The sequence below is a fragment of the Phaeobacter sp. LSS9 genome (assembly GCF_003443595.1).
GTDB classification, from domain to species: Bacteria; Pseudomonadota; Alphaproteobacteria; order Rhodobacterales; family Rhodobacteraceae; genus Phaeobacter; species Phaeobacter piscinae.
Map to the genome: position 1 here is coordinate 2047121 of NZ_CP031956.1, position 109351 is coordinate 2156471.

Annotated in this window: 124 protein-coding genes, 3 tRNA genes, 1 other RNA gene and 1 riboswitch (1 of these 129 only partly in view); of the genes, 41 read left to right on the top strand and 87 right to left on the bottom strand. The window is 59.5% G+C overall.

The annotated features are described in order from the left end of the window. The 3 genes in view from D1820_RS09735 to ccoN are tightly spaced (at most 14 nt apart) and all read right to left on the bottom strand, a layout consistent with a single transcriptional unit that may run on beyond the window. A protein-coding gene (locus D1820_RS09735) for a CcoQ/FixQ family Cbb3-type cytochrome c oxidase assembly chaperone (RefSeq protein WP_040174575.1) crosses the window boundary here: on the bottom strand, positions 1-120 show its 5' portion. It extends 78 nt beyond the left edge of the window; the window shows 120 of its 198 coding nt (coding positions 1-120); it begins with the start codon at positions 118-120; its stop codon lies off the left edge, out of view. A 12-nt stretch (positions 121-132) separates the two neighbouring features. Then, positions 133-861, bottom strand: a complete 729-nt coding sequence (ccoO, locus tag D1820_RS09740; protein ID WP_040174578.1) for a cytochrome-c oxidase, cbb3-type subunit II — start codon at positions 859-861, stop codon at positions 133-135. Positions 862-875: 14 nt separating this feature from the next. Then, positions 876-2486: a cytochrome-c oxidase, cbb3-type subunit I gene (ccoN, locus tag D1820_RS09745; RefSeq protein WP_118068823.1), complete on the bottom strand. Its 1611-nt coding sequence runs from the start codon at positions 2484-2486 to the stop codon at positions 876-878. A gap of 206 nt (positions 2487-2692) precedes the next feature. Here ccoN and D1820_RS09750 point away from each other — a divergent pair, with 206 nt between their 5' ends. Then, positions 2693-3532, top strand: a complete 840-nt coding sequence (locus D1820_RS09750; protein WP_118068824.1) for a universal stress protein — start codon at positions 2693-2695, stop codon at positions 3530-3532. 61 nt (positions 3533-3593) lie between these two features. Here D1820_RS09750 and fnrL read toward each other — a convergent pair whose 3' ends face one another. From fnrL to D1820_RS09780, 6 genes are all read right to left on the bottom strand, one after another. Next, complete coding sequence (fnrL, locus tag D1820_RS09755; protein WP_096872633.1) at positions 3594-4334, bottom strand: transcriptional regulator FnrL; 741 nt, start codon at positions 4332-4334, stop codon at positions 3594-3596. A gap of 300 nt (positions 4335-4634) precedes the next feature. Beyond that, positions 4635-6245 carry an ABC transporter ATP-binding protein gene (locus D1820_RS09760; protein WP_118068826.1) on the bottom strand — a complete coding sequence of 537 codons (1611 nt, stop codon included), beginning with the start codon at positions 6243-6245 and terminating at the stop codon, positions 4635-4637. Positions 6246-6333: 88 nt separating this feature from the next. Then, entirely contained in the window at positions 6334-7440 is a 1107-nt protein-coding gene (locus D1820_RS09765; RefSeq protein WP_096705737.1) for an ABC transporter permease, read from the bottom strand. Between the two features lie 3 nt (positions 7441-7443). Then, positions 7444-8529 carry a microcin C ABC transporter permease YejB gene (locus D1820_RS09770; protein WP_024095908.1) on the bottom strand — a complete coding sequence of 362 codons (1086 nt, stop codon included), beginning with the start codon at positions 8527-8529 and terminating at the stop codon, positions 7444-7446. Positions 8530-8538: 9 nt separating this feature from the next. Continuing rightward, complete coding sequence (locus D1820_RS09775; RefSeq protein ID WP_118068828.1) at positions 8539-10461, bottom strand: extracellular solute-binding protein; 1923 nt, start codon at positions 10459-10461, stop codon at positions 8539-8541. Positions 10462-10702: 241 nt separating this feature from the next. Continuing rightward, positions 10703-11206, bottom strand: a complete 504-nt coding sequence (locus D1820_RS09780) for a cytochrome c family protein (RefSeq protein ID WP_096872636.1) — start codon at positions 11204-11206, stop codon at positions 10703-10705. 119 nt (positions 11207-11325) lie between these two features. On the opposite strand from D1820_RS09780, the gene D1820_RS09785 reads away from it, so the two are divergent. Beyond that, complete coding sequence (locus D1820_RS09785; protein ID WP_102896245.1) at positions 11326-12159, top strand: prephenate dehydratase; 834 nt, start codon at positions 11326-11328, stop codon at positions 12157-12159. 13 nt (positions 12160-12172) lie between these two features. On the opposite strand, the gene D1820_RS09790 is transcribed toward D1820_RS09785, so the two are convergent. Both D1820_RS09790 and nudC read right to left on the bottom strand, forming a co-directional pair. Further along, positions 12173-12640, bottom strand: a complete 468-nt coding sequence (locus D1820_RS09790) for an SRPBCC family protein (protein WP_102896244.1) — start codon at positions 12638-12640, stop codon at positions 12173-12175. Positions 12641-12708: 68 nt separating this feature from the next. Beyond that, complete coding sequence (gene nudC / locus D1820_RS09795; RefSeq protein WP_118068830.1) at positions 12709-13713, bottom strand: NAD(+) diphosphatase; 1005 nt, start codon at positions 13711-13713, stop codon at positions 12709-12711. 314 nt (positions 13714-14027) lie between these two features. Here nudC and D1820_RS09800 point away from each other — a divergent pair, with 314 nt between their 5' ends. The 3 genes from D1820_RS09800 (at position 14028) to D1820_RS09810 (ending at position 17022) form a co-directional block, all read left to right on the top strand. Beyond that, a complete protein-coding gene (locus D1820_RS09800; RefSeq protein ID WP_118068831.1) occupies positions 14028-15899 on the top strand; it encodes a 5'-nucleotidase C-terminal domain-containing protein in 1872 nt (623 codons plus the stop codon). A 90-nt stretch (positions 15900-15989) separates the two neighbouring features. After that, positions 15990-16088, top strand: an RNA gene (gene ffs, locus D1820_RS09805) — signal recognition particle sRNA small type. Between the two features lie 189 nt (positions 16089-16277). After that, positions 16278-16517: riboswitch (cobalamin riboswitch) on the top strand. 91 nt (positions 16518-16608) lie between these two features. Beyond that, complete coding sequence (locus tag D1820_RS09810; RefSeq protein ID WP_162894085.1) at positions 16609-17022, top strand: hypothetical protein; 414 nt, start codon at positions 16609-16611, stop codon at positions 17020-17022. A 58-nt stretch (positions 17023-17080) separates the two neighbouring features. Here the strand turns inward: D1820_RS09810 and D1820_RS09815 are convergent, their stop codons facing one another. Then, a complete protein-coding gene (locus tag D1820_RS09815) occupies positions 17081-17632 on the bottom strand; it encodes a protein-tyrosine phosphatase family protein (RefSeq protein WP_118068835.1) in 552 nt (183 codons plus the stop codon). Positions 17633-17862: 230 nt separating this feature from the next. On the opposite strand from D1820_RS09815, the gene D1820_RS09820 reads away from it, so the two are divergent. The 4 genes from D1820_RS09820 to recR all read left to right on the top strand — a co-directional run bounded on the left by D1820_RS09820 (position 17863) and on the right by recR (position 21192). Next, positions 17863-19683, top strand: coding sequence for a DNA polymerase III subunit gamma/tau (locus D1820_RS09820; protein WP_118068836.1), 1821 nt, complete (start codon positions 17863-17865; stop codon positions 19681-19683). 17 nt (positions 19684-19700) lie between these two features. Next, complete coding sequence (locus D1820_RS09825) at positions 19701-20078, top strand: hypothetical protein (protein WP_162894086.1); 378 nt, start codon at positions 19701-19703, stop codon at positions 20076-20078. Between the two features lie 10 nt (positions 20079-20088). Continuing rightward, positions 20089-20433 (top strand): YbaB/EbfC family nucleoid-associated protein, encoded by a 345-nt coding sequence (locus D1820_RS09830; RefSeq protein ID WP_027248612.1) that lies wholly within the window; start codon positions 20089-20091, stop codon positions 20431-20433. A gap of 159 nt (positions 20434-20592) precedes the next feature. Next, the gene (gene recR, locus D1820_RS09835; protein WP_118068839.1) at positions 20593-21192 is read left to right on the top strand and encodes a recombination mediator RecR; all 600 of its coding nucleotides are present in this window, start codon (positions 20593-20595) and stop codon (positions 21190-21192) included. A gap of 150 nt (positions 21193-21342) precedes the next feature. On the opposite strand, the gene D1820_RS09840 is transcribed toward recR, so the two are convergent. Together D1820_RS09840 and D1820_RS09845 are read right to left on the bottom strand one after the other, a co-directional pair. Continuing rightward, positions 21343-21419, bottom strand: a tRNA-Met gene (locus D1820_RS09840). Positions 21420-21674: 255 nt separating this feature from the next. Beyond that, a complete protein-coding gene (locus D1820_RS09845) occupies positions 21675-22448 on the bottom strand; it encodes a DUF1013 domain-containing protein (RefSeq protein WP_118068841.1) in 774 nt (257 codons plus the stop codon). Positions 22449-22590: 142 nt separating this feature from the next. On the opposite strand from D1820_RS09845, the gene D1820_RS09850 reads away from it, so the two are divergent. Together D1820_RS09850 and D1820_RS09855 are read left to right on the top strand one after the other, a co-directional pair. Beyond that, positions 22591-23262 (top strand): ribonuclease T2, encoded by a 672-nt coding sequence (locus D1820_RS09850; protein WP_118068842.1) that lies wholly within the window; start codon positions 22591-22593, stop codon positions 23260-23262. Positions 23263-23473: 211 nt separating this feature from the next. Beyond that, complete coding sequence (locus tag D1820_RS09855; RefSeq protein ID WP_118068844.1) at positions 23474-24331, top strand: DUF2189 domain-containing protein; 858 nt, start codon at positions 23474-23476, stop codon at positions 24329-24331. Between the two features lie 55 nt (positions 24332-24386). On the opposite strand, the gene D1820_RS09860 is transcribed toward D1820_RS09855, so the two are convergent. Next, positions 24387-25379, bottom strand: coding sequence for an NAD(P)H-quinone oxidoreductase (locus D1820_RS09860; RefSeq protein WP_118068846.1), 993 nt, complete (start codon positions 25377-25379; stop codon positions 24387-24389). Between the two features lie 91 nt (positions 25380-25470). After that, positions 25471-26193 (bottom strand): COQ9 family protein, encoded by a 723-nt coding sequence (locus D1820_RS09865; protein WP_118068847.1) that lies wholly within the window; start codon positions 26191-26193, stop codon positions 25471-25473. Positions 26194-26433: 240 nt separating this feature from the next. Here D1820_RS09865 and rpsU point away from each other — a divergent pair, with 240 nt between their 5' ends. Then, a complete protein-coding gene (gene rpsU, locus D1820_RS09870; protein ID WP_005614280.1) occupies positions 26434-26640 on the top strand; it encodes a 30S ribosomal protein S21 in 207 nt (68 codons plus the stop codon). Positions 26641-27060: 420 nt separating this feature from the next. Here rpsU and ppk2 read toward each other — a convergent pair whose 3' ends face one another. The 3 genes from ppk2 to D1820_RS09885 all read right to left on the bottom strand — a co-directional run bounded on the left by ppk2 (position 27061) and on the right by D1820_RS09885 (position 30344). Then, positions 27061-27978 carry a polyphosphate kinase 2 gene (gene ppk2, locus D1820_RS09875; RefSeq protein ID WP_014875915.1) on the bottom strand — a complete coding sequence of 306 codons (918 nt, stop codon included), beginning with the start codon at positions 27976-27978 and terminating at the stop codon, positions 27061-27063. 214 nt (positions 27979-28192) lie between these two features. After that, positions 28193-29782, bottom strand: a complete 1590-nt coding sequence (locus D1820_RS09880; protein WP_118068849.1) for a GMC family oxidoreductase — start codon at positions 29780-29782, stop codon at positions 28193-28195. Positions 29783-29885: 103 nt separating this feature from the next. Continuing rightward, complete coding sequence (locus D1820_RS09885; protein ID WP_024095888.1) at positions 29886-30344, bottom strand: Lrp/AsnC family transcriptional regulator; 459 nt, start codon at positions 30342-30344, stop codon at positions 29886-29888. A gap of 137 nt (positions 30345-30481) precedes the next feature. Between D1820_RS09885 and ald the strand changes: the two genes are divergently transcribed. The 4 genes from ald to D1820_RS09905 all read left to right on the top strand — a co-directional run bounded on the left by ald (position 30482) and on the right by D1820_RS09905 (position 34142). Then, positions 30482-31597, top strand: coding sequence for an alanine dehydrogenase (gene ald, locus D1820_RS09890; RefSeq protein WP_040174681.1), 1116 nt, complete (start codon positions 30482-30484; stop codon positions 31595-31597). Positions 31598-31726: 129 nt separating this feature from the next. Further along, positions 31727-32314 carry a TetR/AcrR family transcriptional regulator gene (locus D1820_RS09895; protein ID WP_244905775.1) on the top strand — a complete coding sequence of 196 codons (588 nt, stop codon included), beginning with the start codon at positions 31727-31729 and terminating at the stop codon, positions 32312-32314. A 91-nt stretch (positions 32315-32405) separates the two neighbouring features. Beyond that, positions 32406-33437: an NADP-dependent oxidoreductase gene (locus tag D1820_RS09900; protein ID WP_118068851.1), complete on the top strand. Its 1032-nt coding sequence runs from the start codon at positions 32406-32408 to the stop codon at positions 33435-33437. Positions 33438-33467: 30 nt separating this feature from the next. Next, the gene (locus D1820_RS09905) at positions 33468-34142 is read left to right on the top strand and encodes a type 1 glutamine amidotransferase domain-containing protein (protein ID WP_118068852.1); all 675 of its coding nucleotides are present in this window, start codon (positions 33468-33470) and stop codon (positions 34140-34142) included. Between the two features lie 94 nt (positions 34143-34236). On the opposite strand, the gene D1820_RS09910 is transcribed toward D1820_RS09905, so the two are convergent. From D1820_RS09910 to dgcN, 3 genes are all read right to left on the bottom strand, one after another. Then, positions 34237-35097, bottom strand: a complete 861-nt coding sequence (locus tag D1820_RS09910; protein WP_118068854.1) for a D-amino-acid transaminase — start codon at positions 35095-35097, stop codon at positions 34237-34239. 10 nt (positions 35098-35107) lie between these two features. Further along, on the bottom strand, positions 35108-36073 hold the full coding sequence (dgcA, locus tag D1820_RS09915; protein ID WP_118068856.1) for an N-acetyl-D-Glu racemase DgcA: 966 nt from the start codon (positions 36071-36073) through the stop codon (positions 35108-35110). A gap of 159 nt (positions 36074-36232) precedes the next feature. Next, the gene (dgcN, locus tag D1820_RS09920; protein WP_040174693.1) at positions 36233-37234 is read right to left on the bottom strand and encodes an N-acetyltransferase DgcN; all 1002 of its coding nucleotides are present in this window, start codon (positions 37232-37234) and stop codon (positions 36233-36235) included. Positions 37235-37548: 314 nt separating this feature from the next. On the opposite strand from dgcN, the gene D1820_RS09925 reads away from it, so the two are divergent. Then, positions 37549-38511 (top strand): L-malyl-CoA/beta-methylmalyl-CoA lyase, encoded by a 963-nt coding sequence (locus D1820_RS09925; RefSeq protein ID WP_118068857.1) that lies wholly within the window; start codon positions 37549-37551, stop codon positions 38509-38511. A gap of 80 nt (positions 38512-38591) precedes the next feature. Beyond that, entirely contained in the window at positions 38592-39197 is a 606-nt protein-coding gene (locus D1820_RS09930; RefSeq protein WP_118068859.1) for a hypothetical protein, read from the top strand. A gap of 51 nt (positions 39198-39248) precedes the next feature. On the opposite strand, the gene D1820_RS09935 is transcribed toward D1820_RS09930, so the two are convergent. Further along, a complete protein-coding gene (locus tag D1820_RS09935; RefSeq protein ID WP_040180809.1) occupies positions 39249-39701 on the bottom strand; it encodes an Lrp/AsnC family transcriptional regulator in 453 nt (150 codons plus the stop codon). Between the two features lie 73 nt (positions 39702-39774). Here D1820_RS09935 and D1820_RS09940 point away from each other — a divergent pair, with 73 nt between their 5' ends. Next, complete coding sequence (locus D1820_RS09940) at positions 39775-40371, top strand: LysE family translocator (RefSeq protein WP_205521376.1); 597 nt, start codon at positions 39775-39777, stop codon at positions 40369-40371. 3 nt (positions 40372-40374) lie between these two features. Here D1820_RS09940 and D1820_RS09945 read toward each other — a convergent pair whose 3' ends face one another. Beyond that, positions 40375-41211: a GyrI-like domain-containing protein gene (locus tag D1820_RS09945; protein ID WP_118068862.1), complete on the bottom strand. Its 837-nt coding sequence runs from the start codon at positions 41209-41211 to the stop codon at positions 40375-40377. Between the two features lie 119 nt (positions 41212-41330). Here D1820_RS09945 and D1820_RS09950 point away from each other — a divergent pair, with 119 nt between their 5' ends. Continuing rightward, complete coding sequence (locus tag D1820_RS09950) at positions 41331-42293, top strand: acetyl-CoA carboxylase carboxyltransferase subunit alpha (protein WP_102896225.1); 963 nt, start codon at positions 41331-41333, stop codon at positions 42291-42293. Between the two features lie 158 nt (positions 42294-42451). Beyond that, on the top strand, positions 42452-43354 hold the full coding sequence (locus D1820_RS09955) for a DUF1206 domain-containing protein (RefSeq protein WP_118068864.1): 903 nt from the start codon (positions 42452-42454) through the stop codon (positions 43352-43354). Between the two features lie 9 nt (positions 43355-43363). On the opposite strand, the gene D1820_RS09960 is transcribed toward D1820_RS09955, so the two are convergent. Together D1820_RS09960 and D1820_RS09965 are read right to left on the bottom strand one after the other, a co-directional pair. After that, a complete protein-coding gene (locus D1820_RS09960) occupies positions 43364-44032 on the bottom strand; it encodes a GntR family transcriptional regulator (protein ID WP_014875932.1) in 669 nt (222 codons plus the stop codon). A 77-nt stretch (positions 44033-44109) separates the two neighbouring features. Beyond that, a complete protein-coding gene (locus D1820_RS09965; RefSeq protein ID WP_044040840.1) occupies positions 44110-44802 on the bottom strand; it encodes a M48 family metallopeptidase in 693 nt (230 codons plus the stop codon). 100 nt (positions 44803-44902) lie between these two features. Here D1820_RS09965 and D1820_RS09970 point away from each other — a divergent pair, with 100 nt between their 5' ends. The 3 genes from D1820_RS09970 (at position 44903) to D1820_RS09980 (ending at position 48729) form a co-directional block, all read left to right on the top strand. After that, on the top strand, positions 44903-45229 hold the full coding sequence (locus D1820_RS09970) for a TIGR02300 family protein (protein ID WP_014875934.1): 327 nt from the start codon (positions 44903-44905) through the stop codon (positions 45227-45229). A 175-nt stretch (positions 45230-45404) separates the two neighbouring features. Next, positions 45405-45480, top strand: a tRNA-Ala gene (locus D1820_RS09975). Between the two features lie 369 nt (positions 45481-45849). After that, positions 45850-48729: a Hint domain-containing protein gene (locus tag D1820_RS09980; protein ID WP_118068865.1), complete on the top strand. Its 2880-nt coding sequence runs from the start codon at positions 45850-45852 to the stop codon at positions 48727-48729. Between the two features lie 325 nt (positions 48730-49054). On the opposite strand, the gene D1820_RS19295 is transcribed toward D1820_RS09980, so the two are convergent. The 3 genes from D1820_RS19295 to D1820_RS09990 all read right to left on the bottom strand — a co-directional run bounded on the left by D1820_RS19295 (position 49055) and on the right by D1820_RS09990 (position 50698). Then, entirely contained in the window at positions 49055-49393 is a 339-nt protein-coding gene (locus D1820_RS19295; protein WP_371311700.1) for an antibiotic biosynthesis monooxygenase, read from the bottom strand. Next, the gene (locus D1820_RS09985) at positions 49393-49683 is read right to left on the bottom strand and encodes a putative quinol monooxygenase (protein WP_118068867.1); all 291 of its coding nucleotides are present in this window, start codon (positions 49681-49683) and stop codon (positions 49393-49395) included. Before D1820_RS09985 ends, D1820_RS19295 begins: the two co-directional genes overlap by 1 nt. A 106-nt stretch (positions 49684-49789) precedes the next feature. Then, positions 49790-50698, bottom strand: a complete 909-nt coding sequence (locus D1820_RS09990) for an AraC family transcriptional regulator (RefSeq protein ID WP_118068869.1) — start codon at positions 50696-50698, stop codon at positions 49790-49792. 286 nt (positions 50699-50984) lie between these two features. Between D1820_RS09990 and D1820_RS09995 the strand changes: the two genes are divergently transcribed. Continuing rightward, positions 50985-51509, top strand: coding sequence for an NADPH-dependent FMN reductase (locus D1820_RS09995; RefSeq protein ID WP_118068871.1), 525 nt, complete (start codon positions 50985-50987; stop codon positions 51507-51509). 356 nt (positions 51510-51865) lie between these two features. On the opposite strand, the gene D1820_RS10000 is transcribed toward D1820_RS09995, so the two are convergent. Further along, positions 51866-52744 carry a LysR substrate-binding domain-containing protein gene (locus tag D1820_RS10000; RefSeq protein WP_118068872.1) on the bottom strand — a complete coding sequence of 293 codons (879 nt, stop codon included), beginning with the start codon at positions 52742-52744 and terminating at the stop codon, positions 51866-51868. A 98-nt stretch (positions 52745-52842) separates the two neighbouring features. On the opposite strand from D1820_RS10000, the gene D1820_RS10005 reads away from it, so the two are divergent. Continuing rightward, positions 52843-53547: an SDR family oxidoreductase gene (locus D1820_RS10005; protein ID WP_102898145.1), complete on the top strand. Its 705-nt coding sequence runs from the start codon at positions 52843-52845 to the stop codon at positions 53545-53547. After that, a complete protein-coding gene (locus D1820_RS19190; RefSeq protein ID WP_096872663.1) occupies positions 53537-53788 on the top strand; it encodes a DUF6552 family protein in 252 nt (83 codons plus the stop codon). The genes D1820_RS10005 and D1820_RS19190 overlap by 11 nt, the downstream gene beginning before the upstream one ends. A gap of 386 nt (positions 53789-54174) precedes the next feature. On the opposite strand, the gene D1820_RS10015 is transcribed toward D1820_RS19190, so the two are convergent. From D1820_RS10015 to D1820_RS10030, 4 genes are all read right to left on the bottom strand, one after another. After that, a tRNA-Arg gene (locus D1820_RS10015) sits at positions 54175-54251 on the bottom strand. A 110-nt stretch (positions 54252-54361) separates the two neighbouring features. Continuing rightward, positions 54362-55750, bottom strand: coding sequence for a HAMP domain-containing sensor histidine kinase (locus D1820_RS10020; protein WP_118068874.1), 1389 nt, complete (start codon positions 55748-55750; stop codon positions 54362-54364). Positions 55751-55766: 16 nt separating this feature from the next. Continuing rightward, on the bottom strand, positions 55767-57188 hold the full coding sequence (locus tag D1820_RS10025; RefSeq protein WP_118068876.1) for an NAD(P)/FAD-dependent oxidoreductase: 1422 nt from the start codon (positions 57186-57188) through the stop codon (positions 55767-55769). 2 nt (positions 57189-57190) lie between these two features. Continuing rightward, a complete protein-coding gene (locus D1820_RS10030) occupies positions 57191-57994 on the bottom strand; it encodes a TVP38/TMEM64 family protein (protein ID WP_118068877.1) in 804 nt (267 codons plus the stop codon). A 399-nt stretch (positions 57995-58393) separates the two neighbouring features. On the opposite strand from D1820_RS10030, the gene rpmH reads away from it, so the two are divergent. The 3 genes from rpmH (at position 58394) to yidD (ending at position 59371) form a co-directional block, all read left to right on the top strand. After that, complete coding sequence (gene rpmH / locus D1820_RS10035) at positions 58394-58528, top strand: 50S ribosomal protein L34 (protein ID WP_005980833.1); 135 nt, start codon at positions 58394-58396, stop codon at positions 58526-58528. Positions 58529-58554: 26 nt separating this feature from the next. Then, positions 58555-59007, top strand: a complete 453-nt coding sequence (gene rnpA, locus D1820_RS10040) for a ribonuclease P protein component (protein ID WP_118068879.1) — start codon at positions 58555-58557, stop codon at positions 59005-59007. Positions 59008-59098: 91 nt separating this feature from the next. Continuing rightward, on the top strand, positions 59099-59371 hold the full coding sequence (gene yidD, locus D1820_RS10045; RefSeq protein ID WP_096869865.1) for a membrane protein insertion efficiency factor YidD: 273 nt from the start codon (positions 59099-59101) through the stop codon (positions 59369-59371). Between the two features lie 5 nt (positions 59372-59376). Here the strand turns inward: yidD and D1820_RS10050 are convergent, their stop codons facing one another. Continuing rightward, complete coding sequence (locus D1820_RS10050) at positions 59377-59949, bottom strand: DUF3833 domain-containing protein (RefSeq protein ID WP_118068880.1); 573 nt, start codon at positions 59947-59949, stop codon at positions 59377-59379. 164 nt (positions 59950-60113) lie between these two features. Here D1820_RS10050 and ttcA point away from each other — a divergent pair, with 164 nt between their 5' ends. The 5 genes from ttcA (at position 60114) to yihA (ending at position 66274) form a co-directional block, all read left to right on the top strand. Next, complete coding sequence (ttcA, locus tag D1820_RS10055) at positions 60114-61001, top strand: tRNA 2-thiocytidine(32) synthetase TtcA (RefSeq protein WP_102896213.1); 888 nt, start codon at positions 60114-60116, stop codon at positions 60999-61001. Between the two features lie 66 nt (positions 61002-61067). Then, on the top strand, positions 61068-62612 hold the full coding sequence (locus D1820_RS10060) for a bifunctional diguanylate cyclase/phosphodiesterase (RefSeq protein WP_118068882.1): 1545 nt from the start codon (positions 61068-61070) through the stop codon (positions 62610-62612). 445 nt (positions 62613-63057) lie between these two features. Next, positions 63058-64875, top strand: coding sequence for a membrane protein insertase YidC (gene yidC, locus D1820_RS10065; protein ID WP_118068883.1), 1818 nt, complete (start codon positions 63058-63060; stop codon positions 64873-64875). Beyond that, the gene (locus D1820_RS10070; RefSeq protein WP_118068885.1) at positions 64872-65624 is read left to right on the top strand and encodes an MOSC domain-containing protein; all 753 of its coding nucleotides are present in this window, start codon (positions 64872-64874) and stop codon (positions 65622-65624) included. Before yidC ends, D1820_RS10070 begins: the two co-directional genes overlap by 4 nt. Beyond that, positions 65624-66274, top strand: a complete 651-nt coding sequence (yihA, locus tag D1820_RS10075; protein ID WP_040174763.1) for a ribosome biogenesis GTP-binding protein YihA/YsxC — start codon at positions 65624-65626, stop codon at positions 66272-66274. The genes D1820_RS10070 and yihA overlap by 1 nt, the downstream gene beginning before the upstream one ends. 90 nt (positions 66275-66364) lie before the next feature. Here the strand turns inward: yihA and D1820_RS10080 are convergent, their stop codons facing one another. After that, positions 66365-67093: an SDR family NAD(P)-dependent oxidoreductase gene (locus D1820_RS10080; RefSeq protein ID WP_118068887.1), complete on the bottom strand. Its 729-nt coding sequence runs from the start codon at positions 67091-67093 to the stop codon at positions 66365-66367. A 215-nt stretch (positions 67094-67308) separates the two neighbouring features. Here D1820_RS10080 and argB point away from each other — a divergent pair, with 215 nt between their 5' ends. The 4 genes from argB (at position 67309) to D1820_RS10100 (ending at position 70210) form a co-directional block, all read left to right on the top strand. Next, positions 67309-68169 (top strand): acetylglutamate kinase, encoded by an 861-nt coding sequence (gene argB, locus D1820_RS10085; protein WP_118068888.1) that lies wholly within the window; start codon positions 67309-67311, stop codon positions 68167-68169. Positions 68170-68297: 128 nt separating this feature from the next. After that, a complete protein-coding gene (locus D1820_RS10090) occupies positions 68298-69041 on the top strand; it encodes a ferredoxin (protein ID WP_118070134.1) in 744 nt (247 codons plus the stop codon). Beyond that, a complete protein-coding gene (locus tag D1820_RS10095; protein WP_096872672.1) occupies positions 69038-69535 on the top strand; it encodes a histidine phosphatase family protein in 498 nt (165 codons plus the stop codon). The genes D1820_RS10090 and D1820_RS10095 overlap by 4 nt, the downstream gene beginning before the upstream one ends. 216 nt (positions 69536-69751) lie before the next feature. Then, on the top strand, positions 69752-70210 hold the full coding sequence (locus D1820_RS10100) for a DUF411 domain-containing protein (protein WP_118068890.1): 459 nt from the start codon (positions 69752-69754) through the stop codon (positions 70208-70210). Positions 70211-70368: 158 nt separating this feature from the next. Here D1820_RS10100 and D1820_RS10105 read toward each other — a convergent pair whose 3' ends face one another. The 33 genes from D1820_RS10105 to D1820_RS10265 form a co-directional block, all read right to left on the bottom strand. Further along, the gene (locus D1820_RS10105) at positions 70369-71160 is read right to left on the bottom strand and encodes an amino acid ABC transporter ATP-binding protein (RefSeq protein WP_040174773.1); all 792 of its coding nucleotides are present in this window, start codon (positions 71158-71160) and stop codon (positions 70369-70371) included. 12 nt (positions 71161-71172) lie between these two features. Beyond that, on the bottom strand, positions 71173-72471 hold the full coding sequence (locus D1820_RS10110) for an amino acid ABC transporter permease (protein WP_118068892.1): 1299 nt from the start codon (positions 72469-72471) through the stop codon (positions 71173-71175). Positions 72472-72474: 3 nt separating this feature from the next. Beyond that, a complete protein-coding gene (locus D1820_RS10115) occupies positions 72475-73707 on the bottom strand; it encodes an amino acid ABC transporter permease (protein WP_118068893.1) in 1233 nt (410 codons plus the stop codon). Between the two features lie 143 nt (positions 73708-73850). Further along, the gene (locus D1820_RS10120) at positions 73851-74867 is read right to left on the bottom strand and encodes an amino acid ABC transporter substrate-binding protein (protein ID WP_014875973.1); all 1017 of its coding nucleotides are present in this window, start codon (positions 74865-74867) and stop codon (positions 73851-73853) included. Positions 74868-75096: 229 nt separating this feature from the next. Beyond that, positions 75097-75804 carry an ATP12 family chaperone protein gene (locus tag D1820_RS10125; protein WP_118068895.1) on the bottom strand — a complete coding sequence of 236 codons (708 nt, stop codon included), beginning with the start codon at positions 75802-75804 and terminating at the stop codon, positions 75097-75099. A 4-nt stretch (positions 75805-75808) separates the two neighbouring features. Next, positions 75809-76477, bottom strand: a complete 669-nt coding sequence (locus D1820_RS10130) for an HAD-IA family hydrolase (RefSeq protein ID WP_118068896.1) — start codon at positions 76475-76477, stop codon at positions 75809-75811. Positions 76478-76489: 12 nt separating this feature from the next. Further along, positions 76490-77536 (bottom strand): RluA family pseudouridine synthase, encoded by a 1047-nt coding sequence (locus tag D1820_RS10135; RefSeq protein WP_014875976.1) that lies wholly within the window; start codon positions 77534-77536, stop codon positions 76490-76492. Continuing rightward, on the bottom strand, positions 77533-77913 hold the full coding sequence (gene crcB / locus D1820_RS10140) for a fluoride efflux transporter CrcB (RefSeq protein WP_118068898.1): 381 nt from the start codon (positions 77911-77913) through the stop codon (positions 77533-77535). The genes D1820_RS10135 and crcB overlap by 4 nt, the downstream gene beginning before the upstream one ends. Before the next feature lie 134 nt (positions 77914-78047). Continuing rightward, positions 78048-79370, bottom strand: a complete 1323-nt coding sequence (locus tag D1820_RS10145; RefSeq protein ID WP_118068899.1) for a replication-associated recombination protein A — start codon at positions 79368-79370, stop codon at positions 78048-78050. Between the two features lie 2 nt (positions 79371-79372). Beyond that, positions 79373-80770: a trypsin-like peptidase domain-containing protein gene (locus tag D1820_RS10150; protein WP_118070136.1), complete on the bottom strand. Its 1398-nt coding sequence runs from the start codon at positions 80768-80770 to the stop codon at positions 79373-79375. 188 nt (positions 80771-80958) lie between these two features. Then, positions 80959-81381: a 50S ribosomal protein L17 gene (gene rplQ, locus D1820_RS10155; RefSeq protein ID WP_014875980.1), complete on the bottom strand. Its 423-nt coding sequence runs from the start codon at positions 81379-81381 to the stop codon at positions 80959-80961. A 134-nt stretch (positions 81382-81515) separates the two neighbouring features. Continuing rightward, positions 81516-82532: a DNA-directed RNA polymerase subunit alpha gene (locus tag D1820_RS10160; protein WP_014875981.1), complete on the bottom strand. Its 1017-nt coding sequence runs from the start codon at positions 82530-82532 to the stop codon at positions 81516-81518. Between the two features lie 115 nt (positions 82533-82647). Continuing rightward, positions 82648-83037: a 30S ribosomal protein S11 gene (gene rpsK / locus D1820_RS10165; protein ID WP_014875982.1), complete on the bottom strand. Its 390-nt coding sequence runs from the start codon at positions 83035-83037 to the stop codon at positions 82648-82650. 15 nt (positions 83038-83052) lie between these two features. Continuing rightward, on the bottom strand, positions 83053-83421 hold the full coding sequence (gene rpsM, locus D1820_RS10170) for a 30S ribosomal protein S13 (RefSeq protein ID WP_014875983.1): 369 nt from the start codon (positions 83419-83421) through the stop codon (positions 83053-83055). A gap of 335 nt (positions 83422-83756) precedes the next feature. Further along, complete coding sequence (locus tag D1820_RS10175; protein ID WP_118068900.1) at positions 83757-84404, bottom strand: adenylate kinase; 648 nt, start codon at positions 84402-84404, stop codon at positions 83757-83759. Then, entirely contained in the window at positions 84401-85765 is a 1365-nt protein-coding gene (gene secY / locus D1820_RS10180) for a preprotein translocase subunit SecY (RefSeq protein ID WP_118068901.1), read from the bottom strand. The genes D1820_RS10175 and secY overlap by 4 nt, the downstream gene beginning before the upstream one ends. Positions 85766-85875: 110 nt before the next feature. Next, positions 85876-86346, bottom strand: coding sequence for a 50S ribosomal protein L15 (gene rplO, locus D1820_RS10185; RefSeq protein ID WP_014875986.1), 471 nt, complete (start codon positions 86344-86346; stop codon positions 85876-85878). A gap of 156 nt (positions 86347-86502) precedes the next feature. Beyond that, a complete protein-coding gene (locus tag D1820_RS10190; RefSeq protein ID WP_118068903.1) occupies positions 86503-87111 on the bottom strand; it encodes a hypothetical protein in 609 nt (202 codons plus the stop codon). Between the two features lie 505 nt (positions 87112-87616). Continuing rightward, positions 87617-87832, bottom strand: coding sequence for a DUF1127 domain-containing protein (locus D1820_RS10195; protein ID WP_118068905.1), 216 nt, complete (start codon positions 87830-87832; stop codon positions 87617-87619). A 338-nt stretch (positions 87833-88170) separates the two neighbouring features. Beyond that, the gene (gene rpmD, locus D1820_RS10200) at positions 88171-88359 is read right to left on the bottom strand and encodes a 50S ribosomal protein L30 (RefSeq protein WP_014875992.1); all 189 of its coding nucleotides are present in this window, start codon (positions 88357-88359) and stop codon (positions 88171-88173) included. A gap of 12 nt (positions 88360-88371) precedes the next feature. After that, a complete protein-coding gene (gene rpsE / locus D1820_RS10205) occupies positions 88372-88938 on the bottom strand; it encodes a 30S ribosomal protein S5 (protein ID WP_014875993.1) in 567 nt (188 codons plus the stop codon). A 168-nt stretch (positions 88939-89106) separates the two neighbouring features. Further along, positions 89107-89466, bottom strand: a complete 360-nt coding sequence (gene rplR, locus D1820_RS10210; RefSeq protein ID WP_014875994.1) for a 50S ribosomal protein L18 — start codon at positions 89464-89466, stop codon at positions 89107-89109. An 11-nt stretch (positions 89467-89477) separates the two neighbouring features. After that, entirely contained in the window at positions 89478-90011 is a 534-nt protein-coding gene (gene rplF, locus D1820_RS10215) for a 50S ribosomal protein L6 (protein WP_014875995.1), read from the bottom strand. Between the two features lie 12 nt (positions 90012-90023). After that, positions 90024-90416 carry a 30S ribosomal protein S8 gene (rpsH, locus tag D1820_RS10220; RefSeq protein WP_014875996.1) on the bottom strand — a complete coding sequence of 131 codons (393 nt, stop codon included), beginning with the start codon at positions 90414-90416 and terminating at the stop codon, positions 90024-90026. Between the two features lie 13 nt (positions 90417-90429). Beyond that, on the bottom strand, positions 90430-90735 hold the full coding sequence (gene rpsN / locus D1820_RS10225) for a 30S ribosomal protein S14 (protein WP_040174804.1): 306 nt from the start codon (positions 90733-90735) through the stop codon (positions 90430-90432). 18 nt (positions 90736-90753) lie between these two features. After that, positions 90754-91317 carry a 50S ribosomal protein L5 gene (gene rplE, locus D1820_RS10230; RefSeq protein ID WP_040180838.1) on the bottom strand — a complete coding sequence of 188 codons (564 nt, stop codon included), beginning with the start codon at positions 91315-91317 and terminating at the stop codon, positions 90754-90756. Then, complete coding sequence (rplX, locus tag D1820_RS10235; protein WP_014875998.1) at positions 91310-91621, bottom strand: 50S ribosomal protein L24; 312 nt, start codon at positions 91619-91621, stop codon at positions 91310-91312. Before rplX ends, rplE begins: the two co-directional genes overlap by 8 nt. A 2-nt stretch (positions 91622-91623) precedes the next feature. After that, on the bottom strand, positions 91624-91992 hold the full coding sequence (rplN, locus tag D1820_RS10240; protein ID WP_005621870.1) for a 50S ribosomal protein L14: 369 nt from the start codon (positions 91990-91992) through the stop codon (positions 91624-91626). A 100-nt stretch (positions 91993-92092) separates the two neighbouring features. Next, positions 92093-92323 carry a 30S ribosomal protein S17 gene (gene rpsQ / locus D1820_RS10245; RefSeq protein WP_014875999.1) on the bottom strand — a complete coding sequence of 77 codons (231 nt, stop codon included), beginning with the start codon at positions 92321-92323 and terminating at the stop codon, positions 92093-92095. Between the two features lie 12 nt (positions 92324-92335). Continuing rightward, entirely contained in the window at positions 92336-92536 is a 201-nt protein-coding gene (rpmC, locus tag D1820_RS10250; protein ID WP_118068906.1) for a 50S ribosomal protein L29, read from the bottom strand. Between the two features lie 214 nt (positions 92537-92750). After that, a complete protein-coding gene (locus D1820_RS10255; RefSeq protein ID WP_118068908.1) occupies positions 92751-93116 on the bottom strand; it encodes a hypothetical protein in 366 nt (121 codons plus the stop codon). Positions 93117-93189: 73 nt separating this feature from the next. Further along, positions 93190-93534: a hypothetical protein gene (locus tag D1820_RS10260; RefSeq protein WP_162894087.1), complete on the bottom strand. Its 345-nt coding sequence runs from the start codon at positions 93532-93534 to the stop codon at positions 93190-93192. A 67-nt stretch (positions 93535-93601) separates the two neighbouring features. Further along, entirely contained in the window at positions 93602-94222 is a 621-nt protein-coding gene (locus D1820_RS10265; protein WP_118068911.1) for a TIGR02466 family protein, read from the bottom strand. A 122-nt stretch (positions 94223-94344) separates the two neighbouring features. Here D1820_RS10265 and D1820_RS10270 point away from each other — a divergent pair, with 122 nt between their 5' ends. Further along, positions 94345-94812 carry a DM13 domain-containing protein gene (locus tag D1820_RS10270; RefSeq protein WP_118068913.1) on the top strand — a complete coding sequence of 156 codons (468 nt, stop codon included), beginning with the start codon at positions 94345-94347 and terminating at the stop codon, positions 94810-94812. Between the two features lie 118 nt (positions 94813-94930). Here the strand turns inward: D1820_RS10270 and rplP are convergent, their stop codons facing one another. The 16 genes from rplP to rpsL all read right to left on the bottom strand — a co-directional run bounded on the left by rplP (position 94931) and on the right by rpsL (position 106340). After that, the gene (rplP, locus tag D1820_RS10275; RefSeq protein ID WP_014876004.1) at positions 94931-95344 is read right to left on the bottom strand and encodes a 50S ribosomal protein L16; all 414 of its coding nucleotides are present in this window, start codon (positions 95342-95344) and stop codon (positions 94931-94933) included. 12 nt (positions 95345-95356) lie between these two features. After that, entirely contained in the window at positions 95357-96064 is a 708-nt protein-coding gene (rpsC, locus tag D1820_RS10280; RefSeq protein ID WP_024095828.1) for a 30S ribosomal protein S3, read from the bottom strand. Then, a complete protein-coding gene (gene rplV, locus D1820_RS10285; protein ID WP_008560423.1) occupies positions 96064-96444 on the bottom strand; it encodes a 50S ribosomal protein L22 in 381 nt (126 codons plus the stop codon). The genes rpsC and rplV overlap by 1 nt, the downstream gene beginning before the upstream one ends. Before the next feature lie 3 nt (positions 96445-96447). Then, a complete protein-coding gene (rpsS, locus tag D1820_RS10290) occupies positions 96448-96726 on the bottom strand; it encodes a 30S ribosomal protein S19 (RefSeq protein WP_005980699.1) in 279 nt (92 codons plus the stop codon). A 3-nt stretch (positions 96727-96729) separates the two neighbouring features. Continuing rightward, complete coding sequence (gene rplB / locus D1820_RS10295; RefSeq protein ID WP_014876006.1) at positions 96730-97572, bottom strand: 50S ribosomal protein L2; 843 nt, start codon at positions 97570-97572, stop codon at positions 96730-96732. Between the two features lie 270 nt (positions 97573-97842). After that, on the bottom strand, positions 97843-98217 hold the full coding sequence (locus D1820_RS10300) for a hypothetical protein (RefSeq protein ID WP_118068914.1): 375 nt from the start codon (positions 98215-98217) through the stop codon (positions 97843-97845). Next, a complete protein-coding gene (locus D1820_RS10305) occupies positions 98207-98698 on the bottom strand; it encodes an ImmA/IrrE family metallo-endopeptidase (protein WP_205521377.1) in 492 nt (163 codons plus the stop codon). The genes D1820_RS10300 and D1820_RS10305 overlap by 11 nt, the downstream gene beginning before the upstream one ends. Positions 98699-99180: 482 nt before the next feature. Continuing rightward, the gene (locus tag D1820_RS10310) at positions 99181-99477 is read right to left on the bottom strand and encodes a 50S ribosomal protein L23 (RefSeq protein WP_024095825.1); all 297 of its coding nucleotides are present in this window, start codon (positions 99475-99477) and stop codon (positions 99181-99183) included. Beyond that, positions 99474-100091: a 50S ribosomal protein L4 gene (gene rplD, locus D1820_RS10315; protein WP_040174834.1), complete on the bottom strand. Its 618-nt coding sequence runs from the start codon at positions 100089-100091 to the stop codon at positions 99474-99476. The genes D1820_RS10310 and rplD overlap by 4 nt, the downstream gene beginning before the upstream one ends. Then, on the bottom strand, positions 100088-100801 hold the full coding sequence (gene rplC / locus D1820_RS10320) for a 50S ribosomal protein L3 (RefSeq protein WP_024095823.1): 714 nt from the start codon (positions 100799-100801) through the stop codon (positions 100088-100090). Before rplC ends, rplD begins: the two co-directional genes overlap by 4 nt. Before the next feature lie 18 nt (positions 100802-100819). After that, the gene (gene rpsJ / locus D1820_RS10325; RefSeq protein WP_008563081.1) at positions 100820-101134 is read right to left on the bottom strand and encodes a 30S ribosomal protein S10; all 315 of its coding nucleotides are present in this window, start codon (positions 101132-101134) and stop codon (positions 100820-100822) included. 253 nt (positions 101135-101387) lie between these two features. Next, positions 101388-101834, bottom strand: coding sequence for a hypothetical protein (locus D1820_RS10330; RefSeq protein ID WP_118068918.1), 447 nt, complete (start codon positions 101832-101834; stop codon positions 101388-101390). A 267-nt stretch (positions 101835-102101) separates the two neighbouring features. Beyond that, positions 102102-103277 (bottom strand): elongation factor Tu, encoded by a 1176-nt coding sequence (tuf, locus tag D1820_RS10335; protein ID WP_024095804.1) that lies wholly within the window; start codon positions 103275-103277, stop codon positions 102102-102104. Positions 103278-103343: 66 nt separating this feature from the next. Then, positions 103344-105464 carry an elongation factor G gene (gene fusA, locus D1820_RS10340; RefSeq protein ID WP_096872689.1) on the bottom strand — a complete coding sequence of 707 codons (2121 nt, stop codon included), beginning with the start codon at positions 105462-105464 and terminating at the stop codon, positions 103344-103346. Positions 105465-105482: 18 nt separating this feature from the next. Beyond that, on the bottom strand, positions 105483-105953 hold the full coding sequence (rpsG, locus tag D1820_RS10345; RefSeq protein ID WP_014876015.1) for a 30S ribosomal protein S7: 471 nt from the start codon (positions 105951-105953) through the stop codon (positions 105483-105485). A gap of 15 nt (positions 105954-105968) precedes the next feature. Continuing rightward, positions 105969-106340, bottom strand: a complete 372-nt coding sequence (gene rpsL, locus D1820_RS10350) for a 30S ribosomal protein S12 (protein ID WP_005621086.1) — start codon at positions 106338-106340, stop codon at positions 105969-105971. A gap of 414 nt (positions 106341-106754) precedes the next feature. On the opposite strand from rpsL, the gene D1820_RS10355 reads away from it, so the two are divergent. Continuing rightward, a complete protein-coding gene (locus tag D1820_RS10355; RefSeq protein WP_118068919.1) occupies positions 106755-107531 on the top strand; it encodes a putative rhamnosyl transferase in 777 nt (258 codons plus the stop codon). A gap of 6 nt (positions 107532-107537) precedes the next feature. Here D1820_RS10355 and D1820_RS10360 read toward each other — a convergent pair whose 3' ends face one another. Continuing rightward, positions 107538-108440 carry a DMT family transporter gene (locus D1820_RS10360; RefSeq protein ID WP_118068921.1) on the bottom strand — a complete coding sequence of 301 codons (903 nt, stop codon included), beginning with the start codon at positions 108438-108440 and terminating at the stop codon, positions 107538-107540. After that, positions 108437-109261, bottom strand: a complete 825-nt coding sequence (locus tag D1820_RS10365) for a glycosyltransferase (RefSeq protein ID WP_118070138.1) — start codon at positions 109259-109261, stop codon at positions 108437-108439. The genes D1820_RS10360 and D1820_RS10365 overlap by 4 nt, the downstream gene beginning before the upstream one ends. Positions 109262-109351: the final 90 nt, after the last annotated feature.

A 109351-nucleotide genomic window follows, 5' to 3' on the forward strand; every position in this document is an offset into this window, starting at 1 on the left:
CTTGTAAACCTTGGTGCTGCCGGGGCGAAACGCCCAGACCACCACGGCCAGAAAGAACACAAACAGGAAGAGCAGCATCCAGCTGTCGGCGAATTCCCGAAGCAGAGTATAAATGTCCATGTCTGCCTCCAATCAGCGGTTGGCGACGGGGGTAAAGGTCGAGAAATCAACCAAGGTCCCCAGCATCTGCAGATAGGCGATCAAAGCGTCAGCTTCGGAGATCCCGGGCTGACCGTCGAAGTTCCGGACGCTGACCTTCTCGCCATAGCGCTCCAGCAGGCCGTCATAGTCGGCATCAGGATTGCTTTGCGCACGAAAGTCTGCCTGTGCGTTCTCCAACATCCCTTCGGAATACGGCACCCCGACAAACGCATTTGCCGCCATCACATCACCGATGTATTCGCCATCAATCCGGTTGTTCTCAAGAAAGCCGTACTTCGGCATCACGGATTCCGGCACCACCGACTGCGGATCGCGCAGGTGATCGACGTGCCATTCGTCCGAGTAGCGACCGCCCACACGGGCCAGATCCGGACCGGTTCGCTTTGATCCCCACTGGAACGGGTGGTCATACATCGACTCTGCGGCCAGCGAATATGGTCCGTAACGTTCGACTTCATCGCGCATGGGACGGATCATCTGACTGTGGCAGACGTAGCACCCTTCGCGGATGTAGATATCACGCCCGGCCAGTTCCAGCGGGGTGTAGGGACGCATGCCTTCCACCTCTTCGATGGTGTTTTCCAGCCAGAACAGCGGTGCGATCTGGACCAGACCACCGATGGTGACAACCAGGAAGCTGCACACCAGCAGGAGGGTCGCGTTGGTCTCGAGGATTTTGTGTTTATCGAGAATTCCCATTGCTCGGGCCCTCCTTATTCAGCAGGGACTGCGACGGTCAGGCTGGCCTCTTTGGCCGGCGCACGCCGTACAGTCATCCACAGGTTGTAGCACATGATCAGGGCACCAGCGAGGAACATGACCCCACCCAAAGCGCGCACCACGTACATCGGGAATTTCGCAGCCACGGTGTCTGCAAAGGAGTTCACGAGGAACCCGTTGGCATCGACTTCACGCCACATCAGGCCTTCCATGATGCCGGTCACCCACATGGATGCCGCGTAGAGAATGATGCCAATGGTGGCCAACCAGAAATGCCAGGACACCAGGCTGAGGCTGTAGAGACGCTCACGTTTCCACAGAACCGGCACCAGGAAGTACAGCGCACCAAAGGTGATCATGCCGTTCCAACCAAGCGCGCCGGAGTGAACGTGACCAATGGTCCAGTCGGTGTAATGCGACAACGAGTTCACAGCGCGGATCGACATCATCGGACCTTCAAAGGTGGACATGCCGTAAAAGCCGATCGAGATCACCATCATCCGGATTACCGGGTCGGTGCGCAGCTTGTCCCAAGCGCCAGACAGGGTCATCAGGCCGTTGATCATGCCACCCCAACTGGGCATCCACAGTACGATCGAGAACACCATACCAAGGGTCGAGGCCCAATCCGGCAGAGCGGTGTAATGCAGGTGGTGCGGACCGGCCCAGATGTAGAGAAAGATCAACGCCCAGAAGTGGATGATCGACAGCTTGTATGAGAAAACCGGACGCTCAGCCTGCTTCGGCACGAAGTAGTACATCATGCCAAGGAAGCCCGCGGTCAGGAAGAAGCCCACAGCGTTGTGGCCATACCACCATTGGACCATCGCATCCTGCACGCCTGACCACATGATCACCGATTTGGAGCCCCAAATGCTGACGGGTATCGTCATGTTGTTGACCAGATGCAGCATGGCGACGGTCACGATGAACGCGAGGTAGAACCAGTTTGCCACATAGATATGCGGCTCCTTACGCCTGATCACGGTGCCCAGGAACACCGCCAGATAGGCCACCCAGACGATGGTCAACCAGAGATCAACATGCCATTCCGGTTCTGCATATTCCTTGGACTGGGTTGACCCGAACAGATAACCGGTCGCCGCCAGCACGATGAACAGCTGATAGCCCCAGAACACAAACCATGCCAGATTACCCCCCCAGAGACGGGCGGCCGAGGTGCGCTGCACCACGTAGAATGAGGTCGCGATCAGCGCATTACCACCAAAGGCAAAAATCACCGCCGAAGTATGCAGAGGCCGCAGCCGCCCGAAGTTAGCCAGCCCCTGCGCCCACTCAAAGTTCAGGACCGGGAAGGCCAACTGGAAGGCGATGAAGACACCCACCAGAAATCCGACCACGCCCCAGAACGCGGTTGCCACCACACCGGCGCGCACCACACTGTCAAAGTACTCGCCCTGCAGCGATCCCGTTGCAATCACAGGCTCATCGGTGTGTCGAAGGGTGTATAGAAACAGCCCGCCAGCCACGATCATGATGATGATCGCATGAACCTGATAGGCCAAATCCCGCGCATAATTGGTCGCGATCATCGCGAAGAGCGTGACCAAACCAAGCACGATTAGCTTGATATAATTAGACATCTTGCGTCCCTTTTCCTTGCCCGACACGATTCTCTGGTCCGCGTCAGACAGTTTTTTCTGAGCCTTAAATGCAAAACTGCGCCAGACAACGCCTTGATCTGTATCAAGACAGTTTGCCGCAGAATGTGAGAAGCACCTTCATAATGACGCAACTCGCGGCACAACCACAAGTTCGTTGCGGTCGCACATATCCCTGCGAGGTTAATATGTCCTACAAGACACTGCTGACTGTTCTGACCACCCCCGCAAACACCGAAACTCAGCTGGAGCAGTCGATCTCATTGACCCGGCTGGCCGACGGCCATGTTGACGCGCTGTGCCTTGGCGTGGATCGCACCCAAACCGGCTATTACTACGCTGGTGCCAATGCGATGGTGCTGCAAGAAACCCTCGCCCGTGCCAAGGAAGAGGTCAGTGGCATCGAAACTACTGCGACTGAGCGTCTGACCCGGTCAGCCGTCAGCTTCAACGTTGAGACAGGTGTCGCACAGATGGCTGATATTGGCCGCCACGTTGCGCGTTTGGCGCGGTTTTGTGATCTTGTTGTGCTGGGCCAGCCCTACGGCAAGGACCGTCCCGCCGAGGCGGAGGCCATTGTCGAAGCGGCCCTTTTCGAAGGTCGCGCGCCTGTGCTTGTGGTGCCGGATGATGCGCCCCTGCCCGCGCAGCCAAAAACCGTATTGGTTGCTTGGAACGAAAGCATCGAAGCCATGACCGCTATTCGCAAGGCGCTGCCAATGCTACAGGCGGCGGATGTGGTGCGGGTCGTTGTTATCGACCCGCCGCAGCATGGGCCGGAGCGCTCAGATCCGGGCGGGTTGCTGTGCCAGATGCTGTCGCGCCATGGGGTCAAATGCGAGATTGATGTGCTCAGCAAAACCATGACCCGCGTCTCGGACGTGTTGAACCGACATGCAGTCGATACAGCGGCAGATCTGATCGTGATGGGGGCCTACGGGCATTCCCGTTTCCGTGAGGCGATCCTGGGCGGTGCAACCCGCAATATGCTGGAGAAGGCAAAAGTGCCGGTTATGATGGCCCACTAAGGCACGGACTCAAGCAAGAAGGGGGCGACACATTCGGCCCCTTCGCTTGCTCAAGGAGTGGTCAGATCAGGCAGCCGCCGTCGCTGTCATCTCCCGCCTCTTCCATAAGGCGCCCCATGTCAGGCACGGTCACATGCCGCTTGCCCTCCAGTTCGATCACGCCATCCTTGCGCAGGGCGGAAACTTGGCGGCTGACGGTTTCCAGCGTCAGCCCCAGATAGTCTGCCATCGCCTCGCGGGTCAGCGGCAGATCAAAAACGCGACGGTTGCTGTCTTTGTGAAGCTGCAAGGAGGCATCGCGCCGGGCCAGAATAGACAACAAGCTGGCGATCTTCTCGCGCGCCGTTTTACGCCCTAGAACCAGCATCCATTCCCGGGCAGCGTCCAGCTCGTCCAACGTCATTTCCAGCAAACGATGTGCCACATGCGGGGTATGGGCCATCATCTCTTCAAACGGTTTCTTGCGAAAACAGCACATGACCACTGTTGAGGTTGCGACCACATTATAAGCTGCCGTATCGCGTCCTGGTCGGCCAACAAAATCGCTGGGCAGCAACAGACCAACCATCTGGGTCCGCCCGTCCTCCATGGTCTGCGTCAAGGTTGCGATGCCCGAGACAACGGAGCCGACAAAATCCATCCGGTCACCGGACCAGGTGATTGGTTGGCCCGCATCATAGGTGCGGTAGTATTTGATAGAGTCCAGCATTTCCAATTCGTCCGCATCACAGCGCGCGCACACAGCGCGATGACGAATGGGACAATCGCCGCAATTGACGTTCTGAATGGTAGGAGCGTTCATGAGAGGTCCGATTTGATCTGCGCTAAGGCTAATGCTCACCTAGCGGTGTCAATTTAAACATGTGCCGCGCAAATCACAATTGGCGACGCCGCGTTTGTTGGTACGTCACGGTGGGAATGCACCTCTCGTCGCCTACAGCCAAGGTGCCACCCCTCGTAATGATGACAAGGGCTTATCCACTTCGCGGTGCAAATGACCGTATCTTATTGGCGGGATATGGTGGCCGGATGTGCCATACTGTCGCGACAATCCACGTAGCTGATTTACCGAACCGCGAGATACATTTGCGCGAACCGCACCCTACCCGGATGCGGCCAGAAGTTGCTGCGTGTAGGGATCTGACGGATTGTTGAACAGGTCAGCGGCCGATCCCGCCTCAACCACATCACCCTGCTTCATCACGATCATCTTGTGCGACATGGCCCGTACCACATTCAGATCATGCGAGATGAACAGATACGCGAGCCCATACCGCTCCTGCAGGTCACGCAACAGATTGACGATCTGCACCTGCACCGTCATGTCCAGTGCCGATGTTGGCTCATCTAGCACCACCAGTTTCGGCCGCAGCACCATCGCCCGCGCAATCGCAATCCGTTGCCGCTGACCACCTGAGAATTCATGCGGGTAGCGATCCATAAACGCCGGATCCAACCCCACCTCAGCCATCACCTCAGCGACCAGATCCCGCGGATCACGGTCCTGATCCACATTGTGAATGGCCAAGCCCTCCGCGATGATCTGGGCGCAGGTCATCCGCGGGCTGAGCGCCCCGAAAGGATCCTGAAACACAATCTGCATATCCGCCCGCAATCGGCGCAAATCGCGGGTCGACCACTGCCGCAAATCCTGTCCTTGAAACTCAACCCGCCCCTCAGAGGCGATCAGACGCATGATGGCCAACGCCAGCGTGGTTTTGCCGCTGCCGCTTTCGCCCACAATGCCCAACGTCTCACCCGCGCGGACCGAAAGCGACGTTGGGTTTACCGCTTTCACATGGCCAACAGTGCGTTTCAGCAACCCCTTTTGAATGGGAAACCACACTTTCAGATCTTCGGTGCGGATCAGCTCCTTGGCATCCTGCGGCACCGGTTGAGGCTGGCCCGTCGGCTCGGCGTCCAGCAATTTGCGCGTGTAGGGATGCTGCGGATTGGCAAAAATCTCAGCCGTGGGACCGCTTTCAACGATCTCACCCGCCTGCATGACGCAGACGCGATCCGCGATCCGGCGGACAATGCTCAGATCATGGGTGATGAACAGCAACCCCATGCCCTCGCTGGCTTTCAGATCCGCAAGCAGGTCGAGGATCTGTACCTGAATGGTGACATCAAGAGCAGTTGTCGGCTCATCCGCGATCAGAATGTCGGGTTTGTTGGCAAGAGCCATGGCGATCATCACCCGCTGGCGCTGTCCGCCGGACAACTGATGCGGATACGCGTCCAGACGGGTCTCTGCGTCCCGGATACCAACCCGGTTCAACAGATCCACAATCCGCTCCCGCGCCGCCGTGCCGCCCAGCCCCTGATGCAGAGCAAGCGATTCCGCCAACTGTTTCTCAATCGTGTGCAGCGGGTTGAGAGAAGTCATCGGCTCCTGAAAAATGAAGCTGATATCATTGCCTCGTACCTGTCGAAGATGGCGCTCACTGGCGCCGACCATCTCTGTGCCATCATAAGTAACGGAACCAGTGACCGTGGCGCTGTCACCCAGCAGTGAGACCGTCGACAGCGCCGAAACCGATTTGCCGGAACCGCTCTCGCCCACCAACGCAACTGTTTCCCCGCGGCCCACCGAAAAGGACACGCCGCGCACTGCCTCTGTCACCTTGCCATCCTGGCGAAAGGAGACACGGAGATCCCGGACACTCAGCAACGGGGTGGATTTTTCAGGTACGGTCATCGAGGAGCCCATAGGTTAGAACATCTGCGTGTCGCGCTGTATCTCGGCTTAAAACAGATCATCAATTCGTCTCTGTGGTGCGCAATAGGGCCTGTTCTGTTCACGAAAATGTCTTTCTCGGATCGAAGGCATCGCGCACCCCTTCAAAGATGAAGACCAGCAGCGACAGCATGATGGCAAAGGTAAAGAAGGCGGTGAACGCCAGCCAGGGCGCCTCTAGGTTCTGCTTGGCCTGCAATGTCAGTTCCCCGAGCGACGGCGCGGAGGATGGCAGCCCAAAGCCAAGGAAATCCAGCCCTGCCAGCGTGCCAATGGTGCCGGTCACGATAAACGGCAGAAACGTCAGGGTAGCAACCATTGCATTCGGCAGCATATGGCGGAACATGATGGTCATATTGCCCACCCCCAATGCCTTGGCCGCGCGCACATATTCCAGATTGCGGGCACGCAGGAACTCAGCCCGGACCACGCTGACCAAGGCTGTCCAACTGAACAGGATCATCAGTACCACCAATAGCCAGAAACTGCGTCCCAGAATGGCGAACATGATGATGATGACATAGAGCTGCGGGATGGAGCCCCAGATCTCAATCACCCTCTGAAAAATCAGATCTAGCCAGCCACCAAAGAACCCCTGCACCGCACCCGCTGCAATCCCCACCAAAGTGGCGGCACCCGTAACCATCAGGGTGAACAGGATCGACAGACGAAACCCGTGAATGACGCGCGCCAATACATCGCGCTTGGTATCATCCGTGCCCAGCAGGTTCTGCCCATTTGGTGGCAAAGGTGCCGCACCGGGCCGGTCGACCGTGGTATTGAAAGAATAGGGGATCGGCGGCCAGATCGCCCACCCTTCCACAAACCCATCCGCCGCAAACGTGCCGGCTTCGATCTCTTCCAGAATTCCTTCGGGATCGTCAAAGCAGTCCTCAACACCGCCAGAGGCAATCAGACACTGTACCTCGGGATCACGGTAAGCGGCCTCCGTCTGGAAATCCCCGCCAAAAGCCGTCTCCGGGTAGAAGTTGAACACAGGCGTGAAATATTCGCCCCGGTAGTTCACCAGCATCGGTTTGTCATTGGCGACGAACTCAGCAAACAGCGAAATCCCGAACAGAACGGAAAAGATCCAAAGCGACCAGAAGGCCCGGCGATTGCGGCAAAAATTGCTCCAGCGACGCTGGTTGAGCGGGGACAATGCCATCTGTCAGCCCTCTCTCTTTTCAAAGTCGATACGCGGATCGACAATCACATACATGATGTCGGAGATAATCCCGACCACAAGGCTCATCAGTCCGAAAATAAACAACGTACCAAAGATCACCGGATAATCGCGCGCCACCGCGGCCTCAAACCCCAAGCGCCCGAGACCGTCGAGAGAGAAGATCGTCTCAATGATCAGGCTGCCTGAGAAGAAGACCCCGATAAAGACGGCCGGAAAGCCCGCTATAACGATCAGCATCGCATTGCGGAAGACATGACCATAAAGCACCCGCCGCTCGCTCAGCCCCTTGGCGCGGGCGGTCATCACATATTGCTTCTTGATCTCATCCAGAAACGAATTTTTGGTCAGCAGTGTCAGCGTGGCAAAGGCCGAAATGGTCGAGGCCACAACCGGCAGCGTGATGTGCCAGAAATAGTCGGCGATCTTACCGAAAAGGCTGAGGTTTTCCCAATTGTCAGAAGTCAGCCCCCGCAGCGGGAAAATCTGCCAATAGGACCCGCCGGCAAACAACACCAATAGCAGGATTGCAAACAGAAAACCGGGGATTGCATAGGCCGCGATGATCAGACCGCTGGTCCATGTATCAAACCGGCTGCCGTCCCGCAGAGCCTTGCGGATTCCCAACGGGATGGAGATCAGATAGGCGATCAATGTCGACCAAAGCCCCAGCGAGATTGACACCGGCATCTTCTCCAGAACCAGATCCATCACATCAATCTTGCGGAAATAGCTCTCGCCGAAATCAAAGCGCATGTAATTGCCGAGCATGAGGAAAAACCGCTCCAACGGCGGTTTGTCCAAGCCATACTGCTGCTCCAGCTCTGCGATCAACTCAGGCGGCAACCCTTGTCGACCTGCGTAATTGTCATTGGCTGCGATGGCCTCTCCGCCAGCGTCACCGCCGCCCCCGGCGAATCCCTCGAATACATCGCCGCCGCCTTCCAGCTGTGCAATCATCTGTTCGACCGGACCACCGGGCACAAATTGCACCAGAGCGAAATTGATAACGAGGATCCCGAACAGCGTCGGGATCACCAAAAGAAAACGTCTAAGGATATAGGCTGCCATGTCAGGCGCTTACCGCAACGCGCCAGAGGATTTCAATGCCGCTTCTTTCTCGGCGTTGACCCACCAGACATCGCGCAGCCCCAGATCGAACAACGGCAAGGTCTCTGGCTGCTCATAGAAATTCCAATAGGCCACCCAATTCACATCCAGATACCAGGTGGGAACCATAAACCGCTTGGCCCGCAGAACGCGGTCCAACGCACGCACATTGGCGTAGAGCTCTTCCTGATCTTCCGCCTTTACGATGGCACCAATCAGCGTATCAACCGCCGGGTCCGCCATCCCCGCCGGGTTAAACACGGAAAACTCATGCGCATCGGATCCAAACTGCTGGTACAACCCGGTCGAGGGCTGCAGGTACTTTGGATAGGCGAAGGTGATCATATCGAAGTCTTTTTCGCGGCGACGGCTGGTATATTGCGCGAAATCAACCCGGTTAGAGATGGCATCCACCCCCATCTGCCGCAGGTTGGCGATATAGGGCTGCACGATTCGCTCAATCGTGGGCGAATCGATCAGAAACTCCAGTTTCAGCACTTCTCCCTTGGCATCGCGGCGCAACCCATCATCGCCAACAGCCCAGCCCGCCTCATCCAGCAGTTTCATCGCCCGGCGCAGGTTGCGCCGATCCGCTGGCCGCGCAGGTTTTGAACTATGCGCCATTACTGGCTCACTTGTCAGCAGCGCCGGGTCAATCTGATCACCCAGATTCTGCAGCACTTCCAATTCGCGCCCCTTTGGGAGCCCCTTTGCTTCAAGAGCTGAATCCTGCCAGAACGAATGGCGCTGCGCGAACAGCCCATATTGCAGGCTGTCGTTGGTCCATTCAAAATTATAGGCAAGCTGGATCGCTTCACGAACGCGGGGATCCTGAAATTTGGGGCGTAGGAGGTTCATCACAAACCCGCTGGCAGCGGGAACATTACCATCGGGGAATTCCCCCTTCACCACATCGCCCTCTTTAACCGCGTCAAACCCGTAGGCAGTGGCCCAGCTCTTGGAGCTGTTCTCCGGGCGCATGGTGTAGACCCCGGCCTTGAACCCTTCCATCGCGGCAACGCTATCGCCGAAATACTCGATCCGAATGCGATCGTAATTGTGGCGCCCGACATTTACATTCACGTCATTGCCCCAGTAATCGGGGTTGCGTTTATAGACGATACGCTGGTTCACGTCAGCACTTTCGAGCACATATGGACCAGACCCGATCCCTGGGTCCAATCGCGGCTCATCCAGACGCCGGTTTTCCGGATCTGCCTCAAACCAGGCCTTGGAAAACACCGAGGTTCCACCAACCTGTGTGATCATTGCCCGGCGCGGGAAATCCGGCGAGAAATAGAACTTCACCCGATGCGGCCCCAGCACTTCGGCCTTGGGAATGCGCTTTTTGACGGCCTCCGCGTAGGATTGCAGCCCCTGTTCCAATAGAAGGTTGTGCGAAAAGACAACATCCTCAGCCGTGACGGGCGTCCCATCAGAAAACCGTGCTTCAGGGCGCATGTTGAAAATCACCCAGTCCTGGCTCTCCGGATACTCCAGACTCTCGGCCAGCAGACCATAGTAGGATCCCGGTTCATCGTAGGAGCCTATCATCAGCGATTCAAAATGATCAGCCGACATGGCGCCCCCACGGCCCTTACGGGTGTAGGGGTTCATACTGTCGAAGGTTCCAACCGCAGAGAGAGACAGCTCGCCGCCTTTCGGGGCCTCAGGATTGACGTAGTCGAAGTGGGCAAAGCCTTCGGGATATTTCAACTCTCCGAATTCAGTGAAACCGTGACTTTTGATCACCCGCTCCTCAGCAAAGGCCAGCGAGGCCGCCATCGCGCAGATGATGAGCGCGGCAAACCCTGTCATCACGATGCGAAAAAATGGTTGTGGATCAACCACTCGGGCCGAAACGGCGCGGCGCGGTGCGGTGGGCGTCTTCATCTGCCAATACCTCCATTGTCCGGCGTTCGCTGCCAGGATCATTGTCTAACCCAAAGCTATGCGGCTGCCCCCCTAACATTCAAGTTCAGATTGGCTGAATTTCCCGTGTGTCAAGGAACGAGCGGGCATGAACCCGCCGAATCGCGCTCAAACTTGATCACTTCGACGTCGCCCACGCCTGAAAACGAAAAAGACCGCGCTGGATGGCGCGGTCTTTTCGTTCTGCCATAAGGCGACAAAATCAGTCGTCGAGGCTGTCGAGATAAGCGATCAGGTTCACCCGATCCTTCTGCTTCTTCAACCCGCTGAAGCTCATGGTGGTGCCCGGCGCGTATTGCGACGGTTTGGCCAGGAAGGCATCCAGCTCTTCTGCTGTCCATTCACCGCCAAGACCGGCCAGAGTGGCAGAGTATCCAAAGCCATCCGCCGCGGCGATCGGACGATCAACCACCCCATAGAGATAGGGGCCAGTGGCGTTTTCACCGGCTTCGAGTTTGTGGCAGGCGGAGCATTTCTTGAAGACCTTGGCACCTTTGCCAACGTCTGCAGCGGCCATCAGTTCACCAAAGTCTACGACTTCAGCAACTTCTTCCGCACCTGCCTCTTCCACTTCAATCACATAAGAAGCCTCGCCATGGCTTTCGGTATGATAGAGTTCCTCTGCGGCCCATTTGCCCAGAAGGAACACGAGGAACGCGCCGCAAACGCCTGCGGTCGCTTTGGTAAGGGTCATCGTGTCAAACATGATCGCGAGTCCATTTCAGCTGTCTGGGAGGGTGTCTAAGGCTTCCCCTCTCAAGTGGCAAGGTATAGACAGCGCGACGAAACGCCCGTTTTTTGAAGTTTTGCACGGATGTCGCAGTTATGACCCAGAGAATTGCCATTCAGGGGGAGCTTGGCTCCTACAGCCACGAAGCCTGCCGCAAGGAACGCCCAGATATGGACGTGCTTCCCTGCCGCAATTTCGAGGACGCCATTGACGCCGTGCGCAGCGGCGCGGCTGAATTGGCCATGCTGCCGGTGGAGAATTCCACCTACGGGCGCGTTGCCGATATTCACCGCCTGCTGCCGCACAGTGGTCTTCATATCATCGACGAAGCCTTTGTGCGCGTGCATATCAATCTTCTTGGCGTTCCGGGCGCGCAGCTTGCAGACATCAAGGAGGCGCATTCGCATCTCGTACTGCTGCCGCAATGTGCACGGTTTCTAAGCGAAAACAACATCCACGGCCGTGTCAGCCCCGACAATGCCCGCGCCGCCCGTGACGTGGCCGAACAGGGCGACAAGACCCACGCTGCGCTGGCCAGTGAACTGGCTGGGGAGATCTACGGTCTGGAGGTTCTGGCCCGCCATATCGAGGATCACGGCAATAACACCACCCGTTTCCTGACCATGTCGCGCGAGCCGAATATGGACCGCCGGGGCAACCATGGAATGATCACCAGCTTCGTCTTCCAGGTCCGCAACATACCTGCCGCACTCTACAAGGCGATGGGTGGCTTTGCGACCAATGGCATCAACATGACAAAGCTCGAGAGCTACATGGTCGACGGGTCCTTCACCGCGACCCAGTTCTATGCTGATATTGATGGCCATCCGGACGATCCCAATGTCCGCCTCGCCATGGATGAACTGGCCTATTTCACCACAAACATCGAAATCCTGGGGGTTTACCCGGCGAATGACGATCGTTTCTGATCTGTAATTCGCGTCAGGCGGAGCGGCCAACCCGGTCTTCGGTCTGTTTGGCAAACTCGGACACGCGTTTCTTGAAGCCGCGGTTCAATTTGCTGCGCGCAAGCTTCAGGGATTGAACCATCAAACGCCCCGACAGCGTCTTGGGTGTCAGCGATAGGGTCACCGACAAGCGGGTGCGCTGCGGCGACAGGGCCAGCAACTCGATATCCATCACGCCATCGAGGCCGCTGCCTGTGCCGGTCAGCACCATCTGCGTCACCGGTTCATAAGTGCTGAGCGATAGGTGCAGATTGCGTTTCTTGCCGCGAAACTGGAACTCGATCTCCCAGGCCAGCCCGTTTTCGGGATGATGAACATCCCCCATCCGCTGCACATCCACACCCCGACGCAGCGCCATACGCTCCATGTTTTCGAAATCTGCGATTGATCGAAAGACTTCTGCAATTGGTGCGTCGATGTCTTCTTTGCTGGAAAAATCCATGGGCGTCCTGTTGTTACAGCGGATCGGAAAATCCGATGGCGGTCTTGTACTGACTGCTACTATTCGTCTCAATCCAGCGTATCTGCAAGCCAGTTCTGCAACAGAAAATGCGCAATTGCACCTTTGCGCGGCTGGCGAATATCGGGATGCTCCCCTTCGAATACCGTCATCATATCCTGACGTGAGACCCAGATCGCATCTTCGATCTCTTTGGGATCAATGGTGATCTCACGCCCCAGCGCCTCGCCCGCGCAGCCGAACATCAGCGACATTGGAAATGGCCAGGGCTGACTGGACAGATAGCTGACGGCACCGACCTCTACACCGGTCTCTTCCGCAGTCTCACGCCGCACAGCGGCCTCCAGTGTTTCGCCTGGTTCCACGAACCCGGCCAGCAGGGAATACATCCCCTCGGGCCATCCCGGCGACCGCCCGACCAGTACCGCATCGCCATGCGTGATCAACATGATCACGACGGGATCAGTGCGCGGAAAATGCGCGGCGTCACAGCTGGGGCAGACCCGCTGCCACCCCGCCTGCGCCATATCGCTTTTGGCACCACAGCAGGCACAATACCCATGCGAATGATGCCAGCCAAACACCGCCCGTGCGGTCGCCGCCAGTTCTGCGTCCTCGCGGCTGAGCTGGGCCATAATGCGCCGCAGTTCGAAAAATCCAGTGTCCTGCGGCAGATCCGGATGCCGCTGCTCGCTGTTATCCACAAAGGCGCGCAGCGCCATATCGTCAAGGTTGTCCGGCTGCCAGTCACTTATATCAACCGAGAACCGTGCCCGCCCTGCCGTACAGATCCCGAGAAAGACAGCACCCGCCGCCGTGCCCGTGACCACAGGATGATCGGGCCGGATCCAGGCTAGAGCCTCAGGGACAATCGTGCCGCCTGATGCCACGGCAGCCTCTGAAGGCAGGGTGCACAATGGCTTTCCACGCCAGATCAACAGGATACGACAGTTCTCGCCTTCCCACAGCGCAGCCAAGGCCGCAGGCTCGTCCCTGAGATGCGCCGCCCGGTCCAAACCACTGCCGCCAAATGTCACCTGTTCTGCCTGTCGCATCGCCCCGTCCCGCTCTTTCGCCTGTGCACAAATGTGCCGCAGCACCTGAATCCGTCAGAGACATGCAGCCCTAAGCTGAAAAGCTGTTTCCTCTGCGCCACAGTGGCCTAGAAATATTCCGACCCCTCGACGTAGGTGAAAGCCGCAAATCCGCGGCATCTCAAGAGGAAAGCAACGCGATTGAATAGAATTTTCAGCAATAAGCGGCTTTCGAGTGTCACATTTGATTGCTTCAAAGAGACAAACAGGCTTGTTAATAAATTGGCAATCAACGCCACCTCGGGATTTACCGTGCGACCTCTAAGAAATGCCACATGACAGGATCGGATCAAGCCGACGACAGTAAGGTCGGATCCCTGCGCATTCTGGCGACCACGGATCTTCACGCAAATCTGCTCAGTCACGATTATTATTCCGATCAACCTGATCCTGCGCTGGGGCTATCGCGCGTGGCCACGCTGATCGCGCAGGCGCGCCGTGAGGCCGCCGCAAGGGGTGCTGCCACCCTGCTTCTGGACAATGGCGACAGCATTTTTGGAACTCCGATTGCAGAGCGCCCGCTAGAGCTTAGCGATATCCGCGCCGCGCCGGTTGCACGCGCATTTGATCTGCTCAACTATGACGCCATCGGCCTTGGAAATCACGACTTCGACTTTGGGCTGGATCAGTTGCGACAGGCGCTATTGCGGATCAGCTGTCCGGTGCTCTGTTCAAATATGCGAGCACTGGATCCGCAGCTGTCCCTTCCGTTCTGCCAATCTATCGTGCTCGAACGCGACCTCCCCGATACCGCAGACGCGCCGCCCTTGCGCATTGGCCTGCTCTCTGTCCTGCCAATGCAGACCCTCAAATGGGCGGCTCATCTGCTCCAAGGCAAAGTCACGATCGACGATATGGTGCAATCCGCCCGCGACCATGCCGCTGCCTTGCGCGCAGAGGGCTGTGACATTGTCGTGGCGCTTGCCCATACCGGGATCGGAGAGCGACGCGCCACATACGGCATCGAAAACGCCCTTCATCCGCTGGCAAATCTTGGCCTGCTGGACGCGATAGTCGGCGGTCATACCCATCTGACGCTCCCCGATCCGCGCCATCCGGTTTCCGTGCCGATCGTGATGCCCGGGGCCCATGGCTCACATCTCGGCGTAATCGACTTGCAGGTCACGTGGCGTTCTGATCGCTGGGCAGTCACGAAGGCCACCAGTACGCTCCGCCCGATCGCCAGACGCAAAACCATCGGCGGTGCCGGTGGCGTGCTGACACCTCTTGTGGCCGAAGATCCTGCAATGATCGCCGCCCTCGCCGAAGATCATGCCGAAACACGGATCCGCATGGCGCAACCTGTGGGCCGCACCAGCCAACCGCTGCATTCCTATTTCACTTTTCTCGGTCGCGATCAGGCCCTTGCGCTGGTGGCTTGGGCTCAGGCGGCCGCGGTGCGTCCGGCCCTGACAGATACCGTTGCCAGCAATCTGCCCCTGCTCTCAGCGACAGCTCCCGGCAAATTTGGCGCACGTTCCGGCCCCTCAAATTATACGGATGTGCCGGTCGGCCAGATGTATATGCGCCATGTCGTAGATATCCAGCCCTTCCCGAACGAGCTGCGCACGGTGGTTCTGGATGGCGCCAAGCTGCGCGACTGGCTGGAGATGTCGGCCGGATTGTTCAGTCAGATCGCCCCCGGCACCTTTGGCTCGCCCTTGCTGGACGAAGATAGGGCCGGCCACAATTTCGATGTTATTTTCGGCGTCCAATACGATATCGATGTCTCCGCACCAGCCCGGTTTGGCAGCGATGGCGAGCTGGCGAATCCGGACAGCCACCGGATCCGCAACCTCCGTTGGAAAGGCGCACCAGTGCGTGACAGTCAACATTTCGCGGTGGCAGTCAGCAGCTATCGCATCGGCGGTGGCGGTAACTTCGCCATGGCACAGGCTGCTACGCCACTGCCGATCCCCCCATTGCGGGTGAGAGACGTGATCCGCGACTACGTGGCCGGGCGTCTTGACCGTGATCCATTGGAACACGAGCCTCCGCCCTGGCGCCTATTCAGCCACGCCTCCACCGAGGCCGAGATCTTTACCGGCCCCGGAGCCCGCGCCTATCTCAGCGATCTTGATCCGTCCCGCCACAGCCTGCATGGAACCACACCCGACGGGTTCCTGCGGATTGGCGTCAGATTGTAAGATCAAAGCATATGATCGGCCTCGCGGCTCCGTTCATATTGCGCATCGCACGGGCTTGCCATTCCCCGCCTGCCCTCCTATATCGGAGGTCGAGAGGTTGGCGCGGGCAAGCGCCTCGCCAACCTGGTCAGATCCGGAAGGAAGCAGCCACAACGAGCCCCGCTTGGGTCGATGTCCAACCTCTCACCTTTCTCTTTCTCTTTCATATGAGATGGCTGGTCCATGGCAGTGAGCGCGTAGCATCACTTCCGCATAAGAGATACCAATAAACGCAATATGTAGAGGCCGCTGGATTGGCGACACCAGATATAGCGCCAGCGCGGATCAGTAATTCCGGGGCATATCCGACGAAACGCTTGACGACTCGCCCCCGCCCCCGCTAGCTCTTCGATAGATGGTTCCTGTATCGCCTTCGGGTGGTCAGGATGAAAAGGGAACACGGTGCGAGATGGCAGACCTGCCAGATCAATGCCGCGACTGCCCCCGCAACTGTAAGCGGTGAGCGACCCCGGATTATGCCACTGATGCCAAGGTCCATCTGGACCTGTCGCATTGGGAAGGCCCCGGTGTTGTGACGACCCGCGAGTCAGGAGACCTGCCATCTGATAAGAAACTCGAAACCAGGCGGGGTGTTCTGGCAGGGTCTGCATGTCTGCCCATTGGCCTGCCAGCTCTGACCATTCATCCCCTCCTTCGCGCGGAGGGCGCAATGAACTGGACTGATACAACACACCGCTACTCACTCAGCAATTGCCAACATCTGGGACAACCCTGCCCTGCGGCAGAACGCATGCTGTCACGCCTAACCGCTGCTTTGGGACAGGCCCGTGCGGTCACAACTGATGACTTTGAAATTGCGGGCAACTGTGAACTGACCGCCTGCGACCGGCCCTGCCAGGCACGGTTTGCGGCCAGCCATGATCGTATCCGCATCTACTGCGGCATCTCTCCGGAGGCGGATCAGGGCAGCCTTGACCATTTCGCGGATGCACTTTTCTGCCAAGCTGCGCACAGCCGCCCCATCACCCGTCTGCCGGAATACCCCTGTGGCCTGGCTCAGGCTCTGCCCTTGACACCAAAGCCCGGGATCGCGCCAACGCCGCTACAATCCGTGCCCGCCTGACAACCCACAACAACCTGTTGAGCGGGCCTTCGGCGACGCGCTGCGTAGCGATCCCAAGTCAGCGCGCGTTGCCGGGAATGCGTCTTGGGCCATAGGCCCAGGCCATCTGCTCCTCGGTTTCAATGGCACAGGGGCGCACCGCGCGCAGGCGCGCCAGCGCCAGATCGGGCCGCTCGCCGCATTCTGTCATCAGTCGCAGCACAACCATTCCCGACCGGCCACAGCCGCCCCAGCAATGAACCAACACCCGACCACCCCCGACAAGCGCTTTGCGGGCCATATGGCTGGCTTCAGGCCAACGGTTCAGGATGTCCGGAGGTGGCGTGCTGAAGTCGGGAACCGGCAGGTGGATCCACCGGCTGCCGAGGCTCTGCAAATCACTGCCGAGGCTCGCTGCGCCGACAGCGACGTGTTCCTCATCCGTGGTCATGGAAATCACCAGCCCGGGCTGCCATTCTCGAATATGTTCTATGTCGGCCTGATAATCCCCGCTTGCCCCCGGCAGCGGGCACAGCGCCAAAATACCATCCGCCACGGATAGCGCGTGCAGCACCAGCGGTGCGCCTCTCTGCGCGCTATCGGTATTACCACCCTCAGATCCATGCTCCATTGTCAGCCCCCACTGCCAAGCACGCCGCAAACCCTGCGCCACCAATCCCCCCGGATGATCACATCCTTCAATGTAGCGGTCCGCCCCTCCGGCACCTAATGGTTTCTGGGTCCGCTCTGGCGGTGGACACCTGCGCCTCCTGGATCTGCATCAGCGGTGGACGCCACGCGCGCGCTTGCCTACTTTACCCGAATACAAACGACCGACCCCCGAATCTGGCACGAGAGATCATGAGCGACACAGCAGGCGACACAGCAGGCCAATCCCAATACCAGGTTCTGGCACGCAAATACCGGCCCGAAACCTTTGCCGATCTGGTGGGCCAGGACGCCATGGTGCGGACGCTGAAAAACGCCTTTGCCGCCGACCGGATTGCCCAGGCCTTCATCATGACGGGCATTCGCGGCACTGGTAAGACGACAACCGCACGGATCATTGCCAAGGGCATGAACTGTATCGGCGAGGATGGTCAGGGAGGCCCCACCACAGAACCCTGCGGCAAATGCGAACATTGCACGGCGATCATGGAAGGTCGGCATGTCGATGTGATGGAGATGGACGCCGCCTCGCGCACCGGGGTGGGTGACATCCGCGAAATCATCGATTCGGTGCAGTACCGGGCAGCCTCTGCCCGCTATAAGATCTACATTATCGACGAAGTCCACATGCTGTCGACCTCCGCCTTCAACGCGCTGTTGAAGACGCTGGAGGAACCGCCCGCACATGTGAAATTCATCTTCGCCACCACAGAAATCCGCAAGGTGCCAGTAACGGTACTGTCGCGCTGCCAGCGTTTCGATTTGCGCCGGATTGAGCCGGAGGTGATGATTGCACTGTTGCAAAAAATCGCAGGCGCTGAGAATGCCCAAATCGCCGAGGACGCGCTGGCCCTTATCACCCGCGCCGCCGAAGGCTCTGCCCGCGATGCCACCTCGCTCCTAGATCAGGCGATTTCGCATGGCGCCGGCGAGACAACCGCGGATCAGGTCCGCGCCATGTTGGGGCTGGCGGATCGCGGGCGGGTCTTGGACCTCATCGACATGATTTTGCGAGGCGATGCGGCTGCGGCGCTGACCGAACTCAGTGCGCAATATGCCGAGGGCGCCGACCCGCTGGCCGTGCTGCGTGATCTGGCCGAGATCACCCATTGGGTGTCCGTGGTGAAAATCACCCCCGATGCGGCTGAAGATCCCACCGTCAGCCCGGATGAGCGCGCCCGTGGCAGCCAAATGGCCGAGGCGCTGCCGATGCGTGTCCTGACGCGGATGTGGCAGATGCTGCTGAAGGCGCTGGAAGAGGTCGCCGCAGCCCCCAATGCGATGATGGCGGCCGAAATGGCGGTGATCCGCCTGACCCATGTGGCAGATCTGCCGACGCCTGAACAGCTGATGCGCACCCTGCAGGATACGCCGCCGCCCCCGCCACCCAGCGGTCATATGAACGCGCCGACGGGGAACTCTGGCGGACCATCTGGCGCCCCCCAAGGCGCAGGCGGTTACGTCCCCCAGCAACCCGGACCGCAGGGCGGCATTCCAAGCGGTCCCCAGGGCGGACCAACGATGTCGACAGGCAACGGACAGGCAACCGCGCTCGCCCCGCAGGTAGATAGCGCGCTTGCCCGCTATCCCAGCTTTGAGCATGTGATCGAACTGATCCGGGTAAAGCGCGACGGTTTGCTGCTGGAATATGTGAAAACCTACCTGCGTCTGGTGTCCTATCAACCCGGCCGGATCACCATCCAGCCCACGGATGACGCGCCCAAGGATCTCGCCGCGCGTCTGGGCCAGCAGTTGCAGACCTGGACCCATGCCCGTTGGGTGATCTCCCTCGCCAATGAGGGTGGCGGTGAGACGATCACCGAACGTGACAACGCCGCAGAGAACGCCCTGCGAGCGGAGGCCAGCACCCACCCGATGGTGCAGGCGGTCCTTGAGAGCTTCCCCAAGGCGAAGATCAAACACATTCGCACAGCAGAAGATCTCGCCGCCGAGGTCGAAGCAGACGCCCTGCCGGAGGTCGAAGACGAATGGGATCCCTTCGAGGAAGAGTGACTTGGGCGATAGGCTTCATGGCGACGCTAGTTCCCGCCGCAGCAACTGCAGAGGTCTGTGATAAGGCACGACCGTATTGGCACCCAGATGATGGTGGTCCGGCCACCGCCTGGGATGAGTTGATTAACCTCTCCACCCTGCCCGTGTCGCTTGCGTTGCTTGCCCTCGCGGGCATCGCTCTGGCCACAAGAAACCGCCCGACCTTCGTAATCGCCGCCGTGCTTTGGGCCGGCATCGCCTTTGTCGTTGCGGTTGACCGATATGAAAACGCGCTTGATTATGTGGAAGCCTACGCCCTTGCTGAAGGCTGCCTTGGACCACCCCACTTGTTCATCGGCCTCGCAATTGCAATATGTGCGGTGATGACTTACGGCGCCCTGCGCCCTCGCACTTAGGAGAAAACAGATGCTCAAAGGCCTCGGCGGTCTTGGCGATATGGCCAAGATGATGAAATCGGCACAGGAACTGCAAACCAAAATGGCGCAGATGCAGGAAGACCTGCACAATGTCATGGTCACCGGCGAAGCAGGCGCAGGCCTGGTGAAGGCAACGGCCTCGGCCAAGGGCGATCTGAAAGCGCTGGATATTGATCCCTCGATCTTCAATGGCGACGACAAGGAAGTTGTCGAAGACCTGATCCTCGCCGCGATCAAGGATGCACAGGCCAAAGCCGCAGAAAAAGCGCAGGAAGAAATGGCCAGCCTGACCGAAAGCATGGGCCTGCCCAAGGACATCAAGCTGCCGTTCTGAAGCTCGGCACCATAGACACAACATCAGGCGGCCCTCGGGTCGCCTTTTCTTTTGTGCGCTGCGCGCCCGCAAAAACAAAACCTGAACAGTTGCCCTGCGCCCCCTTGTACTACGAGGGCGCAATCAGCCTATATAGCGGGGCAGACAGGGGTGTTAAGCATGATCAAGAACTCAACCACCGATATCGAAGATCTGATTGCCCTGATGGCCAAGCTGCCGGGGCTGGGGCCGCGCTCTGCCCGCCGGGCTGTGCTGCACCTGATCCGCAAACGGGCTCTGCTGCTGACGCCATTGGCCGAGACCATGAGCGAGGTGGCCGCCACCGCGCGGGAATGCCTCAATTGCGGCAATGTTGGCACCGGTGATCTCTGCACCATCTGCGAGGATATGACCCGTGAGAACGGCGAGCTCTGTGTGGTGGAGGATGTTTCGGACCTCTGGGCTATGGAACGTGCGGGTGTCTTCAAAGGGCGCTATCACGTGCTCGGCGGGACGCTCTCGGCCTTGGACGCAGTCGGCCCGGAGGATCTGCGCATTCCCCGTCTGGTGGACCGGGTGCAGGCCGAACAGGTCAACGAGGTCATATTGGCGCTCAACGCCACAATCGACGGTCAGACGACGGCACATTACATCGCCGATCAACTCAGCGGTCAGGTCCGTCTGACATCGCTGGCACAGGGTGTGCCCATCGGCGGAGAGCTGGACTACCTCGACGAAGGCACCATCACAGCCGCCCTGCGCGCGCGTAAGGACATCTAAAGCGTTGCAGCGGGCCAGATGGCAGGCCTCGCCCCATCGGCTTCTGACGAGAGTAACCGAGGCCAGCTGTAAGACCCGCTCATCGCCAGAAAAACGCAAGTTGCATCCGGCAATCTGCCAGTGGTCGAGTCTATATTTTCAAGAGAAGAATGGTGGCGTGGGGGAGACTCGAACTCCCGACCTAACGATTATGAGTCGTTCGCTCTAACCAACTGAGCTACCGCGCCGTCGGGGTGCGAGGTACGCCAGCCACGCCCGCGCGTCAAGGCGGAAAAGTCAGAAAAATGCAGGGATCGGCATCGAAAGGCGAAATTTCTGTGACGGTCGAATAATCGACCTCCACGCACCCCATCCTGCGTCACAAAATCGCCGTGGTGGCACCTGCAGCATCAGTCACCCCCAGACGTAAAAAGACCACGGAACGCAGCGCGCACCGTGGTCTTTGCTATCTGACATGCCGCCACTCCGGCGGCCTGCGGATCTTAGAAGCGGGGATCGATGTTGTCCTCTTCCTCATCTTCGTCGTCACCACCGGCAGGCAGGTTGAAGAAGCTGTCAGCATCCACAACAGTCTCTTCCTCGGCCGCATCAGGCTTGTCGCTGCCACCCAGAGTGAAGGTTTCGAGACCTTCGATCGCAGACGGCATGCGGGGTTCCGCGTCCATATCCAGCGACTGTTCCGTCGACACCAGCTTGCGACGCTCGTCATCGCTCATCACGCCACCTTCAGCAGCCTTCTTGGCCGCAGCCTTCTGGACGGCGGCGTCCAGCTCGGACTGCTTGCACAGGCCCAGAGCAACCGGGTCAATCGGCTGGATATTGGCAATGTTCCAATGGGTCCGCTCGCGGATCGCCTGAATGGTCGGTTTGGTGGTGCCAACCAGCTTCGACACCTGGCCATCGGACAGTTCCGGATGGAACTTCACCAGCCAGTAGATCGAGGCCGGGCGGTCCTGACGCTTGGACAGCGGGGTGTAGCGCGGGCCACGGCGCTTTTCTTCGCCAGCGGCAGCCGGGTTGAACTTCAGCTTCAGCTTATGCAGCGGATTTTTCTCGGCCTTGTCGACCTCGTCTTGCGTCAGCTGGTTGTTGGCAACCGGGTCGAACCCCTTGACGCCCGCAGCCACATCGCCATCTGCAATGCCCTGGATTTCCAGCTCGTGCATGCCAACGAAATCGGCGATCTGTTTGAAGCTGATCGTGGTATTGTCCACCAGCCACACGGCGGTCGCCTTGGCCATCAACGGTTTTGCCATGCGCTCATCTCCTTAATAACACGGTTGTCCCAGATACATCTTTCCCGTCGCCTGAAAGAGGCTTCCCCGATTTGGGGCGGTTTCCGTTGTCGGGGAACTTCAGTTCTATATAGTCGCGATGTTTCTATAAGGAAAGAGGCGAATGCGCGGGATCAAACTGGCCCTGATGGCGGCCCTTATTGCAGTCATGGGCATCGGGCTGAACGTCGGCACAGCAACACCGACAAAGGCCGAAGGCGAGATTGCCGGACAATTCGACTATTACGTTCTGGCACTCAGCTGGTCACCGAATTGGTGCGCACTGGAGGGAGATGCCAGGAAATCCGACCAATGCGACCCCCGCCATGACCACGGCTGGACCCTGCATGGTCTGTGGCCGCAGTTTCACCGCGGCTGGCCCAGCTACTGCCGCACTGCCGAGGCCCCGCCAAACCGCCAGCAGACGCGGCAGATGGCGGATATCATGGGAAGCCCCGGCCTCGCCTGGCATCAGTGGAAGAAACACGGCACCTGCTCTGGCCTGTCGCCCCGCGCCTATTTTGAGCTGTCAAGACAGGCTTATGCGCAGATCAAACGCCCCGCCGCCTTCCGCAAACTGCAGCAACCGGTGACCCTGCCTGCGAGCTTGGTCGAGCAGGCTTTTCTGCAGGACAACCCAGAGCTGGCCCCCAACACGCTGACCATCACCTGCCGCGACGGTCACATACAGGAGGCACGGATCTGTTTGTCCCGCGATCTGCAACCCGTCCCCTGCGGCCGCGACGTGATCCGCGATTGCACACAGAAAAACGCGGTGTTTGAGCCGATCCGGTAACCCCTCTGTCAGGTTGATACGGCTTCTGCCCGCAGACCCGCTCGGCTGGCGACCCTCGCCCCCTCGCACCATAGTGACATACTTTGCGCTGATTTTATGGTATCATGCGGGTACGCACCGGCTTGGGGCGTCACTGATCCGGACCGACTACGCCCGCCTCCACCTGACCCGCCCCCTCTGTGCGCCCTGCGCCAACACGAGAGGAAGGATCATGGAACGCACCATCGGAAATCCCATCAGCTGGCTGGCTAAGTCTTTTGGCCTAACCAGTTCTCACGTCTCCGCCTCGGTGGACCACCTTGGTAGCGACAAGGTTGGTGAGATGCCGCGCGTACTGCAATTGGACATCACGGATCTGGGCGCTGCCTTGCGGGCCGGCTGGCAAGATTTCACCGCCTGCCGATCCGACGCTATGGCACTTGTCTTCCTCTATCCGCTGATTGGTGTTGCCCTGGTGGTTCTCAGCCTGTCGATGAACCTGCTGCCATTGGTGTTCCCGCTGGTTCTGGGCTTTGCGCTGATCGGACCGGTGGCCGCTGTCGGGCTGTATGAGATGTCATCGCGCCGTGAGGCCGGGTTCACGCCGCGCTGGATGGACGCCTTTGCGGTGCTGCGGTCTCCCGCGTTTCTGTCGATTTTGATGCTGGGCCTGTATCTTGCCGCGCTCTGCATCCTGTGGCTGACGGTCGCCGCCGCCATCTACAACCGGACACTCGGCCCTGAGGCCCCGACCTCCCTCAACCTGTTCATACAGGATATCTTCACCACCGCCCCCGGATGGGCAATGTTGCTGATCGGCAGCGCGGCGGGCGCGATCTTTGCATTTGCCGCGCTCGCGGTCAGCCTTGTATCCTTTCCGCTGCTGTTGGACCGCCATGTCGGCCTCCCGATCGCAGTGGCCACATCCCTGCGGGTGGTGCGTCAGAACCTTCTCGTCTCGCTGCTTTGGGGCGTCATCGTCACCGCCTTACTCATTCTTGGTGCGATTCCGATGTTTGCCGGCATGATCGTGGTCGTCCCTGTACTGGGGCACGCCACCTGGCATCTCTATCGTCGTGCCATCGCGTGACGGCAAGCAAGGGAAGCTGCGGGTGACACCTGCTGAGCCACCCACCCAGTGCGGTCTACACCTCGCCACCGACCTCCAGTACGATTTTCCCGATGTGGCGCGATGCCTCCATCCGGGTATGGGCGGCGGCCGCATCCTCTAGCGCAAATGTCTGATCCATCACCGGGGCAAACTTCCCCGCCTCAATCAGCGGCCAGACCACCTCGCGCAGATCCTGGGCGATCTGCGCCTTGGCCAGATCGCTCTGCGGGCGCAGGGTTGAACCGGTCAGCGTCAGCCGCCGCGCCATGATCTGGGCAAAGTTCAGCTCAACCTTTGGCCCGGACAGAAATGCAATGTGCACCAGACGTCCATCATCCGCCAATGCGCGCACATTGCGGGGAATATAGTCACCGCCCACCATATCCAAAATCAGATTGGCACCACCTTCACTCTTCAATACCTCGACGAAATCCTCGTCCCGGTAATTGATTGCCCGCTCGGCCCCCAGCTTCAGGCAGGCCGCACATTTCTCATCCGACCCGGCGGTGGTGAACACCCGTGCGCCCAGCTGCGATGCCAGTTGAATGGCTGTTGTCCCAATCCCGGACGAGCCACCATGCACCAGGAACCGCTCCCCCGCCTGTAGGCCACCACGGGTGAAGACATTGGACCAGACGGTGAAGCAGGTTTCCGGCAGGCAGGCCGCCTGCTTCAGTGAAAGCCCCTCAGGAATTGGCAAGCAATGCGCCGCCGGGGTCGCCACATACTCGGCGTAGCCTCCACCGGGCAGCAAGGCGCAGACGCGGTCGCCCACAGTCAGCGCGCTGACCCCCGCCCCAAGGGCAACAACCTCGCCCGAGGCTTCCAGCCCCGGCAGGTCGCTTGCGGTCGGGGGCGGAGCATATTTGCCAGCACGCTGTAGCGCATCGGGGCGATTGACGCCTGCATAGGCGACCTTCACCACCACCTGCCCATGGCCGGGCGTCGGCACCGGGCGTTGACAGGCCTGCAGGACATCCGGGCCACCGGGCTCCTGGATCTCAATCGCGCGCATCATTTCGGTCATTGGCATTCCTCCGCTGTTGTCACTGACTAGCAAAGGACGCCCGGCTGTCATAGGTCCCGCACCGCTGCGGATCGCGGTAACGTTGCGCGGCTCAGCGCCGCGGCGCGGACCAGCTGCCCGGCAGGTCATCACGGGTGCCGGGCGCCTTGATCTGCTGCGCCAGCCAGTTCGGCCCCACCAGAAGGGGTTTCAGCAGAGGGTTGGACTGCACCTGCGCCTTCAGCTTTTCGAACTGCATGACATTGTCGATCCGACGATCCAGAAACTCCCAGCTGGCCTGATGCTCCAGACTGTCGTCCCCCAACCAATAGAGCACCGTCGCCGAATAGACCCCGGCAAGCGAGCCGCGCTTGGTGTACCAGTTGATATCCTCGGATGCGTCACCCAGTGCAGTCCAGATCGCATCGCCCGTGCCCCAGATCAGGCGAACTCCGTCGCCCGCGTATTGCGGCAGGGAAAACAGTGTGGTGCCGCGGCGCACGGCTTCCTTGTCATCGACCACTTCCAACCTCAGCCGCACGGCACGTACGATCTTGTCGCGAAACCGCAAGCCGGTCATGTCCTCTTCGGCCAGACAGTCAAGCATCAGCTGGTCGCCGCGTTTGTGAAAGGCAATCGCCAGATCCACCGCCCCACGCGGGCACAGCGCCTCGGCCAGCGCTGGCGTGATCCCTGCGTCCTCGACAGCCGCCGCAAACGTTTGCGCGCTCCAGCCATCAAAGGGCACATGCAACAGAGCTGCATCCAGCAGTTGCCCAATGATATCTCCTGCCTCAGGCTCAGTGCGCGGGTCGGTGTGATCCTCAATCGTCATGGTCTCGCCTTCCGAAATTTCACGTCTTACTAATTGCAATCGCATCTGTTTGACACAAGATATCTGATGCCGCAGGGGCAATATCCACCCGGCCAATCGTCTCACTGGCGCGCCGCCGTCAATCGCCGCAGTGGCCCTGCCCGGCAACTGGCCCGGTACTGGACAAGCTAGGGCGACCTTGCTATACGGCCACTTCCTGCAAATCCTTGCAACTCAACTTAGAAAGGTGGTGAAAACCACATGCAGGTTAGTGTTCGCGACAACAACGTCGATCAGGCGCTTCGTGCCCTGAAGAAAAAGCTGCAGCGTGAAGGCGTCTTCCGTGAAATGAAGCTCAAGCAACATTTCGAGAAGCCGTCCGAGAAAAAAGCGCGCGAGAAAGCTGAAGCGATTCGCCGTGCCCGTAAACTGGCACGTAAGAAAGCACAGCGCGAAGGCCTCCTCTGAGCCCTTTGTCCGCAGTTCTGGACGCAAAATGACGACCCCCGAGGCTCAGCCGCGGGGGTTTGTCGTTTTTGGCCTCCCCATAAATAGCGAGTGCGACAATCCGTCACTTATAAACTTAATATTTTATCAAAAAATACACGCAATACGTGTGTTCGTTTTGAACAAACTGCGCTACTGTGGTTAATGCACGGGCAGGCTGACGCGTTTCCCCAGCAGCTGCCCGCTCCATCGGATTTGGAACACCCGATGGTCTAACCCGGAGCAGGCAGCGTCTCCCCCCCATCAGGCGCTTGTCTTACCCCCTTACAACCAAGGCATTTGCCGCTCCGGGTTCCTTCTTCCCCGCCTCATCCCCGAACAGAAAATGACCGCATGGCACATCTGCGCCCGTTTCCAGTGCGGCGGCCACGTCAGCTCAGGTCAGTAAATCTTGGGCACATAGAGGTCGTCCGGCAGCACCCGGCGCTCATAATCGGGCTTATATTCGCGATCCGGCAGCGACACGCGTTCACTTGGCACATCGCAATAGGGGATCTTGGTCAGGAGATGCTCAATACAGTTCAGCCGCTCGCGCTTCTTGTCGTTCCCTTCCACGATATACCAGGGCGCTTCGGGAATGTTGGTGCGCTCGAACATGTCCTCCTTGGCCTTGGTATACTGCTCCCAGCGGATGCGGCTCTCCAGATCCATTGGCGACAGTTTCCACTGCTTCATGGGGTCGTGGATCCGCATGAGAAACCGCAGCTGCTGCTCCTCATCGGTGATGGAGAACCAATATTTCAGCAGGATAATCCCGGACCGGACCAGCATCCGCTCGAATTCCGGAACGTCCTGAAAAAACTGCTCGACCTGATCATCGCTGGCAAAGCCCATCACCCGTTCGACCCCGGCCCGGTTGTACCAGGAGCGGTCGAAGAGCACGATTTCACCTGCGGCCGGCAGGTAGGGTACGTAGCGCTGAAAATACCACTGGCTCTGCTCACGACGGCTGGGCGCAGGCAGAGCGACCACACGCGCCACCCTCGGGTTCAAACGCTGGGTGATCCGCTTGATCACCCCACCCTTGCCGGCACTGTCGCGGCCTTCAAACAGGATACAAACTTTGGCCCCGGTGTGTTGGACCCAATCCTGAACCTTGATCAGCTCAGCCTGCAACCGCAGCAAGTTGCGAAAATAGACCTTGCGATCCAGCATCTCCGGGTGTTGTGACCGGTAGATCTTGCGCAATTCCATCGACAGCATCGGCTCGGCGAATTCGATCTCGAAATCCTCGTCCAGCGTGTCCTGAAGTTCGGCGTCCAGCCAGTCAAAGGAATCAGGGTCATGGTCGCTGGTCACACTAAAGCTCCTTGGTCGGTCTTTGGTCAGTCACGCGGCTGTAGCAGGCGGATGTGATCGTTTCGTGTCACAGTCAGGCAAGCGATGAGCACTGTCAGCCCCTCTGGTCGCTGAAACAGACCAACGCGTCCCGCAGGCCGCGCGCCAGCCGGATCGGAACAGGGAATCGAATATTGGCGGCAGACGCAAGGGGGCATGCTGCCCGCGCGGCCAATTACCCGCGATGATCGCTCAAAATCATATCAGCTGCCTTTTCCGCGATCATGATCGTCGGCGCATTGGTATTGCCGCTGGGAATCACCGGCATCACGCTGGCATCAACCACCCGCAGCCCGCCAACTCCGCGCAAGCGCAGCGCTCCGTCCACCGGGGCCGCCTCCTCCGCGCCCATCCGTACCGTGCAGGTCGGATGAAAGATGGTTGTCCCGATCGCACCTGCCGCCTGCATCAGATCCGCCTCATCATCCGAACCGCCGCCGGGTTTCAGCTCCCGCGGTGCATAACGCTGCATGGCCCCCTGCCCCATAATCGCCCGCGCCTGCCGGATGGCCGCCACGGCCACCTGACGGTCGCCTTCGGTCGAGAGGTAATTCGGTGCGATCCGGGGCGCCTGCATCGGATCCGCGCTGGCGATAGCCACCTCTCCCCGGCTTTCAGGGCGCAGGTTACACACGCTTGCCGTCAATCCCGGAAAATCATGCAGCGGCTGACCAAAAGCGTCCAGCGTCAGCGGTTGAACGTGATACTCCAGATCCGGCGTCGCCAGATCCGGGCGTGAACGGGAAAACGCCCCGAGCTGACTGGGAGCCATCGACATCGGACCGGAACGGCGCATGGCATATTCAGCCGCAATCTTTGCCTTGCCGATCAAAGAATTCGCCAGTGTATTGAGCGTCTTTGCCCCTTTCAACCGCCAGGCGCAGCGCAGCTGCAGATGGTCCTGCAGGTTTTGACCGACCTCAGGCATGTCCCGCTGCACCGCAATCCCGTGGTCGCGCAACAGCGCTGCCGGGCCCAGACCAGACAGTTGCAAGATCTGCGGGCTGTTGATGGCCCCGGCCGACAGCAGCACCTCACCGCCCGTCCGCGCTGTTTTCACCGCGCCGCCCTGACTGTATTCCACCCCCACGGCACGGCCATTCTCGATCAGGATGCGCCGGGTGTGGGCGCCGGTTTCTACCTTCAGGCTTTCACCAGTCGCCGTGCGCAAAAACGCCTTCGCGGTGTTCATCCGCCAGCCGTCCCGCTGGTTTACCCGAAAATAGCCGACGCCCTCATTGTTGCCGGTATTAAAATCAGTGACTTTGGGCAGGCCCCATTCCGCAGCAGCCTGCATCCAGTCGTCCAGTACATCCCAGTGCAGGCGCTGGTTTTCCACCCGCCATTCGCCGCCTGCCCCGTGCATGTCGGATGGGCCATCGACGTAATCCTCTGATTTCTTGAAATAGGGCAGCACATCATCCCAGCCCCACCCGGTGAGCCCGCGCTGGCGCCAGCCATCATAGTCCGCCGCCTGGCCGCGCAGATAGAGCATTCCGTTGATGGACGAACAGCCGCCCAGCACCTTGCCGCGCGGATAGATCAGCGCGCGCCCGTTCAGCCCGGCCTCCGCCTCGGTTCGATACATCCAGTCAGTGCGCGGGTTGTTGATGCAATAGAGATACCCCATCGGGATATGCACCCAATGGTAGTTGTCCTTACCGCCCGCCTCCAGAAGCAGCACCCGCTGGCCTGCCGCGCTCAATCGGTTGGCCAACACGCAGCCCGCGCTGCCTGCGCCGATAATGATATAGTCCCAATCCATACGCCCCCGCCCGCGACAATCCTGCCGTCTTGTTCTGTCGGGGCAGTCTTTCCCAGATCCCCCCGCCTGACAAGCCACGCAAAGGCGCGCGCAGACGCGTAGATCAGACCGGAAGCGCCGTGGTTTTAAACACCGTGCGCAGCGCAAAGGAACTCTGCATCTGCGCCACACCAGGCAGCCGGGTCAGGTGTTGGCGATGGATGCGGGCAAAATCATCGGTGTTTTCAGCCACCACCTTCAGAATGTAATCCGCCGTCCCCGCCATCAGATGACACTCCAACACATCGGGAATGCGCCCCACCGCCTTCTCAAAGGCATCCAGCAGCTCATCCGCCTGGCTCTGCAGCGTGATCTCCACAAAGACGGTTGCCGGCAGGTTCATCTTGCGCGCGTCCAGAAGAGCGACGTAGTTACGGATATACCCGTCTGTCTCCAACCGTTGCACACGCCGGTGGCAGGCGGATGCCGACAGGTTTACCTGTTCGCTCAGTTCGGCGTTGGAAATCCGTCCCTGCTTCTGCAACACCTGCAAGATGCGACGATCTGTGTGGTCAAGTGACATATTACGAAAGATCCTTCGATGAAGGATGAACATATTAGAAGAACCTTCGATATGCACCTTTTTATTTCGCCTAAAAAAGCAGCAAATCTCATCGCTCCTGCGGCATCATAGCGCAAGCATGCTGGAGGAGAGATCGCATGAAAATCGGATGCCCCACTGAGATCAAGCCGCAGGAATTCCGCGTCGGGATGACACCGGACGCCGCCCGCGAAGCCGTAAACCATGGCCATACCGTCCTAATTCAGGCCGGTGCCGGAATGGGCGCTGGCTTTACCGACGAAGATTATACCACAGCAGGTGCCGCAATCATCGACACCGCCGAGGAGATCTTTGCCACCGCAGACATGATCGTGAAGGTGAAAGAACCCCAAGCCGTTGAGCGCAAGATGCTGCGCGAAGGCCAGTTGCTGTTCACCTATCTGCACCTCGCCCCTGACCCGGATCAGACCCGTGATCTGCTGGATTCCGGTTGCACCGCGATTGCCTATGAAACCGTGACCGACGACCGTGGCGGCCTGCCGCTGCTGGCGCCGATGTCCGAAGTTGCCGGCCGTCTGGCCCCACAAGTGGGCGCCTACACCCTGCAGAAGGCCAACGGTGGTCGCGGCGTGCTGATGGGCGGCGTCCCCGGCGTGGCCCCGGCCAAGGTTGTGGTGATCGGCGGCGGCGTCGTTGGCACCCACGCAGCCAAGATCGCTGCTGGCATGGGCGCGGATGTCACCATCCTCGACCGTTCCCTGACACGCCTGAAATATCTCGACGATGTCTTCGGCCGCGACTTCAAGAACCAATACTCCACCGCAGGCGCCACCGCCGAGCTGGTGCGCGATGCAGACATGGTGATCGGCGCGGTTCTGATCCCCGGTGCCGCAGCACCGAAGCTGGTCTCACGGGCCCAGCTCAGCGAGATGAAACCCGGCGCAGTGCTGGTGGATGTCGCCATTGACCAGGGCGGCTGCTTTGAGACGTCAAAGGCAACCACCCACGCCGATCCGATCTATGAGGTCGACGGCATCATGCACTACTGCGTGGCCAACATGCCCGGCGCTGTTGCCCGCACCTCGACCCAGGCACTGGGCAACGCCACCCTGCCATTCTTGCTGAATTTGGCAAACAAAGGCTGGAAGCAAGCCTGCGCTGACGATCCGCATCTGCTGAACGGCCTAAACGTCCACGCTGGTAAGCTGACCTATTTCGCGGTCGGCAAGGCTCTGGGCATTGATGTTGTCTCCCCTCAGCTGATGATCAAGTAACACCTCCCGATCACTTGGTATCAGCCAGCGCAAGGCCTCGCAGACGCGGGGCCTTGTCTCGTTTTCGATTGGTGGAAAAAGTTGCCAACCCCACTAGACAATCGGTCTAGTGATCTTATGTCTACTCGCATGAGTGACACCCGACTGCATATTCTGGACACTGGACGCGCACTGACGGCGCAGCGCGGCTATACCTCCGTCGGGCTGACGGAGCTGCTTGCGACGGCGCAGGTGCCGAAGGGGTCCTTCTATCACTACTTTTCCTCCAAAGAGGACTACGGCTGCGCCCTGCTGCGTCACTACGTCGACCAGTACCGGATTGAGTTGACGCCCACGTTGAACAACCCAGAGCTGACCGGGCGCGATCAGGTGCTGTCTTATGTCACCGCCTGGCAGGAGCGGCAGAGCTCGGACATGGCCGGTCAAAAATGCCTTATTGTCAAACTGGCCGCCGAAATTGCCGACCTCTCCCCCGCGATGCGCGGCATTCTGCAACAGGCTGTCGAAGGCATTACAGCGCGGCTGGCTGACTGCCTGCGCAAAGGTCAACGGGACGGCTCCCTCAGCCCGAGCGTCGACCCAATCCATACCGCCATCACACTCTATCAGATCTGGCTTGGCGCCAGCCTGATGGCGCATCTGTCGCAGGACAGCACCCCGTTCAACACCGCCATGGTCCAGACCCGGGCCATGCTCCCCCCACCCGGGCACACCTAACCTGTCAGAAACATTCTGGCTCCCTTGTGTGCCGTAAAAAATTTACCGTTCACTAGACGATCGGTCTAATCCCTACAGAAAGGACCCCAATATGACACAGACCTCCACCACCAACCGCCAGTACGTCCTCGCCGAGCGCCCCAAGGGTGAGCCAACCGACAGCACCCTGCGCCTGGAAACCACCGAAGTGCCCACCCCAGGCGAAGGCCAGATGCTGCTGCGCAACGAGTATCTGTCGCTGGACCCATATATGCGTGGCCGAATGAGCAGCGCGCCCTCTTATGCCGCGCCGGTCGAGATCGATGAGGTCATGGTGGGCGGCACCGTTGCCGAGGTCGTTACATCCAACGTTAAGGGATATGAAAAAGGCGATTGGGTCGTCGCATTCGGTGGCTGGCAGGACTACACGCTCTCGGATGGCACCGGTGTGATCAATATGGGCAAGACCCCGCAGAACCCGTCTTGGGCGCTTGGTGTTCTGGGCATGCCGGGCCTCACCGCTTGGGCGGGTCTCACCCAGATCGGCCAGCCAAAAGAAGGCGAAACACTGGTGGTTGCAGGTGCCAGCGGCCCGGTCGGCGCTACGGTCGGCCAGATCGGCAAAATCCTCGGCCTGCGCGTGGTCGGCATCGCGGGTGGGGCGGAGAAATGCCAGCACGTGGTCGACACTTTGGGTTTTGATGCCTGCATCGATTACAAGGCCGACAGCTTTGCCGACGACCTTGCCAAGGCGGTTCCAGATGGCATCGACATCTATTTCGAGAACGTCGGCGGCGCTGTCTTTGACGCGGTGATGCCGCTCCTCAACCCCTCTGCCCGCATCCCGCTCTGCGGCCTGATTTCGCAGTACAACGCCACTGCCCTCCCCGACGGCCCTGATCGGATGAACTACCTGATGGGCCAGCTGCTGCGCAAACGCATCACCATGCGCGGCTTTATCGTGTTCGACGATTTCGGCCATCTCTACCCGGAGTTTGCCAAGCAGATGACCGGCTGGGTGCAGGAGGGCAAAGTGAAATACCGCGAAGAAATGATTGAAGGTCTGGAACAAGCGCCCGCAGCATTCGTTGGTCTTTTGAGAGGCGAAGCGTTTGGCAAACGTGTCATCCACCTCGCCGACTGATCTGAACTTCAAAATATAAGGAGACCCGAGATGAAAATCCTGATGGTCCTCACCTCCCATGACAAACTGGGCGACACAGGCGAAAAAACCGGCTTCTGGCTGGAGGAATTCGCCGCGCCTTATTATGCGCTGAAAGATGCAGGCGCCGACATCACACTGGCCTCCCCCAAAGGGGGGAAACCCCCGCTCGATCCCAAGAGCGATGATGAAAGCGCCCAGACCGATGCCACCCGCCGGTTCAAGGAAGATACCGCCGCGCAGGACGCCTTGGCCAACACCAAGGTCTTGGCAGAGGTCAAAGATGATGGCTTTGACGCGGTGTTTTATCCCGGCGGTCACGGTCCTCTCTGGGATCTGGCCGAAGACGCCGACAGCCGCCGCCTGATCGAGGCCTTCGCACACAGCGACCGTCCCATCGGCGCTGTCTGCCACGCCCCAGCCGTGTTCCGCCACACCAAAGACGCCGATGGCGCGCCGCTGGTACAGGGCAAACGCGTGACCGGCTTCTCCAACAGCGAAGAAGACGGCGTCGGCCTCACCGACGTGGTGCCCTTCCTGGTGGAAGACATGTTGGCTGAAAATGGCGCCACCTACGAGAAAGGCGACGACTGGGCCTCCTTTGCCATCACCGACGGCAAGCTGGTCACCGGTCAGAACCCCGCCTCCTCGGAAGAGGCCGCCAAACAGCTGCTCGCCCTACTCTGAGGCCGCAAGCCTGCGAAAACCACAGCGCTCAGTACAAAGGCCGCCCTGCAGTGATGCGGGCGGCCTTTTATTTTCGCACATGATGACCGCGTGATCAGATCGCCGCGTTCATGCTTTCTTCCAGATAGATCTCGCGCAGGCGCTTGGCGATCGGACCCGGTGTGCCATCGCCCAGCGCTACGCCGTCGATCTCAACCACCGGCATCACAAAGGCGGAAGCCGATGTGGTAAAGGCCTCATCCGCCTCTTTCGCTTCCTCAATGGTGAACAGGCGCTCTTCGATCTTCATCTGTGCCTCTTCTGCCATGCGCAAAACCGCCTTGCGGGTGATGCCGTGCAGGATGTCATTGGACAGCGGGCGGGTAACAATCACGCCATCCTTCACGAAATAGGCGTTGTTAGAGGTCCCTTCGGTCACGTGACCATCCTCAATCATCCAGGCATCATCGGCCCCGGCCTTTTTCGCCATCATTTTGCCCATGGAGGGGTAAAGCAGCTGCACGGTCTTAATATCGCGGCGACCCCAGCGAATATCCTCGATCGAGATGATCTTAGCGCCTTTGCGCGACGCCGGGCTGTCCGCCAGACCAGGTTTGTTCTGGGTGAACAGCACGATGGTCGCCGTGGTCTCAGCCGAGGGGAACACAAAATCACGATCCCCATCAGAGCCACGGCTGACCTGCAGATAGACCAGACCTTCGTCGATGTCGTTCAGCTCCACCAGCTTGCGGTGGATCTCCAGCAGCTCTTCCTTCGAGCAAGGCTCCGCCATCTCCAGCTCGTCCAGCGACCGTTTCAGACGTACGGCGTGACCTTCGAAATCAATCAGCTTGCCGCCCAGAACCGAGGTCACCTCATAAACAGCATCCGCCATCAGAAAACCGCGGTCAAAAATCGAGACCTTGGCCTCATCCTCCGGCAGGTAGTCGCCATTCACATATACGGTACGGGTCATAGTGCTCTCCTTAGCCCCACAAGGCCGCTTCCGGCGGGTGCACGCCGTCTGCGTCAAATTTCAACGGTTCCGCACGGTCTTCGGCCAACAGAAGCGGCCCGTCAAGATCGGTGACCACCGCCCCCTGTGCCACCAGTGTCGCAGGCGCCATGGCAAGCGAGGATCCGACCATGCAGCCCACCATCACTTCAAAGCCACGCGCCAGCGCCGCGTCGCGCAGTTTTAGCGCCTCCGTCAGCCCACCGGTCTTGTCCAGCTTGATGTTGATGACGTCGTATTTCCCCTCAAGGGCTGCGAGACTCTCGCGATCATGACAACTCTCATCGGCACAGACTGGCACTGGACGCTCCATCCCCAGCAGCGCAGCATCCTCGCCCGCAGGCAGCGGCTGTTCCACCAGCGCCACCCCCAATCGCACCAGATGCGGGGCAAGATCAGCGTAGACCTCAGCGCTCCAGCCTTCGTTGGCATCGACAATGATGCGGGCCTCAGGGGCACCAGCACGCACCGCTTCCAGGCGGGCCATATCGTCGGTGGTGCCCAGCTTGATTTTCAGCAGCGGGCGATGGGTATTCTTGGCGGCCTGCGCCTGCATGTTTTCAGGGCTGTCAAGCGACAACGTATAAGCGGTAATTTCCGGCTTTGGCTCTGGCAGACCTGCCAACTCCCAGACCCGCTTGCCTGCCTGCTTCGCCTCCAGATCCCAGAGCGCGCAATCAACCGCATTGCGCGCGGCCCCTGCAGGCAAAAGCGATTGCAGCTCTTCCCGGTTGAAACGCTCTGGCAGACCTTCAATTTCGACCGTCACACTCTCCAGCGTTTCACCATAACGCGCATAAGGCACACATTCACCACAGCCCGTGACGCCATCCTGTTCGATACGCACGGTCAGCACCTTGGCCTCGGTGCGCGATCCTCGGGAGATGGTAAAGACCTGCGCCAGCTTGAAAATATCGGGTGTCACGCTGATCTGCATATGTCTCTCCATAACTGCGGTAGTTGTCTTTGTCTAAAGAACCGGAAAAGGCCCAAAGGACACCCGCACGGCCGGGCACCCCAATGTCATCTTTCCAAAAATACTCCCGCCGGAGGCTTCGAACCGTTCGGCTCACCCCCAGCGGCAGCAGGGGTTAGATCACACAGCGTCCAGCGCGTCCACCAGACGGCCCGCACCATGGCGATAGGGATCCACCGCTGGCAGCCCCATACGGGCCTCAACTTCGGCGAGATAGGATTTCGCGTCCTCCTCGCTCAGATGCTGGGTGTTCACCGAAATACCCACGACCTTGCACTCCGGATTGGAGACCTGCGCCAGCGGCAGCGCGGTGTCACGCAGCTGCTCAAGGCTCGGCAGCTTATAACCCGGCAGACCCCGCATATGCTCACGGGTCGGCTCATGGCACAGGATCAGCGCATCTGGCTGACCCCCATGCACCAGCGCCATGGTCACACCAGAATAGGACACGTGAAACAATGAACCCTGCCCCTCGATCAGATCCCAGTGGTCATCGTCATTATCCGGGGTCAGATACTCAATCGACCCTGCCATGAAATCCGCGATTACCGCGTCGAGCGGCACGCCATGGCCGGTGATCAGAATGCCGGTCTGGCCCGTCGCGCGGAAGGTCGACTTCATGCCGCGCTTCTGCATCTCAGCGTCCATGGCCAGCGCGGTATACATCTTTCCAGCGGAACAATCGGTGCCAACAGCGAGGCAGCGTTTGCCGCTGCGCTTCACGCCATTGGCGATCGGATAACCAACGGTCGGCACGCGGACATCATGCAAGGTTCCGCCATGGGTCTGGGCCGCCGCAACCAGATCACCCTCGTCCCGCAGCAGATTGTGCAGACCGGACGCCAGATCATACCCCATCTCCAGGGCTGCGATCAGCACCTCTTTCCACGCCGGGGAGATCACACCGCCACGATTGGCCACACCGATCACCAGCGTCTTGGCACCCGCCGCCTTGGCCTCGGCCAGCGTCATATCGCTCAGCCCAAGATCGGCTCCACAGCCGGGCAGGCGGATCTGGCCCACGGCGTGATCCGGGCGCCAGTCGCGAATACCGATGGCCACCTTGGCGGCCAGCATGTCGGGCGCATCGCCCAGGAACAGCAGATATGGGGTCTCGATCATGGCGGGGCCTCCTCAGAAAAAGTCGAGTTCCGCGCGAGTGTAGGAGAGCGCGCCTGCGAGAGGATCCCGAATTCTGCGCAACATCTGAAAATTGACGCATGAATCTTCGAATCCAGAAGGAATAACCCGAAGATCTTCCCGATCAATGATCATATACGCCGGTTCCTTGCTTTCGCTGCCGTGCAACTCGGCCCCCCAGTGACTGTTTCTGCGCTCGCAATGCTGCGGCTGCACAAAACGCTTGCGGGTCGCTCTGCAATTTAATACCAAAACAGCAAGCAATTACGACACATCATTACCCAAAGGTCGCTGACATGAGCTTTCGCATCCAACCCGCCGCCCCGGCCCGCCCGAACCGCTGTCAGCTGTTTGGCCCCGGCTCAAACACCAAACTCTTTCCGAAAATGGCAGCCTCAGCAGCAGATGTGATCAACCTCGACCTGGAGGATTCGGTCGCCCCGTCGGATAAGGATGCAGCCCGTGCCAATGTGATCGAGGCCCTGAACACGGTCGGCTGGGGCAACAAATATATCTCCGTGCGAATCAATGGGCTGGATACGCCCTATTGGTACCGCGATGTGGTCGATCTTCTGGAGCAGGCTGGCGACCGACTGGACCAGATCATGATCCCCAAAGTGGGCTGCGCCGAAGATGTCTATGCCGTAGACGCACTTGTCACGGCGATTGAACGCGCCAAGGGCCGCCGCAAGCCGATATCCTTTGAGGTAATCATCGAATCGGCCGCCGGCATCGCCCATGTCGAAGCCATCGCCGCCGCCAGCCCCCGCCTTCAGGCCATGAGCCTCGGGGCTGCAGACTTCGCCGCCTCCATGGGCATGCAGACCACCGGCATCGGCGGCACGCAGGAGGAATACTATATGCTGCGCGCTGGCGAAAAACACTGGTCGGACCCCTGGCACTGGGCCCAGGCCGCCATTGTCGCCGCCTGCCGTACCCATGGCATTCTGCCAGTGGATGGTCCGTTTGGGGATTTCTCCGATGATGAGGGCTATATCGCCCAGGCCAAACGCTCCGCCACCCTCGGCATGGTGGGCAAATGGGCGATCCACCCGAAGCAGATCGCGTTGGCCAATCAGGTTTTCACCCCATCTGATGAAGCGGTCTCTGAGGCGCGTGAGATCCTCGCAGCCATGGAACAAGCCAAGGCCAACGGCGAAGGCGCCACGGTCTACAAGGGCCGTCTGGTCGATATCGCCTCTATCAAACAGGCCGAGGTGATCGTCGCCCAATCGGAGTTGATTGCCCAAAACGGCTAACGGTTTGTAAAACCGGGGGTGCGACAATGCCCCCGGTAAAACAAGGGCCGTCAAGACAGCGACAAAGGCAGGCGAAGCACATGGTCAATCTCACCCTGATTCACACGGCCGAGACCCATGTCGCCACTTTCGATGCGCTGGCGGGCGCTGCAAAGCTGCACCATATCGTCCGTCCCGACTGGCTGGAGCGGGCCCAAGACGGCATCGACGACGCCCTGCGCCGGGAAATCACCACCGAAATCCAGCGCCTGACTGGCCCTATCCTCTGCACCTGCACCACATTGGGAGAGCTGGCCGAAAGTCTCGGCGCCATCCGGCTCGACTGGCCGATGATGCAGGCCGCAGCACAGATCGGCGGACCGGTGCTGATTGCGTATTGTCTGGAAAGCACACGCGCGCCCTCTACGGCCCTGTTGGAGCGCGCCTTCAGCGACCTCGACACATTGGCAGAAATTCGCACCTTGCCTCTGACCGGCCTCTGGCCGCACTTCACCGCAGGCGATACCGATCTGTTCCACCAACAGATCGCCACCTGGGTCAGCACCAGCCTCGCCTTGGTGGCCGATACCTCCTGCGTGGTGCTTGCGCAGGCCTCCATGGCTGGTGCCGCCGCGCTGATTGAGACTGAGATCCCGGTGCTCGCCTCTCCCGCCATCGCCATGCGGAGCCTCACAGGGGCGGACTGACGCCAACCCCGTCACCTTTCTCCAAATACTCAATCTCCGACGCCCCGGCTGTCAGGCCCGCATGTCCTTGGGCGATCCCATCACCACATAGGTGGTGATCGAGGTCACATAGGGAGACGTCCCCAGAATATCGGTATGAAACTGCTTGTAGCTGGGCAAATCTGCGCATTCGACCCGCAGGAGGTACTCGATGGTGCCAGTGATATTGTGGCACTCCACCACCTCGGGCGCCCGCCGCATGGCGATTTCAAAGGCCTCTTGTGCTTCTTTGGTATGCTCGCCCAGACCCACCCCGATATAGGTGACAAAACCAACCCCCAGCGCCTGCCGGTTCAACACCGCCCGATATCCGGTGATGACCCCGCTGCGCTCCAGATCCTGCACCCGACGCAAACAGGCAGAAGGCGACAGCCCTACACGATCGGCCAGTTCCAGATTGCTGATCCGCCCGTCGCGGCTCAGCTCCTGCAATATCCTGTCGTTTATTTGATCCAGTTTCGCCATTTGTTGCAAGATATGACGTCAACGCATAGAGAACGCAATTTCATTCGCTCAAATACTCTTCATTTTCATCGCCATGACCTACGAACTCTTCTTCGCCCTCGCAGGCTTTGTCTTTGGCACTGTCTTCACACCAGGCCCCAACAATCTGATGCTGATGGCCTCCGGCGCCAACTTCGGCTTTCGCCGCTCCCTTCCGCATCTCACGGGGGTGGCGGTTGGTTTTCCGTTGATGATTCTGCCGGTTGGCCTTGGCGTGATGCAGCTTTTTGATGCCTTCCCCGCGCTCACCTGGATCATGACGGCACTGTCGGTGGCTTATATGCTGTGGTTGGCGTGGAAAATTGCCAATGCGGCCCCGCCGCGCGATGGCGAGGCGCAGGGGACACCGCTGAGTTTCCTTCAGGCCTGCGCCTTCCAATGGGTCAACCCCAAGGCCTGGGCGATGGCCCTTGGCGCAATCACCCTCTATGCGGCCAGCCGCGATGTGACTGCCATTCTCTGGGTGTCGGGCACTTATTTGCTGGTGGGCAGTTTTTCAGCCTCGACCTGGACGTTGCTGGGCCAGCAGCTGCGTCGGCTGCTGACCCGCCCCGCACAGCTGCGGGCCTTCAACTGGACCATGGCAGCCCTGCTTCTTGCGTCGCTGGCCGCGATCCTGCTGCAGCGCTGAGCGTCACTTCAGCGGCAGACAGATCTCCGTCAGCAACTCCTCCGGTGCGACTTGGTGCGGATCATTGAGATAGATCTCGTAGCAGGGCGCATCGGCGGGCTCCTCGCCTGACTGTGGCAACCACGCGCCGAACAAATCACCATAGGCGGCATGGATGCCGGAATACGGCCCCTTGTAGGTCATCACGGCAGTCTTCCCACCAGCCAAAGCCACCTCTTCCATATCTTCAGGCAGGGCAACACCTTCAGCCGTGCTGGCCCCGGCATAGCTGCGCAGCTCGGCATCGGGGACTGTATCTGGACTGTCGAGATAGACACCGATCATCTGGCGCATCTGCGGCCAGAGATTGCGCGCTGTACACAGGGCTGAGAACGCCTCAAAGCTGCGGCCAATCTCGCTATAGGCCCCCTTATGGGCCAATGCGGCCAGGGTGCGGGCGGGTTCATCGCGAATGGTGGTGGGATACATGGGGTCTCCTTGGGACATCAGATTGGGATTGGGCGGCAGAAGACGGCCCTTCCTGCGGAAGGCCGCGGGCGACGCCCCATAAGCCTCGGCAAAGACACGCGCAAAAGAGCGGGTATTGGGATATCCTGCGGCGCGGCCGATGCTCTCGATCGGGGCTGCGCCCTGCACCAGCGCAGTTGCGGCCAGATGCAGCCGGATCCGGCGCACCGCCTGCGCGCAGGTTTCCCCGGTCAGGGCGCGAAACACCCTGTGCCAGTGAAACCGCGACATCGCCGCAACATCCGCCAGCGCATCCAACGACAGATCCCCCTCCGGGTTGTCGTAGATATAGCCCAGCACCCGCAGAATGCGGTCTTCATAGGAGTTGCTCATGGAAAACGTCCCTCTTCTGACCCGATTTGGATGCCATAGTAGCACTTCACAAATCTTGCTGAGTTGCATCCGTCGGCCCTTGGGGCCATATATCGGGCAAACCGCTCGAGTGAGACGACATGACCCAGTACATGGATTTTGAGAAACCGTTGGCCGAAATCGAAGGCAAAGCGGAAGAACTGCGCGCCCTGGCACGGGCAAATGAAGAAGCCGATCTGACCGATGAGGCCGCCGCCCTTGACGCCAAGGCGGCGCAATTGCTGATCGATCTCTACAAGGATCTGACACCCTGGCGCAAATGCCAGGTCGCCCGTCACCCCGAACGGCCGCATTGCCGTGATTATATCGATGCGCTGTTCACCGAATATACACCGCTGGCCGGCGACCGGAACTTTGCCGATGATCTGGCGGTGATGGGCGGGCTGGCTCGGTTCAACGACCAACCGGTCATGGTGATCGGCCATGAAAAGGGATCAGACACCAAGGCGCGTATCGCCCATAATTTCGGCATGGCTCGTCCCGAAGGCTACCGCAAGGCCATCCGCCTGATGGAAATGGCTGGTCGGTTTGGCCTGCCGGTGGTGACCCTCGTGGATACGGCTGGCGCCTACCCCGGCAAAGGCGCAGAAGAGCGCGGACAGTCCGAGGCCATCGCCCGCTCCACTGAAATGTGTCTGAAAATCGGTGTGCCGCTGATCTCCATCATCATTGGCGAAGGCGGCTCTGGCGGTGCTGTGGCCTTTGCCACGGCCAACCGCGTGGCGATGCTGGAACATTCGGTCTACTCCGTGATCAGCCCCGAAGGTTGCGCGTCTATCCTCTGGAAAGATGCTGAGAAGATGCGCGAAGCCGCAGAGGCCCTGCGCCTCACCGCCCAGAACCTTAAGGAGCTGGCCGTGGTGGACAAGATCATCCCCGAACCGCTCGGTGGCGCCCACCGCAATGCTGACGCCGCCTTTGAGGCGGTGCGCGGCGCGCTGGCCGACATGCTGGCAGAGCTGGACGGCAAGGACGCCGCCGCCCTGATCAAAGATCGTCGCCAGAAGTTCCTGGATATCGGGTCGAAGGGGCTGGCGGCCTAAGGCCACCTGCAACGCTCTGATTTAAAATGAAACCCCGGCCTGTGCGCCGGGGTTTTTCTATGTGCGCTCGCATCGTGACGATCTGCTTTCGGAACAATCCTGCGCTGCTGCGCATTTGATTGATATATATATCCGTTCCCATGGTCAGGAGCGCCACCATGTCAGATCGCCTGTTTTCAGGGCTCGCAAATCGCGCCTTGCCCTCTGAGCAAACCCGTAACGAGATCCTTGATCAGATCAACCCAGATGACTTTTCTTGGGCGATACCCATCATGCGTACCGGCTACGGTGGTCGGGCGCTGGTCTATCTGACGATTGCCGGCACGTCGCTGTGGTCGATCTGGCAGGGCGGCGGTGCAAAAGGCACCACGGAAGCGCTCGAATGGCTGGATGGCGGCTGGGGTACGATTGTACTACTCGTGATCATTCTGGGGTTGGCAGCCTACGCAGTCTGGCGTGTGGTCGACAGCGTCTGGGACCTCGAAGCATACGGGGCGGGTCTCAAGGGCCTGATTGCCCGCACGGCGATGGTGGTGACGGGTCTCGTCCACTTTGTCATGGCGGGGCTTGCCGTCACAGTTTTGATCGACCATCAGTCCGGTAATGGCTCCGGCGGTGATAAGATCGCGCAGCTTGCGTCGTCGCCAGCCGGCGCGATCCTCCTCGGAGTGGCTGGCCTGCTGACGCTGGGTGCAGCGGCTTACTACCTTCACAAGGCATGGAGCGAAGGCTACCGAACACATCTCAAAGCCAACGCGACCACCCGGCGCCTTAATACACCCTTGAAAATCGGTGTCGCCGCAAACGGCGTGGTCATCGGAGTTATCGGCGCATTGATCATTCAGGCTACGCTGTTTGCATCCGCTGACAGCCCCAGTGGTATCGGCAGTGTTTTTGACTGGCTCCAGGCGCAGGTTTTTGGCCAGATTCTTGTCACGGCTCTCTGTTTCGGCCTCTTGGGCTTTGCGCTGTTCTGCTGCGTCAACGCACTCTATCGCGTCGTGCCCAAGGCCAGCAACCGCGGCACAAAGACCCTCGGCGATGCACTCAGCCGTACCTGACCGCGTGACCTATCCCGCCAGCATCCGCAGCCCCTGCGTCACGTCGGAACGCACCGCCAGTCGCAACCCCGGTTCATCCCCCGCCTTCAGCGCGGCAATGATCAACTTGTGATTCTGCGGCGGTTCGGTGCGCCGCAACCGGCCATAAAGCGCCCGCATCGTCGGCCCCAGCTGCAACCAGACGGTCTCCGCCATCGCCAGCATGGCCGGCGCCTGTGCCCGCAGATACAGCGTTCGGTGAAATTCCAGATTGGTGCGGAGATAACCGACAGCATCCCGCTTGGAGATCATCTCGGCAACATTGCTGTTGATGCTCTGCAACCGGTCGATCAGCGCGATATGCGCGCGCGGCAGGGCACGGCTGGCCAGCTCGACCTCAATCAACGCCCGCAAGGCTGCCAGTTCCTCAATCCGCTCGTTTGTCAGCTCCGGCGTAGAGACCCGCCCAGAAGACGACAGGAACAAGGCCCCTTCGGCCACCAGCCGCCGCACCGATTCGCGGGCGGGCGTCATCGACACATCAAACTCACGACCAATCCCGCGCAGCGTCAGCGCCTCCCCCGGTGCCATCTCACCGTGCATGATCCGGGTACGCAATGCGCGGTAGACACGGTCGTGGGCAGAGCCCGTGGGCGGCTCAACAGTCGGGCGAATGGGGTTGGATACAGGATCAGACATGGCGGTGTTGTGATCACAAATCTCGATCAGGTCAACCGGTACCACTCACCGAACACAGGCCCGCCGCCCCGACACCTTCAGAAACGGTAGCGATGCAACTGATTGCCCTCGCGGCGCAGCCACTCTCTCGCGCCGTCGTAGTTGCCATATAGCTGCCGGACGGTGGCCCAGAACGCGGGCGAATGATTCATCTCCGCCAGATGGGCCACCTCATGCGCGGCGACATAGCGCAGCACCTCAGACGGTGCCAGGATCAACCGCCAGGAGTACATAAGCGCCCCGTCTGACGAACACGACCCCCAGCGCGATCGAGTATCCCGCAGGCTGATGCGACTGTAGGGCCGTCCCAGCGCCGCTGCATAGTGATCAGAAGCGGCCGCCAGCCTATCGCGCGCCAGCTCCTGCAGATACCGCTGAATCCGGCGCCCGGGCTTTGCCCCGCTGGCGGCACCCGGTACCGTCAACTGGTCCAGGTCCAACAGCACTCTGCGTCCGCGCCCGGCAACCACATGCCGTGGCTGGCCATCAATCGGCAGCACGCAGCCATAATCCACGTCGATGCACTCGGGATGCTGTGCAAGGTGATCGCGAATCCAGCCTTCCTTTTCCCGCGCGAAATCCAGCGCTTCGCGATCCGGAACCCGTGAGGGCAGCGTCAGCGTCACCCGACCATCCAGCCCAGAGATACGCAAACTGATCCGCCGCGCCCGCGCAGAGCGTCGCAGCGTCAGCGGAACCGGCGGATCTCCGGGCAGGTGATGATCAGCCATGACGGCCTCCCCTTTTGGCAAAGGCTTTGACAGCACCCGGCGCATATGGCAAGGCACCTGAATCGTCGAACCGACTCAGCAGAAAATCAAGGGGATCCACATGCCCAATGAAGAATGGGGTGTAAAGCGCGTCTGCCCGACAACCGGCAAACGTTTTTACGACCTGAATAAGAACCCGATCGTCAGCCCCTACACCGGTGAGGTTGTCGAACTGAACAACGGCAAAAGCCGCATGATCGAAGCCGACGCCGAAGATGCGGCCAGCCGCAAGGCCAAGGAAAACACCGACGGTGATGACGCGGTGCTTGACGATGCAGATGATGTCGATCTGGATCTGGGCGACGACGTCCTGGATGACGATGATGACGAGGACAACGTCTCGCTCGACGAGATCGCCGACGTCGCGTCCGAAGACGACGAGTCCTAAGGCCACAAGGCCCTTGGGGGAGGTGCTGCCACCTCCCCCGGATACCGCCAAAGATAGCTGGAAAACCGGTATCGAAAAAATCTAGGACGATGGTGCATTTTCCGCTTGCGGCACGCGCCAGCCTCCCTTAAATCACCGACACACACCGCGAGACGGAAACGAAACGCGGCGGTTTGGGGCCTTAGCTCAGCTGGGAGAGCGCCTGCATGGCATGCAGGAGGTCAGCGGTTCGATCCCGCTAGGCTCCACCAAACTTCCTTAGAAATTTCCAGCCCAACGTCACCTTCTCCCGAAGAGACCAGTGATTGCTGCGGCAGCCGTTTTGACACAGCGTGTCCTTCGGTGCGGCGCCGGGCTGCAGCACCGGTTGCGACCTTACGGCAGAACCTGTCCGGCAGTACAGGTCCACTCCTGCCACCTCATACCCCCCGTACCGCACTCCGCACCCCATCCTCCAAGGCCCGCTGCACCGCTGCGCAGCGGGCCGCCTTGCCGATTTACGCTTTATTATCGCGAAACATCTAAGCTTCTGCTGATGCGTGCCCAACCATCGACCATGCAGCGCGCGCCGCATGGTCAGCACAACAGTTGTATAAATCGGTTAAGGATTGAGACCCACCATGCCCCGTCCAAGTTGGCTCGAAGATCTCCTCGCAAATCTGATCGGTGGCAGGGGCAAGGATAAGCTTGGCGGCACCACGGGTGATGACACCATGGATGCCGGCGAAGGCGACGACACCGTCGCCGGTGAAGAGGGCAGCGACTTTATTGATGGCGGTGAAGGCGACGACATCATCTATGGCGACATGGGAGACGGGTTTGATCAGGGGATGCAGGCCTCCCCGCTGACCCTGGATATCAACAACATGCATAGCGTGTCCCACGATGGTGGCACAGGTTCGGCCGGCAACTACGCTGTGTTCAGCAATGTCGCCACGCTGGAGGACGGCACCAGCATTTCCGGAAAATTGATTCTGGTCGAAAAGTCCAACGCCAATATGTCGGTGGAATTTGGCTATACGAATGGCGCGGAAATCCTGTTGGATGGGGACCGGCCCGGCGATCAGGCCAAATTCCGGCTGGAGTTTTTTGACCCAGACACCGGAGAGACGGTCTATCTCAACTCAACCGCAACATTCAATGATATCGACGACAACAGCTACTACGGCGACGCCGAAGCCGTCATCATTGATGGCAGCAGCTTTACCTCCTTTGGCGTCTCGTCAGATTCGTCGCTGACCACCGACATCAACGGAGATGTGGTCAAAGCCACCGGATCGGAGCTGAACGACTACACCGATCAGGACTCTTGGTTCTCCGCCTCATTTGAGGACCGCTCCTCAATTGAATTCACCCTTCAGACCCGTGCAGGCTTGGCCGGGTTCACCCTGTCCGGCGACGTGCTGGATGACCCGATCACTACCGTCATCGACCAGGGGGACGACACGGTTATGGCCGGTGTTGGCGATGACATCGTCCATGGCCAGGGGGGCGATGATTCCCTGCTGGGTGAGGAAGGTGACGACCTGCTGGACGGTGGTGAAGGCGACGATGTCATGGAGGGGGGCATAGGTGCCGACACCCTGCTTGGCGGCGCCGGTGGCGACACGCTCTCTGGCGGCGATGGGGACGATTATATCGAGGGCGGTGAGGGCGACGACAAACTGTCAACCGGCATCGGCAACGATACGCTCCTTGGCGGTGAAGGGAATGACACGCTGAACAACTCCGCCGGTGATGACAGTCTGGTTGGCGGCACCGGCGACGACAGCATCGTGGCAACCGACGGCTTTGACACGCTGGAAGGCGGCGATGGCAATGATACTCTCTATGGCGGCAATGACGACGACCTCCTGCTTGGAGGTGCCGATAACGATCTGATGTATGGCGAAACGGGCAACGACAGCCTCGACGGCGGCACCGGCGACGATGTGATGGATGGCGGTGTCGGAAACGATACGCTGATGGGTGGCCTCGGCGCCGATACCATCGCAGGCGGCGATGGTGACGACTATATCGACGGCGGCGATGGCAACGACAGTCTGACCACCGGGCTTGGCAATGACACGCTGATCGGCGGCGCCGGTGATGATACGCTGCGCAACTCGGCCGGTGACGACAGTCTGGTCGGCGGCACTGGCGACGACAGCATCGTCGCAACTGATGGGGATGACACGCTGGAAGGCGGCGATGGCGCCGACACCATGTACGGCGGCAATGACGACGATCTGCTGGTTGGCGGCGCCGGCGATGACAAAATGTATGGCGAAGCGGATGCTGATACCTTCCGGATGTCGGATGGCTTTGGCAATGACACCATTTCGGGCGGTGAAGCCGGAAACGATTCTGACCACATCGACCTGTCGAATGTCACCAACAGTGTCAACGTCACCTATTCCGGCTATGAGGCCGGCCAGATCACCGATGGGGCCGACACGATCTCCTTCAGCGAGATTGAACAGCTGACCCTGACCGATCAGGCGGATGTGGTTGATGCCTCCGCCGACAACGCCGGGGTGGATATCGATGCCGGCGCCGGCGACGATACGATCACATTCGGTGAAGGCGACGATTCCATCACCGGCGGGGCGGGCGATGATGAGCTGCTTCTGACGGAGGGTGGCGGGGTCGATACCGTCAGCGACTTCGATCTGAACGATGACGACGGCAACGGGTTTTACAATGACCAGCTGGATGTCTCTGACCTGGCCGGCGGCAGCGGGGCCGATGGCGCCGTGCGCACCAGCGATGTCGCCGTGGCCGACGACGGGTTTGGCAATGCGCTCCTGACGTTCCCCGGCGGGGAGCAACTGGTGCTTCAGGGGGTGACACCTGCGCAGATGAGCAGTCACAACCAGCTCTACGCGGCAGGCATCCCCTGCTTTACGCCCGACGTGCTGCTGGCCACACGGCGGGGCGCTGTCCCTGCGGGTCAGATCCGGGTCGGGGATTTGCTGCAAACCGCGGACAACGGGTTTCAGCCCGTGATCTGGGTTGGCAAGCGCCACCTCAGCGCGGCCGATCTTATGCACCGCCCACAATTGCGCCCCTATTGCCTGCGTCCGGGCGGGGTGCTGTCACCGGACCGACCGATGCTGCTGTCCCCGCAACACCGCCTGATCGTCAATGACCGCTGCCTGATGCCAGAACAACCGCGTGACGAAAGCTTTGTGTCCGCAAAACTCCTTGCCGAGATGGACGCAGATTTTGCCGCACAGGTAGCCCATCAGACTCCGGTCACCTATGTCCACCTGATGACGGAACAGCACGAGGTCATTTTTGCAGAAGGCATCGCGACCGAAACCTTCTGGCCCGGCCCGGAGGCGATCCGCGGCCTGTCGGGAGATGACCTGCGCGAGCTGCTGACACTATTCCCGGAGCTGGCAACAGTGCATGGGTTGTCAGGCGAGCCCGGCCGCCATCAGGTCCGCAAAACCTACGGCGATCTCGCCCGTCGCTCGCTCAGACGCCGCGACATTACCGATCGCCGCGCCGCGTAACACCCCTCGCTATCGCGCAAAATGCCAGGGCGCTGTTAGCATCCCGTTCACAAGCTGCAAGCACTCTGCATCAGGCAAAGATACGTATCTTGGCCCTGACAAATTCAGATCGCCGCCCTTTGGCCACCGGAACATCGCGCCAAGGCTTCGACGTTGCACAAGGCCTACAGCACCGACCCTTGTCGCATAATCGTCCCGGAGGAGCACGAAAGACCTAGGTCTTTCGTGACCGCTTCAAAAGGACCCGGATCGATATCCGCTGCAGGCTATCGCCCGCGACAGAGGCCGATGACCACGGTGCCGCGCGCCTTGGCGGACCATCGGGTTAGATCTCGAGCCTGTTCAGATAGACCAAGCCCCGCGCGCTGGTGCGACCCGACCAGAATGCGTTGCCTTCGGCCCGCGTGCGCCAGCGTTGGAACATCGCAACTTCCTGCCCCTCACCCCGGAAGACATCAACACGCAGACATCCTGGTGCGCGCCGCAAAGCGGTCGCCAGCGAAGCCGCCGCAGCCTCCGATATCTGCGTTTCGACTCTCAAGACGGGCTGAGAACCGGATGTCGGCGCCCTAGGCGCCCCCCAAGCCGCTGCACGCAAAGCCAGCAGACAGGCGGGTACTGCAGCAATCACACTACGCCGGGGAAGGCGCAACAACCCGGCCATCACACCACCAGCCTGTCGTAGTAGGTAACCTTAGGCGGCCCCTCCATGAACCCGAGCAGCGCCGCCATAACTCCGCGCTCTTCAATGAAGGCGAGGTAGGTCTGATGGTGCTCACGGCTCAGCCATTCTTCGTGGATGAGGAACGCCATTGTTTGCGCATCATAATAGAGCGCAACACTCAACGCCCCGTCGAAGCCGCGCACATTTGGCAGGTTTGCCTCCAGAAACGCTGACAATGCGTCAAACGCCCCGTCCTTTACCCGCATTTCAAGCGTGACCCAAATCGTCATGAATAGTCTCCTTCTTTGTGACAGGGGCAGTGTCACCACAACCTGCATCTCGAGATAGAAAACCAGCCTCAAAAATCGGGTTTACAGGTCAGTTACACACGCCAGATCAGGCCAGATGCAAACGGTGCTGCTTCGGCGTCTGATTGAAATGGGCCTTATAGGCTTTGATGAAATGTGAGGTGTCGGAGAACCCAGCTGCTAGCGCGATGTCGGCAATGGTATCATTACCGTCGATCACCCTGTCCCGAGCATGGTCCAGCCGCGCGCGCCGCAGCCAGACACTCGGCGCCTCGCCAAAGGCACGCTTGAAGTCACGCTGAAAGGTCGAAACTGACCGCCCCGAAAGCGTCGCGTAATCCGCAACCGAAAGATCCGCGAGCGCATGTGCCCGCATGACCTGCTTGATATTGCGACGGGCGCGCTGGGAGTTCTCATGGACAAGAAATCGCCATAGCTGCCCCTGGTGGTCATGCAGATCCAGCAGCAACAGCAGCTCCAATAGTTTCGATTTCACAAGTGCGGGAGAGGCCTGCAGGCCGCCATATACCCGGGGTAGCGCACTGACATATTCGTGCAGCGACGGCGACCCCGCAAACAGGGCAGTCTGGCTGCGCGGTGCAGTGGTGGCGCCACGTGAGGTCGCAGCCAGAAACTCCGCGATCACAGCATCGCTAAAAAAGAACAATACCGCCTCAAGCGGCCCCGTTTCACTTGAGAACTCAGACACCATGTGATGATGCCGGGGTAGTAGCAACGTATCCCCCTGGACCACGGTCGTCTCTTCCCCATCCGCGTCGACAAAAGTTTCACATCCCCGCAGCACATATGCAAGACAGGGCGCGTTTGAGAAAAACTCCGTCCCAAAGGCATCTTGATGCAGCAGCTTATGAAAGATCGAGGCACGACCACTGGTCATGATCACCTCCGCCCCGGCGAAGTCGTGAAGCCCCTCGGGGATCAGCAGAATTTGTTCATCAGCGGCAGCGCAGACCTTAATGCTGTGCCCACGGATCATCACATATACCCTCCGGTTTTTTAAAATTTACAAGGGCCTGCGCGCGCTCTCAATGGATCCTCCGGCGGCAAATCAGCGCAAATAGCTTACCCCCAACATACACCCTGCCGCAGTTAACTGACGCTTTGCGTCTGACAAACGCGCCGTGACCAAGCTGCAAACCATTCCCGCTGTCTCTCAATACCAGGAATGTCTTATGGGGAATATCACACGCCGGGGGAAACTTGCCCAATGCGGAACCCGTCCCCCATTGATGGTCTCGCCGCTCTGACCTAGACGTGAGCACATGAGAATTCTCGCCATTTCAGGCAGCACGCGCGCTGCTTCGACAAATACTTCGATGCTAAATGCAGTTGCCGAGATCGCTGCGGCCAACCACGAGATAGCCGTTTTTTCTGGCTTAGCCGACTTACCAGTGTTCTCGCCGGATGCAGAACATGGCACGACACCTCCCGCCGTTCAGAGGTTCGCAGACTTGGTGCGGCAAAGCGATGCGCTGATTATATCAAGCCCTGAATATGCCCATGCGATCCCCGGCGGTCTGAAGAATGCCATTGATTGGATGGTGTCGAGAGATGAGATTATCGGGAAGCCAATCGCACTGATGCATGCATCCCGTCGTGGTGATGACATGTTGGCGCAGTTGCGACTGGTCTTGTCGACAGTGAGTGATCAATTCAGACCAGACCTGTTCTTACGGTTTAACTTTCTGAAACTTTCGCCTGAAGAGATTGCAAAGGATCTCTGCGGTCAGCCGAAGCGTTCGCAGGTAGAGGGTTTTCTGAGAGCAGTTGCTAGCAGTTGCGCATAAATGACGCGCTCAAGCAGCTTCGTCGCAGGTTTCAAGACGGTCGAGATGATGGCAGGCGGCCATCCGGTGCCCCCTCTGACAAGTGGGGTTTCGGCACACCTAATTCCCGTGATGCTTAGAATAAGCGCGCGACCTTCCGCCTCTGCCCTAACAGACCAGACCGTCTTGCTGGCTGCGCTTGCGGGGACGCATCGCCAATCGTGTCGCAATCCTATGGCACCTCCCGTGTTCAGCGCGTCACAGATCAACAGGACCACAGCGCCTTAGGCTGAGGAAAGCAACCTATGCAAACCGTTGCTTCAGTAGGTTGCGACGGGGACCGTGGCGCCAGTCGTCTTGATACACTTTATGGGCCGTCAGAGTGCAGCGGCGGAGCGCGCTTTGATCCATGTCAGGACCTCCACCACGGATCTGTTTCTTTTTACGATGCGTGGCATCAGGACGTAGAAGTCATTTCCGCCTGCTTCCCAAACCTCGCCAACCTCAGTCAAACGACCCGCTTCGAGATCATCAGCCACCATAAAACGGCTCGCCAAGGCAACGCCTTGGCCAGCGATAGCGGCATCTACCGCAAGGGACGTCTGGCTTAGGCGTAGGCTACGTGGCGACTGATCCTGCACATGCAAATGCGCAAGGTAGCCTGGCCAGAGATCATGTGCGTCATGGATCTTCGGTAGTTTAGACAGTGTGTCTGGTGCAAGCGGATGTTGCACATCGCGAACAATCGCTGGCGCAGCAACAGCGGTCAGCGTTTGTTTGAATAGCAATGTTACGTCCAGTGATGCACCAAATGGCGGCGATCCTTGGCGCACCGCAAGATCTATCCCGTCACTCTGGAAGCTGGATATTTTCTCGGTGGCCAGAATGCGCAAATCGATATTCGGATGTGCTGCCGTGAAGTCTGGTAGATTAGGGATCAGCCATTTCGCGGCAAAGGTCGGGGTGACACTGATCAGCACTTTATTTGGCTCAGGCTTCAGCTCAGCAGTTGCGGATCGAAGGTCAGCGAAAACGTCGGCGACCCGATTGTGGAAGCTGCGCCCCACCGATGTGAACGCCAGACCCTTCGGCACACGTTCAAACAAGACCACACCAAGATGCGCTTCGAGCTGTCGCACCTGCTGTGCAACCGCCCCTTGTGTGACACCCAATTCATCTGCGGCAGCCCGGAAACTTAGGCGACGGCCTGCCGCATCAAAAGCACGCAAACTGTTGAGGGGAGGAAGTTCCGCCATTTTGCAACAGTATACCTACTGCCAAAGAACATCAATTCTCAATTCAAACTTCAAATAACAACAGAGATACTGTTTTCACATATGAAAGGATGATGGATATGCCAGTAGAAAAAGTAGCTTTAATTACGGCAGGCGGTAGCGGCATGGGCGCGGATGCAGCCCGCAGGCTGGCCAAAGATGGATTCAAAGTCGGCATCCTGTCGTCATCTGGCAAAGGCGAGGCACTCGGTGGTGAGCTCGGCGGCTTTGGTGTGACTGGCTCTAATCTTGACCCAGATGCGTTGAACACCTTGGTCACCGGTGCAAAGGATCGTTGGGGCCGTATCGATGTATTAGTCAACTCAGCGGGTCACGGGCCAAAGGGGCCAATTCTTGAGATAAGCGACGACGACTGGCATCACGGAATGGAATTCTACCTAATGAACGTGATCCGCCCGACAAGGCTGGTCACTCCAGTGATGCAAGCGCAGAGCAGCGGGACGATCATCAACATCTCGACCTTTGCGGCATTCGAACCCGACTCCCTCTTCCCAACGTCTGGCGTCTTCCGGGCGGGGCTCGCCGCATTTACAAAGCTATACTCGGATCAATACGCGCCCGAGAATATCCGCATGAACAACGTCCTTCCGGGATTCATAGACAGCCTGCCCGAAACCGAAGATCGCAAAGCGCGTATTCCTATGGGGCGCTACGGCTCCGCGTCGGAGGTTTCCTCGCTGATTTCATGGCTCGCGTCCGACGAAGGTGGCTACATGACTGGCCAAAACCTGCGCATAGATGGCGGCCTGACCCGTGCCGTCTGATACCATTGCCAGCGAAACATCGCGTGAGCGTCTTGTCTTGGTGGTGAAATGGGGCGCTTCCGCTGTTCAGATCATGGGATACACTGCAACAGGGTTCGGCTGGACACCCTGGAACCTCTACCTTTTTATCGTCGGTGTAGTCGGATGGTTCGCTGTGGGTGCTCTGTGGAGTGACAAGGCGCTCATGCTAGTCCATCTCGTCGCGCTTGGGGCAATGATTGCTGGTATGACAAGCCGCTGAGACGAGAGAGCAGTCGTTTGCGACGAACGCAGTATCCGTGCCTCTGGGTTCCTATCAAACTTGCAGCGTTTAGCCCAAACGCCAACTATGGAAGCGCCAATTCGACACGTAGGATTGAACTGCAAAGTCTCTGGCACATAGCCTGCGATACCAACGACAGGCTCCAATTTGAACCCAACCTCGCTCACGCCCCCTCACTCGTTCGCCACGTGGCAGATCAGCAGCAGGCGCTTTCGGCGTCGGGCCTGCAAATCAGCCCTGATTGTCCAGAAGCAGAGTCAGATCAATCACAACACGAGACAGACGCAAGCATACTGGATCGCAACGACCGAGAATACTCTACCTTAAATGGCAGACGTATTCGACTTATTGAAAAGGAGGGGTAGTGGCGGACCGAGGAGGATTCGAACCCCCGACCCCTTGATTCGTAGTCAAGTACTCTATCCAGCTGAGCTATCGGTCCACTGCGGCGGGGTTTATGCGCAGCAGCGCGGGGGTGCAAGCCTAAAATGTCAGCTTGTCGCAGGTTTTCGTGATTTTGCGCATCCAGCGTCGGTTATCGAGGACAAACCCTCAGAGCGTCCCGTCGCCTTTGGGCAGGCAGATATCAAACACTGTGCCCTCCGGACCGGTTTCGCGCAGAACCACCATGCCGCCATGACCGCGCGCCAGCTCATCCGCGATGGCAAGGCCCAAGCCTGTACCGCCTTTGCGGATGCCGCCCTGGAACGGGGTAAAGAGGTTTTCCCGCGCCTTCGGCGGCAGACCGGGGCCGGTATCCGCAACCGAGATCCACCAGCTTTCGGTGTCTTCGCGAGCTGAGAGGGTGATCTGCCCCTCCTGCCCCGTGGCCTCAATCGCCTGACGCGCGTTGCGCACCAGGTTCATCACGATCCGAAACAGCTGTTCGGGATCGGCCCGCAGGCTCAGATCCACAGGCACCTCATTCAGGAAACGGACCCGCCCCTCAGCGCCCCCGGCCAGGCTCTCGCTTTCCAGAATATCCTCCACCTGCCCATGCAGGGCGACGCGACCAAAGGTGGGCGCCGGTTCCTCCGCCCGGCCAAACGCCAGCGTCCCCTCGCAAAGCGACACCGCGCGGGTGATCGAATTCACCAGCTTGGGCGCAAGGCGGCGCACCAGCGGATCTTCACTCATCTCGATACGGTCGGTGAACAGCTGCGCCGAGGTCAGGATATTGCGCAGATCATGGCTCACCTTGGCCACCGCACCGCCCAGCTGCGCCAGCCGCTCGCGCTGTTTCAGCGCCTGTGTCAGCTCGGTCTGCAACTGCATCAGCGCCTCTTCCGCCTCACGCAATTCGCGGACCCCGGCGGTGGGATGGATGATGCCGCGGGCGTCCTCCGGCGCGGCGGCATAGCGCTGCATATAACCGATAACACCCTTGATCGGCTTCACCATGAACCGGCGCACCGCCGCAAACAACAGCACGGCGGTAAAGATGGAGATCACCGCAGACAACAGCAGAATACGCACGCCATAATCGATCATCGCAGCCCGCAGCCCGTCGGTCTCAATCGTGATCTCGATCAGCAATCCAGCATCGCGCACCGGCGCGCCAATCACCCGGATGATCTGATTTTCCGGCGTCACCAGCCGCTGCATCGCATGGCCAATCAGCGCAAACGGGCTACTCATCCGCAAATCATAGGTGCCCGAAATCGGGGCCGAAATCGGTGAGGACAGCACCAGCTGGCGCACCTCATCCCGTCGCAGCACCACGTTGAAGACGCCTGCGTTTTCCAGCAGCTCAGCCTCCAGCTCGGTCTCCAGCATGTCATCGGCCAGCAGCGCCAGCGAGGCAATCTGCGCCCGCTCCAGCCGGTCTGCCAGATAATCGAGCCGAAACCGGGAGATGGAGGGCACAAAGATCAGGATCTCGGCCAACATCACGAAGACCGTGGTCAGGATCAGGAATCTGCCTGAAAGCGTGTTGAGCATTCAGCCCCTTCCGGCGTTACGGGAGCCAGCGCTGCACAAATTGCACCACTCGTTTCACCATTGGACTATCAAAAAGCCGTGGCGAGAAATAGGCCCCTGCAACGCGTTTATTCACCTCAGATATGGTGGGATACGGTGCCACCATGCCCGCGACCTGGCTCATTTTCAGGTTATTGGCGATGGCCATGGACCACAGCGCCACCAGCTCCCCCGCCTGATGCCCCACGACGGAGGCCCCGACGGGGCGCCCCTTGACCACCATCACCTTGATCAGCCCCTTGCTTTTGCGTTCAGCCAGGGCGCGGTCGTTGTGGTGATAATCAAACCGCGCCACCTCCAGCCGGTCGCCATATGTCTCGCGCGCTTGCCCCTCCGTGAGACCGACCTGCGCCAGTTCCGGCGCGGTATAGGTCGCCCAGGGGATATGATTGGTTTTGGCCTTGGACGGCAGGCCAAACAGGATCGAGCGGATGATCACACCGGCGTGATACCCCGCCACATGGGTGAACTGCATCCCGCCCGCCACATCGCCAATGGCATAGACCCGGCGGTTGCTGCTGCGCAGGCTGTCATCAACCACCACGCCCGCGCGATTGGTCTCAATCCCGGCGGCTTCCAGATTCAGCTTGTCGATATTGGCCTTCCGCCCGACCGCCATCAAAAGATGGCTGCCGTCGAACTGACGCCCATCCTTGGTGCGCACGCGAATGCCCCCGGCTTCCGTAGAGGTGATCGTTTCGGCCTGCGAGCCCTCGGCGATCTCAATACCCTCGCCGCGCAACTGGTCCAGTACGATGGCGGCCAGCTCCGGGTCATCCTTGCCCAGCGCCCGGTCGCCCTCGATCACGGTCACCTTGCTGCCCAGCCGGATATGGGCCTGCGCCATTTCCATACCGATAGGACCGCCGCCGATGATCAGCAGATGCTCTGGCCGCTCGCGCAACTCAAACAGCGTCTCATTGGTATAACAGGGCACATCCGCCAGCCCATCGATGGGCGGCACGAGCGGAGAGGACCCCGTGGCGATCACAATCCGGCGGGCGATGATCCGGTGCTCACCTGCCTCGACCACGCGATCATCGACAAACCGGCCATATGCACGAATGACCCGCACACCAAAGCCTTCGAAGCGCTCCTGACTGTCCACGGGCGCGATGGTGGCGATCACGTCCTGCACATGATCCTTCGCGGCAGCATAATCCACCACCGGCGCCTGATCCGCGACACCATAGGCGCTGGCATGGGCCTGACCATAAGCAACCTTGGCACTGGCCAGCAGCGATTTGGACGGCACACAACCGTAGTTCAGGCAATCGCCGCCCATCTTATGACCTTCCAGCAGCACCACATCGGCGCCCATCTGGCTCGCCCCTGCCGCGACGGACAACCCGCCCGATCCGGCCCCGATCACCAGAAGATCGCAAGTTATCTCATGCATGGTCACTGGTCCTTTCCGGGGGTTGTCGGGCGGCGTTTCTTCAGCAGGATGGGCAGGGCCGCCAACACACACAGACCAAGGATCGGCCCGATCACAAACGGCTCCCACAGGATCGACAGATCCGGCGTCTCGCCCCGGTCAAACACCGCGCCAAGGCCCACACCAATCCAGGTGAAGACCACAGCGCCGGGAATGATGCCCACTGCCGTCGTCCACAGAAAATTGATCAGCTTGACCCCGACCAGTGCGGGCAGGAGATTGGCGACAAAGAACGGCACCGCCGGCACCAAACGCAACAGCAGCAGCACCTCGATCTCATTTTCCCGCAGCGCCTGCTTCAGGATTCGCACCCGCCCCTCAGCCGTTTCCAACCGGTGGGTCAGCATCGCCCCAAGCCCCCAACGTGCCGCCAGAAAGATGCCAACAGCCCCGACCGTGGCCGCCAGCACATTGAACACCGTGCCCGCAACCAACCCGAACAGGAAGCCACCCGTGACAGAGGCCACAGCCGCACCGGGCAGCGAGAAAACGACAATCACCACATAGGCCAGCACAAACAGACCAACGAGACCCAGATAATTGTCATCGCGAAACGCCATCAACGCCACCCGGTTGTCGCGCAGCGTCTCAAACGTCAGATAGTCGCCCAAGGTCATCGCGCCGATCATCGCAACCACCAGCACCAGCACCAGCGGCAGGAACCGGGTCAGCGCTGGTTTTTTCTCTCCCCTCCCCCCCGATTCGTCTGCGGGGGTCAGGGTCTGTGCGTTTTCTCCAATATTTGGCTGGTCGGACTGGTCGGGCATCTTATGTAAATCCTGCTGTCTGGGGCCATGGCTGACCGGTCATACATTGTCCCGCAGCTGCGGTTTTTCGGCTGGGGCGACATAGACCCTATGGGCTTTGTCTCTGGCTATCCGGTAAATAGGCCCTGCACGAGACCATGCGCCACTTATTCACGTCCGCTTGATCATCCCCTGCGAAAAAGTGAGCCAAACACCAATCTGCCCCCTGTCTGTTACAATTCTCTTCTGTTAAAGAGCCTCCAGCGTCCGGTTTTCATGGAAATGTTGCATTTCGTGCAGAAAACAACAGCGTTGGGGTTTGACTCGCAGGTCATTCCCTTCTAGAGACCGGGCTTCGAGATAGACCCCCGGGTGGCCGATTCCGCGCCGTCCCGATGTAAACAGTTGGAGACCGGAGCGATGAAACGCACCTATCAGCCTTCGAACCTGGTTCGCAAACGCCGCCACGGCTTCCGTGCGCGCATGGCCACCAAGGCAGGCCGCAAGATCCTGAACGCACGCCGCGCACGCGGTCGTAAGTCGCTGAGCGCGTAATCGCGCCCAGCACTGTTCAGACGGACATGACACCGCCGGAGACCCCCAAGGATGGCTCAGCTGCCCAAGGGACAAGGTCTCCGGCGGTGTCCGTTTCTGCGTCTGAAACACCCGCACGCAGCCTCCCCCAGCCGCAACCCGTTGTGATCGCCAAGCGCCGTGATTTTCTCGCCGCGGCGCGGGCACGGCGTCAGGGCACCAAGGGGATGATGGTTCAGGGCCGCAAACGCCACGCCGACGATCCCGTCGGCGATGGCATTCGCATGGGCTTTACCTGCTCCAAAAAGGTCGGCAATGCGGTGGCCCGCAACCGCGCCAAACGCCGCTTGCGCGAGGTGGCGCGGATGATTCTGCCGATCCACGGCCGCACTGGCTGGGATTATGTGCTGATTGGCCGTGCCGGTGGGACCGCTGACCGCCCGTTTGAAGATCTGAAAAACGATCTGATCTACGCGTTGAAGAAAATTCACGGCAAGTAGTCACATCAGGCCGCGCCTGCTGGTGCGCCCTCCCCCGGCAGCCCCCCCCCCGAAGATTGCTATGGGACGCTATCGCGCCTATCTATGCGCCATGACCCTGCTCGCCCATCTCTTCGCTCTGCCTGTGCGCGCCTACCGGCTGCTGTTCAGCCCATGGGTCGGCTTCAACTGCCGCTACCAGCCCACCTGCTCAGCCTATGCGCTGGAGGCGCTGGAGAAACACGGCGCCATCAGGGGCGCCTGGCTCACCGCGCGCAGAATCGGACGCTGCCACCCCCTTGGCGGGGATGGCTACGATCCGGTGCCCGGCTGTGACCCTAACCATGACCGGGCCAAACAGGACCCGGCTGCTGGCCCCAGGTAGCCCGTTCAGAGCTTCTCAAAGAAAATCGTGACTTCGCCCAGCGTGACACCATAGCGGCTCATATATGCTTTGTTCAGCAACCTGCCGTCCTCCAGAAGCCACATCCAGTCATCAAATGTCACACGCATGGTGTCGCCCCCGGGCACCGGCAGATCAATTGTGTAGCCCCAGTTGAAGGTGTCACCGCGTTCTTCGCCCTTGGCGAGGCCCTGAACCCCATCGGCGCTGCCTTCCCAGGTGTTCTCCCCGGTCTTGGTCAGCGACCAGATCCGCTGCTCGGTACTGCCATCGGCGTAGCGGAAATTCTCCGCCAGCGTCAGTACACGGCCGTCCCACTCACCGGTGATATCCACCTTGAACCGGCGCCGCACAGTGCCGAACCGATCCGCGAACTGCCCATAGGCAACCGTCTTACCTTCAAAATACTCCTCCAGATTGAAGGTCTTATCACTTAGCTTTTCATCCGTCAGACTGGGCCGCCCGCAGGACGCCAATGCCGCAACAGCTGCTGCCCCCGCGCCAAGAGCCGCCCAGCGCCCCAACCGAAACCGCCGTGGTGTTTCCGTCACAAATGCCATGTCTCACACCTCATCTTTGTCTTGTTCCTCTTGCCCTTGGCTACGCATCGGCCCCGATTTTGGATGACTCTGCCACGCCGCACATCCCCATCCGCGCCATTGCAACGGGTCTTCGGAGCCTTTTTTTCCTTGGCAAAACGCCGATCCTCGGCTAGGGCGCGCCCATGCTTGATGATGATCTGGACGATATCCACCCGCTGTTCGCCGGCGCCCCCTCGACGACGGAGTTCAAGAAGCTCCGCAAACGGATCGTGCGCTACGCGCGCGAGGCGATCGACCAATATGGCATGGTGGAACGGCGCGAGGATGGCAGCACGCCGAAATGGCTGGTCTGCCTCTCCGGCGGCAAGGACAGCTATACATTGCTTGCGGTTCTCTATGAGCTGAAGTGGCGCGGGCTTTTACCGGTGGATCTGCTCGCCTGCAATCTGGATCAGGGTCAGCCCGGATTTCCGGCCACCGTGCTGCCAGAGTTTCTGGAGAAGATGGGGGTTCCGCACCGCATCGAATATCAGGACACCTACAGCATCGTGATGGATAAGGTCCCGCAAGGTCGCACATTTTGCGCCCTCTGCTCGCGTCTGCGGCGCGGCAACCTGTACCGGATCGCCCGCGAGGAAGGCTGCTCTGCCGTGGTTCTTGGCCATCACCGCGACGACATTCTTGAGACCTTCTTTATGAACCTCTTCCACGGCGGCCGTCTGGCAACCATGCCGCCAAAGCTGGTCAATGAGGAGGGGGATCTGTTCGTGTTCCGCCCCCTCGCGCATGTTGCCGAGGTGGATTGCGAGAAATTCGCCAAGGCCCTGAATTATCCGATCATTCCCTGCGATCTCTGTGGCAGCCAGGATGGGCTGCAGCGCCAGCAGGTCAAACAAATCCTCGATCAGTGGGAATCAAACAGCCCGGGACGCCGTCAGGTGATGTTCCGCGCCCTGATGAATGCCCGCCCGTCACATCTTCTGGACCCCAAACTGTTCGATTTTTCTGCGCTTATGCTGAAAAATCCCGATTTGAGGGCAGATTCCGATGAGATTCCCGATTTGCGTTAACTTGCCGGTCAGACCGCGACCTTAGTCTACAGCAGGCACTATATGCCGTAGGTGAAAGGTCTACAGATGACAAAAACGCTGTCGCAGACGCTGACACAGGTCAGGAAACGGATTGCCCCGGTGCTGCTCGGGCCGCCGCTGCTTGCGTTTTTACCCGCTATGACACTGGCGACCTTCTGGCTGGCCGGCGAGGCCGCGTTGCTGGCCGTGGCCCTCGGTCTGCCGCTGATCTTTGCGGCCTCAGGCGGATTCGCCTATTTCCGTCGCCCAACCATGCCCCGCGACAGCCTCACCGGCATGATGATGCGTGACGGGTTTAATGAAATCGTCTCCGAAGTCTATGACAGCGCGGCCGATACCGGTCTGCGGTCTGCGGTATTCATCGTCGAGCTTGATGATTTCAAGGAACTGGCCCAGCGCCACGGACAGGAAACCGCCGATCAGCTGGTCAACCGCTGTGGCGACCGCATCATTTCCATCCTGCGCCCGCAGGATTTCGTCGCCCGCATTGGTGATTCGCGTTTTGCCATTTGTCTCACTCCGGTTTTGCAAATGGATCTCGAACTGGCGATCCAGATGGCCGGCCGCCTGCAGGCCTCCATTGAAGAGCCGATTGCCGTGGATGGTGCCTCTCTCTATGTGTCTTGCTCCATCGGATTCTGCCTGCACAGCCGCACTCCTCGACCAACTGGCAACGACTGGATGAGCGCGGCCTGCACCGCCCTCCTGGATGCCCAGAACAATGGCCCCTCCGGCATTCGCGCCTTCTCTCCGGAGATGGATCAGCGCAGCAAGGCGCGCGGCGATATGTTGGATGAGGTGACTGAGGCGCTGGAAAATGGCCAAATCCAGGCCTGGTTCCAGCCACAGATCTGCACCGACACCGGCCGTGTCTCCGGGTTCGAGGCCTTAGCCCGCTGGGCCCATCCGGTCCGCGGCATGATCGCGCCGATGTCCTTCCTCCCGACCTTGGAAAGCGCCGGCCTGATGGAGCGGCTGAGCGAAATCATGCTCTACAACGCGCTGACCGCACTGAAAGCCTGGGATGCGGCGGGCCTAAGCGTGCCCTCTGTTGGTGTGAACTTCGCCACGGATGAGTTGCGCAACGCCAATCTGGTCGAGCGGATCAGCTGGGAGCTGGAGCGGTTTGGCCTCACGCCGGATCGGCTCAGTATCGAGATCCTCGAAACCGTGATGACGGATCGTCCGGACGATATGATCGTGCGCAATATCGCCGCTCTTGGCGAATTGGGCTGCGGCATTGATCTGGATGATTTTGGCACCGGCCATGCCTCCATTGCGGCGGTTCAGCGGTTCCGCGTCTCGCGGATCAAGATTGACCGCTCTTTCGTGATGAAGGCGGACCGCGATCCCGAGCAGCAAAAACTGATCGCCGCAATCCTGACCATGGCCGAACGGCTGGATCTGGCCACCCTCGCCGAGGGGGTGGAGACCGTCGGCGAACACGCCCTCCTGTCGCAGCTGGGCTGTGATCATGTGCAGGGCTTTGGCATTGGCCGCCCCATGCCGTTTGACCAAACACTCGACTGGATCGCAGCGCATGAGGCCAAGTTGCAAGAGGCGCCCACGATAGGGCGTCAGGGCAACTAATCTATACAGTCATTGCGCAAGGCATCCGGCCCCGGGCACACAACACGCAGCGCGCCCCCTGACCATGACCAATCTGATCGGTCGCAGGTTGGCTACCTAGGCGGGCCGCCCGCCTTGCCTGCCAATCCCATCGCCGGACCTCGTGCCTTCAGCCCCTGCTCCAGCCAACGCCCTGTCATCCAGCGCCTGCTTGTTCTGACGTTGGGCCTGACGCGGATCTGATGTGGCCCTGCGCGGGGACCTCAGCCCGGCGCGCTCCCCTGTCCTGTCGCCCGCCCTTTCATTCCGTCGTAAGGCGGCAATTCGGTCTTTTACAGCGGTGATACAAGGAAATACCCCGTCATCCGCGTCGCGAGGCTGCCATGGGGGCGATTCCGCTTGACCTTTGGGGGGCATCTCTGTTGAACCACACCCTGTCATTCCATACACGAGGTGGCGGTCCCCAATGGACGATCAGAACAAAAACCTTCTTCTCGCAACCGCGCTTAGCTTCCTGGTGATTCTGGGGTGGTATGTCTTTTTCCCACCGCCAGAACCGCAGCCCCAGCCGGACGCTGTTGTGGCCGAGACTACGCCTGCGGGCGACGTCGTGACCGCGCCAGCCGCCGCCAGCCCTGCAGCTGGCAGCGAAGGCGCCGCTGTCACCGCTGAGGCAGACGCAGTCGCCGATGCGCCGCGTCTCACTATCGACACGCCCCGCGTCTCCGGCACCATCTCCCTGCTGGGCGGGCGTCTTGACGACCTGTCCCTCAAGGACTACCGCGTCTCGCTGGAAGAGGATGCCGCCATCGTCAAGATGCTGTCCCCCGCCGGTGATCCGAACGCCTATTACGCGCTCTATGGCTGGGCGCCGGGTGCTGGTCTTGGCCCTGATGATGTGCCCGGTGCCAACACCCTGTGGCAGGCCGAAGGTGACGCAACCCTGACGCCGGACAGCCCGGTCACCCTGACCTGGGACAATGGCAAGGGGCTGACCTTCAACCGCACCATCGCGGTTGATCAGGATTATCTCTTCACCATCACGCAATCGGTCACCAACGCCTCCGGCAACACCGTCGCGCTGGCGCCTTACGGCACGCTGGCCCGCCATGGCGAGCCGCAGGATCTGAAAAACTTCTTCATCCTGCATGAGGGCGTGATTGGCATGGCGGACGGCACCCTCGCCGAAATCGACTATGACGACATGACCGATTTCGAGGTGGACGCCCGCAGCGGTGCCCGCGCCGAGGTGACTCAGGTTGAAACCAATGGCTGGATCGGTTTCACCGACCACTACTGGATGTCGACCCTGGTGCCAGAGCCGGGTCAGGCCTTCCGTTCCATTGCCAAATTCGACGAGCGTCGCGAGATCTATCAGACCGATATCGTGCTGCCGACCGTCACAGTGGCGGATGGCGAAACCTCTGAAGCCACCACCATGCTGTTTGCCGGTGCCAAAGAATGGGCCACCATTCGCGGCTACCAGAAAGACGGCATCGAGGGCTTCCTCGACAGCATCGACTGGGGTTGGTTCTTCTTCCTGACCAAGCCGATCTTTGCGGTTCTGCACTGGCTGAACGCGCTGATCGGCAACATGGGCTGGGCGATCATCGGCCTCACTGTGTTGATCAAGCTTCTGGTCTTCCCGTTGGCGTATAAATCTTATGCCTCCATGGCGAAGATGAAAGAGCTGCAGCCGCGGATGGAGGAGATCAAGGAGAAAGCGGGCGACGACCGTCAGAAGCTCCAGCAGGAGATGATGGCGCTCTACAAGAAGGAAAAGGTCAACCCGGCCGCCGGCTGTCTGCCGATCCTGATCCAGATCCCGATCTTCTTCTCGCTCTACAAGGTGATTTTCGTCACGCTCGAGTTGCGCCACGCGCCGTTCTTTGGTCCGTTCCAGGATCTGAGCGCGCCAGATCCGACCTCGATCATGAACCTCTTCGGCCTGCTGCCCTTCGCCGCCCCGGTCGAAGGCACGCTGATGGCGACGATCTTCATCGGGATTCTGCCGATCCTTCTGGGTATTTCCATGTGGTTGCAGCAGAAACTGAACCCGGCGCCGACCGATCCGACTCAGCAGATGATCTTTGCCTGGATGCCTTGGGTCTTCATGTTCATGCTGGGCGGGTTTGCCTCGGGTCTGGTGGTTTACTGGATTGCGAACAACACCATCACCTTTACCCAGCAGTATTTGATTATGCGCAGCCACGGCTACAAACCCGATGTGTTCGGCAATATCAAATCCGGCTTCAAAAAGACGCCGAAGGCTGAAAAGAAATGAGCGAAGGCATAACTCATATCTGGCGGCATCCGATCAAATCACATGGTCGGGAGCCGCTGGAGAGCGCCTCTTTGGTCGCCGGGCAGTGTCTGCCCGGCGATCGCGTTTGGGCGGTTGCCCATGAGGCCTCCAAGGCTGACGGCAGCGCCTGGGTGCCCTGCGCCAACTTCAGCCGTGTGGCCAAAGCTCCACAGCTGATGGCGATTGAGGCCGTTTACGACGCGGCTAAGGGCGCGGTGACACTGACCCACCCGACGCAGGATGCGCTGACCTTCAATCCTGATAGCGCGGCTGACCTGCCCCGGTTCCTTGACTGGGTACGCCCCCTGATGCCCGAAGATCGCGCCGCCTCCGCCCGTATTCTGCGGGTGCCGGGACGGGGCATGACCGACAGCGATTTTCCGTCGATCAGCCTGTGCAACTGGGCTTCGCATCGCGCGGTGGAGACCGCCATCGGCCATCCGCTGTCCCCGCAGCGCTGGCGCGGCAACATCTGGTTCGACACAGGCACCGCCTGGGAGGAAAACGACTGGATCGGCCGCAATGTCCAGATTGGCGAGGCGGTGCTGACCATCCGCGAGCGCACCGTGCGCTGCCTTGCAACCACGACCAACCCCGAGACCGGCGTCCGCGACGCTGATACGCTGAAGACCCTGCGCGAGAGCTGGGGTCATCAGGACTTTGCTATCTATGCAGAGGTCATCCAAGACGGCGCGATCCGCGTCGGCGATACTGTAAAGGTGCTCTGATGCAGATGCCGTTCCCCCTGGCCGAGACGCCAGATGAAATCATGACCGAGAAGGGTCGCAAGCTGTTTGCCGGACAATCGGAATTTGTCAAAGGCGTGGTTGCGATGTCCGGCCTGCCGCCTGCCGACCGCATCGAGGTCTGCTTTGCCGGCCGCTCCAATGTGGGCAAATCCAGCCTGATCAACGCCCTCACCGGCACCAAAGGTCTGGCCCGTGCCTCCAACACGCCGGGGCGCACGCAGGAAATCAACTATTTCACCCAAGGCCCGGAGCTCTATCTGGTCGACTTGCCCGGCTATGGCTATGCCAATGCGCCCCTGCCCGTGGTGGAGAAATGGCAGCGCCTGCTGAAACAATATCTTTCCGGCCGCCAGACCCTGCGCCGCGCCTTTGTGCTCATCGACAGCCGCCATGGCATCAAGAAGGTAGATGACGAGATCATGACCCGGTTGGACAGCTCAGCAGTAACCTTCCAATGCGTGATGACCAAGGCGGATAAGGTCAAGGACAAGGACCGCGCAGCGGTGATGGAACAGGTGCGCAGCGCGCTGTCCAAACACCCTGCCGCCTATCCCGAGATTGTTCTGACCTCCTCGGAGAAGGGCGACGGTATCGCCACCCTGCGGTCCATCATCGCCGGGCTGGAATGACGCCAGCTTCCTTTCAGTGATATGACAAACGCCCCCGTGATCCGCTGATCCGGGGGCGTTTTGTGTCTAACCCGCAAGGTAGAGCCGATATCAGACGTGTTGGGCGCCGTTCACCTCAATCTCCGCGCCCGAGATATAAGAGCTTTGGTCCGAACACAGATAGTAGATCGCCGCGGCCACCTCCTCCGGCTGACCCAGACGCTTCAGCGGCAGTTTCTTCACGATCTTGTCGGTGCCCGGCGACAGAATCGCGGTCTCCACCTCTCCCGGCGCAATCGCATTGACCCGCACGCCCAGCGGGCCGAAATCATGGGCCATCTCGCGCGTCAGCGCCGCCAGCGCCGCCTTGGATGTGGCATAGGCCGCCCCGGCAAACGGATGCACCCGGCTGCCCGCAATCGACGTCACGTTGACAACAGATCCCTTGGCCGCAGCCAGTTCATCCTTCAGCCCCCGTGCCAGCACCACAGAGGCAAAGAAATTCACGTGGAACACCTTGCCCCAGGTCATCAGGTCGGTATCCAGCGTGCTCAGCCGCTCGCCCTTTGGCCCCTTGGGCGACACGCCGGCATTGTTGACCAGCGCATCCAGCTGCCCGTTCAGCAGCTCCTGTATTTCCCCCACCTTGTTGATGGTGTCCGTCGGGTCGGAGAGGTCCACCTGAACATGGTTTTCCTGCCCTCCCCCCCAGGGGCATTCGGCGGGAAAGGGCTGGCGCGAACAGGTGATCACCCGCCAGCCTTCGGCATTGAACCGCTGCACCGTCGCATGGCCGATGCCCCGGCTTGCACCGGTCAACAACAGGGTCTTCTTGCGCATGTTACCATCCTTGGCCCAAAGCCACTCCCGAGGTTCCGTCTGACAGTCAGACGATCGGCGCCACAACATCGGCACGTTGAGGCGAACCTAGCACCCCAACAGGCAACTGCAATGGGGCGAATACTCTGCCGGATGCTTGGCACAGCGGGCAGAACCGCGTAACACATGGCCCACGCCTGCGCCGTTTGCTGCGGCCAGCTCCAGGGATTGCAACGATGAAGAAACAAGACATGAACCGCGATTGGATTGCTACAGCCGAGACCCTCTCAAGCGCCCTGCCTTATCTGCAGCGCTATGACGGTGCCATCGTCGTGATCAAACTGGGCGGCCACGCCATGGGCAGCGACGAGGCGATGGAAACCTTTGCCCGCGACATCGTGCTGTTGCGGCAGGTCGGCGTGAACCCGGTTATCGTTCATGGCGGCGGCCCGATGATCAATGCCATGCTGGAAAAACTGCAGATCAAATCCGATTTCGTGAACGGCAAGCGGGTCACCGATGCTGCCACCATGGATGTGGTTGAAATGGTGCTGTCCGGCGTGGTGAACAAACGCATCGTGCAGGCGATCAACCGTCAGGGCGGCGCCGGTGTCGGCCTTTCGGGCAAGGATGCAAATCTCATCACCTGCACCCAGGCGGATCCGGATCTCGGCTTTGTCGGGGCCCCGTCGCAGATGGACCCCTCCGTGCTGCACCACCTGTTTGAACAGGACATGATCCCGGTCATTGCCCCCATTGGCGCGGGCCCCAATGGCGAGACCTTCAACATCAATGGCGACACCGCCGCTGGGGCCATTGCCTCCGCGTTGAAGGCCGACCGGCTGCTGCTGCTGACTGATGTCTCCGGCGTCAAGAACGGCGCAGGTGAGGTGGTGACAGAGTTGAAAGCCGCCGACGTCGAGGCGATGACCCGCGACGGTGTGATCATCGGCGGCATGATCCCGAAAACCGAAACCGCGCTGTCGGCCGTCCGCAGCGGTGTGCGGGCCTGTACCATCGTCGATGGGCGGGTGCCCAACGCGGTGCTGCTGGAGCTGTTTACCGACCACGGGGCCGGGTCGATGATCCGCCCCTGAGCTTTACTTGATTGCTTCGGCGCGCTTTACGCCCAATTGACGACGGTGAAATCCCCTTAGGGAAACTGGCCAAACTGCGCTAGACTGTGGCCATGACCAGCCCCCCCGACACGGACAGGGCCGTTGCCATGAATTTTGCAGCGGCACCTGTCGCTGACCCTGTTGAGACCACCCAAGGCTACACCCGGCTGCAAAACGCCGCCGAAAGGCTTGGGTTGGATATCTACGGCGGCTTTCATCCCTCGCCTGCAGACATGTCCCGCTTCCCCGGCGCTTCCTTTCCGGTGGATGCCGCACCCGGCATCCACCATGGCACGCTGATCCTGCTTGGCACGGCGCCATCCTTCTGGTCATATTTCCGCAGCAGCCCAGAGGCGCAGGACGGCGCTGCCGACCCGGTTGACCGCTGGTCGCGCCGCGTCATCACCGCATTGGCAGAAACATGGCAGGCCACACCGGCCTTCCCCTTCACAGGCCCGCCCTATGCGCCGTTTGTGGACTGGGCGCTGGCAACGGGCCGCTGTTTCACATCCCCGTCGCAAATGCTGGTGCATGATCGCTACGGTATGATGATCTCCTTTCGCGGCGCCCTTTATTTCACCACTCCTTTGGACCTGCCGTCGGCACCACGGGCCCAGACGCCCTGCCTCAGCTGCGATACCCGCCCCTGCCTGACCGCCTGCCCGGTGGCCGCCCTGAACGATGGTGGCCCCTATGATCTGGCAGCCTGCCATGACCATCTGGACAGCCCCGCAGGCGCGTCCTGCCTGTCCGCTGGCTGCCTCGCCCGCCGTGCCTGCCCATTGAGCGCAGGCGCTGACCGTCTCCCGGCGCAATCCGCCCATCACATGAGGTATTTTCACATAAAATGACCTGCACGCTGATCCTGACCCGCCACGCCAAATCCGCTTGGGATACTTCCGCCCCCAGCGACCACGCCCGCCCGCTGAACAACCGCGGCCGCCATTCCGCTGCGGCCGTTGGCACTTGGTTGCGCGAGATCGGGATGATCCCGGATCAGGTGATCTCCTCCTCGGCGCAGCGCACCCGCGAGACCTGTGATCTGATGGAGCTTGGGGCGCCTGCGGTCTTTATCGAACGGCTTTATCACGCCAGCGCGGAAATCCTGTTTCAGGTGCTGCGTGAGGCCGAACACAAGCGGGTGCTGGTCTTGGGCCATAACCCCGGCCTGGCCGCCTTTGCCCATTCCATTGTCCGGCACCCACCGGATCATTCCCGATTTGACGACTTCCCCACCGGCGCCACGCTGATCGCCCGCTTCGACATCGACAGCTGGGCCGATCTGACCTGGAGCAGCGGCAAAGTCGCGGAATTCACCGTCCCGCGTGAGTTGCTGGGCGCCTGACCGACGGCCCGCCAGCCCCACACCTTCAAAGTGCCGCCGCCACATCGCCGGGGTCTGCCGCCGTCGCGACTACATCACCATGCAATCGCTCCCGTTGGGCGTGGCGACGGATCTGTGGCATCCTGTCGCTCCCACGCGGGAACCCATGCGCCCCCTCTCGCATATATCCCCTATCATCCGGGGCACTTGAGACCACGCAAATGGAGCCTCCCTGAGATGAACCGCCGATCCTTTCTGCTCACCGCAACCGCTACGCTGCCCCTCGCCACGGGCGCATGGGCCGTCACAGACGCCACCCCGATGATTGAGGTGATGAAATCCCCCAGCTGTGGCTGCTGCACCGGATGGGTGAACCACCTCACCACCTCAGGCTTCCAAACAGAGGTCCGGAATGTCAGCGATGATCAACTCTGGCAGATGAAATCCCGGCTTGGCATCACCGATGCGCTGGCCTCCTGCCACACTGCAATGGTTGCGGGCTATGTGATCGAAGGCCATGTTCCTGCACAAGATATCACCCGCCTTCTCACCGAACGCCCCGATGCTTTGGGTCTCAGCGTGCCCGGCATGCCGATCGGCTCTCCCGGCATGGAGATGGGCGACGACATAGACCCCTTTGCCACGTTGCTGATCCGCGCAGATGGCACCAGCGAGATCTTTGCGCACCACGGCTAGCATCTGCGCAACCGCGTCCTGTCATCTTTCCTGAAATACTCCGGGGGTCAGGGGGCAGCGCCCCCTGCCGGTGCTCCCTGACACTGCCCTAGCCAGGGCCGCAGACCAAAAAAGGCCGGGCAGACGCCCGGCCTTTTCAATATCATAGCAGGCAGACCTCAGTGGCCGAGGATCTGGCTCAGGAACAGCTTGGTACGCTCGCTCTGCGGATTGTTGAAGAACTCTTCCGGCTCATTCTGTTCCACGATCTGCCCCGCATCCATGAAGATCACGCGGTTCGCCACCTGACGGGCAAAGCCCATCTCATGCGTCACGCAGAGCATGGTCATGCCCTCTTCCGCGAGCTCGATCATGGTGTCGAGCACCTCTTTGATCATCTCCGGGTCCAGTGCCGATGTCGGTTCATCAAACAGCATGATCCGCGGCATCATGCACAGCGAGCGGGCAATCGCCACACGCTGCTGCTGACCACCGGAGAGCATGCCCGGATATTTATGCGCCTGGTCGGGGATCTTCACCTTCTCCAGGAAGTGCATCGCCCGCTCTTCGGCTTCTTTCTTGGGCGTCTTGCGCACCCAGATCGGCGCCAGGGTGCAATTCTCCAAGATCGTCAGATGCGGGAACAGGTTGAAGTGCTGGAACACCATGCCAACCTCGGACCGGATCTTGTCGATGTTCTTGAGATCGTTCGACAGTTCGGTGCCATCCACCATGATCTTGCCCTGCTGGTGCTCTTCCAGCGCATTCAGGCAGCGGATCAAAGTGGATTTGCCGGACCCCGACGGACCCGCGATCACGATCCGCTCGCCCTGATTGACGGTCAGATTGATGTCGCGCAGCACATGGAACGAGCCATACCACTTGTTCATATTGTTGATTTCGATGGCAACCTCGTCGCTCACCTGCATTTTGGAGCGGTCGATGGCGCGGTCGGACATAAGTTCAGACATATGTTGAACTCCTTAGTGGTGATCGGTGGCGAGACGACGCTCGAGCCACTGTGAGTATTGAGAGATGCCGTAGCAGACGATGAAGAACAGGAAGGCGGCAAAGCCGAGGAGTTCCCAATAAACGCCGTTCCACTCAGTGGAGGCGAGGATCGGGCCACGGATCATGCCCACCAGGTCGAACATCGAAATGACCGACACCAGCGTGGTATCCTTGAACAGGCCAACGGCCACGTTCACGATACCGGGGATCGAGATCTTCAGGGCCTGCGGCAGGATGATCAGGCGCATCGCCTGCGGATAATCCAGCCCCAGACTGTCTGCTGCTTCATACTGCCCCTTCGGCAGCGCGGCCAGACCGCCCCGGATCACTTCGGCGATATAGGCCGCAGAGAACAGGGTGATCATGATGACCACACGCAGGAACAGGTCCACGGTGGCATCTGGCGGGAAGAAGTAGGACAGCATCACAGACGCCACGAACAACAGGGTGATCAGCGGCACGCCCCGCACGAATTCGATGAAAACGACGCAGATCCACTTGATCAGAGGCATGTTGGACTGACGCCCCAGCGCCAGCGCGATACCAAGCGGCACCGACAGCGACACACAGGTGACACCCAGCATCATGTTCAGCATGAAGCCGCCCAAATCTCGCGAGGGCACAGCCGACAGCATTGCGTTGTCAGACGCCCCTTCCGGGATCAGCAGCCCACCGACATTCCAGACCACGATCGCCGCAACAATCGCACCGAAGAACCCAAGAGCAAAGCTGCCTTTGCCGAATTTCTGAAACACGAACCCGGCAGCAACAAAGCCAAGAAGAGCAACGATCGGCACCAGGATGGAACCACCCCAGATCAACCAGAAGGCCAGGAAAGGATAGATCGCGGTGAAGGCCAGGAGCTTGCGCGGCAGATCAAAGAACAGCACGGGGGCCAATGCAACCAGCAACAACACCAATGCAAGATTGGGGCGCCAATATTCCGTGCCCGGATATTTGAAGCCATAGAGCAGCTGGTTCCAACGCTCAGTCAGGACCGAGAAACAGGCGCCAACCTTGCCATCCAGAACCTCACGACATTCCGCGAGAGAGTTGGTGGTCCAGACGCCGTTCAGCAACCACGGCAGGGTGCTGCTCAGCAGAGCATAAATCAGCGCCAGCGCCGCCAGGGTCAGGATCGAATTGGGGACACTGGAGAACAGATTCTCGCGCATCCATTTATAGACCCCGGTCTCGCGGCCCGGAGGCGGCGCCGGCGGGATCTGGGTTTCGCGGACAAAGGCGACAGTTTGTGCGTGTGTATCGCTCATGTCTCAGCGCTCCTTCAGTTTCACAGATGCGTTGTAGACGTTCATCACCATAGAGATGAGCAGCGACGCGGTGAGATAGAACAACATCAGCAGCAGCACGCATTCGATGGCGCGGCCGGTCTGGTTCAGCGTGATGCCGCCAAGGGTCGCGGTGATGTCGGCATAGCCCACAGCAATCGCCAGCGAGGAGTTCTTGGTGATGTTGAGGAAGTTGGAGATCAGCGGCGGAATGATGACGCGCAGCGCCTGCGGCAGCACCACGAGGTTCATGATCCGGCCCGGACGCAGACCCAGCGCTGCGGCAGCTTCGGTCTGACCCTTGTTGATGGCCTGAATACCCGCACGCACGTTTTCCGCTATGAAGGCACCGGTGTAGATCGACAGAGCAAACCACAGGGCAATCAGCGGCCCACCGATCTTGATACCGCCCTTGAAGTTGAAGCCTTTCAGCTCAGGCACTTCCCAGGACAGGCCCATGACAAACAGGACCAGCGCCAGTGGCACCAGCCAGACGCCCAGGGCAATCAGCTTGGTGTTGGGACGTACGCCGGTTTTTTCCTGCGTTTTGGTCGCGTTGGTCTCAACCCTGCGCATCACAAGGAAGGACCCGACCAACACTGCGATGATCACCAGCCAGTTCAACGCACCCGAGGCGAAGAAACCGCTCTCGAACCAGGGCATCGGGATGTAGACACCACGGTTGGTAAAGGCGAAGAGGTCAAACAGCATGCTCGACGTGGCGTTGTCACCCCGGAATTCCCGAGGCCCCGGCATCACGGCGGTCATGATGGTGAAAATGATGATGATCCAGATGAGAACCGGAATATTGCGGAAGATTTCCACATAAACGGCCATCAATTTGGAGACGAGCCAGTTGTTGGAGAGGCGCAGAACACCCGCAACCACACCAAAGATGGTGGCAGTGATACAGGCAAGAACGGCCACCAGCAGCGTGTTCAGAACACCAACAACCGCCGCGCGCGCATGGCTGGACTGGCTGTCGTATTCGATCAGACGCTGGTTGATATCGTAACCGGATGGATCCCCGAGGAACCCGTATGAGATATTCAGACCCGCGGCCCGCAGGTTCTGAATTAGGTTGTTCCCCAGATACCAGATGGCCAAGGCCAGAACCAGTGCAGCAATCGCCTGGAAGGTCAACGAACGATAGCGGGTATCGTTGACCAACATGGACAGCTGAAACTGTGCCTTTGGAGGGTCAGTGAGAGTTGACATGAATGTGTGATCCCCGTGGCTTATAGGTCAACTGATCGGCGGGGTTGGTTCCCTGCTCGCGTCAGACCTCAAGCGTTTTTGTTAGGATAGGTCGGTAGGAAAAAAGGGCGCAGGTTGGTCCTGCGCCCTTTCCTCAGTCGTTCTTAGCGGAAGGGCGGTGCGTAGAGCAGGCCGCCTTCGGTCCACTGTGCGTTCAGACCGCGTGCCAGACCAATCGGAGTGTCTTCGCCGATGTTCTTCGCAAAGACTTCGCCGTAGTTGCCGCCAGCGCCGATGGCGTTTTTCGCCCAGTCAGCCGACAGACCCAGCATCTCGCCCAGGGTACCTTCGGTGCCCAGCAGACGGTTGATTTCCGGATTCTCGGTACCAGCAGCCATTTCGCCGATGTTGGCGGAGGTCACGCCCAGCTCTTCAGCTGCGACCAGTGCGTTCAGGCTCCAGCGCACAACGTCGCCCCACTCGTGGTCGCCGTGACGAACCAGCGGGCCCAGCGGCTCCTTGGAGATGATTTCGGGCAGCAGAACATGCGCCGAAGGATCATCGAAGGTCGCGCGGGTCGCCGCCAGACCAGAGGCGTCGGTGGTGTAGACGTCACAGGCACCAGCCAGATACTGCTGCTGTGCTTCAGCGTTGGTTTCGATCGGAACCGGCTCGTAGCTGATGTTGTTGGAGCGGAAGAAATCCGCCAGGTTCAGCTCGGTTGTGGTACCGGTCTGGATACAGACGGTCGCGCCGTCCAGTTCCTTCGCGGAGGACACGCCCAGTTCCTTGGGAACCATGAAGCCCTGACCGTCGTAGTAGTTCACACCAACAAATTCGAACTTCAGATCGACATCGCGGCTGAAGGTCCAGGTGGTGTTCCGCGCCAGCATATCGATCTCGCCGGAGGCCAGAGCGGTGAAGCGGGTTTTGCCGGTGGTCGGCACGAATTCAACGGCGGTCGAGTCGCCCAGTACAGCCGCAGCAACCGCGCGGCAGACAGCAACGTCAAAACCTTCCCATTCGCCATTGGCATTGGGCGCTGCAAAGCCGACCAGACCAGTGGTCACGCCGCAGTTCAGCTTGCCACGGGCCTTGACGTCATCCAGCGTTCCCGCCGCAGCGGCACCGGCGGCCAGACCAGCAACAGTCAGCGCACCCAAAATTACCTTATTCTTCATGTTTACCTCTTCCTGATTGTCCGCCTATTTGGCGGCTCTTTTTGCCCGGCACCAGCCATGCCGGAGATAGGTGTTGAAACAGGGTTTTGCCCATTTCGCGACCGAGTGTGGTCGCATTCATCAACAAACGTCAAGTGCGGGATCAGGAATTTCGATGGGCGCATAGCGAACAATTTCGTGGGCGCGAACGATTTTTGCGGCTGCGCGGCAATCTCGGTAATATATTGCGCTAACAGGAAAAATCGTAGAACCGCTTAGCGTGTAAAAACGCACGGCGTTTCAGGTCAGCAGTGGCCTGGGCCTCTTCGTCCTGGCCCCATTGCTGCTCCTGCCACAGCTCATCCAGCCGTGACATCTCCCAGATCTGATCCGCCGGGCGCCAGCCCTTTGCCGCTGCAAACCCAAGGACCAAGGACCCTGACATCGCCACCAGATCGTGGAAGGCCGCCAGCTGAAATGGTGTCATTTCATGGACTAAGCCGCGCAACCGCGCCAGCGCCTCGGGGTTTTGCGGTGCATGCAATATCCCGGAACGCGGCTCCAGCCGGGCGCCGAGCGTTTCCGCTGCCCACTCCAGCGCCGGGTCCCAGATCTCGGCCTGACGCTGCACCAGCTCGGCCGGCATCTCCGCGCGGTAGCACAAAAGATCGGAATCGCCGTAGTCCGACAGCATATCCGACACTTCGCCATGCTGATGCGACACCTTGTCGATTGCAGCATTTGCAGAACGCGTTACCGGCATCGTCGACGGGTCGACTGATTCGGTCTGCGCCTCCCATTCCGCCGCAATTGCCTCGGCCATGTCGCGACCCGGCACAGCAAGCGCAGCTTTTGCCGGAGTTTTTACGCGCCGCCCGTCCAGTTCCACCGCAAACCCATTCTCGGTTTCTGCCACCGAGACGGTTTTCCAGAATCGTTTCTGTTTCCACTCGCTCATATCGTCAGTCTTTCCAGATGTTCTGCAACAGCGGCGCAAGGTCGGCGAAGCTGTCGATAATGTGATCCGCCCCCAGCTGGTCAGCGGGGTGAAACCCCCAATCCACGGCGATGGTGCGCACACCGGCGGCCCGGCCCATATCGATGTCAAAACTGGTGTCGCCGATCATCACGGTATGCTCAGGCAGTACCCCGGTCTCGGCCATTGCCCGCAGCACCATGGACGGATGCGGTTTGGACGGGTGGTGGTCCGCACATTGCCGGGTCACGAAACACCGCAGCTCATGTGCCGCGATCAGCGCATCCAATCCACGTTGAGATTTGCCGGTGGCCACCCCGAGCAAATAGTGCGGCACAGCGTTCAGCTCCGTCAGCACCTCCGCCGCACCGGGGTAGAGCGGCGAATGCCCGGCACCTGCAGCCAGGCGGGCGGATTTATAGGCCGACTTGTAGCCCTCGACCAGCTCTGCCTGAACACTGGCATCTAGCGTTGGGGCCAGTTCGGCAATCGCCAAGGGCAGCGACAGGCCAACGATCGACAGAATTTCTGCCCGGCTCGGCGCCGCCAGTCCGACCCCGTCAAAGGCAGCCGCCATCGCCGAGGTGATGGCACCCTGGCTGTCTGCCAAGGTGCCATCCACATCAAACAGGATCAGGCGCAAGTCACCGCTCATCTGTGCAGCCCCTTATTGCAGGCTCTCAAACGGATCTTCTGCTGCCAGATCTTCGGACCAGCCAAAGGTGTCCCAGCTGTCCTTCATGTGATCGGGCAAAGGTGCTGTGATCGACAGCGGCTTTTTCGTGGTCGGATGCTCAAACGCCATACGGCGGCAGTGCAAATGCAGCTTCTTGGAGATAATCCCCCCCAGCTGCGCACCCCAGCCATCGCCGAGGTTTTCCTGACTGGAGCCACCGTATTTGCCGTCACCGGCAATCGGGTGACCGATCTCGGCCATATGCGCGCGCAGCTGGTGGGTGCGGCCGGTGATCGGCTCCATCGCAACCCAGGCCGCACGGCTGGCCACACGGTAGAGCGTGGCATAATGGGTGTGCGAGCGTTTGGCGCCGGGTGTGCTGTCCACCTCATTGGAATGGATGGCGATCATTTTCTCGCCCTCGCCCGATTTGCCGTGTCCCGGCGCCTTCACCAGCCCGCATTTGATTTCACCGAGATAGGGCGTCGGCACCCCGGCCACCAGCGCCCAATAGATCTTGCGGGTGGCGCGATGGCGGAAGGCTGCGGTCAGCGACTGCGCCGCCAGACGGGTGCGCGCCAGCACCAATACACCTGAGGTGTCCTTGTCCAGACGATGCACCAGACGCGGCTTTTCCTCCGCATCAAACTGCAAGGCGGCACTCAGCCCGTCGACATGTTTGGTGGTGCCGCTGCCGCCCTGCACCGCCAGACCTGCCGGTTTGTTCAGCACGATGACCGCATCGTCCTTGTAGATCACACAGCCCCGGATCATCTTGGCGTCCGCTTCGGAAATCCGGTAGCTCGGCGCCTCCGCCGGTTTCAGATCGCTTGCCCCAAGCGGCGGCACGCGCACCACCTGCCCGGCTGCCACGCGGCTGTTGGCCTTCACCCGGCCTCCATCCAGACGCAATTCGCCCTTGCGGCACATCTTCTCGATCCGCCCCTGGCTCACATGCGGGAACAGCCGCCGCAGCCAGCGGTCAATACGCTGGTCTGCGTCGTCTTCACTGACGGTAATCATCTGTACGCCGCTCATGCGAACACTCCTCTGGCGGCCATCAGGCCGAAAAACAGCCCGCCGACCGACAGGCCCACGGACAACAGCACATAGAGCGCAGCCTGCCCGAAGGCGCCGCGCTCGATCAGGGTGGCCGTCTCAAGCGAGAAGGCCGAAAACGTTGTGAAACCGCCCAGAAGGCCAGTCATCACAAAAGGGCTCAGGTGGGTCAGCCCCTTATGGGCGGCCGTGACAACAAAGGCGCCCATCAGAAAGGAGCCGATCACATTCACCGTCAGAATCGCCACCGGAAATTCTCCCACCCCAAATAGGCGGGACATCCCCAAACCGACCAGATAGCGGCAGGCAGCACCGATCGCGCCGCCCAAGGCCACATATAGAACCGAAAAAACCATCAACGGTCTGTCGCCGGCTGGCGCTTGGATGTCAAGTTTTGCGCAAGCATGGCAGCATTGCGCAGCGGCGCAGGCCCGTCACCTTTCCCAAAATACTCGCGCCGCAGGCACCGGCTTTGTCCCGCAAAGCCGGATCAGCTGTTCCGTTTGGCGCGCAGATTGGCAAAATACTCGGTCCGGCGCTTCAACTCGCGCTCGAACCCGCGCTCAACCGGCTGATATAGCACCGGACGTGGCACATCGTCGGGAAAGTAGTTCTGTCCAGAAAACCCATCTGCCGCGTTGTGGTCGTAGTCATAACCGTCACCGTAACCTTGCGACTTCATCAACTTGGTCGGCGCATTCAGGATATGTTTCGGCGGCGGGGCGCTGCCGGTCTGCTTCGCCAGTCGGCGCGCCGCCTTATAGGCCATGTAGCCGGCGTTGGTTTTCGGCGCGAGGGCCAGATAAATCACCGCCTGCGCCAGCGCCAGCTCGCCCTCTGGACTGCCCAGACGCTCATAGGTTTCCCAAGCCTGAATGCAGATACCCTGCGCCTGCGGGTCAGCAAGGGCGATATCCTCAACCGCCATCCGGGTCAGGCGGCGGGCCAGGTATCGGGGATCCTCTCCCCCCTCCAGCATGCGGGCGAACCAATAAAGGGCTGCGTCCGGGTCCGAACCGCGAACGGATTTATGCAGCGCGGAAATCAGATTGTAATGCTCATCACCGGATTTGTCGTATTTCGCCGCCCGCCGCATCAGCCGTGCGGCCAGCGCCTCACGCCCCAGCGGGCTCTCCACCTTCCAGGCCGCAACCTGTTCGATCAGATTCAGCAGGGCGCGCCCGTCGCCATCGGCCATCTCCTGCAAGGCGTCCCGCGCATCCGGGGTCAGCGGCAGGGCGCGATCCAGTTCCTGCTCCGCCCTCTGGGTCAGCCGTTCCAGATCGGCAAGGCTCAACCGCTCCAGAACCAAAACCTGCGCGCGGCTCAGCACAGCGGCGTTCAGCTCAAAACTCGGGTTCTCGGTCGTGGCCCCGACCAGAAGGATCGTCCCATCCTCCATATGCGGCAGGAACCCGTCCTGCTGGGCCTTGTTGAATCGATGGATCTCATCCACGAAGAGCAGCGTGCCCTGCCCGTTCTGGCGGCGGATCTTGGCGGCCTCGAACACTTTCTTCAGGTCCGGCACACCGGTGAAAATGGCCGAGATCTGCACAAAATGCAGATCCGTCTCCCGCGCCAAGAGCCGCGCGATGGTGGTCTTGCCCACACCGGGTGGCCCCCAGAAAATCAGCGACGACAGGGAGCCGGAGGCCAGCATCACCCCGAGGGGGGCTTCCTCACCAAGGACCTGCGCCTGACCGATCACCTCTGCCAGCGACTGCGGACGCAGGCGATCCGCCAGCGGGCGGTTCACCTCCGACTGTGGGTCCGGGCGGGGGGCGGCATCGCCACTGTCAAAGAGATCCGCCATGATCAGAGCCGGTAGCGCAGCGAGACGCGCTGGCCCTGCCGGTTGAGATCAACCTTCATCCAGCGGCCAACAGTCGCCAGCACAGCAGACACATCAGCGGGCGAGGCAATCGCCTCATTGTTGATGCCCAGAATGATATCCCCTGCGCGCAGACCGACGCGGCCGCCATAAGCGCCGGGGTCGGTGATCACCACCCCGTCAGAGGACATCGGCAGCTGGAACCGTAGGATCGACTGCGGATTGATCCGCGCGACCGTCAGCCCCGGCAGCGGCGTGTTTTCATCAAGGCTGAGCGGATTGGCAGGTGGCTCATCCGGGGCCAGCATCATTTCCACCGTCAGCACCTCGCGTTCGCCTGCGCGCAAACGGGTAACCTCTGCCGTATCGCCGAGCCCGGTAACGGACATGCGGAACACCATCTCCGACGGGGAGTTCACCGCCTGCCCGGCCACGTCAAGGATCACATCGCCGACCTCGAACCCCGCCTTGGTGAATGGGCTGAAGGGGTGCAGTTCGGAGATCACCATCCCCTCCGGCAGATCCATCCCCAGCGAGGCGGCAAGATCCGCATCCACCGGTTGCCCCATCATCCCGGCCCAGGGGCGCTGAAATTCCTCGGCCCCGTCGTGGGCCTGCCGCATGAAGGCCCGCACCAGATTGGCCGGGATGGCGAAGCCGATGCCGTTGGAGCCGCCGGAGCGGGTCACGATGCGGGTGTTGATACCGATCAGATCGCCATTGACGTCAATCAGCGCGCCACCGGAGTTGCCGGGGTTGATTGGCGCATCTGTCTGGATGAAATAGCCAATCCCCTCCCCCGTGGCGGCGCCACTGCGCGCCAGACCTGAGACAATCCCGCTGCTGACCGTCTGACCAACGCCGAAGGGATTGCCGATGGCCAGCGCCAGCTCACCCACCTCAACCCCGTCACTGTCGCGCAGCTCCAGATAGGGCAGGTCTTCGGCCTCTTCCAATTGCAGAATGGCCAGGTCACTGGCCTGATCCGCCAGCACCACCTGTGCGGCATATTCACGGCGGTCGGTGGTCACCACCCGGATATCCGTTGCCATGCCAACAACATGGTAATTCGACACCACGATTCCATCCGGTGACAGGATCACGCCAGAGCCGAGGGAGTTCTGCACACGGGGCTGAGGCTTCGACAATCCGCGAAAGAAATCATCAAAGAACGGGTCATTCATGAAGGGCGTGCGGCGCTGTTCGTGAACAATCTTGGCGTAGATATTGACCACTGCCGGCGCGGCCTCTTTCACCAGCGGCGCGAAACCGAGGGAAATCTCTGCCTGATTCTGCGGCACACGGGTATCCGCGAGCGCCTGTGTAGAGGGGATCTGAGTGGCCAGAAACAGGCCCGCTGCGGTCAGGATTGCGCGAAACATGACGACTCCGATTGTTCTTGTGAACAGGATATGCGGACCGGAGGCATCTTTTACAAGGTTGGATTTGCGGGGGAAAAACGCTGCATTTTCACCCACCCACTTTCAGCCCACCGCGCGGAGTGCGAAAACGAAAAACCCCCGCCCTGTTGCCAGAGCGGGGGTCAGGTCCGGTCAGATGACCGATCTGATTATTCGTCAGCAGCAGCTTCTGCTTCGGCCAGACGTGCCTTATCGGCGGCGCCTTTGGCATCGCGATCACGATCAACGAATTCGATGATCGCCATCGGTGCCATGTCGCCATAGCGGAAACCGGCTTTCAGGATACGGACATAGCCGCCCTGACGGTCTTTGTAGCGCGGGCCCAGAACCTCGAACAGTTTTGCGACGTCCTTGTCTTCCTTCAGCTTGGACGCGGCCTGACGACGGGCGTGCAGGTCGCCGCGCTTTGCCAGGGTGATCATCTTTTCGATGATCGGGCGCAGTTCTTTTGCTTTGGGAAGGGTTGTCTTGATCTGCTCGTGCTCGATCAGCGAGCCAGCCATGTTGGAGAACAGGGCCTTACGGTGCTCATGAGTACGGTTCAGGCGGCGGTAACCACGTGCGTGACGCATTTTGATAGTCCTTTGATCTGCGTTTTTGCTTTGTCAGGCTGCTGATGCGTGTCAGCGGCTCACCTTGGGGCGTGTGCCCTTGTTGTCCCCGGCACATCCGGGCATTTCGGGCGGCCCGTAAGCCGCCCAATCTTTTAGAAGCTGTCTTCGAACTTCTTGGCCAGATCTTCGATGTTGTCCGGCGGCCAGTCCTCGACGTCCATGCCGAGGTGCAGACCCATGCCCGACAGCACTTCTTTGATCTCGTTCAGCGACTTGCGGCCGAAGTTCGGCGTGCGCAGCATTTCTGCTTCGGTCTTCTGGATGAGATCGCCGATGTAGACGATGTTGTCGTTCTTCAGGCAGTTTGCCGAACGGACAGACAGTTCCAGCTCGTCCACTTTCTTCAGCAGAAGCGGGTTGAACTCGAGACCATCATCGTCGTCCTGACGGTTTGCCGATTCCGGTTCGTCGAAGTTGACGAAGATCGACAGCTGGTCCTGCACGATACGGGCCGCGTAGGCGACCGCGTCATCGGGCGTGATGGAGCCGTCTGTTTCAATCTTCATGGTCAGCTTGTCGTAGTCCAGAACCTGACCTTCACGGGTCGGCTGAACGTCATAGGAGACCTTCTTGACCGGCGAATAGATGGCGTCGATCGGGATCAGGCCGATGGGCGCATCTTCAGGCTTGTTCTTGTCAGCAGAGACATAGCCCTTGCCGGTGTTGACGGTCAGTTCCATGAACAGATCCGCACCATCATCAAGGTGGCAGATCACGTGTTCACGGTTCAGCACTTCGATGCCAGCGGATTCGGAGATGTCACCGGCGGTGACAACTGCGGGGCCTTTGGCATTGATCGAAAGACGCTTGGGGCCTTCGACTTCCATGCGCAGCGACACACCTTTGAGGTTCAGGATGATGTCGGTGACATCTTCGCGAACGCCGGCGACGCTGGAGAATTCATGCAGGACGTTGTCGATCTGCACGGAGGTGATGGCGGCGCCTTGCAGCGAGCTCATCAGGACGCGGCGCAGCGCGTTGCCCAGTGTCAGACCAAAGCCGCGCTCCAGCGGTTCAGCCACGACGGTGGCCTGGCGTGCGGGATCATTGCCCGGCTTCACGTCAAGCTGAGTCGGCTTGATCAGTTCAGCCCAATTCTTGTGGATCATGCGGTCCCTCCATTCCTGTCTATACCTCATGTCCGAAGGTACAGACGCCCGAGGTTTCAAATGGCGTACTGGGGCCTTGCAGAAATCGCAAAGCCCCAGCAAAAATCAGTGTCGCTTAGACGCGACGGCGCTTCGGCGGACGGCAGCCGTTGTGCGCGATCGGGGTCACATCACGGATCGAGGTGATGTTGAAGCCCACTGCAGCCAGAGCGCGCAGTGCGGATTCACGGCCCGAACCGGGGCCCTGAACTTCGACTTCCAGGGTTTTAACGCCGTGTTCCTGCGCTTTTTTGCCTGCGTCTTCAGCAGCCATCTGAGCCGCATAAGGAGTCGATTTACGCGACCCTTTGAAGCCCATGGTGCCTGCGGAGGACCAGGAAATCGCATTGCCTTGCACGTCCGAGATCAGGATCTTGGTGTTGTTGAACGATGAGTTCACATGTGCAACGCCGGAGGCGATGTTCTTGCGCTCTTTGCGCTTGGTACGAGTCTTATCGCGTGCCATTGATCAAACCCTCCCTTATTTCTTCTTACCAGCAATGGCCTTTGCGGGGCCTTTGCGAGTACGAGCGTTGGTGTGGGTACGCTGACCGCGAACGGGCAGGTTACGACGATGGCGCAGACCGCGGTAGCAGCCGAGGTCCATCAGACGCTTGATGTTCATCTGAACTTCACGGCGCAGGTCGCCTTCGACGGTGTAGTTGGCGTCGATGTGCTCACGCACGGCCAGAACTTCAGCGTCGGACAGCTCGTTTACACGACGGGTTGCGTCGATGCCTACGGCTTCGCAGATGGCTTCAGCAGAGGTCGTGCCAATGCCAGTGATATAGGTGAGGGCGATCGGTACCCGCTTTGCAGTCGGGATGTTTACGCCGGCAATACGTGCCACGTGTCACTTTCCTTTTCGTTGCGGTTCCGTAGCGCCGGAACCTTTTTTCACAACGCTTGACCTTGGCAGTGTCGCCCGTTGGTCCAGCATTTCGAGGTGGTCAGGGCAGCAGAAATTGCACGCACCTGTGATGATTCCCAGAAGGGATGGGGTTCCCTATGTGGAAATCGCACTATGGTCAACCCGTCGGCAAGACTGGGGCCGAAGTTTCCCCCAAGGTCAACCACCCGCAGCGCAATTTGTGTTGTTTTTCTGCCAGCGCGCGACCAGCGCACAAAAAACGCCCCGGCCAGGGTGGCGCGGGGCGTTTGTTCAAATCCAAACGGATCGGGCGATCAGTCGCCCATGATCCAGCCGAGGTTTTTGCGGACCTCTTCGATGGAAGCCAGACCGTCGAGACGCTGCAGGTTGCCCTTGGCATAGTAGTAGCCGATCAGCGGCGAGGTCTTCTTGTAGTATTCCATCAGACGGGTGCGGAGGCTTTCCTCGTTGTCGTCCGGGCGGCGTTTCTGGCTGGTGCCACCGCAATTGGTGCATTTGCCATCCTCAGGCCAGGGCTTGGTCTCGTCGTGATAGACCTCACCGCAATCGCCACAGGTGGAGCGACCGGTGATGCGGGCGACCAATGCGGTATCATCCACCTGCATCTCAATCACCGCATCCAGTTTCTGACCGGTTTCGCGCAGCAGTTCCGCCAGCGCATCCGCCTGAGCGAGCGTGCGGGGGAAACCGTCGAAGATGAAACCGCCCTCGGCCCCCTCCTCGATCTTCTCGCGGATCAGACCGATGACGATCCGGTCGGTGACCAACTCCCCCCGGGCGATGACCGCGGCAACGCGTTTGCCCATCTCGCTGCCCGACGCCTGCGCATCGCGCAGCATGTCGCCGGTGCTCAGCTGAACCATATTACGTGATTCAACCAGATAACGCGCTTGTGTTCCTTTGCCCGCGCCGGGCGGGCCCAGAAGAATAATATTGCTCATCGGCGTGCAGGTCCCCGTCGTGTCCGTTTCTTATTGCGACCGCGCAACTGGCTCTTTTCAATGAGACCTTCGTATTGATGCGCAAGCAGGTGGCTTTGTGCCTGTTGAATGGTGTCCATCACAACAGAAACCACAATCAACACGGAGGTACCGCCAAAGTAAACCGGGATTGCAAGCTGACCGCGCAGGATTTCCGGCAACAAACATACAGCTGCCAGATAGGCAGAGCCCAGAACCAGCACGCGGTTGACCACATATTCAAGGTACTCAGCAGTCTTTTTGCCGGGGCGGATACCTGGGACAAAACCGTTCTGGTTCTTCAGGTTATTGGCCACCTCGTCCGGCTTGAAGGATACGTTGAAGGTGTAGAAATAGGCGAAGAACACGATCATGCCGACGAAGAACAAAAGGTAGAGCGGCTGACCGGGGCCGAAGTTGGCCAGCAGCCAAGACATGATCGGACCGCTGGTCGCATTCGACGAGAAGGTGGAGATGGTCACCGGCAGCAGCAACAAGGACGAAGCAAAGATCGCGGGAATCACGCCTGCCGGGTTCACCTTGACCGGCAGGTGGCTGGAACCACCGTCATAGACCTTCATGCCGACCTGACGGCGCGGATACTGGATGTGGATCTTGCGCAGGGCGCGTTCCATGAACACCACGAACATGATGATGGCGATCATCATCAGGATCACCGCGACAATCACCGCCGGGCTGATGGCACCGGAGCGGCCGGAGGCCAGGAACTGGGCAATTGCGGCAGGCACCTCGGCGATGATGCCAACGAAGATGATCAGGGAGATACCATTGCCGATGCCGCGTTGGGTGATCTGCTCGCCCAGCCACATCAGAAACATGGTGCCGCCTACCAACGTGATCATGCAGGCAAGGCGGAAATACAGGCCCGGATCCGTCGCCAGATCGCCCGATTCGAGCGAGACCGCGAGGCCATAGGCCTGCGCCGTGGCCAGAAGCACGGTGCCGTAACGGGTGTATTGGTTGATTTTCTTGCGGCCCTGCTCGCCCTCTTTTTTGAGCTGTTCGAGCGCCGGGACCATCGAGGTCAGCAGCTGCACAATGATCGACGCCGAAATATAGGGCATGATGCCAAGTGCAAAGATGCCCATACGGCCAAGCGCACCGCCGGTGAACATGGACACCATGCCCCCGATGCCCTGCCCTGCCGAGGTCATGAACTGGCGCAGTGCATCCGCATCAATCCCCGGGACGGGAATATAGGTGCCCAGGCGATAGACAATCAAAAGCCCGAGCGTAAACAGGATGCGGTTGCGCAGATCCGTGGCTTTGCCAAGAGCGGCCCAGCTGGTGTTCGCCGCCATTTGTTCTGCTGCTGATACCATAAAAAAGGTCTCTTCTTGCGAAAACGCCGCCCAGGGCCGTTTTCCGGCTCGGGCGGCGTTAATGGAAAACTGAAGACTATGTAAGCGGCATCGACGCCGCTCACAAGCTGTTACTCAGCTGCGGCAGTGTTTGCCACGGTCAGGGCGCCACCAGCCTTTGCGACTGCGTCAACGGCGGCCTTGGAGGCGCCGGTCACAGCGATGGTTGCCTTGGCAGTGAAGTCACCCTTTGCCAGAACGCGGATACCGTCCAGTTTACGGCGTACCAGACCCGAAGAGATCAGGGTATCTTCGGTAATGGAACCGGCTTCCAGCTTGCCTTCGTCGATGAATTTCTGGATCAGGCCCAGGTTCACAACAGCGTAGGACTTACGGTTCGGCTTGTTGAAGCCGCGCTTCGGCAGGCGTTGGTAGAGGGGCATCTGGCCACCTTCGTAGCCATTGATCGAGACACCCGAACGGGATTTCTGACCTTTGATACCACGGCCACCCATTTTACCTTTTCCGGAACCCGGACCACGGGCAACGCGCATACGTTTTTTGGAGGCACCTGGATTGTCGCGCAGTTCATTGAGTTTCATATCGCTTCTCCTTTGCCGGAACTGCCCCCGAAGCGGATTAGGGCAAACACGGCGTTTCTTGGTTTTCTGATTCTGCAGCCCACAGGACCACCGGGGGCGTATAGACCCGATGCGGGGCGGGATCAAGGGTTGTATGATCAAGGTCCCAGTTAGTGCTCAACGCTCCGACGCTGACTGTAAAGAGCTAAGGTATCCAACAGTGCCTTGGAAGTAATTGTACAACTCATCCATATCACGGGAAAGACGCACAACATCAATGAGCTTCACGCTGAGATCTATTGGCTCACCTGAGGGTTTGGTTGAATAACGAAACGCTGTGGAGTCGTGATCAACACCGTTGAACTGCTCGATTACAGAGTTCACTTTCCCATCAGCATTTGGGTCGCCTTCAACACCGAACCCTTCCATTATTTCGCGAACCTTTTTCCATTGCACAGTTAAGGAGTGGCTCCTCCAATCTGGGTTCACCTGAACGTCTTCGCCGAACCAAAGGACTATCTCTTTGAGACTCAACTCCAGAAAGTGCCGATATAGATGCAGTATTAGGTATATTTGAGTGTTCTGCTGCCATGGGGAACTTAACCCTGCGATCAGTGCATCTGCAGCCTCTTTGTAACCACTTACCATCAGCGAGAGGCGTTTGCTTGGGTCCGCCGTCAACTCAATATTAGAGTGAAAGTCGTTACTAGGGCCGAACGTCTTTCCTTTGCCCTTCGGCCAATTGAAATTGCTGATGTCTAAAAGGTCTGTAAAAGACTTTGCCATGTATCCGCCCCACTCCCTCTAAAATTCGAATGTAGGTGCACACAAAACACCCGCCAAGGCTTCTGCCCTGTCGGTTACTGCTATTGCAGGTCTGTTACGGTGTCCGTTGCGTCTGTGGCCGACCGGTAAAGGGTGGCGGCGCCGCCGGGGGATTTGGGACGGGATCTCTCCCGTGCGTGGATAATATTATCGTGCTCCCCGGCTGCCACGCCGGGGCCCTGGTCATCGGTGCCGGAGGTGTCAGGTCCGGCGGGTGATCGCGATCCTGTGCAGAATGCCACGGCCGCATGAACGGATCATGGAGCGGGCGGGCGCTGGGGTCGCAACGGCCAGCTACTGGCCGACATCGCGCCTCTTATTGGCACCGCCGCCTCAGAAACCAAAAACGCCCCCGCAAAGCGGAGGCGCGTCCAGTCCGGCCCCTGAGGGAGGAGAAAGAGCCGGTCTGACACTTGGGCAACCCAGGGGCGACAGCATTACTGCAATCTGCCCCGGGTGGCAAAGCTCAGTGGCCGTAGGCCTGAACATGGGCGATATGCGGGATATCGCAGCGACGCACGCCGATATCGGCCAGATCGCGGTTGGACAGGCCGTCCAGCTCGGCGAAGGTTCGTTTGTACTCGGCGCGACGCGCCCAGCTATCCTTGATCTCTTCTGCTAGGCCGCGCAGGCGGGCGATCAGATTGAAGCCAGTGTCGGTGGTGTTGATGACATGTGCCATGGTATTGGTCCTTTCTCTGGCCGGACGAATTTCCGGCTGTTCTCAATTGTGTCTGTTTCAGTGACACCCGTGAGATAGGCGCAAATGTTTGCGCAAACAACTGACAGCTCGGACTGCCCGCTATGCATGCCAAGCATAGGAGGTGACTCAAACGTTAACCCGCCCATCCGGGCTGCGTTCTGGGGTTTCTGCACCTCCGGACACATGGACCCGTGGGCACACAGCCCCAACAGGCATCGGCGTGAGAGCCTGACATACATGAGCAACAGGTTGGCCAGACAAAAAAAACGCCCCGAAATCGGGGCGCTTTCTGTATTCTTGGCTCATGCGAGAGAGGCTTAGTCGCGCTCTTCGATGATCTCAACCAGATGCGAGATCTTGTTGACCATACCGCGTACGGAAGGGGTATCTTCCAGTTCGCGAGTCTTGTGCATCTTGTTCAGGCCCAGGCCAACGAGGGTAGCGCGCTGGTCTGCGGGGCGGCGGATCGGGGAGCCGATCTGCTTAACAACGATGGTTTTTGCCATGTGTCCGTCTCCTTACGCTTCTGCTTCAGCGGCAGGTGCTTCATCCCGCTTGGGCAGGATGTCGGCGACTTTTTTGCCACGACGCTGAGCAACCGAACGGGGCGACTGCTCTTTTTTCAGACCGTCCATAGTGGCGCGGATCATGTTGTAGGGGTTCTGCGAACCGATCGACTTCGAAACAACGTCTTTGACGCCGAGCATTTCGAAGACAGCACGCATCGGACCACCTGCGATGATACCGGTACCTTCAGGTGCGGTGCGCATGACAACTTTGCCTGCGCCGTGACGGCCGTGCATGTCGTGATGCAGGGTGCGGCCTTCTTTCAGCTGCACACGGATCATCTGACGCTTGGCCTGCTCGGTGGCTTTACGAATGGCCTCAGGGACCTCTTTCGCTTTACCTTTACCGAAGCCGACGCGGCCTTTCTGATCGCCAACAACCACAAGAGCGGCGAAGCCAAAGCGCTTACCACCTTTTACGGTTTTCGACACCCGGTTGATCGCGACCAGACGGTCAGCAAATTCTGGTGTTTCTTCTTCGCGGCGGCCACGGCCACGGCGATTTTCACGTTCTGCCATGAGGCAATCCTTTTTTTCTGGCGACAAGCGCCTGACGTATACTCAATCCAGGTGGGCAAGGGCCGAACCGGCCCACCCCCGGATCATCGGGATGGCGCGAACGCCATCCACCTTGACTTAGGGTGCGCCCCGCGTTCCCGGACAACCGAGAACACAGAGCGCAGATCCTTAGATCTTCAGGCCGCCTTCACGCGCAGCGTCGGCCAGAGCCTTCACCTTGCCGTGAAACAGGAAGCCGCCACGATCGAAATAGGCCTCGGAGACGCCTGCCGCCTTGGCGCGCTCGGCGATAACCGAACCCACTTTGGTGGCTGCTTCGACGTTGTTCTTGCCAACGAGACCCAGGTCTTTTTCCAGGGTCGATGCCGAAGCGAGGGTCACACCACGTACGTCGTCGATCAATTGAACAGAGATGTTCTTGTTCGAGCGGTGCACGGACAGGCGCGGACGGCCTGCGTTGACCTTGCGAAGCTTGTTCCGGACGCGCAGCCGGCGCTTCAGAAACAGGGTGCGTTTGCTGTTTGCCATTTTGCTGGTCCTTACTTCTTCTTGCCTTCCTTGCGGAAGATAAACTCGCCTTTGTAGCGAATGCCTTTGCCTTTGTAGGGCTCGGGACGACGCCAGTCGCGGATTTTGGCCGCAACTTCGCCAACGAGTTGTTGATCATTACCTTCGACAACGATTTCGGTCTGCTTCGGTGCGGTAATGGTGATACCTTCCGGAGCAGTGAAATCAACGTCGTGGCTGTAGCCCAGGTTCAGCTTCAGGGTGTTGCCCTGCATCTGAGCCCGGTAACCCACACCCTGGATCTCCAGCTCTTTTTTGAAGCCGGAGGTCACGCCTGCAACAAGGTTTGCGACCATAGTGCGGGACATGCCCCACTGCTGGCGCGCGCGCTTGGATTTGCCGCGGGGGTCAACTTTGACGACATTGTCGTCAACAGTCAGGGTGACGTCGTCGGTCGCGGTGAAGGTACGGGCGCCTTTCGGGCCTTTGACTTCGATGGTTTGGCCGGACACAGAAGCAGTTACGCCGCTGGGAAGTTCGACCGGTTTTTTACCAATACGGGACATCGTGGGGCCTCCTTAGAAGACGGTGCAGAGCACTTCGCCGCCAACGTTGGCTGCGCGTGCGCTTGCGTCCGACATCACACCCTTGGGGGTGGAGACAATCGACACACCCAGGCCCTGACGGACCGACGGGATGTCATTGACGCCCATGTAAACGCGACGACCGGGTTTGGAGACCCGCTTCAGTTCACGAATGACAGGTTCGCCGTCGAAGTACTTCAGGCTGATTTCGAGAGCCGGGTGGCCCTTTGCATCAGTCGCAGACTCATAACCGCGGATGTAACCCTCTTGCTTGAGCACATCCAGAACCCATGCACGCAGCTTGGAAGCCGGTGTCATGACAGTGGATTTGCCGCGCATTTGCGAGTTACGGATACGGGTGAGCATATCGCCGATAGGATCGTTCATATCAGTCTCTCCCTTACCAGCTCGATTTCACCATGCCGGGGATCTGGCCATTCGAGCCCAGTTCCCGCAGAGCGATACGGCTGATCTTCAGCTTACGGTAGTAAGCGTGAGGACGGCCGGTCAGCTGGCAGCGATTGTGCAGACGGGTTGCCGACGAGTTACGCGGCAGTTTCGCCAATTCGAGGCGCGCTTTGAAACGCTCTTCCATCGGGCGAGATTCGTCGTTTGCGATTTCTTTCAGCTCGGCACGCTTTGCGGCGTATTTTGCCACCAGGCGCTCGCGCTTCTTCTCGCGTTCGATCATGCTTTTCTTAGCCATGTCTCTTCCTTCCCGCGCTTAGCTGTTGAAGGGCATGTTGAATGCTTTCAACAGCGCCTTGGCTTCCGCGTCGGTGTTCGCGGTGGTGGCAATCACGATGTCCATACCCCAGGGTTCGTCGATCTTATCGAAGTCGATCTCGGGGAAGACCATGTGCTCTTTCAGACCCATGGCGTAGTTGCCACGGCCGTCAAAAGACGTGCCCGAAACGCCGCGGAAGTCGCGGATACGGGGCATCGCGATGGTGGTCAGACGGTCGAGGAATTCATACATCCGGTCGCCGCGCAGAGTCACCTTTGCGCCCATCGGCATGCCTTCGCGAACGCGGAAGCCAGCGATGGAGTTCTTTGCCACGGTGGTCAGAGCTTTCTGGCCCGCGATTGCGGTCAGGTCAGCCTGAGCAGACTTGGCTTTCTTGCTGTCTTTGACGGCAGCACGGCCGCAGCCGATGTTCAGAACGATTTTCTCCAGCTTGGGGATCATCATCTCGTTCTTGTAGCCGAACTCTTCTTTCAGGGCGCCACGGATGGAGTCCTTGTAGAGAGTTTTCAGACGCGGGGTGTAGGTTGCGTTATCAAGCATCGATCACGTCCCCCGTGGTTTTGGCGAAGCGCACTTTCTTGTCGCCTTCCATGCGGAAGCCAACGCGGGTTGCCTTGCCGTTTGCGTCCAGCAGAGCCAGGTTCGACAGCTGGATCGGCAGTGCCTTAGGCAGACGGCCACCCTGGTCGGACTGGGTCTGACGGGTGTGGCGGATTGCCATGTTCACACCGTCAACGATGGCTTTGCCAGCTTTGGGGTCAACGGAGGCAATGGTGCCTTCTTTGCCCTTATCCTTGCCGGCCAGCACGACGACCTTGTCGCCTTTGCGGAGTTTAGCAGCCATGATTACAGCACCTCCGGAGCGAGCGAGATGATCTTCATGAAGTTTTTCGCGCGCAGTTCACGAACAACCGGGCCAAAGATACGGGTACCTACCGGCTCGTTGTTGTTGTTCAGGATGACAGCTGCATTGCGGTCAAAACGGATTGCGGTGCCGTCTTCACGACGGACCTCTTTGGCGGTGCGTACGACGACGGCCTTGCGGACGTCCCCTTTTTTCACGCGGCCGCGCGGGATGGCTTCCTTGACCGAGACGACAATGATGTCGCCTACGGATGCGTATTTACGCTTGGAACCACCCAGAACCTTGATGCACTGAACTCGGCGAGCGCCGGAGTTGTCAGCAACATCCAGGTTTGTTTGCATCTGGATCATGTGGTTTCTCCCGACCTTTGGGGCGCCGATGCGTGGCGTGATCCCCCAGGGTTTCGACTTTGCTGTTCAGCCCAGTCGCCAGGAGTCTCGGATGAGACTCTTAGGCTTCCAGAACTTCCCAGCGTTTCGTTTTCGATTTCGGCGCGCATTCGATGATGCGTACGGAGTCGCCGACCTTGAAAGCGTTCTGTTCATCGTGAGCCCGGTATTTCTTGGACTTACGGATGGTTTTCTTCAGAACCGGATGCGTAAAGCGGCGCTCTACGGAAACGGTGACGGTCTGTGCGTTGGCGTCGGAGGTCACAACGCCGGACAGGATACGTTTAGGCATTCGAGAAGCTCCTTATTCAGCTGCTGCTGCAGCTTTTTCGTTCAGGATGGTTTTGACGCGTGCAGCATTGCGGCGAGCCGCCTTGATGCCTGCGGTCGTTTCCAGCTGACCGGTTGCCTGCTGAAAACGCAGGTTGAAGCTCTCTTTTTTCAGGGATGCGAGGGTATCGCGGAGTTCATCCACGGTTTTCTCGCGCAGATCATTGGCGTTCATCGCCTTTGTTCCTTGTCCTAAGCACCAGAAGGCCCCGAATGGGTCACCTTGTTACCTGGTGGGTTATGTCACACCGCGCCAAAAGACGCGGCAAAAAGAATCACCCGCCCTGGATCCAGACAGATCAAGGGTCAGGCGATGGGTCCACTTACAGGAGGTGGGCGGTCGGAGCAAGGGCGAAGTTTGCGACACCGTTTGCACCCGGTCACAGCGCTTAGCGCAATGCCCGAACCCGCGTTAAGATCGTATCAAATTGCCACCCGTTTTGCAGCCGTGCAAGCCACAGGCGCTTACCCGTTCCAGAGATCATCATCGCGTGCCGCCTCGCCTGAACACGCTGGATATCCTGAATGCGGATCTGATCGGCAATGCCTTGCTTTTCGACAATCAGCACGCGCTGTGTGGTGATAATGTAGGTGACCGAGCGAAAGGCACGATGGATGAACAGCCAGATCACCAGCGCCACTGGCGCGCAAAGCAAGATAACGATTACCTCAGTCAGCGTTGGTGCAATCCGGGCGTGAGTGGCGTGAACGACTTGCTCACCGGCAAGAAGCTCGATTGCCGCGTGATCGTACATCTGGCTTACTTACCGTTCGTCATTTGAATTTTACCCCACCTGGAATGACGGTGGGGCAAAGGGAACTCACAGGTTAGTCACAGTCATACCAGATCGTCGTAGCGGGTCGCTGCGTTCCATTTGCTAACGTCGCAACGCTCGCCTTCGGGGCCTTATACACGCTTAAGACGGGCTTACCGATACGTTCGCAATAGCCCGCGACACGACGATCAATAGCATTAGAGCTAACTTCGTTCTTGAAGTAGATGATCTCCAACGATGAGCCCACAGGGAAAGCCAGATGGATGCCCGTTCGATCAGCCGGGTTAGGAAAAATCTGCGCGATGAGAGACGCACGTCGCATCGCTGCCTTCTCAGAATCAACGCAGGCAGACAGCGCCATTAGGGATACAGAAGCAAGAACTAGAATTGATTTCATTTAGTCAGCCATCCTTTTAGGTTGTACACCCTGCATAGCTACCATCGCTGCAAGCGCAACCCAAGATTCACTCCCACCGGTAGTTAAAGCTCACGGAGACGCGCTCGTCTTCGGCCATGTTCATCGGCACCTCATGGCGGATGAAGCTTTCCCAGAGCAGCACGTCGCCGACATTAGGCTTCTGGTAGACGAAGCTCTTCAGCTCCTGCCGGCACTCCTTAGTACGCGGCGGATGCGCCATCATCATGGCGTGGCGCGGATCTTCCAGCTTCAGCGCGGAAGCCCCGTCCGGCATCGACACATAGGTGGTGCCGGAAATCACCGAATGGGGGTGGATGTGGCTGGCATGGGTGCCGCCTTCGGGCAGGATGTTGATCCAGAGATCCTCAAGCACCAAGGCGCGCCCGTCGAGATCGAGCTCCAGATCCCTGGCAAAGGCCGCGACATGCAGGTCCAGCGATTTCACCAGGTCAGCGAAGATAGGGAAGCGCCAGGGCAGATCCGTCAACGAGGCATAGGAGGTGTAGCCGGGATAGCCGTTCTCCTCGCACCAGTCCTGGCCGGCGTCGTCGTCTTGCGCGATCACGAAGCAGGAGTTTTCAAGTTCACCGGCGTCAACCTTGGGTCCATGTTCGGACAGGGCCGCGCGGTAGAGACGGGTTACGAAGAGGGAATCTATCTGTGCCATACCCGTCCTTTAGCGCAACACAGCGTGAAGTACGAGATGCTTTGCCGGATCCTGTGCACCCGCATCTTCCCTTTTCCTCTGCGGACTGGCTAGTCTGATCTCATCCGAAAAAGGAACATGATATGCGCTGGATTTTGAGACTGCTGAGCCACGGTATCGCGCTGGCGATCGGCTTTGCCTTGGGGATTTACATGCTGCCCATTCTGACCGCGCCGGATAGCCCCGATACCGCAACTCTGACCGCCAGTGCGGACGGCGCTACATATACCGGCAGCTTCACCCGCGATCTGGCCGGTAGCGATTTCCTGCATTGGGGCACCGGCCGTGTCAGCCTGTCGCCGCAGCAGATCACCCATATGGGCGCGCTGGCACCAGGCCCGGATTACAAGCTCTACCTCGCGCCGGAGTTTGTCGAAGACGAAGCGGGCTTTGAGACGATCAAGGCCACCTCGGCCCGCGTGGGCGATGTGAAGATGTTCGACGGTCTGATCCTAGATATCCCCGAGGGAATCAATATCGAGGAGTACACCACAGTGGTGATCTGGTGCGAAACCTTCGCCGAGTTCATCACCGCAGCGCAGTATCGCTAATCTGGCCGGGCCGACCGGGGCGGACAACTGCCCGCCTCTTTTGATTTCATAAGAAGACCCCCGCCGATTGCTCAGCGGGGGTCTTTTTTTCTAATCGAATGCGCGGATGCGCAAGCGATTACCAGTCTTCGCGAACCACGACGCGGGTCTTGACCGGCAGCTTCATCGCGGCCAGGCGCAGGGCCTCACGTGCGATGTCGTCATTGACGCCGTCGATCTCGAACATCACGCGGCCGGGCTTCACTTTGCAAGCCCAGTAATCCACGGAACCTTTACCTTTACCCATACGAACTTCGACGGGCTTGGAGGTCACCGGGGTATCCGGGAAGATGCGGATCCAGACACGACCCTGACGCTTCATGTGGCGGGTCATGGCACGACGAGCAGCCTCAATCTGACGCGCGGTGACGCGCTCAGGAGTGGTTGCCTTCAGGCCATAGGTGCCGAAGTTCAGGTCCGAACCGCCTTTTGCCAGACCGGAGATCCGGCCTTTGTGCATTTTGCGGAATTTAGTACGCTTTGGTTGAAGCATGTCATCTCCTCCTTAGCGACGACCGCCTGCACCGCGAGGTGCCGGACCGTCCTGGAGTTCCTGTGCTTTACGGTCACGCGCCTGAGGATCGTGTTCCATGATCTCGCCTTTGAAGATCCAGACTTTGATCCCGATGATCCCGTAAGGGGTCATGGCTTCGGAGTGAGCGTAATCGATGTCGGCGCGCAGCGTGTGCAGCGGCACACGGCCCTCACGGTACCATTCGGTCCGTGCGATTTCAGCGCCACCCAGACGACCAGCAACGTTCACCCGGATACCCAGGGCGCCCATGCGCATGGCGTTCTGTACGGCACGCTTCATCGCGCGACGGAAGGACACACGACGTTCCAGCTGCTGAGCGATGGACTCGCCGACCAGCTGTGCGTCGAGCTCGGGCTTGCGGACTTCAACGATGTTGAGGTGCAGTTCCGAGTCTGTCATCGAGGCGAGCTTTTTGCGCAGCACTTCGATGTCAGCACCTTTTTTACCGATGATCACGCCCGGACGCGCGGTGTGAATGGTCACACGGCACTTCTTGTGGGGGCGTTCGATGATCACGCGGGCGATGCCTGCCTGCTTGCACTCTTCCTTGATGAAATCACGGATGCGCAGGTCTTCCAGCAGCAGATCACCATAATCTTTGGTGTCGGCGTACCAACGGCTGTCCCAGGTGCGGTTGACCTGAAGGCGCATGCCGACCGGATTGACTTTATGTCCCATTAGGCTTGCTCCTCAACTTGACGCACCTTGATGGTGATCTCCGAAAACGGCTTGAGGATCTTGCCAAACCGGCCACGGGCACGAGGACGGCCGCGTTTCATGGTCAGGTTTTTACCCACATAAGCCTCGGCCACGATCAGTTCATCGACGTCCAGGTTATGGTTGTTCTCGGCGTTCGCAATTGCGGACTGAAGGCATTTCTTCACGTCCTGCGCAACCCGCTTGTTGGAGAAAGTCAGGTCGGTCAGAGCCTTCTCAACTTTCTTGCCACGGATCATGCCGGCGACGAGGTTCAGTTTCTGCGGGGAGGTACGGAGCATGCGCAGTTTTGCCATTGCTTCGTTGTCTGCCACGCGGCGGGGATTTTTTGCCTTGCCCATGACTTACTTCCGCTTCGCTTTTTTGTCCGCAGCGTGACCGTAATAGGTCCGAGTCGGGGAGTATTCACCGAACTTCTGACCAATCATGTCTTCCGAGACGTTGACGGGAATGTGCTTCTGACCGTTGTACACACCAAATGTCAGACCCACGAACTGGGGCAGAATGGTGGAACGACGCGACCAGATCTTGATGACTTCGTTGCGGCCCGACTCGCGCGCTGCTTCGGCTTTTTTCAGCACGTAAGCATCGACAAAGGGGCCTTTCCATACAGAGCGAGACATAGATTAACGTCCCTTCTTCTTGGCGTGGCGCGAGCGGATGATAAGCTTTTGCGACGCTTTGTTTTTGTTGCGGGTACGCTTGCCTTTGGTCGGCTTACCCCAGGGTGTCACGGGGTGACGGCCACCGGAGGTACGACCTTCACCACCACCGTGCGGGTGATCGATCGGGTTCATAACCACACCACGCACAGAGGGACGCTTGCCCTTGTGGCGCATACGGCCGGCTTTACCAAAGTTCTGGTTCGAGTTGTCGGGGTTGCTGACCGCACCAACGGTGGCCATGCATTCCTGACGAACCAGGCGCAGTTCGCCCGAGGACAGGCGGATCTGAGCGTAGCCACCATCACGACCAACGAACTGAGCGTAAGTACCGGCTGCACGGGCGATCTGGCCGCCTTTGCCGGGCTTCATTTCGATGTTGTGAACGATGGTACCGATCGGCATGCCCGAGAACGGCATTGCGTTGCCCGGCTTGATGTCGGCCTTTGCGGATGCAACGACTTTGTCACCAACTGCCAGACGCTGCGGAGCGAGGATATAGGCCTGCTCGCCGTCTTCGTATTTGATCAGCGCGATGAATGCGGTCCGGTTCGGGTCATATTCGATCCGTTCAACGGTTGCCGCGACATCAAATTTGTTCCGTTTGAAGTCAACGATCCGGTAGAGACGCTTTGCGCCGCCGCCACGACGACGTGAAGTGATCCGTCCGGTGTTGTTCCGGCCGCCCGATTTGGTCAGACCCTCAGTGAGAGATTTGACCGGACGCCCTTTCCAAAGCTCCGAACGGTCGATCAGAACCAGCCCACGCTGGCCCGGCGTCGTCGGCTTATACGACTTGAGTGCCATGCTTTCTGTCTTCCGTTTAGCGTGCAGACCCTTAGGTTTTTGTCTTTGGGTCCGCTATGTGTAAGCCCCCCGCCCGGTTGTCCCGCGATGAGACGCCCTACTAGGGTGGCCAGATTATAGGGCCCCGAAGGTCCCCAGGTTCGAACATCCTGACAAACGTAATAACCCCGGAGCGAATCCGGGGTCGTCAGGATTGGTGCGGCTTAGCAGAGGATGGGAGGGGTGGCAATGGGGAAGAACAACAGCAACACGTCCAGCAGCTAAAGTAGGCTATTTAGAAGTTTTCTGACCAAAAATGTACCCAAGCGCGGTTGTCGCCAATGCCAAGACACGGTTCGCGTTGTCCGCCCAATACTGCTGATCCGCGCCATCGGGCTGCGCCTTCCCCAAGCACCACCACCAAAAGATAAGACCCAATAGCATTACTACGAACGCAATATTGACAGGCGCACTTTCTCTGCCACCAAGGGGATGACCTAACCAGCCAAGTTCCTTGGCGGCCATCTTTTCCTTATGCCTATTCCCTTCCTTCTCCAGGGCAACCCTAAGGTCTCCTGCACTTCTCAATGCATCCGTTAGTTCAGGATCTTGAGCTTCCGAAGCATTTTTGATGCCCGCTTTGGCTGCCTTTCGATCAACTGCCATATTCGAATGAAAGCCTATGCTTAATCACTGGAAGGGATACCGCAAAAAGTCTCGACAAATCCTGAGGCGTCAATGAGCTGTACTCATCCAACATATCCCGAGGCACCAATAGATGAGCCGCAAAAGCATTCGCCTCCTTTTCATGAGGCTCCCCATGATCAGTTTCGTCGTCGCGCATGAGAACTCGATAGTCTTCCCCCATCGCCCAATCACGATGCAATAGAGCGTGACCCAGCTCATGCGCAATCGTGAATGTCTGCCTTAAAGGAAACTCATCTTTGTTCACGTAAATGGCGTTTTCATCAGGGTCGTAAAAACCGGATACATTCTGAAAATCTTCATTAAAGCCAACAAACCGGACCTCAACACCCATGTTCCTAGCAACCTCAACGGGATTGACCGGCGGCGAGGATATTCCAAATTCCTCGCGAATTGACCTCACTTGCGACTTAACACGCGCATAGTTTGGGCGATAGTTCATGTTCACTCCCCCTTGCATTTGACGCAAAGTCACTCCAACGTTCAGACACATTGAATACTGCTGGCAGCAATCACCTGAGCGGCGGCGCTACACCAACGCTAGCATGCTTGTCAATAAATCTGGGAATTATATTCTCCAGCTTCAAGTGCCAATACCGCCCCCCCCCCTGGGTTGCCGCTCCAAACCTACCGTGTCGTAGTCCAGCTCTACCAAATTCGTAGAAGAACACCGAGAAGCATGACACCAGCCAAAACCTCCCAATGGAGTGGGAGGGCTCTGGCACGACGGCCTTGCCCCCCTTCAAAATTCGCGGCCTCAGGCCGGGCAGCCGCCCGTCATACCGCAGGTTTGCCTTCGGCGAAACGGGAGGGCGCTTCACGCCCACCCAGGGTCAGGCGCTGCCCTTCGTGGTTTGACCGCACCCTCAACGAAAAAGGCCCCCGCTTTCGCAGGGGCCTTCTTAAGTCTCAGACAAACAGATCTCAGAGTCCGGTGGACACGTCGATGGTGTTGCCTTCTTCCAGGGTCACATAGGCTTTCTTCACGTCCTTGCGACGGCCGATCTGGCCGCGGAAACGCTTGACCTTACCCTTGGTGATGGTGGTGTTGACCGCTTTGACCTTCACACCAAAGAGCGCCTCAACGGCTTCTTTGATCTGGGGCTTGTTGGAGTCGATCGCCACTTCAAACACCACTGCACCGGTTTCGGATGCCATGGTTGCTTTTTCAGTGATGATCGGCTTGCGGATCACGTCGTAGTGTTCTGCCTTCGCGCTCATTTCAGGCGAGCCTCCAGTGCTTCGACACCTGCTTTGGTGAGCACCAGGGTGTCACGCTTCAGGATGTCATAGACGTTTGCGCCCATTGTCGGCAGGATATCCAGACCGTCGATGTTGCGCGCGGCGCGGGCAAAGCCCTCGTCGACGGATGCGCCATCGATGACCAGTGCGCGCTTCCAACCCAGGTCTTTGACCTGCTTGGCCAGAGCGGCTGTCTTGCCTGCGGAATCGGCGTTTTCAATAACGACCAGTTCACCCGCTTTTGCCTTGGCGGACAGCGCGTGGCGCAGACCCAGCTTGCGGAATTTCTTGGTCAGATCGTGGCCGTGCGAACGCGGGGTCGGACCCTTGTAGATACCACCCTTGCGGAAGATCGGCGCGTTACGGTCACCGTGACGTGCGCCACCGGTGCCTTTTTGGCGATAGATCTTCTTGGTCGAGTAGGAGGTCTCGGAGCGGGTCTTGACCTTGTGCGTGCCCTGCTGCGCGTTGTTACGCTGCCAGCGCACCACACGGTGCAGGATGTCGGTGCGCGGCTCGAGGCCGAACAGCTCTGCATCCAGCTCGATGTCGCCGGCTTTGGCGCCGTCCAGTTTGATCACATCAAGTTTCATGCTTCACCACCTTCCGCGGAGACTTCTTCCGCTGCAGCCGACTTCAGAGCTGCCGGATAGGGCAGACCTTCGGGGGCTTTCTTTTTCACGGCGTCTTTAACGGTGACCCAGCCACCTTTGGAGCCGGGAACGGCGCCTTTGATCATGATCAGGCCACGATCGGCGTCGGTCTTGACGACTTCAAGGTTCTGAGTGGTCACGCGGGCAGCACCCATGTGGCCGGCCATTTTCTTGCCTTTGAAAACCTTGCCGGGATCCTGACACTGACCGGTCGAACCGTGGGAACGGTGGGAGATCGACACACCGTGCGAGGCGCGCAGACCACCAAAGTTCCAGCGCTTCATCGCACCGGCAAAACCTTTACCGATGGAGGTGCCGGTCACGTCGACCTTCTGACCTTCGAGGAAGTGCTCAGCGGAGATTTCCGCACCCACTTCGATCAGGCCATCTGCAGGCACGCGGAATTCAACCAGCTTGCGCTTGGGCTCAACCTTCGCTGCTGCGAAGTGGCCGCGCATGGCTTTGGAGACCCGCTTGACCTTGGCCGAACCTGCGCCGAGCTGAACAGCTGTGTAGCCGTCTTTTTCCTCGGTGCGCTGTGCGGTCACTTGCAGGCCGTCCAGCTGAAGAACGGTCACAGGAACCTGCTTGCCGTCTTCGAGGAACAGCCGGGTCATGCCGACTTTCTTTGCGATAATACCAGAGCGCATATTCATTACCCTCCGATCTTAGGATTGCAGCTTGATTTCGACGTCCACACCAGCGGCGAGGTCGAGCTTCATCAGCGCGTCCACGGTCTGGGGGGTCGGATCAACGATGTCCAGGAGCCGCTTGTGGGTGCGGATCTCGAACTGGTCACGAGATTTCTTGTCAACGTGCGGGCCACGCAGAACGGTGAATTTCTCAATCTTGTTCGGCAGGGGGATCGGGCCGCGCACCTGCGCGCCGGTCCGCTTGGCAGTGTTCACGATTTCCTGCGTGCTGGCGTCCAGTACGCGGAAGTCGAATGCCTTCAGCCGGATACGGATATTTTGGCTTTGCATAGTCGTGCCTTTTTTCTCAGGCGTTGGGGTTGAGAGGAGGGCATGCGACCACCGCGCACCCTCATCGAACCCAAAAGGCGGGAATCACCCCGCCTCATCCTCGCAATGCGAGATGGCGCCGTATACGCCTGTTGGGCCAGTGTGGCAAGGGGGTTTGGGTGGGGGATGGTTAGGTTTGCGGAACGTGGTGGGTTTGGGGTTTTGTTGGGAGTGTTAATAATGGGGGATCATGGGTAGAGCCCCTACCCCCCTTCTATTCCATACTGGCGCCACCCACGGGCATAAGCGCAGCACCAACTCCCTCTGCTACCCGCCAGCACCTGAACAGTTCTTCGTGGAGCCGCTCCAGCTCTTCAATCATCTCGTCTCGACCACTCGAAGATTGGATTTTGACGTTGTGACGTTCAAAAAAGCCATGAGTAAGCTGATTTCTCGCGTCTAGTCCTCGCTCGAACTGCTCATAGATTGTCACGTCGTCACGAAAGGAAAGCTGCCCCCTTAACTTCTTTAGTATTGATCCGAGCGTACTGTTTTCTACTTTCTCCAGAAGTCGCTTGGAAGCTTCTGGGTCCTGTTCTTCAAACCAGCCGAGATTATGCGCTTTGGCGGCGAGAAAAACAGTCCCTAATGAAGTTTCAAACAATTGAGCTGCCTCAGCGGTTATTCCAAATTTAGCATACAATTCGTCGCGCGTAGCCATTCATCGAGATCCAACAGACTTAAGTTAATAACATTTCGCCGCTTCTCCGGCACCTTAGCTCTCCAACCATTTCGCCCTCTCTCACCCCTTGTCTAGAGGTTTCCCGCCCGGACGACCCGCGGTCGGGCCGCGCCCGACCTCAGCGCATAGAAAAAGGGCCTCCCGAGGGAGGCCCTTTCTATCATCTCACCTGAGTGGCTCTCGGCGGTTTTCCCGAAGGAAAACCGCCTGCCGCCACAGGCCAGAGTTTCCGTTGGAAACTCGACCTTACTCAGTGATTTTGGACACAACGCCGGCGCCGACGGTGCGGCCGCCTTCGCGGATCGCGAAGCGCAGGCCCTGCTCCATCGCGATCGGCGCGATCAGTTCAACGTCGAACTTCAGGTTGTCGCCCGGCATAACCATCTCGGTGCCCTCAGGCAGGGTCACGGTGCCGGTCACGTCGGTGGTGCGGAAGTAGAACTGCGGACGGTAGTTCGCGAAGAACGGGGTGTGACGACCACCTTCTTCTTTGGTGAGGATATAGGCCTCAGCTTCGAACTTGGTGTGCGGCTTCACGGAACCTGGCTTACACAGAACCTGACCACGCTCAACGCCGTCACGGTCGACACCACGCAGCAGCGCGCCGATGTTGTCGCCGGCTTCACCACGGTCCAAGAGCTTGCGGAACATTTCCACACCGGTACAGGTGGTGGTGGAGGTGTCACGGATACCAACGATTTCGATCGAGTCGCCAACGTTGATCACGCCGCGCTCAACACGACCGGTCACAACGGTACCACGACCGGAGATCGAGAACACGTCTTCGATCGGCATCAGGAACGGCTGGTCAACAGCGCGCTCAGGGGTGTCGATGTAATCGTCAACAGCCGCCATCAGCTCCTTGATTTTCTCTTCGCCGATTTCAGGCTTATTGCCTTCCATCGCCGCCAGAGCGGACCCTGCGATGATCGGGATATCGTCGCCGGGGTAGTCGTAGGACGACAGCAGCTCGCGGATTTCCATTTCGACCAGCTCCAGGAGCTCTTCGTCGTCAACCTGGTCCACTTTGTTCATGAACACGACCATCTTCGGGATGCCAACCTGGCGGCCCAGCAGGATGTGCTCGCGGGTCTGAGGCATCGGGCCGTCAGCAGCGTTCACAACCAGGATCGCGCCGTCCATCTGCGCCGCACCGGTGATCATGTTCTTCACATAGTCAGCGTGGCCCGGGCAGTCGACGTGGGCGTAGTGACGGCCTTCGGTCTCATATTCCACGTGCGCGGTGGAGATGGTGATCCCGCGCGCTTTCTCTTCAGGTGCGCCGTCGATCTGGTCGTAGGCTTTGAAGTCACCAAAATACTTGGTGATCGCTGCGGTCAGCGTGGTCTTGCCGTGGTCAACGTGGCCGATGGTGCCGATGTTGACGTGCGGTTTTGTACGTTCAAACTTTTCCTTAGCCATGAGAGGCCTCCTTTTCGTGTTGAGAAGGGCACGCGCCGTGGCGCGAACCCCTCAATATCTGTTCGCTTATGCGAATTTTGCCTGGATCTCGTCAGAGATGTTCTGCGGAACCGGATCGTAGTGATCGAACTGCATGGTGAACTGGGCGCGGCCCGAGCTCATCGAACGCAGGGTGTTGATGTAGCCGAACATGTTCGCCAGCGGCACAAATGCGTCGATCGCAATTGCGTTGCCGCGGGGCTCTTGGCCGGTCACCTGACCACGACGCGAGGTCAAATCGCCGATGATGCCACCGGTGTAATCCTCAGGTGTGATAACTTCCACCTTCATGATCGGTTCCAGCATCTTGGCGCCAGCTTTGCGCATGCCTTCACGCATACACATACGTGCCGCGATTTCGAAGGCCAGAACGCTGGAGTCAACGTCGTGGAATTTACCGTCGATCAGAGCAACCTTGAAGTCGATCACGGGGAAGCCAGCCAGCGGGCCGCTATCCATGACGGACTGAACGCCCTTTTCAACACCCGGGATGTATTCCTTCGGAACCGCACCACCAACGATACGGGATTCGAAGGAGTAACCTTCGCCAGGCTCTGTCGGCGAGATGATCATCTTCACTTCGCCGAACTGACCCGAACCACCCGACTGTTTCTTGTGGGTGTAGGTGTGTTCAACTTCGTGACCGATGGTCTCACGGTAGGCAACCTGCGGCGCACCGATGTTGGCTTCGACCTTGAATTCACGCTTCAGACGATCAACCAGGATGTCCAGGTGAAGTTCGCCCATGCCCTTCATGATGGTCTGACCGGACTCGATGTCGGTCTCCACGCGGAAGGACGGATCTTCGGCAGCAAGACGCTGCAGACCCTGGGACATTTTCTCCTGGTCGGCCTTGGTTTTCGGCTCAACCGCGATCTCGATCACCGGATCGGGGAAGGTCATGGTTTCCAGAACCACAGGATCGTTGACGGCGCAGAGCGTGTCACCGGTTGTGGTGTCTTTCAGACCTGCCAGTGCGATGATGTCGCCTGCAAACGCTTCCGTGATTTCCTCACGGTCGTTGGAGTGCATCATCATCATCCGGCCAACGCGCTCTTTACGACCTTTGGTCGAGTTCAGCAGCGTGTCGCCCTTGTTCAGCACACCGGAGTAGATCCGGGTGAAGGTCAGCGAGCCGACGAAGGGGTCGTTCATGATTTTGAACGCCAGACCCGAGAACGCCATTTCGTCGTCCGCACGGCGGGCGATGTCACGGGTTTCGGTTTCATCACCGGGTTTGAAGCCCATGTAATCAACAACGTCCAGCGGGCTGGGCAGATAGTCGATCACAGCGTTGAGCAGAGGCTGAACGCCTTTGTTCTTGAACGCGGAACCACCCAGGACAGGAACGAAGTCCAGTGCCAGCGTGCCCTTACGCAGCAGCGCGCGCAGGGTTGCGACGTCCGGCTCAGCGCCGTCCATCAGGTAGTTTTCCATCGCAGCGTCGTCTTGCTCGACGGCCGCTTCGATCATCTTACCGCGCCATTCGTCGGCCATGTCTTTCAGGCTGTCACGGATCGGAGCTTTGATCCACGACGCGCCAAGGTCTTCACCCTGCCACAGCCATTCTTCCATGTTGACCAGATCAACCAGGCCTTCCAGCTCGGTCTCTGCGCCGATCGGAATACCAACCGGAACCGCGCGGGCGCCAGTACGGTCTTCGATCATGTTGACGCAGTTGAAGAAGTCAGCGCCGATTTTGTCCATCTTGTTGACGAACACCATACGCGGAACCTTGTAGCGGTCAGCCTGACGCCACACGGTTTCGGTCTGGGGTTCAACACCAGCGTTGGCGTCCAGAACGCAGACAGCACCGTCGAGAACCGCCAGCGAACGCTCAACTTCAATGGTGAAGTCAACGTGGCCGGGGGTGTCGATGATGTTCAGGCGGTGCTTGGGCGAGTCAGCAGTTTCACCGTCTTCGGTGCGTTCCCAGAACGTGGTGGTCGCAGCCGAGGTGATGGTGATGCCGCGTTCCTGCTCCTGCTCCATCCAGTCCATGGTGGCTGCACCATCGTGCACCTCACCAATGTTGTGGGATTTGCCGGTGTAATACAGGATGCGCTCGGAGCAGGTGGTTTTACCTGCATCGATGTGCGCCATGATACCGAAGTTACGGTATAGTTCGAGCGGATATTCGCGTGCCATAGGTTTGGGTCCCCTAGCTTACCAGCGATAATGGGAGAAGGCTTTGTTGGCCTCTGCCATCTTGTGGGTGTCTTCGCGCTTCTTCACGGCAGTACCGCGGGACTGAACAGCGTCCAGCAGCTCACCGGCGAGGCGTTCTTCCATGGTGTTTTCGTTGCGCGCGCGGGCCGCTTTGATCAGCCAGCGGATCGCCAGGGCTTCGCGGCGCTCAGGGCGCACTTCAACGGGCACCTGATAGGTTGCACCACCCACACGACGCGAACGCACTTCGACGGAAGGCTTCACGTTGTCCAGGGCTTCGTGGAACACTTCCACGGGGGCACGTTTGATTTTCGATTCAACGCGGTCGAATGCGTTGTAAACGATGCTTTCTGCGACCGATTTTTTACCATCGATCATCAGGTTGTTCATGAATTTGGTCAGAACGCGGTCGCCAAACTTGGCGTCGGGCAGAACTTCGCGTTTCTCAGCAGCGTGACGGCGAGACATTTATCAATATCCTTCTTACTTAGGACGCTTCGCGCCGTACTTGGAGCGGCGTTGCTTACGGTCTTTGACGCCCTGGGTATCCAGAACACCACGCAGGATGTGGTAACGGACACCGGGAAGGTCTTTTACACGGCCGCCACGGATCAGAACCACGGAGTGCTCCTGAAGGTTGTGGCTTTCACCCGGGATGTAGGAGATCACTTCGAAACCGTTGGTCAGGCGGACCTTCGCAACTTTCCGCATAGCGGAGTTCGGTTTCTTCGGTGTGGTGGTATACACACGGGTGCAGACGCCGCGCTTTTGCGGGCACTGTTCCAGGTGCATGGACTTAGAGCGTTTTACTTTCGGCTGCCGCGGCTTGCGGATCAGCTGTTGGATCGTTGGCATTCCGGTTCTTTCCCCGTCTCAACAACACATGTGTCATGCACGTCCTTGAACGTACGGCTAAATTCGTCGCACTTACGCGTCCGCAAGCGCAAAAACCGCAATCGTTTCCATTCCGAGGTAAACGACGCGGTGGGTTTACAGAGGATCCGCACAAATAGGCGCGCGTGATCTTGGGCCACTTAGATTTTGATATCGGCTTTTGGGGCGACCCCCGGGTGCCGGATAGGCGGGCGTATATGGGGAGTCGCGGGGGATGTCAACAGCGGCCCCGGCGCGCACGACGCCGACAGGCGTGACCAACGCCGGGTCGAGACCGGTGCGAGCGCCTTGCTTGTTTGTACAACCAGCGCGGTGCATAGTCCCCGGCAACCAGTCGGCCCATATGAGAGGCCGTGGATGTGAGGGTGTACCGCGATGCAGGTCATAGGTCTATGCCGGTTTTCCTACCCGGCCATCGGCGGTTTTCAGGTGCAACATGACAGTCTGGAGGCACGGATCGCCTATCTCTATGCAGAGGCGCGCCTGGAGGAGCGGTTTCAGCTGATGGAGCGGGTCGCCCTGCCCTGCCTGCGCGCCCAGACCGATCCGGATTTCACGCTGGTGATTGTCATCGGCGACAGCCTGCCCGCGGTACATGTCGCGCGACTGCGCGCGTTGACAGCGGATATGCCGCAGGTGCAGATCCGCGCCCTGCCCCCCGGCCCGCACCGGAAGGTGATGAAACAGGTGTTGAATGACGCCCGCCATGATCCACGTGCTCCCTGTTTGCAGTTTCGCCATGATGACGATGATGCGGTGTCAGTCGATTTTGTTGAACGGCTGCGACAGACCGCTCAGGATTGCCAGCTGCTGAGCACCCGAAACCAAACCCTCGCGATTGATTTCTGCAAGGGGTTCACCGCCCGGTTCCGGCCGGATGGGATTTATGCAGCTGAGGTTCACCGCCCCTATTTTGTTGCCGCAATGGGGATGTATGTGGCGGGGGGCTGCGGACAAAGCATCATGAACTTCGCCCACCACAAGATTGCCCGTTTCATGCCCAGCATCACGATCCCGGATGCGCCAATGTTCGTGCGTACGCTCAATGCCTCCAATGATTCCCGACAAAAGGGCGCCAAAGAGCCGGAGCTGACCCGTCTCACCCCGGAGCAAGAGGGCGAATTCGAGGCGCGCTTTGCGATCACGAGGTAAGCCGCGTTATTCCGGTGGCGACAGGTCAGGCACGGCGGCACGGCGCGGACGCTCACGCAATAGGCTGAAAACGCCCGCAGCGACGACAATGGCCGCCCCGATAAGGGTGAGCGTATCAGGCCAGCTGTCAAACATCAGCCACCCCAAGAGCAGCGCCCAAAGCAGGCCCGTGTAGCGAAACGGCGAGACCGCCGCCACATCCCCCACCCGCATCACCATCACTGAAAACAGATAGCCGACAAAGATACAGCCCGCCGCCAATAGCAGGATCAGCGTGGTCGGCAGGGTCAGCGGCTGCCATGTCTCCTGTAGGCCAAGCCCGAGACCAAACACCAACACCGACACAGCCGCCATCAATGTGACCGTCAGCGACGGCACCGCTGCCGACATACGCCGGGTAAAGAGGTCACGGGCCGTAATGCAGAGAACCGCCGCAAGCGCGTAACCGGTGCCTGTATCAAACCCCTCAGTGCCGGGGCGCACGATCAGCAACATGCCGAGGAACCCCGCACCGATGGCTGTGGCCCGTCGCCAGCCGACCTGCTCTCCGAACAGCAGCACGGCCGCCAGGGTCACCGTCAGCGGCAGCATCTGCAAAATGGCTGTCACATTTGCGATCGGCAGGGTTAGCAGTGCGCTGAGAAAGAAATAGGTGGTGGCAATCTCAGCAAGGCTGCGCCCGGCAACCAAGCCCCAGTCGCGCCGCGTCAGAGACAGACGCAGGCCGCCATAACTCCGCGCCAGCGCATAAATCAGTAGGCTGACCGCAACACCGCGCACCACAAGGATCTGCGAAAGCGGCAGGCTTTGCCCGGCAAGTTTGACCATCCCGTCGTTAAGGGTGAAGCCAGCCATACTGCCCACCATCAACAGCGCGCCCAACTGATTGCCTGTCAGCCGAGAGATCACGGCAACACGTCCCGGAGTTGTTCGGGGGTCAGGGCGAAATGGCGATCCAGCGCTGTGGTGATTTCCGCCTCGGACATCTTATGTGTGATCCCCATTTGCGCCGGGCGGGATTTGTTGTCGCCATGAATGGTGCGCAGGAAGCCGGGCGTCGAGATGTCAGAATATGTGTTCCAATGCTGCGCGTAACGGCGGTGATTATACCGATATGGATTGTCGCGATACTCAACTGGCGCCACAAGCGCCGCCCCCACCGACAAAGGCGCCTTCTCACAGGCGTCAAAAATGTCATCCGTCGCACCATCCGGCCCCTGCGTGCGCCGCAGGTAGAGGCCGCGGTTGTTGGCTAGGATAAAAGGCGTATCGCCGCTCTGCAGAGGGATCATTCCCATCGCAAGGCGGCGATTGCGGGCGACATAGTCCAGATCCACCGCATCGTCATCATCCAGCCGGAACATCAGCCGATGCGTCGCATCATCAAGCGGGACCGCATTATAACCCTGTTTCAGCATTCGATAATGGGCACCGGGGCCGACGGGCATCAGGGTGATATTGGAAGCAGGTTCCAGCAGACGCGCAAGGCGTTCCAGATAGATCTCCGGCATATCCTCAGCGGTGAGGACGATCAGATGAAACCCCTGATCGCTCTGCCGCAACAGGGACCGCAGACACAGGCGTTCGAACACCCGAAACCGCAGCTCCATCCGCTCTGATGCAAAGAGATGGGCCGCAGTGTCCTCAAGGGTCGCGAACCGTTCGGAATAATAGGTCGGGGTCAGCACGGAAAAGCGCACAAGGCCGACAATGCTGAGTTTGATATCCATATCCAAGCGCCCCCAATCGCAGCCCGGACGGACCGGGCGGTGTTGAGCGCAAAAGATCATTCCCACGGCTCATTGGAAAGATCATAAATC

What these genes read in the sequence shown, in the direction of transcription:
- ccoO (WP_040174578.1), bottom strand. Translation starts at nt 861, where the DNA reads ATGGGAATTCTCGATAAACACAAAATCCTCGAGACCAACGCGACCCTC.
- ccoN (WP_118068823.1), bottom strand. Translation starts at nt 2,486, where the DNA reads ATGTCTAATTATATCAAGCTAATCGTGCTTGGTTTGGTCACGCTCTTC.
- D1820_RS09750 (WP_118068824.1), top strand. Translation starts at nt 2,693, where the DNA reads ATGTCCTACAAGACACTGCTGACTGTTCTGACCACCCCCGCAAACACC.
- fnrL (WP_096872633.1), bottom strand. Translation starts at nt 4,334, where the DNA reads ATGAACGCTCCTACCATTCAGAACGTCAATTGCGGCGATTGTCCCATT.
- D1820_RS09760 (WP_118068826.1), bottom strand. Translation starts at nt 6,245, where the DNA reads ATGGGCTCCTCGATGACCGTACCTGAAAAATCCACCCCGTTGCTGAGT.
- D1820_RS09765 (WP_096705737.1), bottom strand. Translation starts at nt 7,440, where the DNA reads ATGGCATTGTCCCCGCTCAACCAGCGTCGCTGGAGCAATTTTTGCCGC.
- D1820_RS09770 (WP_024095908.1), bottom strand. Translation starts at nt 8,529, where the DNA reads ATGGCAGCCTATATCCTTAGACGTTTTCTTTTGGTGATCCCGACGCTG.
- D1820_RS09775 (WP_118068828.1), bottom strand. Translation starts at nt 10,461, where the DNA reads ATGAAGACGCCCACCGCACCGCGCCGCGCCGTTTCGGCCCGAGTGGTT.
- D1820_RS09780 (WP_096872636.1), bottom strand. Translation starts at nt 11,206, where the DNA reads ATGTTTGACACGATGACCCTTACCAAAGCGACCGCAGGCGTTTGCGGC.
- D1820_RS09785 (WP_102896245.1), top strand. Translation starts at nt 11,326, where the DNA reads ATGACCCAGAGAATTGCCATTCAGGGGGAGCTTGGCTCCTACAGCCAC.
- D1820_RS09790 (WP_102896244.1), bottom strand. Translation starts at nt 12,640, where the DNA reads ATGGATTTTTCCAGCAAAGAAGACATCGACGCACCAATTGCAGAAGTC.
- nudC (WP_118068830.1), bottom strand. Translation starts at nt 13,713, where the DNA reads ATGCGACAGGCAGAACAGGTGACATTTGGCGGCAGTGGTTTGGACCGG.
- D1820_RS09800 (WP_118068831.1), top strand. Translation starts at nt 14,028, where the DNA reads ATGACAGGATCGGATCAAGCCGACGACAGTAAGGTCGGATCCCTGCGC.
- D1820_RS09810 (WP_162894085.1), top strand. Translation starts at nt 16,609, where the DNA reads ATGAACTGGACTGATACAACACACCGCTACTCACTCAGCAATTGCCAA.
- D1820_RS09815 (WP_118068835.1), bottom strand. Translation starts at nt 17,632, where the DNA reads ATGGAGCATGGATCTGAGGGTGGTAATACCGATAGCGCGCAGAGAGGC.
- D1820_RS09820 (WP_118068836.1), top strand. Translation starts at nt 17,863, where the DNA reads ATGAGCGACACAGCAGGCGACACAGCAGGCCAATCCCAATACCAGGTT.
- D1820_RS09825 (WP_162894086.1), top strand. Translation starts at nt 19,701, where the DNA reads ATGGCGACGCTAGTTCCCGCCGCAGCAACTGCAGAGGTCTGTGATAAG.
- D1820_RS09830 (WP_027248612.1), top strand. Translation starts at nt 20,089, where the DNA reads ATGCTCAAAGGCCTCGGCGGTCTTGGCGATATGGCCAAGATGATGAAA.
- recR (WP_118068839.1), top strand. Translation starts at nt 20,593, where the DNA reads ATGATCAAGAACTCAACCACCGATATCGAAGATCTGATTGCCCTGATG.
- D1820_RS09845 (WP_118068841.1), bottom strand. Translation starts at nt 22,448, where the DNA reads ATGGCAAAACCGTTGATGGCCAAGGCGACCGCCGTGTGGCTGGTGGAC.
- D1820_RS09850 (WP_118068842.1), top strand. Translation starts at nt 22,591, where the DNA reads ATGCGCGGGATCAAACTGGCCCTGATGGCGGCCCTTATTGCAGTCATG.
- D1820_RS09855 (WP_118068844.1), top strand. Translation starts at nt 23,474, where the DNA reads ATGGAACGCACCATCGGAAATCCCATCAGCTGGCTGGCTAAGTCTTTT.
- D1820_RS09860 (WP_118068846.1), bottom strand. Translation starts at nt 25,379, where the DNA reads ATGACCGAAATGATGCGCGCGATTGAGATCCAGGAGCCCGGTGGCCCG.
- D1820_RS09865 (WP_118068847.1), bottom strand. Translation starts at nt 26,193, where the DNA reads ATGACGATTGAGGATCACACCGACCCGCGCACTGAGCCTGAGGCAGGA.
- rpsU (WP_005614280.1), top strand. Translation starts at nt 26,434, where the DNA reads ATGCAGGTTAGTGTTCGCGACAACAACGTCGATCAGGCGCTTCGTGCC.
- D1820_RS09880 (WP_118068849.1), bottom strand. Translation starts at nt 29,782, where the DNA reads ATGGATTGGGACTATATCATTATCGGCGCAGGCAGCGCGGGCTGCGTG.
- D1820_RS09885 (WP_024095888.1), bottom strand. Translation starts at nt 30,344, where the DNA reads ATGTCACTTGACCACACAGATCGTCGCATCTTGCAGGTGTTGCAGAAG.
- ald (WP_040174681.1), top strand. Translation starts at nt 30,482, where the DNA reads ATGAAAATCGGATGCCCCACTGAGATCAAGCCGCAGGAATTCCGCGTC.
- D1820_RS09895 (WP_244905775.1), top strand. Translation starts at nt 31,727, where the DNA reads ATGAGTGACACCCGACTGCATATTCTGGACACTGGACGCGCACTGACG.
- D1820_RS09900 (WP_118068851.1), top strand. Translation starts at nt 32,406, where the DNA reads ATGACACAGACCTCCACCACCAACCGCCAGTACGTCCTCGCCGAGCGC.
- D1820_RS09905 (WP_118068852.1), top strand. Translation starts at nt 33,468, where the DNA reads ATGAAAATCCTGATGGTCCTCACCTCCCATGACAAACTGGGCGACACA.
- D1820_RS09910 (WP_118068854.1), bottom strand. Translation starts at nt 35,097, where the DNA reads ATGACCCGTACCGTATATGTGAATGGCGACTACCTGCCGGAGGATGAG.
- dgcA (WP_118068856.1), bottom strand. Translation starts at nt 36,073, where the DNA reads ATGCAGATCAGCGTGACACCCGATATTTTCAAGCTGGCGCAGGTCTTT.
- dgcN (WP_040174693.1), bottom strand. Translation starts at nt 37,234, where the DNA reads ATGATCGAGACCCCATATCTGCTGTTCCTGGGCGATGCGCCCGACATG.
- D1820_RS09925 (WP_118068857.1), top strand. Translation starts at nt 37,549, where the DNA reads ATGAGCTTTCGCATCCAACCCGCCGCCCCGGCCCGCCCGAACCGCTGT.
- D1820_RS09930 (WP_118068859.1), top strand. Translation starts at nt 38,592, where the DNA reads ATGGTCAATCTCACCCTGATTCACACGGCCGAGACCCATGTCGCCACT.
- D1820_RS09935 (WP_040180809.1), bottom strand. Translation starts at nt 39,701, where the DNA reads ATGGCGAAACTGGATCAAATAAACGACAGGATATTGCAGGAGCTGAGC.
- D1820_RS09940 (WP_205521376.1), top strand. Translation starts at nt 39,775, where the DNA reads ATGACCTACGAACTCTTCTTCGCCCTCGCAGGCTTTGTCTTTGGCACT.
- D1820_RS09945 (WP_118068862.1), bottom strand. Translation starts at nt 41,211, where the DNA reads ATGAGCAACTCCTATGAAGACCGCATTCTGCGGGTGCTGGGCTATATC.
- D1820_RS09950 (WP_102896225.1), top strand. Translation starts at nt 41,331, where the DNA reads ATGACCCAGTACATGGATTTTGAGAAACCGTTGGCCGAAATCGAAGGC.
- D1820_RS09955 (WP_118068864.1), top strand. Translation starts at nt 42,452, where the DNA reads ATGTCAGATCGCCTGTTTTCAGGGCTCGCAAATCGCGCCTTGCCCTCT.
- D1820_RS09960 (WP_014875932.1), bottom strand. Translation starts at nt 44,032, where the DNA reads ATGTCTGATCCTGTATCCAACCCCATTCGCCCGACTGTTGAGCCGCCC.
- D1820_RS09965 (WP_044040840.1), bottom strand. Translation starts at nt 44,802, where the DNA reads ATGGCTGATCATCACCTGCCCGGAGATCCGCCGGTTCCGCTGACGCTG.
- D1820_RS09970 (WP_014875934.1), top strand. Translation starts at nt 44,903, where the DNA reads ATGCCCAATGAAGAATGGGGTGTAAAGCGCGTCTGCCCGACAACCGGC.
- D1820_RS09980 (WP_118068865.1), top strand. Translation starts at nt 45,850, where the DNA reads ATGCCCCGTCCAAGTTGGCTCGAAGATCTCCTCGCAAATCTGATCGGT.
- D1820_RS19295 (WP_371311700.1), bottom strand. Translation starts at nt 49,393, where the DNA reads ATGGCCGGGTTGTTGCGCCTTCCCCGGCGTAGTGTGATTGCTGCAGTA.
- D1820_RS09985 (WP_118068867.1), bottom strand. Translation starts at nt 49,683, where the DNA reads ATGACGATTTGGGTCACGCTTGAAATGCGGGTAAAGGACGGGGCGTTT.
- D1820_RS09990 (WP_118068869.1), bottom strand. Translation starts at nt 50,698, where the DNA reads ATGATCCGTGGGCACAGCATTAAGGTCTGCGCTGCCGCTGATGAACAA.
- D1820_RS09995 (WP_118068871.1), top strand. Translation starts at nt 50,985, where the DNA reads ATGAGAATTCTCGCCATTTCAGGCAGCACGCGCGCTGCTTCGACAAAT.
- D1820_RS10000 (WP_118068872.1), bottom strand. Translation starts at nt 52,744, where the DNA reads ATGGCGGAACTTCCTCCCCTCAACAGTTTGCGTGCTTTTGATGCGGCA.
- D1820_RS10005 (WP_102898145.1), top strand. Translation starts at nt 52,843, where the DNA reads ATGCCAGTAGAAAAAGTAGCTTTAATTACGGCAGGCGGTAGCGGCATG.
- D1820_RS10020 (WP_118068874.1), bottom strand. Translation starts at nt 55,750, where the DNA reads ATGCTCAACACGCTTTCAGGCAGATTCCTGATCCTGACCACGGTCTTC.
- D1820_RS10025 (WP_118068876.1), bottom strand. Translation starts at nt 57,188, where the DNA reads ATGCATGAGATAACTTGCGATCTTCTGGTGATCGGGGCCGGATCGGGC.
- D1820_RS10030 (WP_118068877.1), bottom strand. Translation starts at nt 57,994, where the DNA reads ATGCCCGACCAGTCCGACCAGCCAAATATTGGAGAAAACGCACAGACC.
- rpmH (WP_005980833.1), top strand. Translation starts at nt 58,394, where the DNA reads ATGAAACGCACCTATCAGCCTTCGAACCTGGTTCGCAAACGCCGCCAC.
- rnpA (WP_118068879.1), top strand. Translation starts at nt 58,555, where the DNA reads ATGACACCGCCGGAGACCCCCAAGGATGGCTCAGCTGCCCAAGGGACA.
- yidD (WP_096869865.1), top strand. Translation starts at nt 59,099, where the DNA reads ATGACCCTGCTCGCCCATCTCTTCGCTCTGCCTGTGCGCGCCTACCGG.
- D1820_RS10050 (WP_118068880.1), bottom strand. Translation starts at nt 59,949, where the DNA reads ATGGCATTTGTGACGGAAACACCACGGCGGTTTCGGTTGGGGCGCTGG.
- ttcA (WP_102896213.1), top strand. Translation starts at nt 60,114, where the DNA reads ATGCTTGATGATGATCTGGACGATATCCACCCGCTGTTCGCCGGCGCC.
- D1820_RS10060 (WP_118068882.1), top strand. Translation starts at nt 61,068, where the DNA reads ATGACAAAAACGCTGTCGCAGACGCTGACACAGGTCAGGAAACGGATT.
- yidC (WP_118068883.1), top strand. Translation starts at nt 63,058, where the DNA reads ATGGACGATCAGAACAAAAACCTTCTTCTCGCAACCGCGCTTAGCTTC.
- D1820_RS10070 (WP_118068885.1), top strand. Translation starts at nt 64,872, where the DNA reads ATGAGCGAAGGCATAACTCATATCTGGCGGCATCCGATCAAATCACAT.
- yihA (WP_040174763.1), top strand. Translation starts at nt 65,624, where the DNA reads ATGCAGATGCCGTTCCCCCTGGCCGAGACGCCAGATGAAATCATGACC.
- D1820_RS10080 (WP_118068887.1), bottom strand. Translation starts at nt 67,093, where the DNA reads ATGCGCAAGAAGACCCTGTTGTTGACCGGTGCAAGCCGGGGCATCGGC.
- argB (WP_118068888.1), top strand. Translation starts at nt 67,309, where the DNA reads ATGAAGAAACAAGACATGAACCGCGATTGGATTGCTACAGCCGAGACC.
- D1820_RS10090 (WP_118070134.1), top strand. Translation starts at nt 68,298, where the DNA reads ATGAATTTTGCAGCGGCACCTGTCGCTGACCCTGTTGAGACCACCCAA.
- D1820_RS10095 (WP_096872672.1), top strand. Translation starts at nt 69,038, where the DNA reads ATGACCTGCACGCTGATCCTGACCCGCCACGCCAAATCCGCTTGGGAT.
- D1820_RS10100 (WP_118068890.1), top strand. Translation starts at nt 69,752, where the DNA reads ATGAACCGCCGATCCTTTCTGCTCACCGCAACCGCTACGCTGCCCCTC.
- D1820_RS10105 (WP_040174773.1), bottom strand. Translation starts at nt 71,160, where the DNA reads ATGTCTGAACTTATGTCCGACCGCGCCATCGACCGCTCCAAAATGCAG.
- D1820_RS10110 (WP_118068892.1), bottom strand. Translation starts at nt 72,471, where the DNA reads ATGAGCGATACACACGCACAAACTGTCGCCTTTGTCCGCGAAACCCAG.
- D1820_RS10115 (WP_118068893.1), bottom strand. Translation starts at nt 73,707, where the DNA reads ATGTCAACTCTCACTGACCCTCCAAAGGCACAGTTTCAGCTGTCCATG.
- D1820_RS10120 (WP_014875973.1), bottom strand. Translation starts at nt 74,867, where the DNA reads ATGAAGAATAAGGTAATTTTGGGTGCGCTGACTGTTGCTGGTCTGGCC.
- D1820_RS10125 (WP_118068895.1), bottom strand. Translation starts at nt 75,804, where the DNA reads ATGAGCGAGTGGAAACAGAAACGATTCTGGAAAACCGTCTCGGTGGCA.
- D1820_RS10130 (WP_118068896.1), bottom strand. Translation starts at nt 76,477, where the DNA reads ATGAGCGGTGACTTGCGCCTGATCCTGTTTGATGTGGATGGCACCTTG.
- D1820_RS10135 (WP_014875976.1), bottom strand. Translation starts at nt 77,536, where the DNA reads ATGAGCGGCGTACAGATGATTACCGTCAGTGAAGACGACGCAGACCAG.
- crcB (WP_118068898.1), bottom strand. Translation starts at nt 77,913, where the DNA reads ATGGTTTTTTCGGTTCTATATGTGGCCTTGGGCGGCGCGATCGGTGCT.
- D1820_RS10145 (WP_118068899.1), bottom strand. Translation starts at nt 79,370, where the DNA reads ATGGCGGATCTCTTTGACAGTGGCGATGCCGCCCCCCGCCCGGACCCA.
- D1820_RS10150 (WP_118070136.1), bottom strand. Translation starts at nt 80,770, where the DNA reads ATGTTTCGCGCAATCCTGACCGCAGCGGGCCTGTTTCTGGCCACTCAG.
- rplQ (WP_014875980.1), bottom strand. Translation starts at nt 81,381, where the DNA reads ATGCGTCACGCACGTGGTTACCGCCGCCTGAACCGTACTCATGAGCAC.
- D1820_RS10160 (WP_014875981.1), bottom strand. Translation starts at nt 82,532, where the DNA reads ATGATCCACAAGAATTGGGCTGAACTGATCAAGCCGACTCAGCTTGAC.
- rpsK (WP_014875982.1), bottom strand. Translation starts at nt 83,037, where the DNA reads ATGGCACGCGATAAGACTCGTACCAAGCGCAAAGAGCGCAAGAACATC.
- D1820_RS10175 (WP_118068900.1), bottom strand. Translation starts at nt 84,404, where the DNA reads ATGAGCAATATTATTCTTCTGGGCCCGCCCGGCGCGGGCAAAGGAACA.
- secY (WP_118068901.1), bottom strand. Translation starts at nt 85,765, where the DNA reads ATGGTATCAGCAGCAGAACAAATGGCGGCGAACACCAGCTGGGCCGCT.
- rplO (WP_014875986.1), bottom strand. Translation starts at nt 86,346, where the DNA reads ATGAAACTCAATGAACTGCGCGACAATCCAGGTGCCTCCAAAAAACGT.
- D1820_RS10190 (WP_118068903.1), bottom strand. Translation starts at nt 87,111, where the DNA reads ATGGCAAAGTCTTTTACAGACCTTTTAGACATCAGCAATTTCAATTGG.
- D1820_RS10195 (WP_118068905.1), bottom strand. Translation starts at nt 87,832, where the DNA reads ATGGCACATGTCATCAACACCACCGACACTGGCTTCAATCTGATCGCC.
- rpmD (WP_014875992.1), bottom strand. Translation starts at nt 88,359, where the DNA reads ATGGCAAAAACCATCGTTGTTAAGCAGATCGGCTCCCCGATCCGCCGC.
- rpsE (WP_014875993.1), bottom strand. Translation starts at nt 88,938, where the DNA reads ATGGCAGAACGTGAAAATCGCCGTGGCCGTGGCCGCCGCGAAGAAGAA.
- rplR (WP_014875994.1), bottom strand. Translation starts at nt 89,466, where the DNA reads ATGGCAAACAGCAAACGCACCCTGTTTCTGAAGCGCCGGCTGCGCGTC.
- rplF (WP_014875995.1), bottom strand. Translation starts at nt 90,011, where the DNA reads ATGTCCCGTATTGGTAAAAAACCGGTCGAACTTCCCAGCGGCGTAACT.
- rpsH (WP_014875996.1), bottom strand. Translation starts at nt 90,416, where the DNA reads ATGAACGATCCTATCGGCGATATGCTCACCCGTATCCGTAACTCGCAA.
- rpsN (WP_040174804.1), bottom strand. Translation starts at nt 90,735, where the DNA reads ATGGCTAAGAAAAGCATGATCGAACGCGAGAAGAAGCGCGAGCGCCTG.
- rplE (WP_040180838.1), bottom strand. Translation starts at nt 91,317, where the DNA reads ATGCTTGATAACGCAACCTACACCCCGCGTCTGAAAACTCTCTACAAG.
- rplX (WP_014875998.1), bottom strand. Translation starts at nt 91,621, where the DNA reads ATGGCTGCTAAACTCCGCAAAGGCGACAAGGTCGTCGTGCTGGCCGGC.
- rplN (WP_005621870.1), bottom strand. Translation starts at nt 91,992, where the DNA reads ATGATCCAGATGCAAACAAACCTGGATGTTGCTGACAACTCCGGCGCT.
- rpsQ (WP_014875999.1), bottom strand. Translation starts at nt 92,323, where the DNA reads ATGCCTAAACGTATCCTGTCCGGCGTTGTGACCTCCGACGCCAACGCA.
- rpmC (WP_118068906.1), bottom strand. Translation starts at nt 92,536, where the DNA reads ATGAACGCCAATGATCTGCGCGAGAAAACCGTGGATGAACTCCGCGAT.
- D1820_RS10255 (WP_118068908.1), bottom strand. Translation starts at nt 93,116, where the DNA reads ATGTACGATCACGCGGCAATCGAGCTTCTTGCCGGTGAGCAAGTCGTT.
- D1820_RS10260 (WP_162894087.1), bottom strand. Translation starts at nt 93,534, where the DNA reads ATGAAATCAATTCTAGTTCTTGCTTCTGTATCCCTAATGGCGCTGTCT.
- D1820_RS10265 (WP_118068911.1), bottom strand. Translation starts at nt 94,222, where the DNA reads ATGGCACAGATAGATTCCCTCTTCGTAACCCGTCTCTACCGCGCGGCC.
- D1820_RS10270 (WP_118068913.1), top strand. Translation starts at nt 94,345, where the DNA reads ATGCGCTGGATTTTGAGACTGCTGAGCCACGGTATCGCGCTGGCGATC.
- rplP (WP_014876004.1), bottom strand. Translation starts at nt 95,344, where the DNA reads ATGCTTCAACCAAAGCGTACTAAATTCCGCAAAATGCACAAAGGCCGG.
- rpsC (WP_024095828.1), bottom strand. Translation starts at nt 96,064, where the DNA reads ATGGGACATAAAGTCAATCCGGTCGGCATGCGCCTTCAGGTCAACCGC.
- rplV (WP_008560423.1), bottom strand. Translation starts at nt 96,444, where the DNA reads ATGGGCAAGGCAAAAAATCCCCGCCGCGTGGCAGACAACGAAGCAATG.
- rpsS (WP_005980699.1), bottom strand. Translation starts at nt 96,726, where the DNA reads ATGTCTCGCTCTGTATGGAAAGGCCCCTTTGTCGATGCTTACGTGCTG.
- rplB (WP_014876006.1), bottom strand. Translation starts at nt 97,572, where the DNA reads ATGGCACTCAAGTCGTATAAGCCGACGACGCCGGGCCAGCGTGGGCTG.
- D1820_RS10300 (WP_118068914.1), bottom strand. Translation starts at nt 98,217, where the DNA reads ATGGCAGTTGATCGAAAGGCAGCCAAAGCGGGCATCAAAAATGCTTCG.
- D1820_RS10305 (WP_205521377.1), bottom strand. Translation starts at nt 98,698, where the DNA reads ATGAACTATCGCCCAAACTATGCGCGTGTTAAGTCGCAAGTGAGGTCA.
- D1820_RS10310 (WP_024095825.1), bottom strand. Translation starts at nt 99,477, where the DNA reads ATGAGCGCGAAGGCAGAACACTACGACGTGATCCGCAAGCCGATCATC.
- rplD (WP_040174834.1), bottom strand. Translation starts at nt 100,091, where the DNA reads ATGAAACTTGATGTGATCAAACTGGACGGCGCCAAAGCCGGCGACATC.
- rplC (WP_024095823.1), bottom strand. Translation starts at nt 100,801, where the DNA reads ATGCGCTCTGGTATTATCGCAAAGAAAGTCGGCATGACCCGGCTGTTC.
- rpsJ (WP_008563081.1), bottom strand. Translation starts at nt 101,134, where the DNA reads ATGCAAAGCCAAAATATCCGTATCCGGCTGAAGGCATTCGACTTCCGC.
- D1820_RS10330 (WP_118068918.1), bottom strand. Translation starts at nt 101,834, where the DNA reads ATGGCTACGCGCGACGAATTGTATGCTAAATTTGGAATAACCGCTGAG.
- tuf (WP_024095804.1), bottom strand. Translation starts at nt 103,277, where the DNA reads ATGGCTAAGGAAAAGTTTGAACGTACAAAACCGCACGTCAACATCGGC.
- fusA (WP_096872689.1), bottom strand. Translation starts at nt 105,464, where the DNA reads ATGGCACGCGAATATCCGCTCGAACTATACCGTAACTTCGGTATCATG.
- rpsG (WP_014876015.1), bottom strand. Translation starts at nt 105,953, where the DNA reads ATGTCTCGCCGTCACGCTGCTGAGAAACGCGAAGTTCTGCCCGACGCC.
- rpsL (WP_005621086.1), bottom strand. Translation starts at nt 106,340, where the DNA reads ATGCCAACGATCCAACAGCTGATCCGCAAGCCGCGGCAGCCGAAAGTA.
- D1820_RS10355 (WP_118068919.1), top strand. Translation starts at nt 106,755, where the DNA reads ATGCAGGTCATAGGTCTATGCCGGTTTTCCTACCCGGCCATCGGCGGT.
- D1820_RS10365 (WP_118070138.1), bottom strand. Translation starts at nt 109,261, where the DNA reads ATGGATATCAAACTCAGCATTGTCGGCCTTGTGCGCTTTTCCGTGCTG.